This window comes from Pedobacter westerhofensis, from assembly GCF_900182595.1.
Lineage (GTDB): Bacteria > Bacteroidota > Bacteroidia > Sphingobacteriales > Sphingobacteriaceae > Pedobacter > Pedobacter westerhofensis.
Genome location: NZ_FXTN01000003.1, coordinates 288357 through 403699, shown reverse-complemented (window position 1 = coordinate 403699; position 115343 = coordinate 288357). Strand labels below are relative to the sequence as shown.

Sequence of the window (115343 nt, the reverse complement as noted above, 5' to 3'; positions counted from 1 at the left end):
TCAAATTTATCAACATACCATCTGAAAAAGTAGAGGTTCTTCATTGTGCGGTATCTGATAAATTTATAAACAAACCAAATATGGAAATTGCTCAAAAAGATTTTTTTAACAAAAAGGGCTTAACTGTTGGGCAGTACATTCTTGGTGTTTCTTCCTTGGATCCCAGAAAAAACTTTCAAAGCTTAATTGAGGCATTTCTGACTATTAACACTAGACTTCCATTAGTAATAGTTGGATCTAAGGGCAAAGCTTTTGCGGATAATAATCTGAAGTCTTTAATCTCTGATCACGATAACATAGTTTTTACAGGCTATGTGGAAGACTCTGAACTTATACAATTATATCAATCAGCTACATGTTTTGTTTATCCTTCGTTGTATGAAGGTTTTGGTATGCCACCTCTCGAGGCAATGGCGTGCGGTTGCCCAACCATTGTTTCAAATACTTCAAGTTTGCCTGAAGTCTGTGGAGATGCTAGTCTTTATGTCAATCCCACTGATATTAAGGGAATAAAGGAAACTATCGAATTAGCGATATCAGATGATCCTCTAAGGAAATCGTTAACTGAAAAAGGGGATAGAAGGTATAAAAAATTCTCCTGGGAAAGTTCGTGTTATAAGTTAAATGACATTATTATTCAAAATTTAATATGAAAACTGCTATTATATCAGGTATTACAGGACAGGATGGTGCCTATCTGGCGCAGTTACTGGGCCAACAAAATTATAGGATTATAGGCCTTACACGCAGTAGTCATAGTCTAACCAAGAAAAACTTTGTATATCTTGAAATAACTTCTGAAATTATAATTGAGGAATGTGATCTTCTTGATTTTTCAAGTATTATAAAGGTTTTATTAAAATATAAGCCTGATGAATTTTATAACTTGGCTGCTCAAAGTTCTGTAGGCATTTCATTTGAGCAGCCTATCGGTACCCTCAATTATAATACTCAGTCTGTGTTAAACATTCTGGAGAGTGTGCGGTTATTACAATTAGACACTAAAATTTATCAGGCCTCAAGTAGTGAGATGTATGGCATGGTTGGACAACTCCCTGTTAGTGAAAGTACGCCCCTACATCCCTTAAGTCCATATGCCATCTCAAAAGCTTCAAGTTACTGGATAGGGATTAATTATAGAGAATCTTATAAAGTGTTTTTTGTCAATGGTGTTCTATTTAACCATGAATCGTACTTGAGAAGTCCAAACTTCTTCGTCAAAAAAGTGATAAGGACCTCTCTTGAGATAAAGAAAGGTTTGCAAAAAGAATTAAAAGTTGGAAATATTGACGTTAAACGAGACTTTGGCTACGCTCCAGATTATGTAAGGGCGATGTGGTTATCCCTGCAACAAGATAAAGCTGACGATTATTTGATATGTTCAGGTACATCCTTGTATTTAAGAGATATTATAAATTACACATTTGACTATCTAAGTATCTCGTCTGATAAATTAGTAGAAGATCCCGCCTTATTTAGACCTACAGAAATAGAAGATATGTTTGGTGATAATACCAAGGCGAAGGAAAAGCTGGGGTGGGACTACAATAAATCATTTTTTGATGTTTTAGATATATTGATTGAAGAAGAAGATAAAAACTATAAATAATGAAAGTAGCAATTGTACATGATGAACTAATGCGTAGAGGTGGTGCTGAGCAGGTTGTTTTGACGATGCTAAAGGCATATCCTGACGCTGATATCTATACTTTAGCCTACAATCCTGAAGGTACGTATCCTGAATATAAGCAGCATAAGGAAAAAATCCATACATCTTCCATGCAAATTTTATCGAAGACTGTTAAGTGGATGCAACGACTTTACTTTCCGTCTGCAATATGGGCAATGAAATCTCTCGATGTTCAGGGATATGATGTTGTGATTGTTTCAAATACCCATAGCGCTAAATATGTAAATATTGATAAAAACTCACTAATTTTCATTTATACCTATACTCCATTTCGGCTAGCATGGAATCCGACTTCCTACTCTCAATATAATAACTCAAAAGGTGCATTTAGATGGGTCTTTAATCGAGTCATCTCTTATCTTAGAAAAGTAGACAAAGAAGCTGCACAAAAGGGAAATTACTTTTTAGGTATGACTGAAGAAACTGTTCAAAGAATAAAAGATGCATATAGTATCAAAGACGTTAAGATCATACCTCCTGATGTAAAGTGTAGGAACTTTCATGTTTCAACAAAGCCTAAAGATTATTTTTTATTAGTGTCAAGGCTTGAATATTATAAAAAAGCTGATTTGGCTATTGAAGTGTTTAATAAGTTGGGTTTAAAACTTATTGTAGTAGGTAATGGATCGAAAGCTAAAGAGCTTAAAGCATTAGCCAAAGATAACATTGAATTCAAAAGTGGTCTTTCCAGTGATGAACTATCAGATCTTTATGCAAACTGTAAAGCTTTAATATTTCCGCAGTATGAAGACTATGGAATAACGCCTCTTGAAGCAAACGCATCTGGACGACCTGTAATTGCATTTGGTGTGGGAGGAGTTTTAGAAACAATGATTCCTTATACAACAATTTCCATAAAATCTACTGCTATATTTTTCCACGAACAGACTGTCGAAAGTTTAAGCGAAGCAGTCCTGCAATTTGAATTACTTGACTTTGACCCCAACTTTATTCGAAAACATGCTGAAAAATTCGACGAAGGAATTTTTGTTAAGAGACTTAGAGAATTTGTCAATGAGAAATACTCAAAAATGAAAAAAGGAAAAAGTGTAACTATAAAATTGAATCTAGACGAAGGTTATAAGTTAGAAAAACCTGCTGCAAATCACCGCTAGCGAATAAGTCTTGTATTAGTGAAGCCTTTAGTCCTGGACCCAATTCAAAGATTAATATTTTAATTATCTAGCTGTTTATAGTATGCAACAAGGGTCATATATTATTCTTTAACATTATCTAATGCAAACCAGATATTTGTACCTTTTACGGTATTCTCTTCCAGTCATAGATCTTTTTATGCTGAATTCGGTTTATATATTAGCATGTTATATCACCTGTAGTGCCGAAAACTCAATGTATGGAGAGCTGCAATCTCACTACTTAGTCGTATGTAATCTACTGTGGCTTATCAACTCTTTTATCTTTGGATTATACTCAGAATATGGAGCCAAAAGACTAGAACGAATTTATAGAGCTACATGGAAAATCGCCGTTACGCATCTATTCTTTTTTACTTTCTATTTATTCTTTTCTAAATACAACGAAATCTCACGGTTCTTTCTCTTGATGTTTTATGGTCTATTATTCATCGCTTGCATCCTTAATAGGTTTCTCGGAACGGTTTTTCAATATGTTTTGGTTAAAAGGTTTAAGATTACTAAATGCGTTGCGATAATTGGGAACAATTATACTGCAGCTCGTTTAAAACAATATTTGAAATCACATAGTAATATATCATTTTATGGATTTATTGGGCCACATGACGACATGATTTCGAATGCTGAGGGGATGTTAACCAGAGAGACTATTGATCAAATTTCCAAAGCTGTGGAGGCTGGAGTTAAAGACCTATATGTTTGTATTCCTCCTGAACGGATTTCAGACGTCAAAGCACTGAAATATGAAACTGATAAGCGACTAATTAGACTGAAATTTATACCAGATATGGGCGGAGCATTAGCCGCGCCTTACATTATGAGTTATCTAGGAGGTGAGTTTCCTGTTATAACATTCAGAAATGAGCCATTGGAACATATGTCTAACAGGTTTAAGAAAAGAGCGTTTGACATTCTTTTTAGTGCATTAGTAATTATTTTCGTATTGTCTTGGCTATATCCAATAATAGCAATTATTATTAAGTTAGAAAGTAGAGGCCCTGTATTATTTAAACAATTGCGAAGTGGTCGTAATGATGAGCCGTTCTGGTGTTATAAATTTAGAAGCATGGGTGTTAATCAATACAGTGATGAAAAGCAGGCTTCAAAAAATGATGTTCGTATCACTCGTTCGGGTAGGTTTTTGCGTAAATCAAGTCTTGACGAATTGCCTCAGTTCATCAATGTTATACAAGGACGTATGAGTGTAGTTGGGCCGCGTCCGCATATGCTCAAGCACACGCAGGAATACCGAGCCCTTATTGATAAGTTTATGGTAAGACACTTTTCGAAACCTGGCATTACCGGGTGGGCTCAAGTAAATGGATTTAGAGGTGAAACTAAAGAAACTAACGCGATGGAACAAAGAGTTGAGCATGATATCCACTACGTAGAGAATTGGTCTCTAATGTGGGACATTAAAATAATATTCCTTACCATCATAAACGTCATACGTGGTGAGGATAATGCATTCTAAGTTAGCTCCTAAATATTAGAGAACTGTCTGTGACGCTGATCATGGGCATGATTCTTCAAATACACCTTTTTTCCGCAGGCATTGCATTGATATCTTTTTACATCCATCCAAATAAAGAGCTTTCTAACTATAAAGGCTCTTTTTACTCTAGTATCCAATTTGCCTTGATGGCAGTGTGGACAATCCGGATAACTAGGGATGATATTTACCCAATCTTCAGTGTTATTACTTTGTACCATAAATTTGAATTTTAGAAATTAATAATTAGTTTTTTATATTAGAACTTATAACTAAGTGTTAAAATCCACCTTATTTAAGTATCTGATTAGTAAGAGGTTAAGGGATCGTTAGCTCTAAATCTATTAAAAAAAAAGTGCCTTTCAAAATTTCGAGCGATAATATATATTTATGACAACCTCCCAAGTATTGTATGACGGAGTTCCCAAAAAGCTACTGCCGAAAAGCAAAATGAGCAGAATCGGCGGCATGATCTACAAGTTTTTTGCAAAATTATCGAAAAAAGATCTACAGATACCTGATGACTTCGGTCTTACGCATCTGGATGGATATTCTGGACGATGTTGACCCCACTATAATGTGCAGAAATAAAGAACTGATTTAGGCTTGCAATTTTGTAAACCCTGTCATTCCGGCGCATACTGACCCCCCATATTTTAAAGGCGCTTGTCGTACCGGAGCATGTTGACCCCTGTAATTTGAATGGGAAGCTTGTTATTCCGGAGCATACTGACCCCCTTGAATGACTGATTTTAGTTTATTTAGGTGAATATTCTTTCACTTAATTCGAGTGCTGATGGCTGGAAAAGCAAAAGCAATGAGTCAGATCAAACAGTTATTACGCCTGCACAGGCAGGGAGATTCCATTAAAAGTATCGCGCGTACTTTAGGTATCAGCAAGAACACCGTAAAGTCCTATTTAATAAAATTAGCCACTGGCAAGCTACCCGTAGCAGAACTATTGGCTCTTGAAGATCCAGTATTGGAAGGTAAATTCCATGCGGGTAACCCTGCTGCTTATAAAGATCCCAGGTTTGAACATTTGAGCGACAATCTGGAAAGCTACAGGAAGCAACTTGGCCAAGTGGGTGTAACCCGGAAGCTGCTCTGGGAGGAATATATTATTGATTACCAGCAAGGCTACAGTTACTCGCAGTTCTGTTATCATCTGCACCAGCAACTGTTGGCGCGTCGGCCGGGAATGAAACTGGAACACATGGCAGCAGACAAGCTATTCGTAGACTTTGCAGGAAAACCTCTTCATTATATTGACCATGTAACTGGCGAGTTAATTGCCTGTCAGGTATTCGTGGCCTGTCTGCCTTTTTCTGATTACAGCTTTGCGATCGCAGTTCCCAGTCAACGAATTGCTGACTTCTTATATGCCTTAGAATGCTGTTTGCAGCATATTGGTGGAACACCTAAGGTGTTGGTACCGGACAACCTGAAATCAGCTATCATGAGAGCAGATCGCTATGAACCCGATGTGAACCGCTCATTGGAAGACTTTGCCAATCACTATAACATTACGGTAATTCCGGCAAGGCCACGCAAGCCAAGAGATAAGGCACTGGTTGAGAACCAGGTCAAACTGATCTACAACAGAGTTTATGCACGGCTACGCAACAGACAGTTCTTTTCTTTGGATGCACTCAACAAAGCTATCAAGGGGAAAATAAAAACACATAACCAAACCAGAATGCAGCAAAAACCTTGGTGCAGGGAAGAGCGTTTTCTTGCTGCTGAGAAACATTTGCTTGGCCCATTGCCCGAAACAACTTTTGAAGTAAAGTATTACTGTGAACCCAAAGTTGCCAACAATAATCACATCTATATTGGCAGGGATAAGCATTATTACAGCGTACCTTTTAATCCATGTAGGAAGTCGTGTAAAGGTCATTTACACCCGCTCTATGGTTTATATCTATGCCCGGGGCAAACAGGCTGCAGTTCACATCAGAAGTTACCAGGTTGCCGGATATACCACGGTAAAAGAACACTTAAATTCCCACCACCGTCATTATCTGGATAGAAGTCCTACTTATTATATCGAAAAAGCAAAAGAGAAATCCCCTGAATTACATTTGCTGGTACAGCTGCTGTTTGAGCAGCCCAGACACCCTGAACAATTGTACAGAACCTGCGACGGTTTGCTGCGCCTACAGAAAAAGGCACCTGCTGCCTCCTTCGCTAAAGCATGTGAACTGGCCATCGAGTACCGAAACTTCTCTTATCGTTTTGTAGGGCGCATCTTGCAAAATAACATGGAAGACCACCAGGACCTTCCTGCAAAGGAACAATTCTTACCCGTACATGGAAACATCCGTGGCAAAGAATATTATACAAACCACTATCCAATTCTAAAAATGAACATCGAAACACAACTCAAACAATTGCGCCTACACGGCATGGGCCGTAGCTGGCAGGCATTAATGGAGACAAGAAAACATCATGAGCTCTCTTTCACTGAAGGCATGGAAATGCTGCTGCAGGCCGAAGAAGATGACCGGAGTGACAAACGCTTCGAGCGGTTACAGAGAGGTGCACACTTCCGCTATCAGGCTTCCATTGAGGAACTCCAATTGGAAACATCCAGGGGACTGGATAAGTCTCTGGTAGCAAATCTGGCTACAGGAGATTATATTGCTAAAGGAGAAGCTGTACTGGTATGTGGTTCCACTGGGACCGGGAAATCATTTCTGGCTTCAGCTTTAGGTCACCACGCTTGTTCACAGGGATATAAAGTTGTTTATTACAACCTGCATAAGCTGCTGCTAAAAACTAAAATGAGCAGGATTGACGGTACGATCTATAAGTTTTTTGAGAAGCTTTCCCGAACGGATCTGCTGATACTTGATGACTTCGGGCTAACGCATTTGGAACAGCAACAGCGTATGGACTTCATGGAGATCATTGAAGACCGCCATGCTAGCAAGACAACTATTATTGCAAGTCAACTGCCTGTGGCAAGTTGGTATGACGTAATTGGTGAAAATACTATCGCCGATGCATTGCTCGACCGTATGGTACATACATCCTACAGAATTGAACTAAAAGGTGAAAGTCTAAGAAAAAAGAAGTAAAATTGTCAGGTCATCAAAATCGATGAACTAAAATCCCACTGGGGGGTCAGTATCCAGAACGGGGGTCAGTATCGCCAGAATATCCATCTGGACCAGCAACAGCGGACTTTATGGAAAGATAAAATGCCTATACTGCTATAATTGGGGAAGCGACGATCGCAGACGCTAGCTTGACCGCATGGTGCACATCCTACAGAATTGAACTGAAAAGGTAAAAGTTTAAGAATAATGAGTAAAATTGTCTGACTAAAGCTTCGTTAAGCCAAAACCCATTAGGGGCTCAATAGATCCGTTACCGAGGTTAAAATCTTTATATATACATTGAGCAAAATTCCATGCAATTATTTGGCTTAATTTAGAATATATTTTCATATATTGATTAGGCAATTACATTCCCAAATGTGTATGTTATTCCCCGTTTGACTTACCTGATTAGAGCTTTATGACCTCGTTATTTCGGCTTCTAATAATTTCATATAGTTGAATCATTTTCTTTTGCTGTTCATTGTACTTTGAAGTAAGCTCATCAAGCTGTTTTTTAATATCTGGATACTGGTCTTTTTTGTTATCTTTTTCACCAATCATCAGTAAGTTAATCAATGAGATTTTGTATATTTCAGCAATTTGTGCCACTTTAGCAAAACTTATATCTGTCAAATCATTCTCAATTTTAGAATAAGCAGGCACGGAAATACCTAAGTGGTCTGCTATTATTTTCTGACTTAGACAGTGTGTTAGTCTCAATGCCTTTAATTTTTGTCCTATCATTTGATTAATTTGGTTTTAGGATTGTTAATTTAGAAATAAAAGTATATTTCGGGAAATCTTTTTTACAGTAGTTATTACAAAAGAACTGCCAATTGAAAACGGAGCCTGTGATGCTAAATAAAAAAACATTTAAAATTTGAAAATGACAAGAAATGTTATAATATTGCGTTATACAGAATACTAGTGTAAAATTTACACTAACAATCTTTACTTTAATTATTAAGTTTAGTTAACGATTTGTTTTTATAACCTATATTAGTAATCTCTACATTTACTTAATGGAATTAATAAACCAAAAGATGCAGGATATTTCCGCTAAAGACACGTACGTTCTAATCATGGCTGGAGGAGTTGGAAGCCGTTTCTGGCCGAAGAGCCGCAATTCCTTTCCTAAACAATTCATAGATATTTTGGGGATAGGAAAGTCCCTTCTTCAATTAACCTATGATAGGTTTTTGAATGTTTGTCCGAAAGAGAATATTTTTGTTCTTTCTAACGAACAGTATGCAGCTCTTGTTGCTAAACAATTAGATCAACTGCCTTTAGAAAATATCATTTCGGAACCAAGCCGTAATAATACTGCTCCATGTATCGCTTATGCTTCATTCAAAATAAAGGGCTTAAACCCTCATGCAAATATCATTGTAGCTCCGTCAGATCATCTTATTCTCGATGAGAAGGTTTTTCTAGAGAAGGTGGTGCACGCAGTTAGCTTCGCCAGTACTGAGAATGCACTCGTTACTTTAGGCATCACCCCTACGAGGCCTGATACGGGATATGGATATATTAACTATAGCGAATACGAAAAGGATGGAGTACACCAAGTTCTGAAGTTTCTTGAAAAACCTGACCTTGAGAGAGCAAAGGGTTTTGTGGCAAGTGGTGATTACCTTTGGAATGCTGGAATTTTTATTTGGAATGTTGAGTCAATATTAGATGCATTAGCTAACTACTCACCCCAGATTTTCAGTCTTTTTGAGAAAGGGACATCTTTTTATAATACGATAGACGAAAGATCGTTTATTGTGGAAAATTATCCCTTATCTGATAATATTTCTATTGATTATGCGATAATGGAAAAGGCAAAAAATGTATTTACCATTCCAGGCGACTTTGGTTGGTCTGATTTGGGAACATGGGCGTCTCTATATGAGGTAGTAGAAAAGGATGAGTATAATAATGTTTTCGCTGGGCAGGCAATTGATTTATCAGAAACTACTAACTGTATGATACATATTCCTAATAATAAGGTTGCTGTAATTAAAGGATTAGATAACTTTATTGTTGTGGATGATGGCAAGGTTCTTCTTATCTATCCCAAGGCCAATGAACAAGAAATCAAAGAAGTTTCAAAATCAATCGTCGCTAAATGCGGAGATGAGTTTGCATAATTATACCTTTACAAAAAACTAACATTTAATTATCTACACATAAAAAATTTATTACATGAAAGTCGCCCTTATAACAGGTGTTACAGGTCAGGATGGTGCTTATTTAGCAGAATTCTTGTTGAAAAAAGGTTATTTTGTTCACGGTCTTAAGAGAAGATCTTCGATGTTCAATACTGATCGTATAGATCACCTTTATCAAGATCAACACGAAAACGGAGTTAATTTCAAACTTCATTTTGGGGATTTAACAGATTCTACAAATCTAATTCGAATCATCCAAGAAATACAGCCGGATGAAATCTATAACTTGGCGGCAATGAGTCACGTTAAAGTTAGTTTTGATACTCCTGAATATACCGCAAATGCAGACGGTATTGGTACGCTAAGATTACTTGAGGCGATCCGAATATTGGGTCTACAAGAAAAAACGCGTATCTATCAGGCTTCAACTTCTGAATTATATGGATTAGTCCAGGCAGTTCCACAGAGTGAAACTACACCCTTCTATCCACGTTCTCCATATGCTGTTGCTAAGATATATGGATATTGGATTACAGTTAACTATAGAGAAGCTTACAACATGTTCGCATGTAACGGTATATTGTTTAACCACGAAAGCCCATTAAGAGGTGAGACATTTGTTACACGTAAAATTACCAGAGCTGCCGCTAAAATTTCATTAGGTCTACAAAAATGCTTATACCTGGGTAACTTATCAGCACAAAGAGATTGGGGACATGCGAAGGATTATATTGAGGCGATGTGGTTGATCCTTCAACAAGATAAAGCTGAGGATTATGTTATTGCTACAGGTGTGACAACCACGGTAAGAGATTTCGTTAAAATGAGCTTTGCTGAACTTGGTATAACTGTAGAGTTCAATGGTGAAGGCGCTGAAGAACATGGCGTAATTTCTCACGTTGATGAAGATTTAGCTTCTAGTTTAGGTCTAAACGTCGCTTCGTTAGTTATCGGTAACGAGGTGGTTAGAGTTGATCCTGCATATTTCCGCCCTACGGAAGTTGATTTATTGTTAGGTGATCCTACTAAATCTAAAACTCAATTGGGTTGGGAACCAAAATACGATCTTCCACTTTTGGTTAAAGACATGATCCAATCTGATTTACAATTAATGAAAAAAGACGAATATTTAAGACTTGGCGGTTTCAAGACTTTAAATAATTTCGAATAAATTTTTAATCAACTGATTATTTGAGAAAGCCGCTGTCGTAATAGCAATAGAACGATAGCGGCTTTGATTTTTGAGATTAATCATAACAGGCACTACCTATGGCCCATTTTTAGATTTTGGTTCGTCTGCTGTACATGTTTTTCCGGCACCGATTTAGATTTTTCTTTCAAATGGCTTGATAGCTCAATAACTTGAACGTCGAACCACACAAGCAACCACGTTTTACGCTGGCAGGGCTTTAAAACTTTTTTGAGAGGGCATCTCTTAGGATCTTATTATTAAGAGCCAGCTCAGCGTACATATGCTTGAGCCTATGGTTCTCCTCTTCCAATTCCTTTAACCGGTATTCTTAAAAAGTGCTTGGTGAAAATACCTGGGAACTCTAATTTTCCTTTTTACGCTTTACTGATTCAATCTTAACCACTTCAGTTAATTTTTTCTTAGATGTCGTTCCATCCTTTTTCTTACTGTAAGTTATTTTCAGTGTTAAAGTGATTAGGTCATTATCGGGAATGATCTGGAAGTAGTTCTGCAATACTATTTCCTTTAAAAACTTTGGCAAGGAGCTGCAAATGGCGAATGTTGTACTTATCAGGGGCTGTTAAAAGCTCAACTTTTCCCACAAATTCTGATGATAATTTCATTTTATGACTTAATCTGGATATTCTGGACGATACTGACCCCACTAAGATGTGCATGTAAAATGAATTGACTTGTTCTTACAGATTTGTGAACCCTGTCATTCCGGCGCATATTGACCCCCTTATTTTCAAGGCACTGGTCGTACCGGAGCATGTTGACCCCTCTAATTTGAGCGGAAAGCTTGTTATTCCGGAGTATACTGCCCCCCTTGATTGACTGATTTTAGTTTATTTAGGTGAATATTCTTTCACTTAATTCGAGTGCTGATGGCTGGAAAAGCAAAAGCAATGAGTCAGATCAAACAATTATTACGCCTGCACAGGCAGGGAGATTCCATTAAAAGTATTGCTCGTACTTTAGGTATTAGCAAGAATACCGTAAAGTCCTATTTAATAAAGTTAGCCACTGGAAAGCTACCCGTAGCAGAACTATTGGCGCTTGAAGATCCAGTATTAGAAAGTAAATTCCATGCTGGCAACCCTGTTTATAAAGATCCAAGGTTTGAACATTTGAGCGATAATCCGGAAAGCTACAGGAAGCAATTGGGATTGGTAGGTGTGACCAGAAAACTGCTCTGGGAGGAATATATCATCGATTATCATCAGGGCTACAGTTATTCCCAGTTCTCTTTTCATCTGCACCAGCAATTGTTGGCGCGCCGACCAGGAATGAAACTGGAACACCTTGCAGCCAATAAGTTGTTTGTAGAATTGCAGGAAAGCCTCTTCATTATATCGACCCTATAACCGGCGAGCTGATTGCCTGTCAGGTATTTGTGGCCTGCCTTCCTTTTTCTAATTATAGCTTTGCAATCGCTGTTCCCAGTCAGCGGATAGCTGATTTTCTGTACGCTTTAGAATGCTGCCTGCAGCATATTGGCGGAACACCTCAGATATTGGTGCCGGACAATCTGAAATCAGCTATCATCAGAGCAGATCGTTATGAACCCGATGTGAACCGCTCGCTGGAGGACTTTGCCAATCACTATAACATTACGGTAATTCCGACAAGACCACGAAAACCAAGAGATAAGGCATTGGTGGAGAATCAGGTCAAACTGATCTACAACAGAGTCTATGCGCGACTACGAAACAGACAGTTCTTTTCTCTGGATGCACTCAACGAGGCCATTAAGTTAAAAATAAAGACACACAACCAAACAAGAATGCAGCAAAAGCCGTGGTGCAGGGAAGAGCGGTTTCTTGCAGCTGAGAAACATCTGCTTGGCCCTTTGCCAGCAACGACTTTTGAAGTAAAGTATTACTGTGAACCCAAAGTTGCTAACAATAATCACATCTATATCGGCAGGGATAAGCATTACTACAGCCTACCTTTTATCCATGTAGGAAGTCGTGTAAAGGTCATTTACACCCGCTCTATGGTTTATATCTATGCCCGGGGCAAACAGGCTGCAGTTCATATCAGAAGTTACCAGGTTGCCGGATATACCACGGTAAAAGAACACTCAAATTCCCACCACCGGCATTATATGGATAGAAGCCCTTCTTATTATATAGAAAAAGCAAAAGAGAAATCTCCTGAATTACACCTGTTGGTACAGCTCCTGTTTGAGCAGCCAAGACATCCTGAACAATTGTACAGAACCTGCGACGGTTTACAGCGCCTATAAAAAAAGGCACCTGCTGCTGCCATCGCTAAAGCATGTGAACTGGCCATAGAATACCGAAACTTCTCTTATCGTTTTGTAGGGCGCATCCTGCAAAATAACATGGAAGACCACCAGGACCTTCCTGCAAAGGAACAATCCTTACCCATACAAGGAAACATCCGTGGCAAAGAATACTATACACAAACCACTATCCAATTCTAAAAATGAACATCGAAACACAACTTAAACAATTGCGCCTGCACGGCATGGGCCGTAGCTGGCAGGCATTAATGGAGACTAGAAAACACCATGAACTTCCTTCACTGAAGGCATGGAAATGCTGCTGCAGGCCGAAGAAGATGACCGGAGTGACAAACGCTTCGAGCGGTTACAGAGAGGTGCACACTTCCGCTATCAGGCTTCCATTGAGGAACTCCAATTGGAAACATCCAGGGGACTGGATAAGTCTCTGGTAGCAAATCTGGCTACAGGAGATTATATTGCTAAAGGAGAAGCAGTACTCGTTTGCGGTTCTACTGGTACTGGTAAATCATTTCTGGCTTCCGCTTTAGGTCACCATGCTTGTTTCCTGGGATATAAAGTTGTCTATTACAACCTGCAAAAGCTGCTGCTAAAAACTAAAATGAGCAGGATTGACGGTACGATCTACAAATTTTTCGAGAAGCTTTCCCGAACGGATCTGCTGATACTTGATGGCTTTGGGTTAACGCATTTGGAACAACAGCAGCGTATGGACTTTATGGAGATCATTGAAGACCGCCATGCTAGCAAGACAACTATTATTGCCAGTCAACTGCCAGTAGCAAGTTGGTATGACGTAATTGGTGAAAATACTATCGCCGATGCATTGCTCGACCGTATGGTACATACATCCTACAGAATTGAACTAAAAGGTGAAAGTCTAAGAAAAAAGAAGTAAAATTGTCAGGTCATCAAAATCGATGAACTAAAATCCCGCTGGGGGGTCAGTATCCAGAACGGGGGTCAATATCGCCAGAATATCCATTAATCAAACTAGAGATTGATTATGCTTATCACGCACCCTTTATATGTTCGATCAGTTTATAATCAAGCTCAGAAATAGTGATTTTAATGACCTCTTCCACTGTGAAATTAGAAAAAATCCAATAAATCTTTTGGTTTCAAACCCAAACCTTTCGCTAATGCAACAATTGTTGTTAACGCAAGGTCAACTTGCCCTTTCGATATTCGTTGCACATTACTGTATTCTAGTTCAGATCTTGTTGCAAATTTCCTTAAAGATGCACTTGCACCATCTTGTTCCCCATATTCTTTCAATAATTTGAGAAGATGCTCACCAAATTTCCGCTTAATTTCCTCCTTCGAATCCATGGGAGGGAATTTCCGGCTTAATCAGAAATAAATTGACGTATGATCATACATCATATTGTATTTTTTATTACATTTTTTGTAATTAATTAAAGTCAAACTAAATTATATTAATATAAAGCATACGCTATTTTAAAGAAGTCTCGCTTAAAAACCGCCAGTTAGACCGCGAGAGACAAGTGATAATGCCCATTCCTAAGGTATATTTGTATCTTCGTGATACCTTATATCTAAGGTTGGGCTTCACTTAAGTCTTTTGTGGTCAACTTTGACTCTGTAAAGAGGATAAGTGGTTCCTGGCGGTACCATAAGCAAAAGCTGTGAAGCCCAACCTTATTTTATAGGGTAACTCAGCTTACGAGACTCGTTTTCAAATTCTAACCAAATAGAAATGAGTACTACAAAACCAAATCGACCCAAAAAAGTTTCTTCAAAACGAGATCGGCTTTCCCAACCAAAGCCATCTAAATACACCTACGCGGATCTTTCAAATTTCCACCGGACAGTCATTGCTATACTGAATAGTAAGAAGCGGCATACCCTTGATCAATCCGATTACATAACGGTAATGCAGTATATCTGCATCGTTACCAATCTGTTGGACTTAACGCCGATTCAAAATCTTGCAATCACAAAAAATCTGCAAGATGGAATTGCTTCCTCCGTTCCATACCCCTTACCAAAGATCAAGGGGATAGGAGTGATAAGCCGCTCTAAAAAGTGCCTGCGTGAACTGATCAACTGGATGAAAGAAGTTGTAAATATTGAAGATCTCAGTCTTGAGAAACTGCTTGATGAGTATTATACCAAATTTCCGTACGCGCTGAGGCCCACTGTTATTCCAAAAGCTGATCCGATCAAATCAAATCCCCCCACAAATAAAAACAAGAGTTCTGGTAAATCTTAATCAATACCCTTATGCAATCAACAAATATCCATTCACAAGCACGCATCATCAAACCTCCTGATTGATGCGTTAGCGCAGCGGCCGGTTTTTTAGGTTGGTTATTGTTCATACCGGCTGCTTCGTTTATTCTTTGGATCAGCTCATCTATAGCTGATACTTACAGATTATTAACTATTTACAAATCTACCAGACGATGAATAACCTCGCCATGGCCACGCTTTGCTTAATTTTTTATAAAATGAAAACTACTAAAGTATTAACTGTCTACCAATTAGAAACCCTCTACCGCATCCTGTTGCAACGAATTGCCAAAGGCTACACTGCCGCGCAGCTCGCTTTTTTAATCGGTGCCGCCCCTCAGTATGTTGAAGAAGTAGAATCCTTTCAGCGTCCTTTTTATACAGGTGATGACCTTGAAAGGATTGCCCTGGCACTTGAAGAGGAACATCTGCAAAACCTGTATCCTTCAGTAACTGATAATGACGAGGTGCTGATCTCGGTTCAAAAACAGAAATATAAGAACAGGTGGGTGTACACCTATTGCAGTGTAGATGAACAGAATGAGGAAGAAGTCCTTTTCATGGTAAGGGAAGATGTAGATCCGGTACTGGATGATTTTCCGGAGGGTGATGATATCTTTGCCATTGTAGAAGATACGATCGATGTGCTTATGCGTTCAGGATACTTTTATGAAGCAAAACTGCCGATGGAAATTTTCCAGTCTGTCAATAAGCTGCTACCCACTTACATCAGTCCTTTTTATATCCAGATGGCAATGACTGGTTTCTGTGAAGAGCAGGATGTTCAGGGCCCGCTCCGGTTGGTGGGCAATGAGAAATCTGCTTACAGGTACGAAGAATGCTAATAAGCTATTGCCTGCAGCAGCTATCTGCAGGCCTTTAATTTCTAACCATTTATAAATCTTATTAACGATGAATCGTCTCAAAACAATGGGCATTGTAACCCCTTATGCCGCAAGAATAGCCATTATTTTTAAAATTGTCACACTCTTAACCTGTGGTTCTGCCCCTCATGCACATGCATCAGCCTATAAACATCCGGCAGCATTGATCAGGAACATAGATGTTCATGGAAGGGTAGTGGATGATGCAGGCAAGGGGATAGAAGGTGCAGTAGTAAAAATTAAGGATGCCAGAAGGTCAGTGCTGTCTGATCATCAGGGATATTTTATACTCAATGGTGTTGATGATCATGCAATACTGATCATCACCCATCTGGGCTTTCAACCGCTGGAGATTAGTGTAAAACCAAATCTCGGCCAAATCAGGATGACCGAGTTCAACGGTCAGCTGAATGAAGTGGGCATCGTGAGCACGGGTTATCAGAACATCCCAAAGGAACGCGCTACAGGAAGTTTTGTGCTGATAGACAGCAGCCTGTTCAACCGGAAGGTAAGTACCAATATCCTTGATCGCCTGGATGGGGTTACCAGCGGGCTGATCTTTAACCGCAACAAGACTGGCAATACCCCTGATATCAGTGTACGGGGCCGCAGTACCATCGCCTCTGATGCCAGTCCGCTGATCATCCTGGATAACTTTCCCTATGATGGGGACATCTCCAATATCAATCCGCAGGATGTAAAATCGATTACGGTGCTGAAGGATGCTGCGGCATCGTCCATCTGGGGTTCCCGGGCAGGGAATGGCGTGATTGTGATCAGCACCTATAAAGGTCAGTTCAATCAAAAGCCAACGGTATCGCTCAGCTCCAATGTCACCTTTGGCGGCCGTCCGGATCTGTACTACAAGCCTCAGCTCAGCAACGAGGCGTTTATCGGAATAGAGCAGTTCCTGTTTGACAAAGGTGCTTATAACAACGTGATCAATAACGGTTACGGCAGCCTCTCACCAGCGGTAGAGATTATGCTGCTGTCCCGGAGGGGAGCAATCTCTGCGCAGCGTAAATCAGCCATGCTGGATTCTATTGCCGGACATGATAACAGAACTGATCTGGAGAAGTACTACTACCGGCCCAGCATCAACCAGCAGTACCAGTTCAGCATCAACGGCGGAGGGATCAATAACAAGTACTTTGTTTCTATGGGCTATGATCAGAACAAAGCGAATACCGTAATTAATAGCAATGACCAGATGACTTTGAATGCCAGCAATACCTTGTCCTTACTGAACAGCCACCTGGAATTATCCACAGGGATTATGTTTACCACCGGCAAAACAAGCGTGGATGGATCAACTTATAACCCACAGTTTCCATACGAGAACCTGGCTGATCAGAACGGCAATGCCCTGGCCATTACCAGGGTGCTGCGGCTGCCCTATGTGGATACGGTAGGGAAGGGCAGGCTGCTGGACTGGCATTACAAACCTCTGGATGAAATCCGCAATCCGGCCACTATACAGCAGTCGCGCGTAACGGATTACAGGGTTTCCATCGGCCTAGCCTATAAAATTCTGGAAGGTTTAAAGCTGTCTGGTAGTTACACTTATGATAAGGGTGTTAACGATCAGGTAAGGAGGAATACGATCCAATCTTTTTACACGCGTGATATGATCAATACCTATGCACAGATCAATCAGGCAACCGGTATGGTAACTTATCCCGTTCCGGTAGGAGATATCGCGGATAACGCCTCAAATACGTATTACTCTCACTATGCGAGGGCGCAGTTAAGTTATGAAAAACTCATTCCCGGCAAACATGCGATCAATGCAATAGGAGGTGCTGAAATCAAGGATTTCCACAGTGAGTTTAGCTCGGTCACTTTATACGGTTTTGATGAGGCAACGCTTACCAACAAGAACAACATGATCAACCCGACTGCGCTGTATCCGGCAATCTATGGTTTTAACTCCTCGCGGATTCCTTTGAACGTGATCAACTCCAGTGCTACAGACAGATACAGGTCTTATTTTTTCAACGGATCGTATACGTACAATAACAGGTATGTGCTGTCTGCCAGTGCAAGAAAGGATGAGTCTAACCTGTTTGGGGTAAAGACCAACCAGAAGGGCGTGCCATTGTGGTCTGCCGGACTGGCCTGGAACCTGAGCAATGAGAGCTTTCACCAGTCTGCCGCACTGCCGTACCTGAAACTGCGGGCAACCTATGGTTACAGCGGGAACGTGAATAAAACGGTATCTGCATATTTAACCGCACAGGCTACCGGACAAAGCAACCTCTGGAACATCCCTTACGTAACGATCACCAATCCGCCAAATCCTTCGTTAAGGTGGGAGCAGGTGCGGAATGTAAACTTTGGTATGGATTTCCAAACCAAAAGCAATGTGCTGTCCGGAAGTGTAGAGTACTGGATCAAAAGTGGCTTTGACCTGATTGGTGCTTCGCCCATAGCACAGCAGACCGGGGTGTCTACTTTTACCGGTAATACTGCCAGTATCAAAGGGCAGGGGATTGATGTTTCTCTCATTTCCAATAACCTGAGGCTGCGGGATCTGGCCTGGTCTACAGCTTTCCATTTTAATTACAATACGGACAGGATTACGGATTACAGGGTAAAGGCTGTGAACAATGCAAGTATAGTCAGCGGCAACTATCTGCAGCCCCTGGTAGGATATTCGTATTATTCCGTCTTTTCCTACAAATGGATGGGGCTGGATAACCAGGGCAACCCTCAGGGTATCCTGAATGGGGCAACAAGTAAGGATTATAGCGCTATCCTTAATTCTACCAATGCCGCTGAGCTGGTGTATAGCGGAACCCTCACACCAAAGTATTATGGCAACATGATGAATAACCTTTCGTGGAAAGCTTTTGAGCTGTCTGTCAATGTGGTTTATAAGTTTGGTTATGTGTACAGGAGGCCGTCTCTAAGCAATGTTAATCTGTATACCACCACACTCAACAGCAGTCAGCGGTACCAGCAGTATGACTATGATATCAGGTGGCAGAATCCGGGTGATGAGCTGAGGACTGATGTACCTGCTTTGGTTTATCCTGTCAATGGTTCCAGGGACGGACTATATGCTAACTCTTCAGTACTGATTGAGAAGGGAGATCACATCAGGCTACAGGACATCCGCCTGAACTACACCTTGTCTTCAAAGAAGGTAAACGGTTTGCCCTTTCAGAATTTCTCTATTTACGGATACGCATCCAATCTGAGGATCATCTGGAAAGCCTCAAAGTACAGGATAGATCCGGATAATGTGCAGGGCATTCCGCTTCCAAAGTTGTTTGCTGCGGGCATCAAAGCAACATTTTAAATTTAAATCAAATGGTCATGAATGATAAACACATCTATATAACGCTAATGCTTTTGCTTCTTGCTGTGTGCAGCTGCAAAAAGGACTTTCTGGAGGCCAAGCCAAGCTCTGGTATCCTTACACCCAATACACTCAGTGAACTGGAGGGCTTGCTGGAAAACACAGATGTAATGAACAAGTGTACACCAGCCCTTTCTCAAATGGCATCGGATGATTACATCTTTACCAATTACGAGAATTGGAGTGCTGCCAATACAGCTACCGAAAGGAATTCATACATCTGGGCAAAGGATATCCACGGGGGCGCAAATGTTGTGAGCGACTGGGCATCGGGGTATAAGGGAATCTTCTACTGTAACAATGTGCTGGAGATCCTGCCACGAATTGCTATCACACCTTCAAATACGCTGCAGTACAATACTATTAAAGGCTGGGCGCTTTTCATGCGCGCTTACGTGCTGTATGATCTGGTGAGGAACTTTTGTCCGGCTTATGATGCAGGAACTGCTTCTTCTGATATGGGTGTGCCTGTTCCGCTTGAAGCACGGGTGGATAAAATCGTGATGAGATCTTCTGTAAAAGATACATATGGACAGATCCTGAATGATCTGATGCTATCTTCACGTTTCCTGGATACACGGACGCCTGTTAATAACAACCGCCCTTGCAGGGCCGCGGCATGGGCCCTGTTTTCGAGGATATACCTGAGTATGCGCGAATACGGCAAAGCGGAATTGTATGCAGACAGTACATTAGCGCTGAACAGTAAGTTGATTGATTATAATACCGTCAGCAAGACTGCTACAAGTCCCTTTTCTATCAACAATGAGGAGACGATTTTTTCAACCGGAGCTATATTTCAGGATTATGTCATTACCATTCCATCCAGTGGTAATACTGCGGTAACAGTAAACCCGGAACTGATCAGCCTCTATGACCAGAACGATCTGAGGATAACAGCATTCTTCAGGCTCAATGCCGCAACGGGTAACCTCTATGTAAGAAGGGGATACTTTTTTCAGTCTACTCCCTTTACCGGTTTGGCCACTGATGAAATGTACCTGATCAAAGCAGAATGCTTAGCGAGGCGCAACAATGCAGAGGAGGCGCTCAGCTGGCTGAATGCGCTACTGAAAAATAGATTTGCTCCTGAGAATTTCAAACCGGTTGCGGGCGTTGCGCAGGACGCTTTACTGCAAAGGATCCTGACGGAGCGGAGGAAGGAGCTGGTATGGCGGACGCTACGCTGGACCGACCTGAAGAGGTTAAACAAGGAAGGTGCAAATATTACGCTGAAGCGCGTGATGAACGGGGCTACCTATACTCTGCCGCCCAATGATCCCCGCTATGTTTTTCCTATCCCTGACGATGAGGTTGCGCTGAGCGGCATCCAGCAAAATATAAGGTAAAGTTTATTCATTAAAAAACTATCACGATGACTTATAAAATGTTAACCTTTTTTCTCCTGATTTTCGCTTTTTCCAATAGTGCATACGCTGAAGGAGATGCATACCTCACTGTCCATGTAACCAATAGGGAAATGGCGAAGAAACCGCTTTTGCTCTTCACTGTACAGGATCATATCGATTTTAAGATAGGTGCAGTGGAGCAGCGGGCTAGTGCAGATGTAAATGGCGACTTTAAGTTTCATATTTTAGGAATCAGCAAATACCGGACGCTGATCATGGAAGTGGGAGAGTATCTTTTTTTATCAAATTATATAGAAGAAGGTGATGATATTCACATTGTATTTTCTGGTGACGGCTCATCCTTTCCCAAACCAGATGAGTTTATATTCTCAGGACAGGGTTCCGGCAAATTGATTGCCAGGACAAAAATCATGGCTGGAGAGGTGCGTACCTATAGAAACATTTCTGCACATCGAAAATACGACAAACTGATACTTGATTCTTTGGTTTCGGCAGCAAATACAGCCTGGCAGGCAGATCTGGAGTTATTGAAGCCTTTTAAAAAAGAAATCAGCGCATTGATGTACCAGCAATTGCAGGCGGATATTTACGCCCGGGCAGCGGCCTTTTCACTGGGTTATATTAGTGGCCAGAGAAAGCAGTATACAACCGCCGAGAATTTGGATTACCTGTACGCCAAACTTGATCAGGGTAAACCAAAGATCTTAGCAGCGGTACAATCACAATCAGCAGAGTATATGAGTTATTTGCTTTTCAGGGCACTGGAGATGGTAGCCCTGAAAAATGTAAGTAAACAAGATAGGCCATTGGCCATCTGTAAGGAGTTAATCTTGCAAAACAAGGGCCTGGTGCTGGAAAAAACGCTGATGCGTTATTTGTGCAGGTATCCTACAGTAACTAACAGCCGTAACCCGGAAGAGGTTTATTCCCTGGCGCTGGAATATATCCGTTCACCCGCAAACCGAAAATATCTGATTGCGCTTTCTGAAAGCAGAAAGGCAGGAGCCATGGCTTACAATTTTAGTTTGCCTGATACAAGCGGCCATATCTTTCGGTTAAGCGATTTTAAAAATAAAGTTGTGGTGATCGACTGCTGGTTTACGGGCTGCTCCAGCTGCTCCGGAATGGCCAAACGGGTTGAAAAGGAAGTTTTGCCATCTTTTATTCACAACCCGGACGTGGTGTTCGTCAGTGTATGTGCAGATAAAGACAGGTCTATGTGGTTAAAGAGCGTGAAAGGAGGCTTCTACACCAATCCGGGCAGCATCAATCTTTTTACCGAAGGTATGGGGACAAGTCATCCGTTTTTGAAGAAATACAATTTGCAGGGCTTTCCAAGGTTTATCCTGGTTGGAAGGGATGGGCGAATGTTCGCGTCAGAAATGCCGCGCGGGATGAAGGATATGATCGAAATGATAAGCCAGGCGCTTAATGTTAACGACTAAGTTAGCCCCCCTTACTCTTAAAGTAAGGGGGGCTAAATACTGAAGAGTTTCGGCTAATATCTAATTTTGCTGTTCCGGCTCTTCAATCCAGATTCTATGTAAGTCATTTGTTGGTTGTAGACCAAACTCCTGAAGTTCTGATTCTGAATAGGGGCCGGTTGATGGGATAGAATTTTGGGCGGGCACTGTATACTTACACCTCGATGGGGTTTCGGTTATACAATTGCCCTGATCAGCTGTCATCGTTGAAACATAGGTATAACTGTTTGTTGCTTTTTGTACAAAGTAACCCCGGTGCAAGCGTTTTACCGTTCATTGCTGTAGTGTGCGACTCTACATTTGTTAACGCACTGCCTCCCAGTGCCGTTCCGGCAATCAGAAAACCCATTAAAACTTGGTTCATAATATTAAGATTAGATGATAAAAAAAACACGATGTTTCTTTAACCAGGTCATCGCTTTACCTGTTTTGTACGCACGATATCTTTATTAAAATTGAATGCTATAAGGGAAAGGGCCAGGAAGAATAAATTGAAAACGATATGCTGCTTCCAGGAGAGGTGAGAAATGACTCCGCCACAGTTGCAAGGCAAGTCTTTTGTGTAAATGACCATGAATAGGAGGTAGGTAGTAAAAATCAGCATAAGCAGGAATGAATAGATCAATCCGTCTCTGCGGGTGAGGGGAACAAGCAAAAGACAACTGGTGATGATCTCTGCAGTGGGAACGGAATAAGCAATAATTTTATGGAGTTCTCCAATCATGGGCAAAGTGCTCAGTACCCAATCGAAATTGTGAAACTCCCAGACTTTATTTGCTGCGGTATAAAGGAATAGCAGGATGAAAAGACATGCAATGATATCAATGATTATCTTTTTATAATGCGTTTTCATGATCTGATCAGATTAAAGTGATCTTTTTATTAATTTTGTTAGTATATGACAGCATGACTTAGGGTTGGGAACATCAGCCCCGCAGTACAAACTTGATGTAATCGGAACAATAAGGTCCCGTGAAATCAAGGTAGATATAGATGGTGCTGATTTTGTTTTCGATGATAATTATAGGTTGAGGACTGTGGATGACCTCGAAAAATTTGTGAAAGTAAACAAACATTTGCCTGATGTAGCATCAGCTAAAGAGATGAAAAAAAATGGAGCTGATTTAGGCGACTTAAATTCTGTTCTTTTACAAAAAATCGAGGAATTGACTCTATATATGATTAAACAGAATAAAAAGATTATTGATCTTGAAAAAAAGATGAAGTCTCTTGGAGTTGTGAAAAAGTGATGAATTTATTAAATTAATTCCACTTGTTAAATAATAATATGCGCCGGCTTTGAGTGTCGAAAGACAAACGACATAAGCGGGAACCAATCTCTAAAGTAATTTAATAAGCTTTGGAGATGCTTTTTTCACAAGTAAAGCAATTACAGTATATACAGTCATGAATAATAAATTTTACATTTTAATTTGCATAGTGCTCTTTCAGGTTAGCTTTGTTAAAGCACAGTGGGGGGAGCTGGATTCTAGAACGGAATATAGGAATGACGCGGGCTTATCTGGTAGTGAAGGAGCGAAATCAGGATTTTATCAGACTCTCGCTCCTGTGAATTTTCCTGCTGGTGCACAGGGATGGTGGCATTTACTCGATGTTCGACACTCCAATCTCAGCAATAATTACGCGATGCAGTTCTCAGGAAACTTTTATGACCAGATACTATATTTCCGTAAAACTAATGGGAATCCCGGTCAACAATGGTCGCAGGTTCTTACCGCAAATAGCGACGGTAAGCTCATCAACAGCAATATAAATATAACTACAGCTGCGGGGCAATCTTTTTTTACAGGCCATCAGACAGGGACTACCTACAGTTATCCCTTAGGAATATTTCATGCTGTTACCGATAATGACAACGGAACCTTAAATTTTCTTTATGATGGTATCACTGCGGGATTAACGAAGTTTTACGTTAGGGCTGATGGTGAAGGGTATTTTAGTGGGAATGTGGGAATAGGTATTGAAAACCCAAAGGAAAAATTAGCAGTAAAAGGAATTATTCATTCCCAGGAAGTGTTGGTTGATATGAAAGGTTGGTCTGATGATGTATTTCAAAAAGATTACAATCTGGTTCCTCTTGCTAATGTGAAAACTTATATCAATCAGAATCACCATTTACCGGGCGTACCGTCAGAAAAGGAAATCATAGAGAAGGGACTACAACTTGGAGAGATGAACAAGATTTTAATGAAGAAAGTTGAAGAATTGACTCTTTACCTAATAGAAAAGGATATCCAGGTTGACAAAGAAAAGCATAGGAATGATGCACAGCAGGAACAGATCGATCTATTGACCACACAGCTAACTCAATTGAAGAAATCAGGTAAGCGACTTTAAGGTTGCTACATTTTTAGTTTTCGTTGCTCCTATAAAAAAAAGATTAACGTTATAACAAATTGCCTGATGGCTCATTGCTAACATTTGGCAAAACCGGATGGATAGACCAAATTATCCAATCTCGCATAGTAGACAAAAATTGAACAATGACTGGACGTGAAATACTGCATCTTCTACAATAGATGTATCATTTGTTTCAAGTACTAATTAATTCTAGTCAAATTGTTTGTTGAATTTCATTCACTTAATTGATTAAATAAATATTAACTTTTTATTTTTTGCTCCTTATTATTCGTTATTAAATGCCAATATTGTTATTTTAGTTAAATATAATATGATGACTGATTAACGATCTCAAAAAATGAAACACTTTATCTTCCTCCTGATATCTTTTTTGACAACATCTTCGTGTTTTGCGCAATGGATACCAAATGGTGATAATGTTTACAATACAAACATCGGAAATGTAGGGATTGGTATCAGCAACCCCTCCTACAAACTATTCATAAATGGTGCTGATCACCCTTTAGGAATTATCAATTCAGCACTTAGTAATTCTAGTAATGCTGGTGAAACGTCAATATATCTGGGTGATGCCTCGTCCGGTATCAAAATGCTGCGCGCAAGCAAAAAAACCTTTAATACCCGTGCATTTGAAATATGGACTGAATATGGATTCAATAACCCGTCTATGTCTGCCGAATTCTATCATGATTATATAAATTTCAGTACGAATGATCAAAAGCGCATGATCATAAACTCACAGGGAAATGTAGGCATAGGTATAACTTCTCCTGAAACAAAGCTTGTAGTAGCCGGATCACCTGATAATAATTCTATTGATCGGACCGTCAGTATTATAAATGGTGACGGGAGTAAATCATTCGGTGGTTATATTGGTCAGCGTGTCACAAGTGCCAATGTTCGTCAGGGATTGATAGTGGCCGGAACAGGAAGCTTAACATTGAATGCGGGACTTTATAATATGGATTTCATTACTGGTGTACCAGGGGCTTCTACAGATGATAATCTTGCGATGAGAATTACCAATGATGGAAAGATAGGTATAGGTATCGCATCACCAGACGCTAAGCTGGCTGTAGCTGGAATCATTCATTCACAATCCGTAAAAGTTGATATGAATGGCTGGAGTGATTTTGTTTTTCAGCCTTCCTATCAGCTCACTCCACTTTCAAAAGTGAAGACATTTATTGATCGTTATCATCACTTGCCTGATATGCCATCAGAGAAGGACGTGATCAGCCACGGAATAGATCTTGGTGAAATAGTGAAAATACAAACCAAGAAAATAGAAGAGTTAACCTTGTACCTGATTGAGAAAGATCAAAGAGAGAAGGAGTATGAGTTGAAGTACAGAAATCAACAGCGGGATATTGATGAGTTGAGAATGCTTTTGCAGGCGGCGATTAGAAAAGGTACTGCAAAAATGCCTGTTAAGTAATGATCAGTTTATCGTACTCATAAATAGTTATAACACTAATATTTAAGCAATATCAAATAAGTGGATCAAATATTCTAGACTTAACTAGAATGCTATTAGATACTGCAATAATCCTTTATTAAAACTCTTATACTACCTAAATGAGCTAGAAAATGAACGACTAAAAAATGAAACTTAACAAGTTCAGTTATTTGCTCAAAAAGCTACAATTGATCAAATCCTTTTGAAAATTAAGACCCTGGAAAATAAATCTTAATCCTTGTTGCCGTTAGCCTATTTTCCAGAATAGTATCTAACAAATATATCCGATGAAAAAAAAATATCTGAACTACCTACTTCTTATAGCATTGGTACTACACATCAGTTTGATTGCCTCGGCTTCTAATAAGAAGTCTGAATTTAGAGGTTCTGACTATTCAACAACCATAACTTTTCCGGCTGGATTTGTTGTTGGCGACTACGTTGAATTCCTAAGGGTACAGCCCGGGGATGCTGCTGCAGGAGGTTATTATTCTGTGTCAATAGCTTATACCCGAATTAATATTGCAGCGGGTGCTACTCACATTGCCAGTATTTCACATTCTAATCCGTCTGTTTGGCGTGAAGTAGGACGGGTGAACAATAATGGGTATCTGGATCAAGGACAAAATTTTACCATAGATTGTAATACTGAATATGCAAATCCAAGATTTCGTATTCGTGCTGTCAATACATTAGGATTACAGTCAAGTCCAATTACAGTTGTAATCAACGTAACGTGTATGAATGAAAACTATGGATATACTCCAATAGAGTCAAGGGGCAATGACCTTACTGTGAAAAGTTTTCTACCGATGACAAATGAATGGGATCTTTATGTTGGTAATAATTACAATCCAGCAAGCGCTTTTATCGCCATTAAAGCGCTGACGAATGGAAATGTCGGCATTGGCACCGCCACACCTACAGAGAAGCTCTCCGTGAATGGTAACATTCGCGCAAGAGAAATAAAAGTAGAATCCCAAAACTGGCCGGACTATGTGTTTAAGCCTGGATATAAGTTGCCGCCGCTGGATGAAGTCAAGGCTTATATCATTCAAAATGAACATCTGTCAGAAATCCCGTCTGGAAAGGAGATTGGTGAAAAAGGGTTGAGCCTTGGAGCAATGAATAAATTATTGATGAAGAAAATAGAAGAATTGACACTTTATTTGATTCAGAAAGACGAACAACTCAACCAACAAGCGATCCAGCTCAATGAAGTTAATTCCAAACTTGAAATGTTGAACAGCCGTCTCACAAAAATTGAAAAAAAATGATTATTAACATAAAAGAAATATTCAAACGCTTAATAACAATAACAAAAAATATGCTCATCATATTGGTGATTTTAGTGTCGCCTGGTGTTTATGCCCAGCAAACTGGCTCTTTTAAGGTAGGGGGTGATCTTGATAAGTTTTACCCGGTTACATTTTTAGATGGTGGTTGGGATCAAAACATTGCGACCGAATTAGACCTGGGAAGGTCTGCTGTGCATTACGATAGCGATTGGAGAGGGTCAATGATAGCTAAATTTAGATTTCACTCTAACCAATGGGGGAATGGAGCAAATTTTATAGATGCTGATATATTTCAGATCTATAACAGGTTATCCGTACAAACGGTGGAATTTGTTGCAGGATATAAAGATGCAACCGGAAACAATAATGGATACGCTAATATAATCTGGCTAAGGGGAGGGGGTACAACCTATTTTTTCAAGTCAAATGTTACCACAAATCCGGTAGTGTATGATGGCATACAGAATCCACTGCCTTATCATGAAGTTGGAGGTCCGGATCAATCTTATAAAACTATCGTTGATGCTTACGTAAATTCCGGTGGTCTATCACGGCAAGGAACAGCGTATTTTTCTGGAACAGGCAAAAGTTATTTCATGGGGAATGTCGGAATTGGAACTACAAATCCTAAAGAAAAGCTGTCTGTAAATGGAAATATTAGGGCGCAGGAAATTAAAGTAGAATCGGCTAATTGGCCAGATTTTGTTTTTGAAAAAGGTTATTATTTAACTACGCTCGCGGAAACAGAAAAATATATCATGGATAATGGCCATCTCGCGGGACTTCCTAAAGCTGCAGATGTTAAGGCTAATGGGATTAATTTGGGTGAAGTGAATAAGTTGCTCCTGCAGAAGATTGAGGAGCTTACCCTACACTTAATTCAAAAAGATAAAGAAATTAAAAGATTAGAAAAGTTGAACGACCGCGTTAACGATCTCGAGTGTAAGCTTAACAAATTATCCGAGAAATAATAAGATCAGATTCGTGCTTACAGATAATAACAGAATAAATGTGATAATTGTTGATCGATGAAAAAAATATTTTTTACCTTATTATCTTTGGGAAGTGCATGTTCATTGTATGCACAAAGCAACATCTTTGAACAAGGAAGTAATGTTGGGATAGGAACAACCAATCCTTCTGGAAAATTAGAAATATTGGGGCAATCGAATGGTGATCAGCTGATTATTTCCAGGAATGTTTTGGCAGGCGCCCAGGGGCCGGGCATCACATTCAGAAACATTGTAAATAGTGGCACTCTTGAAACAATTGGCGGCTTGGAAAGTCAGTTAAGGAGTGGGAGTACCAGTGCGATTGCAGGTTCTTTAAGCCTGTTTACAATCAACAATTCGAGTAAGATTAACGCAATGTCTATTGCTTCCAATGGCAATATAGGTATAGGAACTGCGACTCCATCCAGTGTATTGGAAGTAATGAGTCAAACCAACGGTGATCAGGTTATCATTTCCAGGAATGTTTTGTCAGCAGCAGCAGGCCCCGGTATTACTTTTAAAAATCTGGTTAACAATGGTACTTTTGAAAAAATTGGAGGTATTGAAAGCCAATTGAAGAGTGGAACTGACGGTGCAATTGCTGGTGCATTAAGTTTATTCACCATGAATAATTCGATAAAGATAGATGCTGTGTCCGTAGCTTCAAATGGAGATGTTGGTATTGGAACAGCAAATACCAGAGGTTATAAACTTGCGGTGAACGGAAATATCAGATCGAAGGAGATAAAGGTTGAGATGGACAATTGGCCAGACTATGTGTTTCGACCAAACTACCAAATGAGATCACTTGCTGCTTTGAAACATTATATAGGACATCACAAACATTTACCAGACCTTCCTTCGGCTGAAGATGTGTCAAACAATGGCTTGAATATAGGCGAAATTATTAAAGCACAAACAAAAATGATCGAAGAGGTTACCTTATACCTGATTGAAAAAGACCAACAATTTGATTCTTTAAGAAAGGACAATGTGAAACAACAAAAAGAAATCAATTTATTGAAGTCTCAATTGTCAAACAAATTTTTAAAGCATTGATTTGTGATTCTTTATAATCTTACTGTATTCGCCTAATTTTTTATTAATATATTTTTAAATCAATGTTAAAATGAAATCAAATTTCTTTAAAGTACTAATTATATCTTTTCTTTTTCCAATGATCACACATGCCCGGTGGACGGGAAATGCTCCTGGCCCAATATATTACAACTCTGGGAATGTTGGCATAGGAACAGCAACGCCTGCATCAAATTTAGAAGTTCAAAACTCAAACTATGGTTGGCTAATGAATCTCAGGACTAATGCGGTAAATCCGGGAGAGATCAATGGCTTAAAGTTGTATTCTGGATATCTGGGTGATCTTAATAAGTGGGCTGGAATAAGTAGTGTTGCCGAAAATCTGCACAGTAATAGTACAGGGCTAGCCCTATATGCAAATACTACTGAAAGCATGCGGCTCGCGGCTAACGGAAATGTGGGTGTTGGTACGGCAAACCCTTTACAGAGATTTACAATATCCGCTCAAGGTGATGGTGCAAGTGTAACCCATCTTTTAAGGCTTGAACAATATAATTATGGGTCTCCTGTAAATGGGACAGGTGTTGCCATCGATATGGCTATCGGGGATAATACCAATGTTCCCAGTTTAGCAGGACAGATCCGGTTAATGAGGTCTAATTATAATAATTCAACTATGTATTTTTCCACAGCTAACAGTAACAACTTATCAGATAAGATGGTACTTGATCCTTATGGAAATTTAGGGGTTGGAACTATAACGCCTTCACAAAAACTCACTGTTTCGGCGCAAGGGAATGGCGCCAGCATCACTCCCCTTTTGAGACTCGAACAATATAATCCCGGTTCACCCTCTGCTGGCACGGGAGTTTCTATTGATATGGCAATTGGGGATAATACCAATCTGCCAGCGCTGGCAGGCCAGATTAGGTTGGTAAGATCCGATTACATTAATACCAGCATGTATTTCTCAACCGCTTTAGGAAATACAATTTCAGATAAAATGATTATTGATCCTTATGGAAATATAGGGATAGGCACTAATAATACTATGGGACACAAGCTGGCAGTAAATGGAGATATAATTGCCACGTCTGTTAATGTTAAACCATTTTCTGACTGGCCTGACTATGTGTTCAAGCCTGCATATAAATTAGCTCCCCTGTCCGACCTAAGAAAATTTATAAATGAAAATCAACATTTACCTGATATTCCCTCTGCGGGTCACGTAGCTAAAAATGGGGTTGATTTGGGTGAGATGAATACGATCTTAGTTAAGAAGGTTGAAGAGCTAACATTGTATTTGCTTGAGCAAAACGAACAGTTGCAGAACCAGCAAAAGGCAGCAGAGTCTCAAAAGAAAATCAACCAGAAGCAGCACGAACAAATTGATGAGCTTCAAGCCCAACTGATCCTGCTTGCGAAGAAGTTAAAAATAACACTTTAACTATCATTTTATGTATTAAACATTGGATATATGATTCAGAAAACCATTAGGATAGTATAAATATGAAAAAAACACTTATGATCGGCCTTATATCGCTGAGCTCGATAATCAAGGGTAATGCACAAATCTTTACTCCTGGTGGTACCATACAAGGGGCTTCAGATAATGGGAATATAGGCATCGGAACGAGTTCACCTATTGCCTCTCTTCATCTTCGTACCCCGACAGGTAATTTATTACTCGAAAATTCTGGAATTGAAGGTGCATTGATGACAATCCATTCCGGGAGATTTAACAGGCCTGCTTTAACGGCATTCAAACAGGCAGGTACAGAATATTGGAACAGCGGAATACTATATGATGAATCCGGAAACCAAAAGTACTCAATTGGGACATCTCAGGCACTCTCTTCAGCCAAATTTACTGTTCAAGCTAATGGGAATATAGGATTTGGAACAAATTCCCCGTTGGAAAGGCTGCAGATAGGAGATGCTCTTAATGTAGAAAATTTGAAAATCAGCATACCTGGCACTTATAATTTTGAACAGGTAAAACTCGGGCAATATGGAAACGGTGCTGGTGGATTAGAATTTATCAACCATGCTGGGAATACTGACTCCTATGGTGTCCGTTTGTTGTCAAACACTGACAATGGAATAAACGGCCTACAGATCCAAACTGCAAATCCTTCGGTTTCTTCTCAAAACTTAAATTACGTAACAAGAATGGTAGTAAATACCAGTGGAAATGTTGGGATAGGGACTATAACCCCAGGTTATAAATTGGATGTTATAGGATCAGTGCGTGCGAGAGAGATCAGGGTAGACATGAGTGGCGCTGATTTTGTTTTTGAAAACGACTACAAGCCTATTCCATTAAAAGATTTGGAGACATTTATCAAAGAACGGAAACATCTGCCAGACATTGATTCAGCTAAAGAGATGATGGAAAAGGGGAGTAATATCGGTGAATTGAATACGAAGCTTTTGCAAAAGATTGAGGAAATGACGCTCTATATTATTGATCAAAATAAAAAAGTGAACCTGCTCGAAGCAAAGCTCCTTCGGCTTGAAAAGTCCGTTGAGAAGCATTGAGGTGAATTTCTGCGCCAAATCTCAAATTACTAATTTTTGTGGAAACTATGGAGATCTTGGTTATTCAGTATCAAAAATCAACATCGTAAGGCTACACACTAAAATTCAAATAATTAATATTATGAATAGACTATTAACACTATTATTTCTGCTTTTGGCAGGTCCAAACTTCGCCCAACAATCGGGATCTTTCACTATAGGAGGTGATCTTGATAAGTTTTATCCGGTAAAATTCCAAGATGGGGCCTGGGATGCCAGTACGGCCACTGTTTTAGAGGTCGGTAGAGCTGCTGTGCATCTTAATTCTGACTGGAGAGGATCAATGATTGCTAAATTTACCTTTCACAATACTAGATGGGGAAACGGGGCTAAATTTATGAACGCAGATATTTATCAGATATATAATAAGTTAAATGTTCAAAATGTACTTTTCGTTGCTGGTTGGCGCGATGCTACACCAAACAACGGTACTTATGATTTAATCATATTGCTAAGAGGAGGAGGAACCACTTATTATTTCAAATCAGGTAATATAGTTAATCCTACAGTTTATGATGGAATTCAACACCCCTTACCATTACAGGAAGAAGGTTGGGAAAGCCATACTTTCAAAACTACTGTGGATAATTATGTCAATTCTGGTGGAAACTCCAATGAAGGAACTGCCTTTTTTAGAGGAACAGGTATTAATTATTTTGGAGGTTCTGTGGGTATTGGTACTTATACTCCAGATGAAGTGCTAACCGTCAATGGCAAAATTCATGCTAAGGAAGTGAGAATAGATAATATTGTACCGGCACCTGATTATGTATTTAAAAATGACTACAGATTATTATCACTTGCCGAAACAGAGAACTACATTAGAATGAACAGCCATCTTCCAGAAGTCCCATCTGCCCATGAAATGGAATTGAAAGGCGTAAATGTCAACGAAATGCAGATGTTACTGTTAAAAAAGGTGGAAGAATTGACCCTCCACCTGATTAAAAAAGATCATGAACTAAAACTTGAGAAAGACAGGAATGATAAACAGGAAATGAAAATTTCTGCACAAAATCGAAAAATCAATGCGATCATGTATAAACTCAAATCTTTATAATATTAAGTAGTGCAGTTCCATGATCTGGAAGGCTTCAAGTTTCAGCAAAGCACTGGCCTTGATTCAAAGGGCAAAGGTTGTTCCCCCGACCAGTCGTGCACTGCCACCATCAATTGACAATAACATGCTGCCGCAGGCCACGCCGCTGACTGACCGGAGGGAGACGGCGGAGCGCCGGCCGGGGTCAGCCGAGCGGTTATTTAACATAATACTATTATTATCACAGCCTTGAACATGCCCTTTTTCCTGGATCACTTGCTGTGACAATAATGTGTATTATGTTATATAGCAACGGGCCGGTTCTTCACCGGCAGCATGGGCCGCGGGGAAGGGCTAGAAAACACAGGGGGAAGCCCGCCTCGGGCTGGGCTGGGTTTTTTAAGCCTTGAGGGTTGTGCGGGGGAGATGATGATCTTAAGGGATGGAACTTCTGCAGCGCGTCTTTCAGGTCTTCCAGATCATTAGTTTTGTAGCGCTCTGTGCTGCTCACGTAACGGTGCCCGGCCATGTACTGAACGGTGCGCAAGTCTTTTTCTTTCAGCCATTCTGTAATCACACTTTGACGAACCTGTCCCATGTTTTAATATTTCTCACATCCCTTTTTTAACGTATACCCTATATGTAGTAAAGCAGCAGGCGTGTCCAGGGAGATCATTGGACGCTACGAACGTAATGAGGTTTCCCCTTCTGTGGAGGTCGCAAAAAAGATAGCTGATGCACTTCAGGTAACCCTGGATTATCTGGCTGGTGGAAGCGACAAGGCCAACTTCGACAAGCATACACTGAAGCTCATCGATGAGATCGAAGAACTCGAACCATCAGTAAAAGACAAACTTTATTTTCTGGCTAACGCAATAATTAGGAATGCCAAAACAGGTAAAGCATATTCACATTAAAGAGAAAAGCCCTAAATCAACTGATTCAGGACTTTTCTGTATAACTATTCATTTATTTCTCAATAATACCTAATGCCTTATATTGCTTTTCACTTAGATTGCCAAACACTTCTACAGAAATTTCATTTTGCCCTCGAAATTTTGATACGGCAACTAGATCCGTAACATTATCTCCCCAGAAAATTGTAGTATCACTTCTATTTGTTAATAATTTAACAGCATCATCTAGCTTATCCTTTCTTAATTTATAGGTTTGAATAAGCTCCCACTTCTTTGGGCTAAGTTGAAATTTAATAATGACTACGTCTTGTCTACAAGAAGCCAGCAAATATTTTTTGCTTGTGTATACTTCACCACTCCTATTTATTTCAATAACGATCAATGAGTCAAACTTGTACAAGTCCAATTCTTTCAAATTAGAAATATCTTGCAGAAAGATCCTTCTGTCAAATATAGAAATCTTATCCTTTGCCGCTGATTCAAAAAGCGATCTAAGCTTATTGTTTCTCCGATATTTTATATTAATGTTTGTTTGTTTTTCCCATAATGATAAAACAGATATATTAAAGTCTGTAGAACAACTTCGAATACATTCTTCAGTCCTACAGGCTGAGCTACAAACAATTATTAGAATTATTAAGCCTAAATATCTCATTATGGTACAATTACAGGTAAAGCTCTTGGTTTAGCTCCTTGTTCTTTTCTAATCGGATTATCTATACTTTTTCTCACTTTTATTTCATCACTATCCAAATAGACCCTTCTGTTACTGCGATCTGGATCTCTGACTATTGATTTCTCGTTTGTAGCCTTTCCTTCAATCCCGTCCTTTGCATGGCCAAGTTCATGACCAAGACCAACTTGAGCTGGTCTCCCAGTTGTTCCATCTGAATTTACGACACCTTTACCTGGATCGTTTGGATCAAAAGACACTACAGATCCACTTCCTCCATTCTTTTCTCCCGTTGCGGCATCAATGTCATTAAACTTTGTTGAATTACCATCAGAGTTAGTTTCATTGTTAGTATCCTTAATAACAACTGTCAGATCACTTGCGATCAAACTTGATACCAAATCAGTTCCAACTGGCTTCGCCCCTCCAGATGGAGTACCAGAAAATTCAACTTTTCCATTAGTGTTTAATGAAATTTTTTGACTTGTCAGTGATTGTAACTGATTAAAAACTTGTTGTCGATATGATTTTGTTCCAACTAATATTATATCTTCAGGAGCCATTCCATCAGGATCAATGAATCTTATTGGATTATTGAAGCCATAAGCATATGGACTGAAACGTCTACTCGTTTCTGAAAGCGGGTCTATAGTATTAAAACGCCCTATCACCGGATCATAAAACCTCGCCCCGTAGTCATATTGCCCTAACTCCTCTTGCAACTCCTTTTTATTGTACAAATATTTATTCTGTCCATTTTGAGCAACTTTCCTCAAACCAAAAGCATAATAGTCATCCTGCTGCAGCTTTTCCGATACACCTGTTACTGGATTCTTATAAAACGTAACCCTGTTATTTCCCAAATGATCCGCTAGACTATATTCATAGCTATATGTACCAGCATTATTTCGTGCCACTCCTTCTTCGGTCTGGATGAAGTCAATAGTCCCATTCGTATACTGGATACCTCCTACATAATCGGTTGCTACCGCATTACTCACTTTACGAAGTTTTGTCCCTTCAGCATCATATACATAATTTATTGCTAAACCTTGCTTTGATATTATCTGGGGTAGGTTTAGATAGTTGTAGTTCAGAGATACTCCAGTCCTGCCATCTGAAATTACGTTCCCATTAGCGTCATAAGCATAAGTACCTGTACTCAACGTTCCAGTAACCTGATATAGCTGGTTGCCATTATAGGTATAGCTTCCAATACTACCATCACGAGTTAATTCTGAAATATTACCCATTAAATCGTAGGTTAATGATTCACTCATTTTTACACCTGTGCTGCCTGCTGATGTAAGACGGTTTAAGTGATCATACTTATATGTAAAGCTATTCGGAAAACTACTACCAGTCCCCCAGTGCTGGTCGGCAATATTACCATTCCATTCTGGGACTGTTCCGTCTTCATACGTCAGGTTTTCACTGAATTCGTTACTGGATACCGATTTCAACCAACCTCTTTCATTGTAAGCATAACTAGTCGTTTGTAAGCCTGAATGAAGTTTTTTTTGCAACAACTGTCCGATCTCATTGTAAGTATTCCCACTCAGAAGAATCTCCCCCTGGCCATTAATGTTTTTATAAGTATTATATAACCTACCCTGATGATCGTATTCCATACGGGTATCAATAATTGTCACTGCTGAATTGGCATGATGGCTACGGCTACTTGACTTTAACAACCCGGCAAAATCATAGGTATTAGTCGTCTCATCATAATTGCCGGTTGCGCTAACTCCTCCCAAGTAATGCTGATGAAAATTTTTGATCAGCCTGCCTTCCCCATCATAGTAGTTCACACTTTGAAGCATCGTGGTGGTACCCAATACACGCGTTTGGCTACCTGTCAGCAGTGACTTCGTCTGATTGCTTCCACCACTGAAACCGTAATTGGAGGCGCCTGGGAAATTATAATTGTCATAATAATTGATCTTATAATTGTCACCGCCAGATTGAGGAAATGCTACAGTGGTATAACCACTGCCGCTGTTTTGTGGTGTCTCCCATAAGCTTGCGTTATTTAATAATGTCTGCAAGCTTGCTGCCGATACTGTACTCGCGTATACACCACTGATCACAACACGGCCTGTTGCATCATACTTATTAAAACTCCACTCAGGACTTGTCTTAGAACGTTGCACACCATCCTGGCTCAGGACTAACTGATCTAATTGGTTATAAACCATATAAACCCACGATTTACCTGGGATCTTCTTTTCGGTCAATCTTTGGCGACCATCATAGTGATAGCCGTAGATATACTGGTTGAAAGCGTCATCGCTTTCACTAAAACTGCTCAAACTTGCTGGGCCATTCTCATTTACGGATGGAGGAAGCACATACTGTAGATTCCCTAAGTCATTATAAATATAATAAGTACTAAGACTCTTACTCTCTGTTTCCCAAAGTCGTTTTAGCACCACATGACCTACAAAATCCTTGAACTCTTCAATACTCCCTGCTTTCTGTGTAACATCAGTATTTTCATCTCTGCTGATTGTTTTGTATAATTTTCCGGCACCAAAATATGACGTGCCAGTCGCTGTAGTTCCAGAAACATTCCATAATTTGACTTCGTTAGCTACATTGGTAACATAATCAATTTTATTGGTATGTTGATTTGTTATCTGCCAGGCCGCTCCAGGAGCACCCTGCTGTGAGATTCTATTTAGAGGTGAGTTTTCAAAAACCGTTTCACTATATGGATATGCTGTTGCTTTGACACCAACCGGTGGACTATTGTAAAAACTACCCACGTCATTGATTCCTGAAGTTCGGTAAATACCATTGTTGGCATCCTGTGGAGCATACGGTAAATATTTGAGCACTTCACGACCAAGGGCATCGTAGTTTATCGGCTGCACAAGATCTTTGAATGCTGGACTTCCCTGAACAGTTACATTCTGAATAGGCCGACCAAGTCCATCCACATATTGTATCAATTGATTAAGGTCTGATGCAGCATGCACACTTTCAATGTTGGTTGAATTTATCCCAGCTACTTTAAATATTTTGGTGCTGGTATAGTTTTGATCGGCGCTAGGCTGACTGGCGAAACTGGCAGTAGGAACTGATTCAATATAAATTCGAACATTGCTACCTGCAGGGATCGAAAAGCCAGGTAACAAACGGATACTGCCGTTAGACTTTATTTCTGTTTGATTATTATATATACTTAACTCAATATTTTCTTGGGCCTTCAAGTGAAATGTGGTAAATAATAGACCAGTAATTAGCAAGTGAAAATTATCTTTTTTCATCGGAGCGTTGTATTATGGCCTGTAGTGGTAATCAATGTTCTTAATAATATTACCATTTTGATCAAGTATGTTGATTAATCGTTGTGAGGCATCATACTGATAAAACGTAGTATTATCCTTCACATCGGTTGAACTTGTCAATCCAACACCTGGATAATACGTGTAAGTACTCATTTGCCCGTCATTAGGATAAATCTTCACATCATCAATAGCATCTCCTAAAGTTAGAGTCGTGGGACCCGTATACTCTGATTCCCCTGAAAAAACCCACTTTCCACTTTGCAGATACCAAAAACTATAAAGATATTTTTTGGCGCTATTTGGTAATGAAAAATTTAATGAATAATCTCCACTATAGTAATGACTACCAGTATGTCCGCTGCCGGCAATAGTACCGTTTCCACCTTCTTCAAAACTTAAAAATTTAAAGTCAGACGGAGCTCCATTAAAGCATTTAGCGATAGGATAATTACCATCATACCCCCAAATATAGCTTACATTTTGTTCAGAACTTCTATTCAACAAATCTTGGGAGAGGATATTTCCACTATTACTGTCGTATGTATACTGAGCTCTGTTAACATATTTTGAGTCACTAATTATCGAATCAAAAAATCCATCTGCGGTGATCGATTCCTGATTAGGTCCGGCACTCGGACTAGTCAATTCTAATTTATATTCATTTTTGGGCTTATAAACAGAATTATCGTATTCAGTAATGGTTCCTGCCGTCAATACAGAATCTGTAGCGGACTTCTTCAGCCAGCTTTGCTGCTCAATAACAGGCGATACAACATGAGCATCAAGCAATGAACCCATTACTCTCGAACTATAATTTTCTGGATATTTGTATTTAGTAAGTCTTTGATATCCGTTAGACAATTCCTCATTTCGCTGTAAAAGATTATGGGTTTTACGGATATCATTTACGAATGTATTCCTTACAATAGTAGAGTCACTGTCAGCGTATGATGTAATCGTGTTAGATGTATTGTATACCCACGCAGAAGGATATAATTGATACCATTTCCAGTTAAAATTTCTCATTCTTTCAGGTCCGGCACCACTTTGAACTATAGCCTGAATAGTTTGAATTGGTTTTAAAGCAGAAAATACCGTGTCTAATTTGAGCCCATAAGTATACTGATTTTTTAAAATGGCAGAATAACCAGAGCTGGTCTTTTTATAATCAGTCTTTTCACTCAGCCTTACATCAGTCATTAAGTAATCATATGCATTCAGATAAGATATAAACTTACTTCTACTCTTTAAAGTATCAACAGCTGAAACATCATTTTCGTCCACTTGTTTATAATACATCTCCTGGTTCAAGAGGTCAGATAATGTGGCGGAAATAGATGAACTATAAACTTGATATTCATCATTAGAAGGCAAAGTGAGTGAATAAGTTACGACCTTATAACTAGGGTTAGTGAGATAATCAACGCCCTTTACCAATACTCCCGTAGAAAAGCCTAGGTCGTCCACATAAGAGTAACTTTTTGTCAATGATGGCGATGTTTGACCAGGTGTATTGGAAAAACTAAGAATTCTTTTTATTCGTTGACCGGGACCAGCTACGCCTTCAATTGGAATATTTGTGGAATAGGAATATCCAACATACCCATTTACACTTAACTCTTTTGAGTCGCACTTCACATCAATCTGGTAGTCGCCAGCAGGAAGGTTTACAGTTTCAAGAATTCCTGAATTTTGATAGTTATAATTGATCAGAAATTTTCTCGTAACGCCGGAAGTACCATCCACAGGTGTTATTGTTACCTCAGGCTCAATATTTTTTGTTAATGCATTGGGTCCATTTGGTGCATTGGGATCGCTACTGGTTGCTTCTTTCGGATTACGCCTGTATGAGACTGTAACATCTTGCTTGTAAGCCAACTTGAACGTATTACTATATAATAGTAGAGTATTATCCGACGCGTTTGATCTAAAAAGGTCACCGGCAACGGTTGTAGCTTTTTGGACGTAATTCTTGCCTGTGAAATACATATTTGGTTCATATTCAAATCTCGTCTCACCACCTGTCGGATAAGTTACCTTTGTTAACATCCCCAACAATGACCCGCTCGGCTCTCTGTTTGCACCGCCATTAACAATTGTATTAGGTATAATAATGTTTGGACTGGTACTTCCGTTCACATAACCCCAATGATCTACTGCATCAGTTAAAACCGGAAAAGTTGCCGCATCATTGTACTCAAACGAATGTGTTTTCTTTGAGTTCTCATAATCTTCTATTACATTCAACAATTTCAACGGGGAAGCCAGCATATGCCCAGCCCCAAAATAGCCATAATTGAATTTAAATTTATTAATGGTACTTCCAAGATTATTCACGAACGACACATTGTCAATAGCATAAGCATTACCATCAATATCTGTACGAGCAACTGTTTGTGTATTAAAATTAACCGTCATCTTCGAAGTAGAAATACTACTCAGGTGTATTGCATTGATGGTGGTAGGCAATGACGAAGATTTTTGTTCCAAGACTGAATTTCCGATGGCCTTTTTCAGATAACTCTGACTTGAAGATCCATGCATAATTATGGGGTCACCACCGGCATACGAAAAACTAATAATTTCCTTTTTGTCCGGTGGCTGAATACTCGTTAAATACCAGGATGAGATATGAGTCGGAATAGAATATGATGATGTTGAACTATTTTTTGGTGTACTGGTCTCTGTAGTACTAAAAGTATAGACATTGCCTTTTTCAGTGGTTATAGTAAATGGGCCAGACGAAGTTCCCGTAATTTTCAATTTTCGGTATGGGAATTGGTAAATCTTATCCTTAAAAAACATAAAACTACCAGAATATTCACCAAAATTATATACATAAATATCTGGCTCTGTATCGTATGTACCGAAATACGTCGCACCTTCAAGGTAAACTTGGACATTCTCGAGATTAACGTTTCCTGACGCACTGTAATTGTCGATACTATGATCATAACGATATTGAGACGGCGTCAGTTCATCTACTTTATCTCTAATAATCCGCGTAATAACACCTCCAGCATTTAATGTCCATCCCAGCCCTACTGATGAAGCTTTTTCAAAAGACTTAAGACCGTTGTTGTGGTAATTTAAACTTATTGGTACCGAAATATCCTTACCCTCGGCAGTTCCAAGATTGATTGCTATATCTGGCACTCCAGTATAAAGGCTTACAGGTATCAACCCATATTTTCCTAGCGCCATTGCATCTGGGGATGGGGGGATTACCGCCGTCCCAACTTCTCTTGAAGGTATAGGTACAGTCTGTGATTGTGCACAATACGTTTCTAACAGAAACAGCGTCAGAAAGCAGTGGAGGTATAAAAGACTTTTATCAAAGCTAAAAGTCGTTGAGCAATTCATTTTCATCGGTCACTTATAATTATTAGCATTAAATACATATTGATGCTTCCAAACAGCTACTCACTATTTAACATTAGCAATAGCGGAATATACAAACCAGCGCATGAAGGAGTTAAGAGCACTAATCAACACAGTAATATTTGTTTTTAAAAATGAATATATTTATTTTTAAAAACAAGAAAATTTCTTAAATAATTTTTATAAATTGATTATTTAAAATATAAAAAACCTCAAACCACATTTAATTTCTAAAGTAACAATGTAAAAATACTTATCTATATTTTAAATTTTCCTATTGAACTTACCTAACTTGGAAATTTAGAAATAAGTTGTGTATAAAATTAATACATTAAGAATGTTCGTACTATTATTTATATTTACTGAAATTAACTTCTCTCAATAATGAAAAAAATCTATTTGCTAATTCTTTCTTCTTTAGGTTTAAGTTCCGCCTCAAATGCTCAGTGGCAAAATCAAGGTATCGATTTATTTACCTTAAATAGTGGCAGTGTTGGTATTGGTACACAAATTCCATCCAGTTATGTGCATGGAGGAAATAATAAAGTACTAGAAATATTCAACCCTAATACGGTCTTGAATAGCCAATCGCACCTCGTACTAAGTACGGGGTCTGTATTGAATGGAGGTTCGGCTGGTACATTAACATGGATTTCTAAGAATTCTCAAGCATCGAAAGCCATGGCATATATTGCTTGTTATCAGGAAGGTGATGCTACCACAAATGCTTCTGGAGGTATAGCATTTGCAACGTCAGATGGTGGTGATTTGACACATAGAATGTACATTGGCAAAAACGGGAATGTTGGAATCGGTCCCGGTACAAAAAACTTATCTGAAAGACTATCTGTAAATGGAACTATACGTGCGGTCGAAATAAAAGTTGAAAATAAAAACTGGCCTGACTATGTTTTTAAGGATGATTATGGGAGACCATCGCTTAAGGAGATTGCAGTGCAAATTAAAAATACTGGTCATTTACCTGGAATTCCTTCTGCAGAGGAAGTTAAATCAAAAGGAGTGGAGCTTGGAGACATGAATGCAAGGTTATTAAAAAAAATTGAAGAGTTAACCCTCTATTTAATTGATAAAGATAAAGAATTAGATAGTCTCAAAGAGCGTATGAATAAGATCGAAGCTAATAACAAACCTCGAATTCTCGCTCCCTAATTAGAAAATGGATTTGGTGCTGAACTTAACTATTAGCAAATCTATCTGTTCTTATGTAGTGAAGAATTGGAGTTTTTATATTCAATAATATTCCTGCGATTATCGCAAGCGTAAATTAACTCAAAAATATTTAATTATCTTCGGGGAATGTGTTAAATTAGAAGAATTAAACGTCTCCAATGAATTCAATGATTTTAAATAGAAAAGTTAAGGCTTACACACTTACAGAAATTCTTGTAGTGCTTGTTATTATCGGAATCCTTGTTCTTTTGGCCTTGCCCAATCTATTGCCTTTAATTACCAAGGCAAAGACCACTGAAGCCAAGATCCAACTGGAACACCTATCCACTTTAGAAAAAAGCTTCTTCTACGAAAAATCCAAATACAGCACTGATCTGACAGAAATTGGATTTATACAGGAAAAACTGACCACCGACGGAAAAGATGGTAAAGCAAATTATAAGATAACAATCGTTAGTGCTACCAATACTGGTTTTCTGGCTAGGGCAACGGCAGTAGCCGATTTTGATGGCGATGGCACCTTTAATGTTTGGGAAATAGATCAGGATAAGAATCTTAAAGAAGTAACCCCGGATTAATGTTATTCTTAACGCTCTTCGTTCTTCTCTGCCTGGGCTTTATCTGTTATCAGGATATGCGTTACCGTGCTGTATACTGGATCTGCTTTCCTTTGCTTGCCATATCAATGTTTATTTTGAAACTGGATAATGCCACCTGGAAGGACGCTCTGATACAAAGCTTATGGGCACTTGCTTTTTTTGGGATTCAGCTATTTGCACTTTGGGGATATCTTTCGCTGAAGCACAAACAAATTGTAAACATCACCAGAAATTACCTTGGACTGGGAGATATTCTTTTTTTATGGGCAATTGCTTTCTATTTATCTCCTGCAAATTACATCCTGTTTTATATCGCAAGCTTAATTCTGATTCTGATATACACCATCGCCCGGCGGATAGTGCAAAAGAATGCTAATCCGGAAATACCACTGGCGGGATTACAGGCATTATTGCTCAGTATGATACTCATTGTCTCAGTGATCAACCCAAATTTGCAACCTTATACTGATTCATGGATCTATGGATTTTAACCCAGCCTATTTAAATGTATTTAGCAAAGAGCAGGCCTGGCATTATCGGATCCTGCCTAAGCTCAACGATGACACAGGACTGATTCTATTGTGTGATGAATCTGAAAATATAATCAGCTTGTCTGATGAACTGGAGATTGTGCTTGGAAAACGGATCATCCTTGATCCCCAGCCAGCAGCCACGATCAGTCAGTTGCTCAACCTGCACTATCCTAAAGAAAACGGGCAGCATCAGTTTGCTAAAATGACCCTGGCTATTGAGGGCGACGGGTTCCTGAATGACCTGATCCGTGAAGCCCGGACTTTAAAAAGTAGTGATATCCATATTGAAATTTACGAAGAGCGCTGTCGTGTAAGGATTAGAATTGACGGCATGATGGTGGAGCGGTATGTACTTAAAAAAAGTGACTATCCCGCACTAATCAATAAGATCAAAATTATGGCCAATCTGGATATCGCGGAGAAACGCCTGCCCCAGGATGGAAGGATCAACTTTAAGATGAACGAGGAGCAATTTGATATTCGGGTATCCATTTTACCTACCTTGCATGGCGAAAAAGTGGTTCTGCGTTTATTAAATAACAATGCAGCGAACATCGACCTGAAACATGTTGGTTTTTCCGACTTTGATCTGGAGAACTATATGCAGGGAATTAAAAGGCCCAATGGTATCATACTTATCAGCGGGCCGACAGGTTCCGGAAAAACAACGACCTTGTACGCAACCCTTAAATACCTCAATAAAGAAACCAGGAATATACTTACCATTGAAGATCCGATAGAATACACCCTGCAGGGCATTAACCAGGTACAGCTCAAAGAAAGCATCGGACTTACATTCGCCTCTGCGCTGCGGACTTTCCTGCGGCAGGATCCTGATGTGATTATGGTGGGGGAGATCCGTGATCCTGAAACGGCCAACATGGCAATCAGGGCAGCCCTTACAGGTCACCTTGTTTTATCAACTGTGCACACCAATTCAGCCTGGGGTACAGTCTCGCGTTTAATGGATATGGGCATTCCACCATTTTTAGTTGCCAACACCCTTAATACGTCGGTAGCACAGCGGCTTCTTCGTTTACTGTGCAATAATTGTAAAGAGGAAGCGCCCTTTGATGCTTCCCTGTACCCCAAACAGTTTAAGCCTTTTGCCCCGATCAGTCGGCATTATCTGGCTAAGGGTTGTGACAAATGTTATCATACCGGATATAGTGGAAGAAAAGCAGTTTACGAAGTCATCCCTTTAGATCATGAGCTCAGCCACGAAATCAAACAGGGTAATTTATATATCAACCCGCTGCTGGCAGAACGGGGGATTAAAACATTGGGGGAAAATGCTTTCGCATTATTTGCCAATGGCCAGACAACTATCGAAGAAATTTACCCACTACTTTTTACCAATTGATGAGGAACTTATACCCGCGCTTTCAATTTCTTAATAAAATTATACTTTGTGGTATCCTTTTGATCCTTTGCCATAGCGTTATAGTTTCTGCCCAAACGCAGGAGCAAACACAAGCAGCCAACGAGAGAGTTAGGGTGGTACGCGAAAGATTAAATAACCTGTCCATTACTGTCCCGGGATTGAACCAGAAGGTGCAGATGAATGTTTCCGGGGTATCTGCGCAGGAGTTCCTTCGTGCCCTGGCCCAGGCGAATAACCTGAATATCAATATTGATCCTCAGCTCAATTTTAAGATCTTTAACAATTTCACCAACGAAACAGCGCTGAATGTGCTGGTATTTTTAACCAAAGAATACAATCTGGATATTAACCTGATCGGCTCAATCATGTCTGTTACCAAAAGCCCGGAGCCCAGACTGGTGATTCCACTGCGGGAGATTAATGCCAGATATGATCGCCCTAATAATACTTTAAGCCTGGAGCTCAATAACGATACCCTATCCCAGGTTGCGCGCAAAATCACAATGATCTCCGGTAAAAATGTAGCCGTACCCAATGCTTTGCTCAACAAAAAGGTTACTGCCTTTTTCTCAGATGCACCTTTTGAAACAGCACTTGAAAAGCTGGCATTCACTAATGATCTCAAACTGGTGAAGACCAACGATAATGTTTACGTCTTTCAGGCATTGACTGATGATGAGGAATTGTATATCAACGCAGATAAAAACACTTCTGTGAGAAGGAACCTGAGACCAGTAGGTGCACAAAGTACAGGCAATAATTTTCGCCTGCAGAGCCGCACAGTTGCTGGCAGGAAACTGCTCAGCGTTGATGCGCTCAATGTAAATATGTCTGATGTGATCAAGACAGGTGCCCAGGAAGTCAATGCAAGTTATTTTCTATATTCAGATATCAAGGGCGGCATCACGATGCGGGTAAATGATATCAGCTATGAAGATTTGCTCTCCGCAATCTTTAACGGCACGGACTATACCTACCGTCAGGAAAATGGGGTTTATTTAATTGGCGATCGTAAAACAGAAGGGCTGCGGGCCCATAAAATTATCCAGCTGCAGAACCGTTCACTGGATACGATCCAGAATATGATCCCTGCAGAATGGAAAAGAGGGGTTGAGATTAAAGAATTCAGGGAGCAGAACACCATCCTGTTATCCGGATCATCTCCCCAGATCACCGAAATTGAATCCTATATCCGCAAACTGGACAAACTGGTACCAATGGTACTGATTGAGGTGACGATGATCGATATCCGAAAAGGGAAAGCCATCAAAACAGGTATCAGCGCAGGTGTGGCCGACAGCGTGAAAACCGGAGGGACAGTCTTTCCGGGGCTGGATTATACCTTTGGTGCCAAATCTATTAACAGTTTCCTGTCCAGTTTAGGCAAGAACAATTCGATCAACCTGGGGCGGGTGACGCCTAATTTTTATGTATCGCTCAGTGCGCTTGAAACCAACAGTAATGTTGATATCAAATCCGTACCTAAACTATCCACATTAAACGGGCATAGTGCAAAGCTTAGCATTGGTAACAAAAGATATTACAGTACCAGTACCCAGAATGTAATCCCTTCGCTTACTACGCAAACGGTGGTTACGCAGCAGTTTACCCCGGTAGAGGCCAATTTGGATATCGATATCAAACCTATTGTTTCCGGAGATAACCAGGTTACGCTTACCATCAAGGTGAATATATCTGATTTTGTCGGCGATCCTCCCGCTAATCAACCCCCGCCTACTTCTACTAGTAAGTTTGAATCCATCATCCGGGCAAAAAACGAAGACATGATTGTTTTAGGAGGAATTGAACGTACTGAGAGTTCTGAAAGCGGATCTGGTGTACCTGTGCTGTCAAGAATTCCTATACTCAAGTGGCTTTTCAGCAGCAGGAGCAAAGCCACCAATAAAGTAGTAACAGTAGTATTTATCAAACCAACAATTATCTATTAATATGGAGTTTGGGTTGCACAGTGGAATCACCGCCTGCACAGGCGCCGAAGTAAACATCCTTGCTGATGGTACATTCGGTATCCGTGTAGTACAGATTTCTTTGCAAAAGAAACTTGTTCAGATTTTATCAAAAAAGGAATACACTCTTGGGATTAATCAGATCAAAACCATAGACATACATGGACCTGTTGCCATTACACTGACGGGTAAAGGTGTGCTGATTAAAAAAAGTGCTGTACTGGAAACGGTTACCGAACAGAGTTTAAGGAATTTGTTTCCCAGCTATAAACCAGAGGAATTTTATGTTCAGCATTTCCGTTCGGCAGCATATTCTTTTGTTGCCTTCGTAAGGAAAGAGATCGCTGACAGTCTGATTTCCGCTTTCAAAAAGCAAGGGGCAGAAATCCTGCTCCTGGGGCTTGGACCCTTTGTTACGGATCATATTCTGACTCAACTTAACCACTACGCCAAAAGCCTGAACTTTGATGGTCATCAACTTTCACTCGATGAAGACAAAGCTTGGATCGATTATGCCTATGAGCAGGGAGCCAGAGCGGGTTTTGACCTGAAGATTGATATTGAGCCCATTCCCGAGCAATTTGTACTTTCCTATGCTGCTGCATTTCAGTTGCTGCTGAATGACAGGTTAGAGCTGATCACAGTTGAGTCGGAGGAGTTTAAAAATGATCTGCTTGAGGCTACAGCAAAGCTGAAATTCAAACAAATTGGAACACTGGTCCTGTTTTTCTTCTTTTTGATACTGCTTTTAAATTTCTTATTATTTAGCTATTACAACGCCGCTAATCAGGAACTCGCTGGCAAGGTAGGACAGCGCTCCGACCGCTACACAGACCGGCAGAAGCTCGAAGCTGAGGTGAAAGAGAAAGAAGCCCAAGTAAAGCTGATTGGGTGGAATCGCGGGATACGTTATGCTTATTTATGCGACCAGATCGGGCAGACTGTCCCTGCTGCGGTGAGTTTAAGCGAATTGAGCATGGACAACAGTATCAGGATTAGTGGACAGTCCGCCAATGTTTATATCGTCCATGACTGGATTTACGCACTGAAAAAGGAACCATGGGTAAAAGGTGTTCAACTGGAAAAATATGCTACCGATGATCAGAAGGAAGCACAGGTATTTACGCTTAATGTAAAGTATTAAAAATGTTCAAAGGGCTGAGCTACATACAAAAGAACAAACTACTGTGGCCAGTGGCAGGGGTTGGAATCCTGTTGTGCTGGTTTTTGGCCTTTAGCAGAACTTTTGAAGCAGCAAAATTACACGGAGAGCTCATGCGGGAAACCGAAGTCACAGGTGATCTTTCCTACAATCCGGCGCATATGCAAAAGAAACTGGAGGCGCTGCGCGGTATATTAAAGTCTTACAGGGTAAGCCCCGAAAACTGGAGCAATGAACTGTGGATGAAGGCTTCGGCTATGGCTATGAAGAACCAGTCAGGTATTGATTACACGGTAAGCAAACCTTTAGCAGAAAGAGATACAACTACCCTGGGGAACACCGAAACGATCTATTGCTACGGACATTATATCCAGCTGGTGAAATTGATCGACACACTGGAGCGTAGCCCGGGAATTGGAAAGATCTCTGGTTTGCAGATCAGGTCACCGAAAGAAGATGTCCGGGGAGAACGCGCCGGAATGTGCATGTTAAAAATGGAATTTAAAGGATTAACAGACCTGTAGTGATACAGGCAAAATTGAGATAAAGATGGAAAGAGCAATACCCTTTAGGAGATTAATTATTTCACTGTTATTTGTCCTAACTGGATGCAAGGAGTTTATCGAGCCTTCTATACAGGACAGGAAAGTGAACTTGCTGGCACCTGCAGCCAATACAGAAAGTATCCAGTATGCCCAGAGCTTCTGGTGGGAGCCAGTAGAAGATGCACTGAAATACCGGTTACAGGTTGTTTCGCCGAATTTCACTAACACAGCGAGATTAATACTGGATACGCTGATTACTCCCAACAGGTTTAATTTTACGCTGGATCCGGGAAATTATGAATGGCGGGTCAGAGCTGAAAATGGGAGCAGTCAGACCGCCTATACGACATCCAATTTTATCATTTATGCCAGTTCAATCAAGGACCAGCAGGTACAGCTGCAGGTTCCTGCAAATAATTCTGTCACAGCCAGCGGCAGCCAAACTTTCAGCTGGTTAAAATTGTATGGGGCAGAGCAATATCATCTGGAAATTGACACGAATAATTTTGCGGATGAGAAAGTCCTGTTTTTTGACAAAACAACCCCTAATCTGGAATACAATGTTCCTTTAACAAGGGATAAGATCTATCAATGGCGTGTAAAGGCATTAAATGATACCGCAGAATCCAAATGGTCAGCCATTCAGAACGTTACTTTTGATAGCACACCACCTGCCCAGGTCACATTAACTACACCAGCAACCGGAGTTGCAGCTACTTCTCCCGTGACCCTCAGGTGGGATGCTGCAGCTACTGCTGCCAGATACCAGCTGGTGATTTATAAGAGCGATCAGACCACGCCATACAGTAGTATTTTTCCGGTCAGTTTGACCACAACCAGTTATACATTTACAGGTGTCCTGGGCGAAAAAGTTTACTGGCAGGTACGTGCGATAGATGCAATAGGAAATGTGGGAGCTTATAGTGAACTCAGGAATTTTACTGTTCAATAGATCATGCAGCCGGTTAAAAATAAAGGTGTAACTTATTTGTTGATCGCTGCTGTTGCGGTGGTATGGGGGATTATCATCTATCGGGTTTTGTTTACCGACCCTCCTTCCGAGCAGGATTTCGTGGCTGGGCCCACACCTGTGCACGAACCCTTTGATGAGTACATCGCTAAAGAGGATACACTCCGGCTCTCTTTGAATTACAGGGATCCTTTTTTAACTAATGCAAATGCAAATGCAGCTGCAGCTGCAGAAGCTACAGCTACAATGGCTCCTGTTCCACATGCTGCACAGCCAATGAAACCTATCGCACCACCTGTCAATTGGGGAGCCATAAAATACACAGGTTACATCACTAACCCTAAGACAAAAAAGCAGGTGTCCATTTTAACGGTTAACGGAAAAGAGCGGATGGTTGCTGAAGGAGAAAGCCTTGAAGGAGTAAAGCTGTTGAAAAACAAAAGAGATTCAGTACTGCTGAGCTGGATGGGCAAACAAAAATATATCAAACAATGAAAGAAATCTATATACGCTTTTTACAGTCTTTTTTATGCATCGTATTGCTTGGCGGAAGCGTACAGGCACAATCGTATGTAGAAAAGATGCTGAGCTATAAAGTAACTGTACATTATCCTGATCACATGGTGAATGCGCATGTGAAACCGGGCGGGGCACCGGCCCTCAAAAGCGACAGGCAATATTACTGGTTTTCGGGAAACCAGATTAACATGACCCAGGGAGGATACAGTGGCAAGCTACTCAATGGGGACTATGAAGACCTGTACAACAATAAAAATTTGAAAGCTTCTGGCGCTTTTGAACAGGGTTTAAAAACTGGTGTCTGGAAAAACTGGACAGAAGATGGTGTCCTGAAAGACCAGTTCACATTTAACGAGGGCCAGCTGGATGGAACCTATGTGAAGTATGATATTGCAGGAAAAATTAAAGAAAAGGGTATTTATCATCATGACCTCCTGGAGGGTAAACAGGAAATAGTATCTGCTGACAGTACGATCGTAGTGTATTATCATGATGGGAAGATCTACACCCCGAAAAATATTGTTCCCAAATTCTTCCGCAAGTTTTTACCAAAGAAACCGATCAGGTCAAATCAACCAAAATAAGCGATGATGTTCAGGGCGGCCACATTATATATTGTCTTAATTATCTCATTAATGATTGCCGTCATTTCTGTATCACTGTTATCTGTAGCTTTTTACTACAGGCTGGAGCATCAAAAAAAAGCGCGTGCAGACAGGTTACAAGTTAATATGGAGTCAGGAACAGAACTGCTTTTGTCTGCCAGTTACCCGCCTACAGATACTGTTATCACTAAAGATCTGTATGGAGAGCAGCAGGATAGCATTTTGCTGCAGCAAAGTCATTGGGGTATTTTTACATTAAACAGCGTACAATGCTTTGAGCAGGGCGATACCTCGAGGCGCTCTTTCCTCAGCGGCATTGCTTATGCCGATTCTTCAGCGATTTACCTTGCTGATGAAGACCGGCCCTTATCGGTAAGCGGGTACACCCAAATCACAGGGAATGGAGAACTGCCCAAATCGGGACTAAAACAATCCTATGTAGATGGCAAACCGTATGCAGGAAAGGAGCTGATCAAAGGAAAAATCCTGACCAGCACCAGGGATGTGCCTCAGCTGGATGAAAAATGGATTATTGAAATCCTGAAACAGTTTGACGTGCAGAGCGGCCAGAATTTTAATGTCAGGGATTCTGTGATGAACTCGTTCTTTCATCCTGCCATTTGCTATCGGCTTAGGCCTGCTGAGGATCAGCTTACCGGTTTAAAATTAAAAGGACGGGTGATGATTATTTCAGATACTACCCTCACTTTAGATCATGATCTGGATGTGGAAAACGTGCTGATCTATGCGAAGAGTATTATCGTGAAAGATGGTTTCAAAGGGGCATGCCAAATGTTTGCGCGTGATTCAATTGTTATCGGTAAGCACTGCGATCTGCAGTATCCTTCCTTTGCGGGGATTTTTAAAGCAGAGGACAGTAAAATACAATCTAAAGTCAGTCTTGGTGAAGACACCCGGTTTGCGGGAATTCTGCTGAGTTACGAGAAAAAGCGGAGCGACCTGCAGACCATGATATCGATTGGAAAGAACTGCCTTGTGAAAGGAGAGGTGTTTGCCACAGGCTATATTAAATTGGAAGCACCGTTGACGATAAATGGTAAGGTAACTGCTAAAAGATTTATGATGCAGCGGTCTGGTACCTTATATGAGAACTATCTGATAGATGTTATCCTGAACCGTAAGTTATTAAGTAAATATTACCTGAGTGCCCCATTATTTAAGCGCAGGAACCCCGATCATCAAATTTTAACATGGCTGAATTAAAATCTTCGGTAAAGGCTTCCACGCTGCTGGAAGTAATTGTAGCCATGGTAATTATCCTGGTCGTTTTTAGTTTGGCCATGGGTATTTACAACAATGTTCTGGGTTCAACTGGTTCTGCAAAGATGGAACAGATCAGTACTGCGATGGAAGGGGTGATCAGTAAAAGTATCAATGAACAAAACTGGGATGACGAAGAATCTGGCCAGGACAGTATTCAATACAAAAAGACAGTGACAAAGTATGAAGATTTTACAGACCTCTTACTGATTACGGTAACAGCTACGGAGCATGAACAACAGGTGGGTAAGCTCAGACGTATCATTAAAAAAACTCCCGATGAACGCTAAAAAAAAGATTCCTGCTTTTACACTCATGGAAGTAACGATAGCGATGCTGATTGCAGCGATCGCTATTGTAATTACTTATACGGCATATCACATCATTAGTGGAACTTATCATAGTTATGCGAAAAAGCAGGACCGCATAGCCGCTTTTTCCCTTGCAGACCGCCTGTTGAAAAAAGATTTTTTAAATGCAGATCAGATTATTAGAACGGCTGAAGGAATGGAATTTCAGTCGGGCAATGGACTGGTTATTTATCAGTTCAGGGATAGCCTGATGCTGAGGTCGCAGCACGCATTAAGAACAGATACATTTAAATTTCCCTTGCAGGCGCCCCGGCTGACTTTTGAGAATGCCGAAGCAGCAGAGGCAATAGATCAGCTGGAGTATCAAACCACATTAGAGGGGCAAAACATTACCCTTACTTATAAAAAAAGCTATAGTTCTCAAAGTTTATTCAAATAATTATGCCCTCAATTGATATCTCACGTTACCCTGCAAAGAAACCCTCTCCTGTTAAAAAGGAAAGTACCGGTGTGCTTGCTTTTTTAAATCAGGATATCACTTTCGGCAGTAACCAGGTGGCAGATAAGAAAAAAGAAGGCCTGTATCTTGAGTTGAGTACTTTGCTCTTATCGGGTATAGATTTACGAACGGCACTGGAGCTGATATTGGTAGACCAGGAAGATGCAAAGGATAAGGATCTCTTTGAGCAGATCAAAAAAAACATTCTCTCGGGCGCATCTTTGTCTGATGCCTTAAAAGAAGCAGGGAAGTTTAGTGACTATGAATATTTCAGTATCAAGATCGGTGAGGAAACGGGCAGGCTCGGAGAAGTTTTAACCGATCTGGCAAAGTATTATAAAAGTAAGATACAGCAGCGTAGAAAGATCATTAGCGCGGTAACTTATCCTGCGATAGTATTGTGCAGCTCTATGGGAGCAGTATTATTTATGATCAAGTTTGTAGTCCCCATGTTTGCTGACGTATTTCTTAGGTTTGGGGGTAAGCTGCCCTGGATCACAGGACAGATCATCGCTGTTTCCAGTTGGTTTGATAATTATTTTATATACCTGATGTTACTTCTGGGTAGTTTGATCCTGGTTTATTTCGTTTACCGGAAGACTTTATGGTTCAGAAAATTTTCTTCCAGCCTGATTTTACGGATACCTGTGGTAGGGGACCTGGTCAAAAAGATTTACCTGGCCAGGTTTGCCAATACGATGAGGCTTTTGGTCAGTACTGATACGCCGTTGCTCCGATCAATTGGTTTGGTTCGTCAGATGATTGATTTCTATCCTATAGAAACGTCATTGACGGAAGTAGAAATGGGTATATTAAAAGGGAAATCCCTCCATCAAAGCCTTGCAGCTTTTACATTTTATCCTCCCAAAATGATCCAGCTGATTAAAGTTGGAGAGGAGATCAACAGGATGGATCACTTCTTCGAAAAGATTGCCAGCCAGTATACCGAGGAAGTTGAATACCGGACAAATACGATCAGCAGTTTACTCGAACCGCTGATCATTATTTTCCTCGGATTGGTGGTCGGAGTGATTTTGATTGCGATGTATTTGCCCATGTTTCAGATGAGTAATAGTTTTTAAGGGTATTTGAAATTTAAGGGATAATATTCCTTGATTAAAAGAATACTTGACATATCCAAAGAATTTATTTTACTTATAATTATTATTTTTTAAATTTAGATGTTGAATATTTTGAATTAATGCTTAATCTGTTAATTTTATTGGTGTTTATTAGGGTGTAGAAATAGACTCGATATAACGTGAGATACTATGAAAAAAATCTTTTTAACTCTCTCGCTTTTCTGCTTTTCTTGGAGCTTATCTGCTCAAAATAGTTTTCCCGGAAACTTGGGTATAGGAATTAGCTCTCCACAAAATAAATTGGACGTATATAGTAACAATGAACGTGTAGCTATTCGTAACGAAACTGTGGCGTTGGTTCTGGGGCAATGGGACACATCAAATAACCGCATTGAATCAGTTGGTCGGCCACTTTTCTTAACTACGTATACCGGCTCAATAAACTTCGGTATTAATGGTGCTACTAATTTGACAATTGCCAACTCTGGCAATATTGGCATCGGTACTACAACTCCCACGGATAAGTTGGCTGTCAACGGTATGATCCATTCTCAGGCAGTAAAGGTTGATATGAATGGATGGTCTGATTATGTGCTTCATCGTGAATATCCACTTAGACCACTTTCATTGGTGAAAGCTTTCATAGACAGAAACCATCATCTGCCGGATGTACCTTCCGAAAAAGAGGTTATAGCAAATGGTTTGAACTTAGGTGAGATGAACAAGCTTCTCATGAAAAAAGTTGAAGAACTTACACTCTATTTGATTGAGAAGGATGACATTCAAAAGTCTCAGGCAGATGCAATCGCTCAGCAGGAAAATAAGTTGAAATTGATGGACAGCAGATTGAATGATCAGAAAAAACTGATTGATAAATTGATAGGGGATTTAAATACAAGAAAGACAATAGTAAAAAATAAATTTAAGTCAATATTATAACGCCTTAGGGATAGATATAACGGAAAACTAAACCAGAACATATATGAGAAAAACCCTACTTGCCCTTTTCATCATCATTTCATTTCTTGCAAAGTCGCAAACAACATTGCATGGAGATTATAAGATCATCGATATCGGTGGTAATGGCTATGGTGATTACACCCGTTCTGTGATCTTATTGCATGAGATGTATAACGGAGTTGATATTGATCGTAATTATGCAGTTGGCACAATAACAGCTATGAGAGGTTCAATGTATGCGTTGTCCAGATTTAATATTGTACAGGTCAATACCTATTCAGCCTATCGTCAGGTCGCAGGCTCTCTCGTTGCCAGTGATGACGACAGGTATCAAAATGGAGTGGTATGGAAGTTGAAAACTTGTTTGTACAACGGGAAAAAATATCTGGCAGTTGAAGTCCCATACGGAGATTCATATCATGATTGGGGGTTTAAATTCAATGGGGCAACTTCTTCTACTGCCGAAAATATGAAATGTGTTTCTTATGAAGTAGCCGGTCAGCCAGTTAATCAATCCCTTATTAGTAACATAGAGGACTTTAACCCCGGGATGATAGAAACTCATGCTGTGTCTCAACTAAATATAACTGGCAAAGTAGGAATTGGTATTCCAAATAAAAGTAGCGATATGCTTGCTGTAAATGGTGTTATTCATTCTCAGTCAGTAAGAGTTGATATGAAAGATTGGTCTGATTATGTACTTCATGATGATTATAAACCTAGACCTCTTTCTGAAGTGAAAACCTTCATAGATGGAAATCATCATCTGCCCGATGTACCTTCTGAGAAAGAAGTTGTCGAAAGTGGTCTTAACCTTGGCGAGATGAACAAGCTGTTGCTAAAGAAAGTTGAAGAGCTAACTCTATATCTTATTGAAAATGAGCAGAAAGACAATATTCAACAGGAGCAGATTAATATTCTTAAAAAGAAAGTCGAAGCATTATCAAACCCAGCGGGGACTACCAAAGGAAACGAACTATGAAAAAGTCAATACTGTTTTTAGCGATTGCCATATCGTTACGTGCCAGCTCACAGCAACTTACTTCCGCTATTAATAACGCGAATGGGGATAACTCTAATATTCTTATCGCTAATCAAAGTGCTGTCAGTGTCACAAATGATAATCGAGCAACAATTTGGCTGGATAATGATGGAAAGTTGAAATTTAGAGCTGTTACTGGCAAGGGATTTGGATTTCGCAATTATGCAAATACAGAAGACCAGGTTGTAATTGATGGAGCAGGTAATGTAGGTATAGGAACTTTAGTCCCTATCGGCAGACTTAATGTAAATGTTCCTCTAAATGGGTCAATTTCAGCAATATCAATCGGTAATGATGATCCAGGTAATCTGGCTGTGCCCGCAGGTTCCGCTTTGGGAGGCTATAACATCGACTTTAAGACCTGGAGGGACATCGTTCCCTTTCAAACCGGCGCAAGGATAAGAGCTGAACGGATTAATAACTGGATGCCCAATAATGCCCTGAAACAAGCGATGGATTTAGTTTTCTATACCTCCTCAGGGGATAGTGAATCAAGTTTACTTGAAAAGATGCGAATTAGAAGTGATGGAGCAATTTTAATCGGAACTGGAAGTCACAGTGCAAAGCTAAATGTAGATGGTATAATTCATTCCCGAGAGGTAGTGGTTGATAATAATATCTGGCCTGACTTTGTTTTTGAGGATAAATACAAAACATTGCCTTTGAGCGAGCTGGAGAGGTACCTGGCTGAAAATAGACATCTTCCCGAAATCCCATCTGCCAGAGAGGTGAAGGAAAAAGGAGTCAATCTTGGTGACATGAACAGTCTGCTGCTCCAAAAGATTGAAGAACTTACTCTCTACGTGATTGAACTTAAAAAAGAAAATGCTGCATTCAAGTCAAAAACTCTGCATCTGAGTAATAAGCAAAATATCAGAATACAAAAACTGGAGCATCAATTAGCATCAAGTCAAAGTGGTCTCAACAAGACTAGATAATACAGATGAACAAATCGTATTTTTATTTAAGCCCTTTTTTTCTTTTTTCATTCCTATTCAATAATTGCGTTTTGGCGCAATGGGTGTCCATTGGGAATAATATCCAATACTAATAATGGAAACGTTGGTATAGGCACTTCTAGTCCGGCATTGGGGAAAGTTAATATTACATGCAAGATTGTACAGCAAAATGAACAATATTAAACGATAAACTACTATGAAAAAATCTCTAATAACTATCCTGCTTATTTCAATACTTAAAACTGTTTATAGTCAAAACATTCACCTGGGTACCGAAGCATTCACTTATCAGGGACAAGCAGTAAATCATTAAGGAGTTGGTTGGTACGCAGATCCAGCCGCAGCCTCATACGGACCAATGTTATATATGTCAGCATTTGGTGGTACTAAATTCTTTACCGGTGGGCTTTTGAGAGCAACATTGGACTATAATGGAAATTTTGGAATTAATGCTGAATCTCTCTCAAAGAAATTAGATGTTGGAGGAGATGTATTACTCCGAAATTTATCTAATGCTCCTGGAGCAGGTTCAACGATATCATTCTCATCCTATGATGTGCAGCATCTTGGGCCGAAGATCTATAGTTACTTAGACTTCGCTAGTGGCTTGGCTTCTTCTTCAAGGCTAATCCTAAGCTCATATAATAATGGTTACATGAATGAAGTTACACTCGTCGGTGGACGTGTGGGTATCGGTACTCTAAATCCCAGAGAGGCATTGTCGGTAAATGGAAGTATAAGAGCTAGAGAAATCACTGTAGAGACTGATCATTGGCCGGATTATGTTTTCGATGCAGGCTATAAGATGTTGCCCTTGCCAGAACTTGAATCTTATCTTCTAACAAAAAAACATTTACCTGACATGTTCTCCGCTGAAGAAATACAAAGTAATGGCCAAAAAATTGGAGAGGTTAATGCCAAGCTTCTGAAAATTCTAGAAGAGCTAACGTTAAGGATTATTGAAAAAGATAGGCAGTTGCAACAGCAGCATCAGAGAATATTAGCCCAAGACCAACGAATGGATAAATTAGAAAGTTCTCTGAATAGACTCTTAAGATCAAAATAAAAAGATGATTGAATTATAGATCGTAACCCAGATAATTTACAGGCAAGAGTTGAATTTGCATTCCATCATCGAAATATTGGTCATGATAGAATATATTATTTTCTTGGCATGGTCGAGTTGATATTACTTGTACAAATAAAGGAAATATTATTTTTTCTTTGGTATATTTAATTATATTATATTAATTATTATATTTATGGTCAATTAATTATAACAGCAATTGTGCGCTCTCAAAATAGTTTAGTGAAAAGGATTCGTGCTTATTTTTTGGTGGTGGTTTACAAAAAAAATCATGAAGAAATTCTTATTAATTCTCTCGTCCCCCTTTTCGCTCTTGGTAGTAACGGTTTCCTTAAAATCTCCATTACTGGGTATGTATCTCCTTATGTGTATTAATCTGACGAATGCTACTAGCAAATATTCAAAGTTGGAGGTAGCAAATTGCTGTAATTATCATGAATAAATTCTATGTCCTATTTGCTGGATTCCTTCTAAAAAGCATAGTGGTAAACGCCCAATGGGGTGAGGGTGATTCAAGAACAGATACACGTAATGATGCTGGACTTCAAGGTGACGCGGGTGCAAAATCGGGATTTTTCCAGACGCAGAATCCTGTGAACTTCCCCGCAGGTGCGCAAGGGTGGTGGCATTTGCTTGACGTGCGGCATTCTAACGCGACTAATAATTTTGCCATGCAGTTTTCAGGAAGTTTCAGTGATCAGATGCTTTATTTCCGCAAAACTGGTGGTAATCCGAGTCAGGTTTGGTCTCAGGTACTAACTTCCAATAATGACGGCGTTCTAAACAATAGCAAAATTACTATCCAATCCGGCGTTGGTCAGGTGTTTTTCACTGGTAGACAGATTGGATCAACGTACGATTACCCTACAGGAATTTTTCACGCTTTAACCGATAATGCAAATGGTACCATCAATTACTATTACGATGGTTTTACAAATGGCGTCAGAAATTTTGCTGTCAGAGCAGATGGTCAGGGCTATTTTGCAGGCAATGTTGGGGTAAAAACCGCCACTCCACATGGGGATTTTGATGTGAACGGAACTCTCGTTGCAGGTGGAAATAGTGCAAATTTGGATAGTACAATTCCAGACAGAAATTTAAGTTTTCTTGAACATACTGGGCGAATGATTATTGGATGGAACAAAAGCAAAGGAGCCGGAGAAACTGACTTTGTAGGTAACCAAGGTGCAGGAAGCGTTGGAGGTTTTGCCTTTTATAATCATTCCAACACTGGGACGGAGCAGCAATTGATGTGGTTGACTGGTGATGGGAAATTGTTTGTAGGAATAAATGCGAACGGTCCCAGCCCTAATAACGGTCCGTATAAAATGGCTGTTGGTGGAGGGATTTTGGCAGAAGCTGTAACTGTCAAGCTTCAAGCAAACTGGCCAGATTATGTTTTCGAAAAAGATTACAAAACTTATTCCTTACCTGATCTTGAGAAATACATCAACACCTATCAACATCTTCCGGAGATACCTTCTGCAAAAGAGGTAAATGAAAATGGGATAAATATCGGAGACATGAATACAAAGCTGCTTCGAAAAATTGAGGAGCTCACGCTTTATCTGATCGAGAAGGATAAAATTGAAAAGCTCCACGATCGCCAAATAAGGGATCAACAATATCAAATTGATAAGCTAAATGAAAAATTAGCTGAGCTTAGCATACGTATTAATTAATTTTTAAATCCTACCGCTGCTTGTATAAGTAGTTAAAATATCTGGCAACTAACTAATTTCTGAAAAAACATGAAAATAAGTTATCTTAAATTTATTGTCGCAGTGCTAATATGCTCTTTCTCTTTGCAATCTTCCTCCCAAGAAACGCCTCCAAAGGTAATACCTCTGGCGCCAGAAGCAGCAGAATTCGCTAAATATGGCAATACGCCCGTCAGCGAATCCACTGGTGTTCCTAATATCAGTATACCTATCTATGAAATTAATACAGGTAAGATAAAAGTCCCAATTTCTTTAAGCTACCATGCCTCTGGCATACAGGTTAATCAAAAAGCAACTTTTGTGGGCTTAGGGTGGTCCCTGAATGCAGGTGGTGTGATCTCTAGAGGAGTTAGAGGTTTGCCGGATGAGGTCACAAATGGGTGGTTCAGTGGTGGTAATACTGTTGCGGCTATTGAAAATAGTCAGGATGTTAATCTATTGAGGCAGTATGCTGAAAATATTAATGATGCCAATCCAGATTTTTTCAGCTATAATATGCCAGGGTTAGCCGGCCGTTTTTTATACAGTCAGACGACATCAAAATTTCAACCAATCCCCAATGAGCCAATTGAAATTGAGCGTGTAACTGTAAATGGTGGTCAGTCTATCAACAATAGTTATCAAATCACAGGTACAGATGGTACACATTATTATTATCAGGATAAGCAAAACTATTTCAATGACGGTAATGGGCCGGCAGAAACAAATAATTATACGCAGTCCTGGTATCTGTCGAAAATTATTTCTTCTGATACAAAAGATACTGTCTACTTTAAATACATTACTGCAACCGCGCAAGGTGGTTCTTCAGAAGAATCGTCTACTAGCGAAATGCACGCATATATCACCGGCGCAGATAATAATGTTTATGAGGATCTGGGAATAAGTAGTAGTACCAGTTACTTCTTTCACGGATATATGGTTTTAAGCGAAATACTTTTTAAAAAGGGTAAAGTGACTTTCTTTTCTAATACGCCCCGCCGAGATTATTTAGGTTGTATGCTTGACAGTATTGTTGTTTTTAGTAAAGGGTTAAATAACAGTTATATCCGAACACAAAAATACCAATTGAATCATGATTATTTTACCACTGCACAACCTATTAGTGATCAATTTGATTATCGGTTGCGTTTGCAGTCGTTGAATAAGATTCCTATAAATACTGACGAACAGCCTGAGACGCATCAGTTTATATACAATGATTTACCCTTACCAAGTATTAACTCGCTTTCTGTTGATTACTGGGGCTTTTACAATGGATCTTTTTCAAACTCCTTATTACCCAATGTTAGCCCAAACGCGCCAGAACTATATTTGTTTAAGTCTAATAACCAATTAGTGGGAAGTGGAAATAGAAATGCTTCTGATGCTACTATCAGAGCAGGAATTTTACAGAAAATCATCTATCCAACTGGTGGTTCATCTGAATTTTCTTATGAGTCTAACCAATTCGTTTCCGATTCAGAGCAGATCACAAATGTAAATATCTCTAACGTTATTTTGAGAGGTATTGGGAAGCGTAAACCAACAACTGTAACAACGAATATCTCTTGGCCAACTGATGTTCTAAATAATTTGGGTTCTATGACTTTAGTGTTTTCTCCTAATAACAACATGGCCGCTCTTGACTATCCTCAGTATGCTGTGCTAAGAGATGCGACCACAGGTGTCAATTTGGGTTCATGGGAGCATGTTGGCAACAATGCTGTTGCATACACCGTAACAGGTTCATTTTCCTTTGATCCAACACATACATATCAAATCATCTTAACGGTTGATGACGATGCAACAACCAATATTAACTTTTCTTTAAGTGCTCAAAGACGAATTGTTTCAACAGTTACGAGAGCAGGAGCGGGCTTACGTATTGCGGGTATCAGAAATTTTGATCATACAGGCAATCTTTTGGGTCGGGAAGAATACCAATATCACAGTGCTGTTGTGGGTAAGAATGATGTTGCATTGGCAAACAACTATATTAAAACTACTTATAGGAGATATCGTCAGGATGTCGCTAACCCATGCTTCTTACGGCCGGAAATTTTGCAGTCAATTATTTACTATGGAACGTCGGGGTTCGGTGGACAAAATTTCGAGGGTGCAAATGTATTATATCAGGATGTTAGAAAAACAAGTTATGATACTAATGGCATTTCTAATGGACAAACTATATCTACATTTAGTGCAGCGGGGGCTTTTGTGCCAATATATAACCCAACTTTACCAGGCAATAGCGAATTTGTTGATAACAGCCTTGGAATGACAAGTATTCCTACCAGTACAGCTATTTACAGTCTTAATTCTGATGGTTCCTTTAAACCCCTAAAGAGTACGGTATTTGTATATGGAAACCCCGGTGAAAATTATCTTGAAAAAGTTCTTCAGGTTTTTCCAAAATACCGTTATATACCTGCATCACTACGATGTCAGGAGTCTTTTGACGAATTTATCAAAATAGGATACTCAATTCAGAGTGCGTCGCGTAAGCTAAGTACCATTACAGAAACCGATTATTCTAATGCTAGTTCTCCGTTAGTAAATAATGTTCGCTATGATTATGATAATACAAACCATTTACAAATAACCAGAACAACGAAAACTGGCAGTGACGGCAAGGTAAATGTGATTAATGATAAATATGCTTCTGATTTTTCGGACTCCTCCTATGGCAGCGATTTATTAAGGTCACAATCAATAAAAAATGCTGTTGTAGAACAAACTGTAACAAAGGATGGTGCCTTTGTTGGTAGATCGGCCACCAGTTATAAAAATGTTGCCGGAAGCATCGTACCGGATTATGCCATGAAGGCGCTTACTAATGGTACAATGGAAACCAGATTGAAATATAACAGGTATGATAATGATGGAAATTTGCTCGAGTGGTCAAATTTTGGTGGTGTAAATAACGAACAAAAAAGTTCATACAAATGGGGCTATAACAATCTTTATCCAGTAGCAGAATGCAAGAATGCAGGGTATGATGAGTTTTTCTACGAAGGTTTTGAACTTAGTAATCTCGCTGGCGTGACTGCTGGCGTTGCGCATACAGGAAACATGTATATCGCTGGATCATATCTTGTGAACTGGGCTGCTCCTAATACCAGAACATACGTGATCAGCTATTGGTACCGAACGGGAGGAGTGTGGAAATTTTCAAATGCCCAACCTTTTACTACTAATTCATTTCAGTTGACAGGTGGGGATGCTTATGACGATATTCAGATTCAGCCTTCAGATGCAATCATGAAAACCTTTACCCACAATCCTCTAGTTGGAATTAGCAGCGTGACAGATGAGAAGGGAAAGGCAACGTATTATGAATACGATGGGCTTCAACGATTAAAACGGATAAAAGATCAGAACGGGAACATTTTAAAAAGTAGCAATTATCATTTTAAAAACTAAGCTATCGTTATGAGATATCTATATTTAAGGCTTCTTATCATATTCGTACTATCTTCATGGGTGTTTATTTCATCCGCTCAAAATCTGGTGTTGGATACCTATAGCGGGCAATCTGAAATCAAGGCTGCAAGTAGTGTTACGCTGAAACCTGGGTTCTATGTTCCGCAGGGTAGTACTGTTCGGATTTACACGGGTGCATCTTTTCAGAATTGTGTTCCCCTGGCGAGCAATCCGAGCGCAGACAGGAATTATATCCTAACCAAAGTTTTCAAAGTCCCTGGTGTACTCACTGATGCCCAGGCTAATCAGGCAGGGCGCAGTACCTGTGAAGTCAATCAGACCATTCAATATCTGGACGGACTTGGACGTCCCTCACAAAATGTTACTATACAGGGAAGTCCTTCTTTTGGCGATTTGATCCAACCTGTTTCCTATGACCTGTTTGGCAGGGAAGATAAGAAATACCAGCCATACACCGCTCCTTCAACAGGAGGCACTTACCGTTCCGATGCCCTTCAGTCCGGTGCTGGTCTGAGCGCGTTTTATACATCTTCACAGGCTGGCATCACCCCAACTGCCTACCCCTTTAGCCAGATCGTATTTGAGGCCTCGCCTTTAAACCGTGTTGTGGAACAAGGGGCGCCCGGGCAATCCTGGCAGCCAGTTGCAGGCAGCAATACCGGGCATACCTCTAAAACAGATTATAGTACCAATACTGCTGATGATGCGGTCAAACTTTGGTTAATCAGCGGTGCCGGTGCCTCTGCAGCTAACAATTATACTGCCGGAGCTTTATATAAAACCATTACCAAAGATGAGAATTGGGTGCCTGCAGATGGTCATACCGGTACGGTTGATGAATACAAGGATTTGGAAGGACATGTGGTACTGAAAAGGGTTTGGGAGAATAACAGCAGGAGCTTATCGACTTATTATATTTATAACGACTTTGGGAACCTGAGTTATGTTCTTCCGCCGGCTGTGAATGAAAATGGCTCAAGCCTCAGCTCTTTTACTGAAAGTGATATTGTGTTTAACCAGTTTATCTATGGCTATCATTATGACGGGCGGAACCGGGTAATAGAAAAAAAGCTTCCTGGCAAAGGCTGGGAGTTTATCGTTTACAATGCGCTGGACCAGGTGGTGATGAGTCAGGATGCGAACCAGCGTTCCGCCAATCAATGGCTTTTCAGCAAATATGATGCGCTGGGCAGGGTACTGATTACCGGTATATACGGTAATGCGAGTGGGCGTGCTGCATTACAGGCGGCTTATGACAGTCATGCTGCCAACCAGGGCGCCTTGTGGGAAAGCAGGGATAATACTGGGGCACAGGGAACCGGGTATACAAATGCTGCGCTTCCCACTTCGGAGATTACAGAATATTATACCTACTCCTACTACGACGACTACGATTTTTACAACAATACCTTTGGCCAGCCCAACGGAAGCAGCCAGGTGGTCAGCAGCAGGACCAAAGGACTGCCTACAGGCAGCCGCGTGAAAGTGCTTGGGAGCCAGTCGATGCTGCTGAGCGTAAATTATTACGACCAGGAAGGCCGGATGATTACCAGCAAGAGCGAGAATCACCTGGGGGGAAGTGATCTTATCGACAATAGCTATAATTTTGCAGGAGAACTGACAGCCAGTACGCGCAATCATAGTACTTCTGCAGGGAATGGGAATGTGGTTATAGCCAATCGCTATGAATATGACCACATGGGTCGTAAGATAGCGATCATGGAAAGCATCAACAGTCAGGGAGAAGTAGTACTAAACAAAACAAATTATAACGAGATTGGGCAACCGCTTTTGAAGAGTTTGCACAGTACGGATAACGGTACAAGTTACCTGGAGAACACCAGCTATTTATATAATGAGCGGGGATGGTTGTCGAGCTCCTTAAGCGGGAATTTTAGCGTTCAGTTTAAATATGCTGATGGGACAACTCCCCAGTATAACGGTAATATTGCCAACCAGCTATGGGGACCGGGGAACCTTGGCAATATATTTACCTATGGCTATGACCGTTTGAACCGTTTAACTACAGCGGCCTCACCAAATCTTGGAGAGAATATCGCTTATGATGTAATGGGAAATATCACCAGTCTTTCCCGCGAAGGATATGGTACAAATACCTATAGTGGTTATGCAGGTAACCAGCTCACACAGATCAGTGGTTTTACCAATAGCAGTTATGCCTATGATGCAAATGGTAATCTACAAACGGATAGCCAAAAAGGGATCACGATTGGGTACAATTACCTGAACCTACCCAGTGTTATCAGCGGCAGCAAGACGATCAGCTATACGTACGATGCATCAGGAAACAAGCTGCGTAAAGCAAGCAACTTGACAGGTACAACTGATTACATCAATGGTATCCAGCACAAAGCAGATGGATCGGTTGATATTATCCTGACTGAAGAAGGATTGGCCAGGAACAATAGTGGAACCTATAGTTACGAGTACACCCTGACAGATCATTTGGGAAATAACCGGACCACATTTTACAAAAACCCGAACGGTAGTTTGGAAGTGTTGCAAAGAGATGATTACTTTGCCTTTGGATTGAGACGGGGAACACAGGCCGCTTCGAATGAAAATAAGTATCTTTACAATGGGAAGGAGTTACAAGAAGAGTTGGGCCAGTATGACTTTTCTACTCGTTTCTACGATCCAGTGATTGGAAGGTGGAATGTAATTGATCCACTGGCTGAGAAGATGACAAGGATCTCTCCTTATGCTTATGGATTCAATAATCCGATACGCTTCACTGATCCGGACGGAATGGAGCCTGAGGATTGGGTAATGGGTAGAAACAAGCTTCCCTATTGGGATGCTGCCGTTACCAGTGCAAAGGATAAAGACCTGAAAAAAGGTGATACTTATATAGGTAAAACCGGGGAATATTCTACCTCTCAAGGTTACACTGTTCAGTTAAATTCAGATCAAAGCTGGAATTATAAAATGCCTGAACTGGCAGCAAACACAGCAGGCCCTAGTCTTGCAGAATCAGTACGAGCAAATATGCCAATGCTTAATGTTGCTGAGGGAATTGCCACAGGAGTTGCCATTATTGCCTCTGGTGAAGTTGGCGGAGGTGAGGCTGCCGGGAATTTCTTACTAGGGCAAGCAGCACGGAAATCAGAATTTCTTGGTGGGCTAAGTGATTATGTTGCAAGTAAAGCTGCGTCCTTTTTTGAAGGTGCGTCTTACACACAAAAGGTTTCCCAGCAGATGGGGAAGGTAGATGATATAGTTCATGCTTTTCCTAATAGTGTAGATGGTTTTGCAGCTAAGTTTGGTCAATGGTCGACGAAAGTTGGAGGTGATGGTAATCCTTACCAATGGTTGAAAATGCAAGGTAATTATCAAGGAAAGGCAGGCGTATTTGAATACACTAAAGATGCGAATGGACTGATCAACCATAGATATTTTAATATACATTAGTATTATGAAAACTTCAATTGCCTATTTTGATCTTGTAAAAGAAAAAGGATTGCCGTTAAGTGAAATTAATCCAGGTAGCGATGAAATGGCTTTGTCAGTAAAAGATGCTCTGGAAGCATTAGAATTACTTCGTGATAGTAAGGTAGCTGTTTTAGGCGGAGATATATATACTCAAGTAGATAATCAGCTTATTTATGCTTATAAACTTTGGGGAGAAAAATATGTCTATTTGAATTGGTATTGTGATAAAGTGGGTACTGAGAATGAAGCTGAATACTTATTACGTAGTTATATTACTGCCAAAGAAAGTATAGTAAAAGCCTTTGAAATATCTAAAGAACTTGAAAAGTCTTGTTACATCGTACTTGTAATTGAAGAATAAGATATATAGACAAAGAAAGTCAGGCTCTGCTTGGCTTTCTTTGTTATTGTCCGTAAGCTTTCCTAGTACTGGCATCTCTCAAAAAGGCATCAATAACAGCCAGTAGCTGTGTTTTATCGTCTTCCTGCAACTCTTCGATCTGTTGCATCCTTTTGACGATCTTTTTGTCAAAAGAGGCATTGGTTCCCTCTCCACTCAAATAATCAAGCGTCACTTCAAAAGTGCTGGCAATCTTCTTTGCCACCTCAATGGAAGGAATTGCCTCTTCACGTTCGTACTTGCCAATCATGACCCTTGAAATACCGCTTTTAGCAGCCAGATCACTTTGTGACCATCCTTTCTGATCTCTTAAAACTGATATGATCTTACCTGTGTTCATCCCTTAAAAGACACTTTTATGTGTAAAAACTTATGTCTGAATCAAAAATAAGGTAAATAAAAGGGATAATAAAATCCAATAGTACTTGACGGATTGTAGTGTATTAGATATATTTGTATCTAATAATTACCTAAACCGCTTTCCAATGAATACTAAAAGAGATAAAAACGTAAGATCAATTACATTTTGCGGCAAATATAATGGCAGCACAAGAGTTCCTGAACTCAGGTTAACAGGCCTGTGGCTGGAAAAGTTAGGCTTTGATATTGGCAGGACAATAGAGATTACTCCAAGTAAAGGAAAGCTGGTCATTAAAGCAGGGGAAAACAAGTATGAGAATGAACCAAAATATCCGGAGATATAGCATGAAGAAGTATATCACTTAAGGCAACTCGCGAAGGCCAAAGCAAAGGCTGAGGCAAAAGTTAAATCTCAATCCTGCAGTAAGCCTTTGTAATTGCCCTGATCGATTAGCTGATGATCTGCCCCAGAACAACCTTCAGGGTTAAAAAATCCAGCCAGCCCGAAAGGGGCTTCCCCCTGTGTTTTTTAGCCCTTCCCCCTGGCCCATGCTGCCGGTGAAACCGGCCCGTTGCTATATAACATAATACGAATTATTGTCACAGCAAGTGATCCAAAAAAAGGGTTTATTCAAGGCTGTGATAATAATAGTATTATGTTAAATAGCCGCTCGGCAGCCTCGGCCGATGCTCCGCCGTCTCCTTCCAGTCGGTCAACGGCGTGGCCTGCGGCAGCATGGTATTGTTAATTGATGGTGGCAGTGCAAGACTGGTCGGGGGAACAACCTTCGCCCTTTGAATCAAGGCCAGTGCACCCGCCCAACCTCTCGTCAATGAAAAGAGGCTTATGGTGGCTGCGCATCACCACGAGCCTCTTTTCATTGACGGAGGGAGCGATGCGCACCAACCCTAACAAGCACCATCATAGGTTCAGTTAGTTCATTTGTTAAATTTTGGAGTTTATCACAAAGACGGAAACCTTCTGCGATGATCCTTTAAATACAATACGGTTGGCTAGACTTTTTTCCTACTTGCATAAAATCCCAGACACTATCTGCTCATATTCAAATTTACTCTGTAGACTTTTAAATAAATGCTTCTAAAGTATAAAATGATCGAAGTTTAGCTGACTGTAACAGTTACTCCATATCCTAACATGCTATTAATATATAAAGTGTTTCTTATTAAGACTTATTTTGATACCTAAATATGTAATCTTGAAATTTATTATAAAATACCTTAGCTAAGTAAGATTTTAATTACCTAAATTAGGAAGGTGATTGTTTAAATATGGTATCTTTTTATAGTATAACATGAATTTGGAATTATGAAAGATATCAATTGATTGCTATTGTATCTCAATTTAAGGATTAAAACAAAATGACAAGATCAGAATAGTATAGCTTTTTTACTATTAATATAATATTCTATTAATTACGCTCAATACTTACAAAAAATGTCCAGATTAAAGCTCCCCAAAATTTACAGATGTCTTTTGATATTTCCTTTTTTACTTTATGGTCTGGCCACTTTGGGCCAGACTCCTACACTCACGCCTAGTATTGATAATGTAATTCCCCCTTCACCAAACGTCAGTTCTATCAATAAATTTGGTAGTATTCCAGTAGGGCAATCTACGGGAATACCGAGTATCAGTGTACCAATATATACATGGTCGGGCCGAAATTTTGGTAAATCGATTTCAATAAGTCTAGCATATCATAATAGTGGAGTTAAGGTTGATGAAACTGCATCAAATATTGGAATGGGATGGGCTTTGAATGCTGGCGGAGTTGTTTCGCGTACGGTGAGAGGTACTTACGATGAGCTTACAACAGATGGATTTTTATATAGAACAATGCCTCCGACCAGTTATGATGGAAACACATTTGATCTACCAGTGAATGAGCGGCTGTTTAATAAGATGAATGCAGGCAAGGTCGATTCCCAATGTGACATCTTTAATTATAATTTTAATGGGCGTAGCGGAAGTTTTGTATTAGGTAGAAATGGTGATATATTATTTTTAGAACAGACCAAGCTTAAAGTTGAAAAGTTTTTTGATAACATCAATGGGAATCAAGCATTTTCAAAATTTATTATTACAGATGAGAGTGGCTATAAATATGTTTTCGAAGATTATGAGCTCTCCATTAACAATCATGGACAATTTCCCTCTTTTACGTCTGCATGGTATTTAACTCACATTTACAATCCAACACAAAATGATTCCGTAGAATTCTTGTATGAAAATACGACGTTTACTAACTATTCCGGAGCAGGGAGTACAGAAGCAATTCCTCTCAATAACGATGGGTATGGTTATCCATCTCAGCTGAATTTCGGATCATCTACGGTGCTTCATGCAAAGCGCCCCAAAAAAATCACGTTTACAGATGGCAATACGGTAGAGTTCTTCTATGATAATATTCAAAGACAGGATTTACCTGGTGATTTTTTACTAAAAAAAATTATTATTTCTAAAAGCCAGTTATCTTATGGGTTCAAGCTTGACCATGATTATTCCATTTCTGATAGGGCAACATTAGTTAGCGTTACACCTTTTGGTGGGTCTTCTGAAACAATCGATAAACCTTATCGCTTTGAATACCTGACCAGCCAAACTTTGCCTCAGAAAGGAAGTGCCCAGCAGGATCATTGGGGATATGCAAACAATAATAACGGCGGCTTGATACCACATGAATATGTGAGGGCACCTAATGGACAATATAATCCTTGGAGGGAATTTCCCGGAGGGAACAGGGATACAGATCCCTTGCGAATGCTTGCTGGATCGATGACCAAGATCACCTATCCCACAGGAGGATATACGATTTTTGAGATGCAAGCTAATACGGCGAAAGACAATTGGCTTGAACAAAATGAGTCAGTTACTACTACTTTGCCGCCATATACCGACAGGGTTATGAATGAAGGGCTTAATAGCGACTTGAGTCCTGCAGCAAGCGTTTCATTTGTTTTTGGAGGGGAGACAAATACCAAGACAACATTCGACTTTTCTGTAAATCCTCTTGGAGGGAATTGTAACTCGGGATGCGGGATTAAACTGGAGTTATACAATAGCTCAAATTCTCTGATTACTACACAACAGATAAATTTTAGTGACCCTTCGGCAGACCCATATAAGATTACAAAACATTTTGAGTTAGGTGGTTTAGTTAAAAATCAGTCATACTTTGTTAAGGTGTATACCATAAACCTAAGCGGTTATTACGATTATATGGAATTGAAATGGAGGGAGACAAACGCTGGAGGTACTTCTACTGTAGTTTTAAGTCATGTGCAGCCTTTTGTTGGCGGTTTGCGTATTAAAAAGATTGCAGATTTTTCGGAGAATCAAAGTGTCCAAACTAAGGAATACGAGTACGTCAATGAAGATGGAATAACGTCGTCCGGAGCATTAGGCTTCCGACCCCAATATACTTATCAGGTTCATTATGAGCATAAATCTGATCCCGATTTATTTGAACAACCTTCCTACTCGGGCAATTTCAATTACAATTATGCTATCCGTACGAGCAACACAGTCAATGACATTGCATATGTTAATGGCAGTCCCGTAACTTATAAAAGGATTATAGAAAAAATTACTTCAAATGGTATGAGTTTAGGTAAGACTGTGCGGTATTTTAGCAATTTTGGAGACTATCCTGTAATAGGAAACGATGTTTTTCCTGCTGTTCCTAATGACATTAAGCCCTGGGCTTTAGGATTACTGCAAAAGGAAGAAGTATACAACGTTGCAGGAGAACTGGTACAGAAAACTGAAAATACATACAATTTGTATTCCGATAATTATTCCAGTGATGCCCAAAGAGTCGAAAATTTTCGTTCTGTTAGTATTGCGCCAGTAAAATTTTTATGGGCGGGTCCAAAAGATTCTTTTCCTCATATAGTACCGGATGCAGAGCCACATTATTTTTTAAGTTCAAATTTTACTCCGGTAGCTGGAAGGTCAGAAGTTGCCCGAAAAACAGTTACAGACTATTCAGGTATTTCGGCTATAGCAAAAGTTATCAACTACTCTTATGATCCTGATGATTATTATTTGAAGGAGACCGCTACTACTAACAGTAAGGGCGACATCCGTAAATTCGTTTCCGAGTATCCTAAAGACCGGGCAGCTACCGGGCCAAATGCAACTGTATTTGCTAATATGTATGCTAAAAACATGATAAATACTGTCGTTGGTGAAAAGGAGATCTTAAATTCTAATCCATTGATGTATCAGTGGAAGGATTATGCTTCATTGACAGCAAATCTTTTTGCCCCTTCAGCTGAGTATTCTAAACACGGAAATGAGGCCGAAGAACGGCGCGTGGAATATTCCAACTATGATACCCATGGAAATCTCGTGTCCGTGAAACTGAGTAGAGGTCCATCCATGTGCTACGTGTGGGGATATGGAGGGGACTATCTAATTGCCAAAATTACCAATGCAGACTACTCTACTGTGAAGAATATACTTGGAGGTGATGCAGGAGTGGAAAGTCTGCGAAGTGACAGGGATCCAAGCGATGCTACCATTGAGGCCTTGACGAATAATTTGCGTAATGCCTTACCTGGCGCCGAAATTGAAAACTTTACATATAATACTTTGGCTGGTATTACCAGTCATGTCGATGTGAAAGGCAACCATACTTTCTATCAATATGATGAATTTGGAAGGCTTCGATATGTAAAAGATCAAAACGGTAATATTATTAAACAAGCAGTATACAACTATAATAAGTAGTTCTTTTTTGAATTGTTCGTTGTCCAGCACATCATCAGCTAGAATTGTTGCTGGTAAAGCTATTAACAGATTTTTAACTCCCTATGTAGTTGCTTTGCATAGGGGATGATTTTCGGTGAAAATGGTAAATTTTCACGCATTAACTATCTACAAAAAATTACGCTATCACTATGAGACATCTATATTTAAGGCTTCTTATCTTTTTCGTATTATTATTCTCGGTGCTTCTATCATCCGCTCAAAATCTTGTGTTGGATACCTATAGCGGGCAATCTGAAATCAAGGCTGCAAGTAGTGTTACGCTGAAACCTGGTTTCTATGTTCCGCAAGGTAGTACAGTTCGGATTTATACGGGTGCATCTTTTCAGAATTGTGTTCCCCTGGCCAGCAATCCGAGCGCAGACAGGAATTATATCCTAACCAAAGTTTTCAAAATCCCTGGTGTACTCACTGATGCCCAGGCTAACCAGGCAGGGCGCAGTACCTGTGAAGTCAATCAAACCATTCAGTATCTGGACGGTCTTGGACGTCCCTCACAAAATGTTACTGTACAGGGAAGTCCTTCTTTTGCCGATGTGATTCAACCTGTTTCCTATGACCTGTTCGGCAGGGAAGATAAAAAATACCAGCCTTATACGGCCAGTTCTACAGGCGGCAGCTACCGTTCCGACGCCCTTCAGCCCGGTACTGGTCTGAGCGCATTTTATACATCTTCACAGGCTGGCATCACCCCAACTGCCTACCCCTTTAGCCAGATCGTATTTGAGGCCTCGCCTTTAAACCGTGTTGTGGAACAAGGGGCGCCCGGGCAATCCTGGCAGCCAGTTGCAGGCAGCAATACAGGTCATACCTCTAAAATAGATTATGGTACCAATACTTCTGATGATGCGGTCAAACTTTGGTTGATCAGCGGGGCGGGCGCATCTGCGGCTAATTATTATACTGCGGGAACTTTATACAAAACAGTTAGCAAAGATGAAAACTGGGTGCCTGCGGATGGTCATGCTGGTACGGTTGATGAATTTAAGGATCTGGAAGGACGTGTGGTACTGAGAAGAGTGTGGGAGAATAACAGCAAGAGCTTATCCACTTATTATATATTTAGTGACTTTGGAAACCTGAGCTATGTGCTTTCGCCGGCTGTGAATGAAAATGGCTCAAGCGTTTCCTCTTTTACTGAAAGTGATAATGTGTTTAACCAGTTTATCTATGGCTATCATTATGACGGGCGGAACCGGGTAATGGAAAAAAAGATCCCGGGCAAAGGCTGGGAGTTTATCGTTTACAATGCGCTGGACCAGGTGGTGATGAGTCAGGATGCGAACCAGCGCTCGGCCAATCAATGGCTTTTCAGTAAATATGATGCGCTGGGCAGGGTAGTAATTACCGGTGTATACGGTAATGCGAGCGGGCGTGCTGCATTACAGACGGCTTATGACAGCCATGCTGCCAACCAGGGCGCCTTGTGGGAAAGCAGAGATAATACTGGTGCACAGGGAACCGGGTATACAAATGCTGCGCTTCCCACTTCGGAGATTTTAGAATATTATACCTACTCCTACTACGACGACTACAATTTTTACAACAATACCTTTGGCCAGCCCAATGGAAGCAGCCAGGTGGGCAGCAGCAGGACCAAAGGACTGCCTATAGGCAGCCGTGTGAAAGTGCTTGGAAGCCAAACGATGCTGCTGAGCGTAAATTATTACGACCAGGAAGGCCGGATGATTACCAGCAAAAGCGAGAATCACCTGGGAGGAAGTGATCTTATCGACAATACCTATAATTTTGCAGGAGAACTGACAGCCAGTACGCGCAATCATAGTACTTCTGCAGGGAATGGGAATGTGGTTATAGCCAATCGCTATGAATATGACCACATGGGTCGTAAGATAGCGATCATGGAAAGCATCAACAGTCAGGGAGAAGTAGTACTAAACAAAACAAATTATAACGAGATTGGGCAACCGCTTTTGAAGAGTTTGCACAGTACGGATAACGGTACAAGTTACCTGGAGAACACCAGCTATTTATATAATGAGCGGGGATGGTTATCGAGCTCCTTAAGCGGGAACTTTAGCGTTCAGTTGAAATATGCTGATGGGACAACTCCCCAGTACAACGGTAATATTGCCAACCAGCTCTGGGGACCGGGGAACCTTGGCAATACATTTACCTATGGCTATGACCGTTTGAACCGTTTAACCACAGCGGCCTCACCAAATCTGGGAGAGAGTATCGCTTATGATGTAATGGGAAATGTCACGAGTCTTTCCCGCGAAGGATATGGTACAAATACCTATAGTGGTTATGCAGGTAACCAGCTCACACAGATCAGTGGTTTTACCAATAGCAGCTATGCGTATGATGCGAATGGTAATCTGCAAACAGATAGCCAAAAAGGGATCACCATTGGGTACAACTACTTAAACTTACCTAATGCAATCAGCGGCAGCAAGACGATCAGCTATACGTACGATGCATCAGGAAACAAATTGCGTAAAGCAAGCAGCCTAACAGGCACGACTGATTACATCAATGGTATCCAGCATAAAGGGGATGGCTCAGTGGATATCATCCTGACTGAGGAGGGATTGGCCAGGAACAATAGTGGAACCTATAGTTACGAGTATACCCTAACGGATCATTTGGGAAATAACCGGACCACTTTTTACAAAAACCCGAACGGTAGTTTGGAAGTGTTGCAAAGAGATGATTACTTTGCCTTTGGATTGAGGAGAGGAACACAGGCCGCTTCGAATGAAAATAAGTACCTTTATAACAAGAAGGAGTTACAGGAAGAGTTAGGGGAGTATGATTACGGGGCAAGGTTTTATGATCCGGTAATTGGAAGGTGGAACGTAATAGACCCATTGGCAGAGCAGGATCGAAGAGCAAGTCCTTATGCGTATGGGTTTGACGATCCGATCAGGCATACAGATCCGGACGGGATGTTTGGAGAAGATTTTGATGATGCATCAGGTCCAGGAGATAGATATAGTAATGGTGATCAGAAAGGATATATCAGAAATGCAACTGGCTACCTTAAAAGAACAGAGCCGATAAAAGCATTTGTAGCTGATTTAGCACATGATATATTGGATGGATTGGGATTAAATGCTGTCGATGATAAAATTCACGATATCAGATCTGGCTCAAATACTGCTAGAGATAAAGTGGAGTTGGCCTATAAAGTTTTTGATGCTGTTCTCGCCATTTCTACTTTACCAGAAGGAGGAGAAGGGAAAGCGTCAAGTAAAACTTATCAAACATATACCAAAGAAAGTAGGGTTGGAGGAGAAACATACTCTGGAAGAACTAGCGGCACAAAGACTCCAGAAGAAAATATTGCTAATAGAGATAAAAATCATCACATGAATTCAGACTTTGGACCAGCGAAGCTGGATAAATCTTCCTCGAATCGTGATGCTATCAGAGGGAGAGAGCAACAATTAATAAAACATTATGGTGGTGCGAAATCTGAAAAGGGAACATCTGGTAATGCAATAAATGGCGTGGGACCAAATAATCCTAAGAAAGAGCATTATGAAAGTGAGGCAAATAAAGAATTTAAAAGGAACTAAATGATAAAACAGAATAGAGTTATAGGTGATTTCTTAGAAATCAAGTTACCCAATGGTAAGTTGGCATATGCGAGAGTTTTAGATAAAGCTTCTGTGGCTATTTATAATGTGATTAATAAAAAGGCTTTAGATATATCTGAAGTGATGAAGCATGATATGCTTTTTACTGTGGCAGTATATAAAGACGTTATTGTAGATGGCAGATGGAGGAAGATTGGTAATAGACCTTTGGAAGAGGGTCTCAAAAAATTGCCAATGAAATTTATTCAGGATGAACTTAGTCCGGACTTTTTTGAATTATATAACCCAAACAATGGGGATATAATCCCGGCTAAAAAGGAAGATTGTATTGGTCTAGAAAGAGCATCAGTTTGGGAAGCTGAGAACGTAGAAGAGCGAATAGTAGATCACTTTAATGGGAAATCTAATATATGGGTGGAAAAAATGAAATTAAAGTAAAATACTTAACATTTCATATATTGATAATATATCTTTAACCCAGGAAAGCATTTTGAGAATATATTTGCTTTAAAATAAGGTGTTGACCATTGCTGATTTTCTATTCCATGTAATTTCTTCAAATGCAACAACTCCTTCAAGTGAGCCGGCTGTGAATGAAATTGGCTCAAGCCTCAGCTCTTTTACTGAAAGTGATAATATGTTTAACCAGTTTATCTACCTCTATGCGTAACCGGGTAATAGAAAAAAAGACCCCGGGCAAAGGCGTTATGACTAAATTCAGTAGGCTTTTGTGGGAAAAGTGTGCGCGGTAGAATTGATCCTATAAAAATAGAAATGATATATTAATAATATATGAAAACTACGTTTAAACATCTTCGCAATCTTCTGTTACTTTTATTCCTCTTTAATTCCAGTTCTGCACAAGTGCATCTCATTGGAAATAATTTTAATTTTCCAGGCTGGCATAAGCTCGGAATCTTGACCCTACCTCAGGGAGGAGCAGACGCTGAAGTTAAAATCATTGCCGGTGGCGGTTATAATGCGATTGCAAACCAGCAGGGAGAATGCACAATACATTTTAGAACAAGCAACGGGGATTCGAATAATAATGGCTTTTACGCTTCAGGCTCATTTTATAATAGTGGAAGGACTATCATTACTGATGTAGTCAAGGTTGTTCAGATAGAACAATCAACATGGGCTTTTTATGCCAATATCCCATCATATATCGGCTATGGGTCGGTGCTTAATCTCATCACAGGTCAGGGGGCATGGACGACTGATCTTGTCCGTGAGGAGCCACCTGCAAATTCAGTATTTCTTAATCTTACCGAAGAGTTTCTCGTACGAAGTGATTCTTATTTTATCGGTAATGTTGGAATTGGAACTTACACTCCACAGGAAAGACTTTCAGTTAATGGTAACATCCGCGCTCGGGAAATCAAGGTTGAAAATTCCAATTGGCCAGACTATGTTTTCGAGGATGCATATCAAAAAAAGTCTTTACCTGAACTGAATTTGTTTATTAAGCAATATAAACATTTACCCGGAATACCAACGGCACTTGAGGTTCACAAAAATGGTATAGAAGTAGGAGATATGAATGCAAAACTTTTACGAAAAATCGAGGAGCTAACCCTTCACCTGATCGAGAAAGATCAGAATGATACGAGGCAGAATGATATAATCATCCGTCAGCAAAAGCAAATAGATGAATTAATACAAACTAATCTGTCAATTTCAGACAAGTTGACTAAGTTAGAAAATCGTATTGCACCATAATCATTTAAATCTATATCAGATGAAAAATCTAAAACCGCTTTTTCAAGTAATTTTATTCTTTTTATCAGCAACTGCATGCGCTCAAGTAACAGAGTTCAGATACAATGGGGCTGCTGACGTACTTTTTTCCTTCCCCCCAAGAGGCTCAGGAGGCAGGGCCCTGGTCCACGATGACGGAAACGTTCTAGCTCTAAACTATGGTGGAGATTTTTCTGGAGGTGTAACTATCGGCACTACCTTTTTCTTTAAGCCTGGTAAATTGGGTATAGGAACAGCCGTACCAAAAGCCTCATTAGATGTCTTTGGTACAGCTTTAACCGGTGGTGTGAGTACAGATCCAACCAGTTCCTATGGAAATCTAAATTTCCTCACAAATTCCGGAAAGCTCTTCATTGGCTGGAATAGGACTGGAGGTGGTGGTGAAACAGATTTTATATCTAATGCTCAGGGAGGCGATAAAGGAGGTTTTGCTTTTTATAATCACGACAATTCCGGAAACCAAAGGCAATTGATGAATATTTTTGCAAATGGCAACGTTGGTATCGGTACAAATATTCCTCAAGCTTCCTTGGATATTAAAGGAGCATTTTCCACTGGGGGTGTAAGTACAGATTCCACAAGTCCGTATGGGAATCTCAATTTCCTGACAAATTCCGGTAAGTTATTTATCGGGTGGAACAGAACTGCGGGCGGGGGCGAAACAGATTTCATAGCCAATGCACAAGGTGGTGACAAAGGCGGATTTGCTTTTTACAACCATGATAACAACGGAAATGAGCAGCAGCTTATGTTTTTGCAAGCCAACGGTAATCTGGGCATTGGAACTCCGAATCCGAATGGATATAAGTTAGCTGTAAATGGAAATGTCCATGCAAAGGAAGTGAATATTACCATTGACGCTGCAACCTGGCCGGATTATATTTTTGAGCCTCTGTACAAATTAATGCCTTTGTCTGAACTTGATCAGTTTATCATAAAGAATAAACACTTACCTGAGATACCGTCTTCAACTCAAATAGAGAAACAAGGTATCAACGTAGCTGATATGAATGCGAAGCTGCTTAAAAAAGTAGAAGAACTTACCCTCTATCTTATGGAACTAAAACGAGATAACGATAAATTAACTGAGCGTGTTCAATTATTAGAAAAAAGCAGAAATTAATTTTTATTTCATAGAATAAATACTTTTATCAATATTGAAAAAATGGTCGTCTTGTTATAAATTTAACTAAGAGAACTGTAAACAGCGACTTGCTAACTCCTCTTGTAATATTAAGTACGATGACTCCACTTCTTTCGGCGTTTCCCGTCCATTATTAAGTGAATGACCAATTCAGAATCTAGGACGAAATTTGGTAAATAGATTGTAGACTATTGATTGTCCTGACACTCGAAGCTGCTGCTAGTTTTTTTATCTTGTTCTCTACTGGCTCTGATATAAACTTTTTTCCAGCAGTGATTACATCTGTATCTTCGTACATTCTTCCAAAACAATACATATTTTACAATAGGGTCCCTGGGTACTCTCCTGTCAAGGTAGCCTATTTTACAAATGGGGCACCTGCTATATACTTTATCGGGATTGATCCACTTGACGTTTGAGTCGTTAATTAACATTTAAAAAAAATAAATGAAATTGAAAATCCTATTAATTGTTTCTTGGCTGTTCACTGAACCTCACGTAGATTACTGAAACTAATCGGATGAAAGGACAGGGCAGGAGGTTTGTATCCCAGCCATTCAAATGTACAACAACTTCCGAGAAAAGAGCTAAAGGTTGTGAATATCGTATTTTTTTTATGCTTCCGACTCGAATGATCTCAAAACCATTTGAAAAATCCAACAAGAAGTAATTTATTGCCTACCTAACACGAATCAAGTGTATATATAGCGATACACTTTATTAGATGCGATAAATATCAATGTTAAAATAATATGATTACTATCTTAATTTGTTATGTATCTTAGGGTATATTTTACACTATGTAATTTCTAACAGTTTGATACATAAGCAGTGAGATTTTTTTACTGTATTGTGGATGTTAATTTATTTTACTGTGTACTTTTAATTGGTATTAAAATTGATCAATATTTATTAGTCAATAATAGTTTGCTGAAAAAAATATCATTTTAAATTAAAACGTATCACAATTAACGGTTATATTAGTAGTTTATGACCAAAACGATCGAATACCACTTTATCTGTGCATTAGTACATTAAAAAAGTATCGTTTAATAAGCATGTTTGAAGAAAAACAACTGTTTTATTTAAAATATACTAGAAATAAAGCTATATTGTAACGAATTTGATATAATAACCAAGATGGTATTGCGTTTTATTTGCATAACTGCCTATAAATTGACTGGGGGAATGGATAGACTTTAATTGTTTTTGTTGTTTTTAATTTTGATGTATGCTATGTCCGATTTTTTAATGAAAAATTTTATTAATGTCCTCTAATCATTCCCAAAGCGATATTTATCGCCATGTAAACCCTTCATTTTCAAACTATGGTTCTTCTGCTTTTACATATTTAAGTCCTTTTAGAACTGTAAATTCTCCTGTATTAAAATCTAAAATTACCAATCTTTATTTATGAAGAAAATATACACGAAAAGTAACCTCATTGTGGCAATTCTGGTGCTAGGCACGTTCCTTCTCTCTTCCTGTGGAAAAACGCAGAATGTAGTTTATTTATCAAACCTGGATACTGCCGCTAAATATCAGCAAATCCCCAAGGCCGCATTTAAACAACCACTAATTCTTACTGACGATGTTCTAAGTATCACTATTCAAACTCAGGATGTAACTGATCCTTCAGCTTTTAACCAAACTTCTTCTAAATCTTCGGGCGAGGGTGGCGATTCGGAAAAAGGAGCTTCCATGAGCGGGTTTCTTGTAGATGGAGAGGGAAATGTCGAGATCCCTATTATTGGGTCAATTAAGGTCGCGGGATTAACCACAACACAGGCAAAAGAGCTCATAAAATCAAAGGCATCTAAATATTATAAAGACCCGACTGTCCAAGTGCGATTTGCAAATTACAAAATTACTGTACTTGGAGAAGTAGGAAAGCCTGCATCATATGCAGTGCCAAATGAGAAAATAACAATTTTTGATGCCATATCTCTAGCTGGTGATTTAACAATTTATGGAAAAAGGGAAAATGTAATGTTGATGAGGGACAATGGAGATAAAAAGGATATTATCCGGCTCAACCTCAATTCATCCGATGTCATTGCATCTCCTTATTACTATCTGCAACAGAATGATGTGGTTTATGTAGAGCCATCCAAAGCGAGAGTAGCTGCAAATGATGCACAGAAAGTTCAGTTGATTACTATTGCTATATCTGTAGTAACGCTGTTAGTAACCATCGTAGCAAGATTTTAAGACTTTTAACATATATCCATGATTAATCAGAATCCTGTTCAAGAAGACATCTTTGTAGAAAAAAACAAGGTGAATTTTACATTGCTTGCCACCAAACTGCTTAAGAATTGGTATTGGTTTGTTATTTCAGCAGCCATCTGTCTGGCGATCTCATATCTTTATTTGAGATATACAGTTCCAATCTATAAAACAACTGCAAAAGTGTTAATCTCCAGTGACAAAGGTCAGTCTTCTGGAGAAGACGCCATGGCAAAAGCATTGAGTTCGCAGTTTAGCACTTCCAGCAATGTTGAAGGAGAGGCCGAAATTTTCAAAACACGTCATCTGATGGAAAAGGTGGTGAGAGATTTGAAATCTTACATCACTTATTATCATAAGGGACAGATCTTGTCAGTGGACTTATATAAAGACAGTCCTGTGAAGCTAACTCTGCTGGACTCTCCAGAAAGAATTAGCCCTATTAGTTTAGAGTTAGCTTTCAGCGGCAATAAACTGAGACTATTTAACAAAACTTATGATAAGGTAGTTGATTTTTATCAACCTTTTGTTGTACCCGGTTTGGGAAGAGTACAGATTGAACGGGGGAGTGGGGAAATAGACAAAAATTCTTCATACCTGATAAGCGTATCAACGATAAAAAATACAGTTTCCGCATTAATGGGCAAATTGGAGGTATCTATTCCTATTAAGCAGGTAGATATGATTTACCTGAATTACACCAATCCTGTTGCTGCAAATTCGGAAGACATCCTTAATAGCTTAATTAAAGCTTATATCGATGGAAATCTGCTTGACAAAAATAAAATTGCAGATAGCACCATTGCTTTTATCGATAACCGATTGTTATATGTTGGCAAAGAACTTGGTAGCGTTGAAGGCAGTGTGCAGGATTTTAAGCAGAAAAACAAACTTGCTGACCTCACCGCTCAGTCGAGTCTATTGATTAGTTCAAGCGGTGAATATCTTGAACAGCAAGCAAAAGTTGAAACGCAATTGAATGTGTTGAATTCGGTTGAAAATTATTTGACTACATCCGGTTCTAATCAACGGCTGGTTCCAAGCGGTATATTATTGGATGATCCGACATTCCAGACACTGGTTGAAAGATATAATACTATTGTTTTAGAGAAAGAGAAAAGAAGCATAGGGCAGACTGAAGATAACCCCTATATGCAAAATCTGAATAATCAGATTGCTTTGGCAAAGAATGATATGTTGACTAGCCTTAAAGGAATGAGGAAATCACTGCTCATTTCTAAGGATCAAATCCAATCGCGCTCTAATCAGCTAGCTGGCCAGGTCCATAAAGTACCGGTAGTGGAAAGAGGATTTCTGGATTTATCAAGACAACAGCAGATTAAACAGGAACTGTATGTTTTCTTGCTACAAAAAAGAGAAGAAACGGCGATTTCTAAAACATCTAATATCTCAAATTGCAAAATCATTGAGCCACCAACTTCTTATGGGCCAATTAGTCCAATAAGAACAAATATCCTGGGATATGGATTTGTCTTGGGACTTTTTCTGCCTTTCGCGGTTATTTTTATAGCGGACAGGATGAATAACAAAGTAAACTCAAAAGAACAGGTCACCAACCATACGCAGGTATCAATCATTGGGGAAATTGGTAAAAGTGCAAATATACTTGAGACTATCGTTGTAGGCCAGGATTCACGCACTCCGATTTCTGAACAATTCAGGGCATTAAGGACAAATCTGACGTTTTTTCTTAAGGATAATCAGAAGACCATTCTTCTTACTTCAAGCATGTCTGGAGAAGGTAAATCGTTTGTCTCGATAAACCTGGCTACCGTCCTTGCAATTTCCGGTAAAAAAGTTGTGGTGATGGAAATGGATCTACGGAAACCAAATTTGTCTAACAAGCTGATGATGAAAAACGATTTTGGATTCACCAATTATATCGTTTCTACCGAAGTAGAACCTTCCGCTATTACCAAGCCATCAGGTACACATGAAAATCTATTCATCATCAATTCAGGTAATATTCCGCCTAACCCAACTGAAATTATATTAAATGATCGTACTGATCTGTTAATGCAGGAACTAAAGGAAAGGTTTGACTATATTATTATTGATGCGCCCCCGATAGGAATGGTTACAGATGCTCAGTTGTTAAGTAAATACGCTGACCTAACGTTATATGTCGTGCGTCAAGGTTACACTTTCAAAGATCAACTTGAAATTCCTCAGGAAATTTATATCACACAGAGAATGAAAAATATCGCCATCCTGATGAACGATGTGAAACATGAAGGCAATTATGGTTATGGATATGGTTACGGATACGGACTGGAAGTTGAGCAGAAGGGATTTTTAGCCAAATTATTTAAAAAATAGCGGATGAAAAGCTTGCTATATAAATTACATGCCAACCCTAAATATGCAAGAGCTTTTGAATGGGGCAAGCTTGTTTCTGTAACCGGGTCGGCTCAGATGCTTGTGCAGGGTATTGCTTTGATTAGCGGGATTTTTATTATACGATTGCTCCCCACAGATGAGTACGCGTTATACACACTTGCAAATACTATGCTTGGTACTATTTCTCTGCTTGCCGACGGAGGTATTAGCACAGGTACCTTAGCAACGGGTGGAAAGGTATGGCAGGATCCTGTCGCACTTGGTAAAGTGGTTGTAACAGGAATGGAAATGCGGAAAAAGTTTGCAATAGCTAGTCTTGCAATATCACTACCTATTTTGTTTTATCTTTTGATTTCACATGGTGCAACCTGGATGAGTTCTACATTAATTGCAGTGTCTTTAATTCCAGCATTCTATGCAGCCCTATCAGACAATCTACTGGAAATACCGCTGAAGCTGAATCAGGATATTACACCTCTCCAAAAGAATCAGGTGGCAGCTAATATTGCACGTATATTAATGCTGGTTGCCTCTTTATTTTTTCTTCCATTCACCTTTATAGCTATTCTCGCAAACGGGCTTCCCAGAATATGGGCTAATATAAAGCTTAGAAAAGTAGGCGAAAGGTTCGCCGATTATTCCCAGGGTTCTGATCCTGAAGTAAAGAGAGAGATTTTGAAAATGGTTAAACGTACAATGCCAAGTGCTATCTACTTTTGTGTTTCCAGTCAAATCACAATATGGTTGATTTCGATTTATGGAAATACAGCTTCTATAGCCAAAATTGGAGCGCTAGGACGGCTCGCAGTGGTACTTACTATTTTTACTACCCTATTTTCTACTTTGGTTGTTCCACGATTTGCCAGACTAAGTGATGATCCTAAAGTTCTGTTATCAAGATTTATTCAGATAGTTCTCCTGCTTTTTGGTATGAGCGCATTAATTTGTGGATTTGTTTACTTGTTTCCGAGTCAGGTACTTTATATTCTGGGTAAAAATTACGGTGATCTTCATGAAGAGATATTATTGATTACTATTTCGGGATGCATAGGAATGGTTGGGGGAATTACCTATTCACTTTCTGTTGCCCGGGGTTGGATATTGCCACCTGCAGTACATATCTCTGTGAGTATCCTTGCTCAGGCATTATTGATTTATTTTATGGATTTGTCTGATACAACTAATGTGCTGATGTTTTCGATAATCAATGTAGGTATTGGCCTGATCATGTCTTCCTTTTATTTTTTCTATCGTGTACTAAAGCATAATTCTTAATATGAAAAAACACTTTTTAGCATTACTCCGGCATAAAAGTTTAAGCCTTAGGGAATCCCTCAGAATAGTTTATTATAAGAGCCTTGGTCTAAGTGTGAATGGAAATGTCAAATTGGGCAAAATTCGCTGCAACTGGCCTAATAATGTAAAATTGGGTAACAATTGTGATATTGAAGATGGTGTTCTTTTTAAAATAACGCAGCCGTTTTCAGGACTTAACTATATACAGCTGGGCGATAATGTGTTTGTTGGTGCAGATTGCCAGTTCAACTCAAGCACCCAGATCATTGTTGGGAATGATTGTTTAATCGCCTCAAATACAACTTTTGTAGATACTGGTCATGAAAATGTTTTGGGAACGCTTATCAACAAACAGCCATGCAACTTTGAAAAAATCGTTTTGGGAGAGGATGTTTGGATTGGTACTCACTGTTCTATTTTGAAGGGTGTTACAATTGGAAATGGAAGTATAATAGGTGCTGGATCAGTAGTAAATAAATCTATTCCTGCAAATCAAATCTGGGCTGGTGTACCCGCCAGATTTATTCGAAACCGTTAAGATTAAGATATGAATTTAGTAGTTTGTACGATTTTTGAAAAGCATTACCATTATGGGCTAGCTGCGCTTGTGGATTCTCTACATAAATATGGCTTTTCAGGAGAAATTTATGCTGGTTATAGGGGCGCACTTCCCGAATGGTCGTCAGCAGCAACTGAAAATACATCTTTGGAATGGAAAGGAGCCTCAACTCTAAAAGTTACTGAAAGTATAAATGTTCATTTTCTACCCCTGCTAACGGACTTTCATCTTGCAAACTATAAGCCTGAGTTTATGCTGAAATTAATAAATGGCCTGGCAAAAAATGCTGGTGGCATTGTTTATTTTGATCCGGATATAGTAATCAAATGCCAATGGGATTTCTTTGAAACCTGGACGTCTTATGGGGTTAGCCTTGTACATGAGATCATAAGTAATGACATGCCTGCCACTCATCCGATCCGTAAGGGCTGGGAGGCGGTGATCAAAAGCAGCAACCGGGAGATAAAAAGGAATATCACATCCTATATCAACAGTGGCTTTTGCGGTGTCATTAAAGAAAATGTTGAGTTCCTGGAAACCTGGGCTGATATTATTCAGGTTGCTATCCGTGAATATGGATTTAAATCCAATGAATTTGCCCATTCTAAACGCACTGATTTATTTTTCGCAAAAGATCAGGATGCTTTTAATATTGCTGCGATGTGCAGTGAATCACCAATAAGTGAACTCGGGGCCGAAGGAATGGATTTTATTAATGGGGGCTTTACGATGTCACATGCCGTTGGTGTTGGGAAACCTTGGAGAAAGAACTTTATCACCTCCGCGCTTAAAGGAATTCCACCTAGCAGTGCCGACAAATTGTTTTGGTCCTCAGTAGACGGGCCTTTAAAACCATATTCGTCTTCGCAGATTAAAACGAAAAAAATAGCATTGGGTGTCGCAAGTTTAATAGGACGCTTCTACCGAAAGAATTAAAAGAGAATTGAACAATAAATATGGCATTAAAAGAGGTTATTTCTGAATTCAGGTTATATGTATGCAATGAATGGATCTCTAAAATTCCAAGTCATCGTTTTCGTAATTTTTATTACAGAAAGGTCATGGGATTTAATATTGGCAAAGATTGCTCAATACACATGCACTGCTCATTTGATTGCGCAAAAAACCTGATCATCGGAACAAATTCGGTGATAAATTCCAGGTGCAGGCTGGATAATAGAGGGACCATTAGCATAGGTGAAAATGTTTCTGTTTCACAGGAGGTAATAATCCTTACAGCAGACCATGATGTAGATGCTGCTGATTTTGCAGGCCGTAGTATCGGGGTAAGGATCGACGATTACGTATGGATTGGAACCAGGGCCACAATACTGGCTGGAGTGACCGTTGGCAAAGGCGCATTAATCGCTGCCGGCGCAATGGTGACAAAGGATGTTATTCCTTATACAATTGTTGCAGGTGTACCTGCAAAAGTGATCAAAATGAGGAGAGAGGACCTGACTTATGATACCAAATACAGGAGACTATTCCAGTAAAATTATAATATAAAAAATAAAGAATGGGACAAAAATTGCAACAGGCTTTTTTCCTGATCAGGTTGAAATACTTACCAAAAGTATGCTCTGCATGGAGAAAGTTCTGGTATGGTGTTCAGGGAATGAGGGTCGGCAATGGTACTGCACTACCGGCTTTGCATACCACATGGCCCCATCAGGTCATCATTGGATCAAACTGCCAGCTGGAACCAAACATCATTTATAAATATGACGGTGTATGGAGCAAAGGGCCTTCGATTCGGATTGGAGATAATGTTTTCATCGGTTCGGGTTGTGAATTTAATATCAATACAGGAATTACCATCAGTAAGGATGCGAACATTGCTTCGGGCTGTAAGTTTATTGATCATGATCATGGGATTGTGTCGGGGCTCAGAATTGGAGCCCAGCCTTCTGTGAGGGCCGCGATTACGATTGGAGAAGATGTGTGGCTTGGAGTGAATGTAGTTGTTCTGAAAGGAGTGACGATTGGTGAGGGGGCTGTAGTAGCTGCAGGTGCGGTGGTGAACAAATCGATTCCGGAAAATCAGATTTGGGGAGGAATTCCCGCAAAATTTATAAAAACAAGGACTTAATCTAAAAATACATGTTAGTATCCATATGCATTCCTACATATTCAAGATTAGATTACCTGAAAGAGGCAGTTCATTCAGTCTTTGCGCAGACTTTCAGAGATTTTGAAATATGCGTTTCTCTGGATCCTAAACCTTCGGGGCCTGATCAGGAGATTGAAAGCTGGTGCAGAAAGACCGCACAGGAAAACCTATCTTTCAGGTACCTGGTAAATGAAAAGAATGTTGGCCTGTCAGGCAATTGGAACGTCTTGGCCAATATGGCTAAAGGAGATTATGTCATTATCATTGGAGATGATGATAGTTTAGAACCGCAGTATCTGGAAAATGTAACAAAGAATATCGGACGATATCATCCTGATGTAGTATTCACCGACCAGAACTTTATTGACAGTGATGCCAAGATCCTTGATGAACTTACTGAAGAAATGAGCGCTGTTTATTTCCGTAAAGGATTGCAATCTGGTTTACTGTCTGATCCTGTTGAAACAGTGCTTAGAAATACTGTCCCGATGTCGTCCTCTATTATCAGAAGGGAGCTGATACTTAAATATCCTTATGATCCCTCATTGAATACCCCTGAATTGGAGGTGTTCTTAAAAATTGCTGCTAGCGGTGGTGTTTTTGAATACGTAGCCAGACGTGTAGCCAATTATAGGGTACACCCTGGTTCAGCAACTTCCGGGGGATTGAAGCTACATTATATGCTTAGAAATATAATTCCGGTTGAAGTTCATGAAAAATATGAAAATCTAAAATACGAATTGATTTCTTCAAAAATGATTCCCGCAGTGAATATTTGTATCAGGGAGGGGAATATCAGCCTGGGTAAAACATTGCTCGGCAGCAAATACTATCCTTCAGATAAAAATCATCTGAAGATGATTCAGAAGCTGTTGTTCTATTGTCCAACGTTCATCGCTAAAAAAATAATATGAAAATTTCCGTATCCATACCTACCTATAATCAGGGGCAGTATGTTGAGAAAGCAATTTTAAGTGTGTATAACCAGACTTTAACGCCCGATGAAATCATTGTTTCAAATGATTGCAGCACGGATAATACGATGGTAATACTTGAGCAGCTAAAATCAAAAGTTCCAGTTTTAAAGGTAATCAACCAACCTGTTAATCTGGGTATAAATAAAAATGTTGAGGCCTGTTTAAAAGCTGCATCAGGGGAGTTTATTTTGAGACTTGACTCAGATGATTTTCTGGAGCGTGACTACATAAAAATAATCCTGGCTCTACTTGAAGAATACCCGGAAGCAGGGTACGGCCATGCGAATGTGCGCGAGATTGACCAATATGATCATCAACTGAAAAACAGGATATTATTCAGGAATCTCACCTTTCAAAAAGCTGATGATGCACTGAAGGCTGCGGTAAAAGGTTACCGTGTGGCCGCTAACATTGTGATGTTTAGAAAAAAGGCACTGGAGCAGGTGAATTTTATGTTGGGAAGACCAAATTTCGGAGAGGATTTTCATTTGGCAGCACATCTGGCAGCAGAGGGCTGGGGAAATGTATTTTCATCAAAAATACTGTCCAATTATAGGGTTTGGGTGGATGCAGGGATGGTGAGGCAGAAGCGAAAAATGAGCGAACTTCAAGGGCTGACCAGTGTGTTTGAAGATGTGATTACGCCTGCCTTTGTTAGAAGGGGCTGGAGCACCAAAAGTATTGAGAAAAGCCGCGAAGATATTGCAAGTGCACAGTCTGACTGCCTCGGCTGGAGTTTGTACTCGGAAGCTGAGATTAATGAACTGGCTGGAGCAGTGCTTCAATTATCTTCATCGGCAAAGACTAAAAGATATATATGGATTAACAGGAATGGCTACGGAAAGTATCTGAAGAGTTTAAGAAGCATTAAAAATGGACTGAAGACTTTTATAAAAGATAAAGTGCTTTCCAGGAAGGTATCTTAAGAATCTGACAATAATCAAAAAGTAAAGAAGAGATAAGATTTAAACTAAAGAATACGATCAATGAAGGTAATGTTTATTTGCGGATCAATTGAACCAGGACGTGATGGTGTGGGTGACTACACCAGGCGTTTAAGTCAGGAACTGGCCCGGAATGGTATTCAGGTTGCTGTAACCGCTCTTCATGATGGACACGTAAAAGAAATTCAGGACTTTTTACAGCTTATGGATGGCACTGAAATTCCTGTTTATCGCCTGCCTTCTGTTCTTGACGAAAGCATGCGCTATAAGTTACTTGAACAACGTATTACTGAATTTAATCCTGATTGGCTAAGCCTGCAGTATGTGCCATTTTCCTTCCATCCGAAAGGTTTGGGTTTTGCCCTGGCAAAAGGGCTCAAGAAAGCCGGAGGAAGACGGAGATGGCAGATTATGGTGCATGAAATAGCTGTAGGGATGCCTATAGGGAGCTCTCTGAAGGAAATGCTATGGGGAAAAGCCCAGAAGTTTTTGTTGCAAAGTTTAATCAGAGTATTACAACCGGTTATGGTACATACGCATACCCTGGTTTATAAGAAACAATTGGAGAAATTTGGTGCTGCCGTGACCATGCTCCCGCTCTTTTCCAATATTCCAGTTGCACATCCCGAACTGATTGTTGCCAAACATAAGAATGAAGTTGTACATGACGGTTATATCGATCTTTTGGTATTCGCTACCGTGCAATTAGGCGCACCGATCAGAGAGTTTACACAAGATATAAAGCAATATGAGAAATCCACGGGATCAAAATTCAGAATGGTATTTCTCGGAAGAGGCGGCCGGGCACAGGCAGATTGGATGGAAGAATGGGAAGGGGCGGGATTAGCAGCTGTTCATTTGGGTGAACAGAATGAAGAAAAGGTGTCAGAGATATTGGCTAAGGCTACTTTTGGGATTTTTTCAACCCCAGTAGTGCTCACCGGAAAAAGTGGTGCAGTAGCTGCAATGCGGGAACATGGAATACACTTGCTGGGAGTCTCTGGTAAATGGGAAGCGAGAGGATTAAAGGTGACCGAAAATCCATTTGGGATTCTTGAATACAAACAAGGTGAGCTGGACCAGTTTTTTAAGAGTAAGAGTGATTTTTCTATTCTTCCTACTGTTCCATCCATAGCAAAGCAGTTTATGTCTGATCTTAAAATGAATTGATTCTGAAATTATGATGAAAATTGTTGTAACACACCCTACTGGAAACAGAAATTTGAGAGCTGTGATTTCTTCATTTGAAGAAGCTGGTATACTGGCTGGTTTTAATACTACGCTGGCAGTGAATCCGAATAGTTTTCTCGTAGGGATGCTGCCCGAAAAGATACGTAAGGAATTTGTAAGAAGATCTTATCCTGTTGACTTTAGTCATGTGAATACAAGGCCTTTGCTGGAGCTTTCCCGGAATATTCTTCCAAAGATAGGATTTAAAGGTGCTGCGGCACACGAAAGTGGCTTTGCAAGCGTAGATAAGGTTTATGAGGATCTAGATAAAGCTACCGCGGCCTCTTTGGGCAAGCTGGTAAAAATCCGACAGCTGACTGCAGTGTATGCCTATGAAGATGGGGCGCTGGCAACGTTCACAAAAGCAAAAAAACTTGGGCTAAAATGCATATATGATTTGCCTATCGCCTACTGGGAAACATTGAGACGACTGATGTTTGAAGAAGCGGAACGTTTACCAAACTGGGTACCTACACTGGGTGGCGGAATCCGGGATTCCCAGGCAAAGCTTGACCGCAAAACGAGAGAACTGGAAATGGCTGATGTGGTAGTGGGGCCGGGAAAGTTCGTGCTGGACTCTCTGCCAGCCTGGGCATCTGATAAAAAACTGATTATGTCTCCTTTTGGATCGCCGGTAGCGGTAGATGGCGAGGAAACTATCAATAATATAGATTATAAACGTCCGTTAAGGGTTCTCTTTGCCGGCTCACTAGGCCAGCGAAAAGGATTGGGTGACTTGTTTAAGGCGGTAAGCATGCTTGATCCCAATAAGATTGAACTGGTTGTAATGGGCTCACTATTAGCTCCGCTTGAATTTTACAAAGCGCAGCTACCCAATTTTAGTTATGAAAAAGGACGTCCCAACGCGCAAGTGTTAGAACTCATGAGAAGTTGTGATGTATTTTGTCTGCCCTCAATTGTAGAGGGTCGTGCATTGGTAATGCAGGAGGCTATGAGTCAGGGTTTACCCTTGCTGATTACACCAAATACAGGTGGCGAAGATTTGGTGATACAGGGAGAGACAGGATTTTTAGTGCCTATACGTTCACCGGAACAACTAGCAGAACATTTGAACTGGTACATAGAACACCGTGAGGAAACAAAAGAAATGGGGGCTAAAGCAAAAGCCCATGCGGCAAATTATACCTGGAAAGGGTACGGGGATACTATTGTCTCTGACTTAAAAGAATTATATGCAAAATAGGGTAATAAATATCAAAACTGCGGAGAAGGGACCGGATTACTTGCTCAAAAGAGGAGTCTGGATTTACTTTTTTCTGCTGATTTTTGAAGGTGCCCTACGTAAGTGGGTATTGCCCGGGCTTGCCACTCCCTTATTGATCATTCGTGATCCTATAGCGGTATGGCTAATATACGAGGTATGGAACAGGGGTATGCTTCCATCTTCCAATTATTTGAAGGGAATGGTGTGGGTTACAATTATAGCAGTCATTACAGCTTTGATTTTTGGACATGGGAATATCTTCGTAGCACTTTTTGGTGCCAGGATCTTTCTGATTCATTTTCCACTGATTTTTGTAATTGGCCGTATTTTTGACCGGGAAGACGTGCTGCAGATGGGACGTGTTTTGTTATGGATTACTATTCCAATGGCAATTCTCATAGCTATGCAATTCTATAGTCCCCAATCTGCCTGGGTAAACCGAGGTATTGGCGGAGATGAATCGGGAGGTGGATTTAGCGGTGCCATGGGATATTTCAGACCACCTGCAACGTTTTCATTCACTAATGGAACCTACTTGTTCTTCGGTTTTGCCGGCTGTTTCCTGTTCTATTTTTGGCTTGCAGGAAAAGAGGCAAATAAACTACTAATGTATGCATCAACAGCAGCGGTCATTGCGGCAATTCCATTGTCAATCAGCCGGAGTTTAACTTTTACATTGGGCGTTACATTGATGTTCGTTCTTTTGTCAGCCATACGAAAACCTGCAAATTTGCTGAAGATGGTATTTACCATAGTGGGATTTGTCTTCATTCTTGCAATATTATCTAACATCAGTTTTTTTCAAACGGCAACTGATGCCTTTTTTTCCAGGTTTACCTCTGCAGGAGAAACTGAGGGTGGGTTGAAAGGAACATTAGGTGACCGGTATCTTGGCGGAATGATCAATACATTACTACGGTCTGCAGAACAACCATTTTTTGGTATGGGCATAGGCATGGGAACCAATGTTGGAAGTATGCTTCTTGTAGGTAAAACGATCTTCCTGGTAGACGAGGGAGAATGGGGACGTGTAATTGGTGAGATGGGAGCTATTTTGGGTCTTGGTGTGATATACATCCGGATCGGTTTAAGCTTTAAGCTGCTTGCTAATGCATATAATAAAATGGTATCAGGAGATCTGTTGCCATGGCTGATTCTAAGTTTCGCTCTCACGGTCATACCTCAGGGACAATGGTCTCAACCTACCGCTTTAGGTTTTAGTGTGCTGAGCGGCGGCCTCCTTGTAGCTTCAATGAAGAAAAGGAAAGAAGTACCAGTTGACAAACCTTTAAAAATGAAAACGATATGAAAATAGTATTTTTTGCCCATCCACTATTTTTAGGCTCGCAAAGCATGCCAAGATTTGTGAATATGCTTGCTGAAGGCATGGAGCGTCGCGGCCATCGGGTAGAGGTCTGGAGTCCCGAAGCGCTGTTTTCAAATATTCCAGTAAAAAAGTTGAGGAAATGGTTTGGCTATATGGATCAGTATCTTGTATTTCCTCAGTCTGTAAAAAGCAAGCTTCGGAAAAAAGAAAAAGATGTACTTTATGTTGTTTCTGATCATGCGCTTGGACCATATGTGCCACTAATTGCTCATCTTCCTCATGTAATCCACTGTCATGATTTTCTCGCCCAGCGTTCGGCATTGGGGGAAATACCTGAAAATGTAACCTCAGCGAGTGGGCAAAAATATCAGGCTTATATTAGAAGGGGTTATTCCCGGGGCCGTAATTTTATCTCTGTATCTGAAAAAACTAGGACTGATCTTGCGGCCTTTCTGCCTGCCAAACCAGAGCGCTCTGAGATGGTGTATAATGGCCTAAACCCTTCTTTTAAGCCAGCTTCGGTAGAAGAATCAAGGATTATGCTTGGAAGCAAACTGAATATGGACCTGACGGAGGGTTACATTCTGCACGTAGGCGGAAACCAATGGTATAAGAATAGAGAAGGTATTGTTGGCATCTATGATAAGTGGAGGAAAACCTATGGAACTGATCTTCCGCTACTATTGGTAGGGCAACCTCCATCAGCGGCCCTCTTGCAAAAATACGAGCAATCTGCATGGAAAAACGATATACATTTTTTGTCCGCTATTGACGATCAGCTTGTAACCGTAGCTTATTCAGGAGCAACTGTTTTTCTGTTCCCTTCTATTGCAGAGGGATTTGGATGGCCGATAGCGGAAGCTATGGCTTCTGGTACCCTGGTGGTAACAACAAATGAAGCACCTATGTTGGAAGTTGCCGGTGATGCTGCATTCCTCATTGATCGACGTCCCTCAAAGGATATGCTACAGGATCAATGGACTAATGGCGCTGCCAGAATATTAAATAAAGCAATTACACTGAATGAAACTGAGCGGGCGCAAGCTGTGCAAAAAGGTCTGATTAACGTCTCAAGATTTAAATTGGAGGATGCGCTCGATAGTATTGAGCGTATCTATAAACAAGTGTTAAATAATTAAAATGAAGATACTACACATCGTACCCTCTTACAAACCAGCATATATTTATGGTGGACCAATTGAGTCCGTTTCAAAGCTATGTCAGGGCCTTGCTGCTGCAGGCCATACTGTTGTTGTATTAACTACTACCGCGAATGGTGAGCAGGAACTTTCAGTTGAACCTGGTAAAGTGATCGACGTTGATGGCGTAGATGTAATATACTTTAAAAGAATAACTAAAGATCCCACTCACATTTCTCCTGATTTATGGAAGTATTTGTGGTCGAATGTAGAATCTTATGATATCGTTAATATCCAATCCTGGTGGAGCATTCTGGTAATTGTTGCTGCTGCTATCTGTCATGTTAAAGGCGCAAAAGTGGTTATCTCGCCTAGAGGAATGCTCAGTCCGTTCATTTTTTCCTCCGGGTATAAAAAAATAAAAAAGGTAATTCACTCAAGTGTAGGTAAGTGGGCACTGTCGAAATCATGGCTCCATGCTACAGCACAGGTAGAATACAACGAGTTTGTAAGCGTGTTAGGCGAATGTAAGGGCTTTATAGCGCCCAATAGCGTAACTCTACCCGACACTTCTGTTATCAAAGCTGATAATGAAATTTTCACGCTTATATTCATGTCAAGGCTGCATCCGAAAAAGGGTATAGAAATTTTACTAAATGCAATTAGTAAATTATCTTTTCCGGTGATCTTGAAAATTGCGGGTTCAGGAGATGACGATTATGTAAAACATTTGAAAGCCATGGCCCTGAGATTAAAGGTAGATTCCAAAATTGTATGGATGAACTGGGTGGGCCGTGAAGAGAAATTTAATGTATTAATGAATGCAGATCTTTTTGTTCTCGTCTCACTGAATGAAAACTTTGCTAATGTTGTAGTAGAGGCGTTGCACATGGGAACTCCGGTGCTGATTTCTAAAGAGGTGGCGCTATCAACTTTTGTTAACGACCATCATCTGGGATGGATAACTTCACTTGATGTTGATGACGTGGTAGAGAAACTTACACTTGCCTATAAAGACCGCAAGCGAATGTCCTGGATCAGCGAAAACAGTAGAAAAATTATAGCTGAAACATTCAGCGAGAAAAAATTGATCCAGAATTATGTGGATCATTATCAGGAAATCATTGAAACTAATTAATAGCCGTAACTCTTAGATCATGGAAATACTCAATTCAAATATACTGCAAGCTTTGATCTTAACAAAGAATGAAGAACCAAATCTAAAACGGGTTCTTGATAAACTGACCTGGCTGGGAAGGGTAGTGATACTTGACAGTTTTAGTACGGATGCCACACTGGAAATTGCCGCGTCTTATCCAAATACTGTGGTGGTGCAGCGTCCTTTTGATACTCACGGAAAGCAGTGGAACTATGGTCTCTCATTGTTGAATAGTGAGTGGATTTTGAGCCTTGATGCAGATTATGTGCTGCCGGATGACTTTATAGCTGAAACAAAAAACTATGTGACCTCGGGAACTGAAACAGCTTATGAAACAAACTTTAAGTTCCTGGTTTTTGGGAAACCTTTGCTAAAAGATAATACTACACCACGGCCGGTGCTTTTTAAGAAAGCTTTATGCAACTATTTTGATGACGGACATACACAGCGTCTAAAGATTAATGGTACAACGGGAATGTATAAGGCAGTTATCCTTCACGATGACCGAAAATCTTTTAGCAGATGGTTGAGTAATCAGGATGGTTATGCAATTAAGGAAGCCAATAAACTCATCAGTAGTCCCTCGGCAGGACTACCGATGAGCTCCAAAATTAGGAAAACGAAAATCTTTGCTCCGTTCATCGTATTTTTTTATTCATTATTTGTAAAAGGGTTAATTTTTAATGGGTGGCGGGGCTGGCATTATACTTTGCAACGTACTATGGTGGAGATCATTCTGGCACTGCGCATGATTGAAGAGGAAAAATTAAAAAAAGACACAGAAGGATAGTATGACAGATTATATACAGCAATCAAAAGTGAATCTTGGCGGCTTTGATTCTTCAGTCGGCCTGGAAAGAGGTGCAGGTAAATTGAAAGAAATCTCCTGGTATTTAATTAAGGTAATTTTCTTCTTATCTGCCCTGCCGTATCCAAATGGTTTGAAATGCTTGCTATTGCGTCTGTATGGTGCAAAAGTAGGCTCTGGTGTAGTCATTAAGCCAAGAGTAAATATACATTTTCCCTGGAAACTGGATATAGGTAACGATGTATGGATTGGTGAAGAGGCATTTCTCTTGAATTTTGAGCAATTGATTGTTGGTAACAACGTATGTATTTCTCAGCGCGCTTTCTTATGTGGGGGCAATCATGACTTCAGGATTCCCGAGATGCCTTATCGTAACGGGCCGATTACCTTGATGGATGGAGCATGGATTGGTGCTTCTGTATTTATTTCGCCAGGAGTAACCGTTGGAATTGACAGTGTGGTTACAGCCGGATCGGTTGTGACAGGAAATATTGCTCCCAATGGAATTTATAAAGGTAATCCCATAGTTTATATCAAACAGAGATGGTAATGAAAAAAAGGATATTGGTTTTAGGAATCAACTGCTTGCCAGAACTAACCGGGATAGGTAAGTACACAGGGGAAATGATCTCGTGGATGGCGGAGCAAGGACATGAAGTCACGATGGTGACCGGTTTCCCCTATTATCCGAACTGGAAGGTTCAGGAGCCATATAAAGGAAACTGGTACAAAGCAGAAAATATGTTTGGCGGGAATCTAAAACTATACAGATGTCCCTTATATATCCCATCTAAACCATCCGGACTAAAAAGGCTGATCCATGAATCCATATTTTTTATTTCTGCCGGCTTTGTGGTATTTAAGATGCTTTTTAAACCAAAACAGGATTTGATTTTTGCTATTGCCCCACCATTTCATCTGGCAATTCTAGCATTGTTCTATCGCTTTTGCAGGGGAGGGCGTATTGTGTATCATGTACAGGACTTACAGATTGAAGCCGCAAAAGAATTGAAGATGCTACGCTATAAGTGGATGTTTGATATACTTTTTTCTATTGAATACTTTATACTCAGAAAAATGGATTTTATCACCACTATTTCTGAAGGGATGATGAAAAAAGTTGGTGACAAAATTCCAAAAATTATCACCTTCTTTCCTAACTGGGTCGATACAGAAACGTTTTATCCTTTACCAGAACGAAACTTGATAAAGACGAAGTGGGGATATAGTGCCAATGATTATGTAGTCCTTTACTCAGGAAGCATAGGCGAAAAACAGGGATTGGACAGTTTGATCAGGATCGCTAATCGTTTGAAGAAACGACAAAATATTAAATTTCTGATCTGTGGAACGGGCCCTTATAAAGTGGAACTGATGCGAATGGCTGAAGAAGCCGGGCTTAGGAATCTCACATTTCTTCCCTTGCAAGGATTCGACGTATTTAATGAGTTCCTAAACATGGCGGACATCCATCTTGTCTTGCAAAAAGCTAATGCTAGCGACCTTGTGATGCCGTCTAAGTTAACGACAATTTTGGCTGTTGGAGGACTTGCTATTGTGACGGCTAATCCGGGAACTACCCTACACGACGTAATAAAGGAACACGGAATGGGTGTAATTACTGAGGCTGAACAGGAAGATTTATTAGCAGACGCTATTGTTGAAATAACTGAAAATGATTACGAGCCATGCAGGATAAATGCAAGGACTTATGCACAAAAATATTTGGACAAACGTAATATACTACCGGAAATGTTAGATTATGTTTCTGATTTAAATAACCACAATTGATGGCTAAACGACATTTTATGAAGATTTTTTTAAGCGTAATCCTCCTGTTATTATTGCAGATAGGTGCAAAAGCACAGTTTTTAGATTCACTGCAAATTCAAGCCGGTACCAATGTAACTGTAGCTTCCAAATACTATTTGCCTCTTTGGCTGGTGAGCAATAGGTTTGGAGTAGTCAGTGATCAGAAATTTGATTTCTCTACACATTTTCAAGTAACAAACTCACATCGTTTAGGTGCTCCTGTAAATATTTATGATGAAAATGACAGAGGTCTTTACATCAGTTATGGGCTTGATGCGTATAATAACAAACATTTAAGTAAGACTTTCTTTAAAGAAGCTTATGCAAAAGTTAGATATAAGCATTTGACGTTCAGCGGTGGAAGGTTTAAACAGATTATTGGTGAAGTGGATCCTGATTTATCGTCCGGATCATTGGGCGTGAGTGGTAATGCACTGCCAATTACAAAATTAAATCTGTCCCTGGAATATACGGACCTTCCATTTACAAATGGATGGATCCAGTTTAAAGGACTTTTCAGCCATGGATGGATGGGTGAAGATCAGTTTATGAAACACGCTTTTTTGCATGAAAAGAATATTTACTTCAGATTAGGTAAAAAAAAGCTTAAACTTTATGGTGGCATACAGCACTACGCTGTGTGGGGTGGTTCGAGGCCTGACTTTTTAAAGACAGATCGATCAATTAAAGGTTGGTTGAATGTTGTTAGTGGTATTGAAATTAATGACGGGAGTGTACTTGATGGATCTCTTCCGAACAGGCCAGGAGACCAGAGAGGTGTAATAGAGCTGGGTGCAGAGTGGGAAAATGACGATATCAAGTTTCAATTGAATAACCAGACGCCATTTGACAGTGGGCAGGGAATCGATATCAGAAATATTGATCGCTTACTGAGTTTTAATATTACCAATAAAAAGGAAGGTGGCATCTTGAGAAAACTGACATTTGAATTTATACATACTACGCAGAGTAACGATTTTTATAATTTAAGGTATAGGGAAAGCTATTACAACAATGGTATTTACCGCACTGGTTGGGAATATAATGACATGATCGTAGGCACACCCCTTTTTACAAACAGGTGGCGTGCATCAAAATATTTCGACAGTATCAAGCCATTTGACTGGAATGCACCACAAGCAACTATAAGCGCGCTTGATAATATTATTAATAACAGGATACTTGGTGGACATGTTGGAGCTGTTCTGTCGCTGAGTGAAAGTATTATGTCAAAGACCTTGATTACTTACACTAAAAACTATGGTGATAACAGATTAGATGGAGTATTTTCCCCATTTAAAAAACACTGGTATACCATGCAGGAGATTAGTTGGCATATGCCGAATACACAATTATCATTTACTGGCACAGTTGCGTATGATTTTGGTGACCTGTCAACAAATATAGGATCAATGTTCGGCATACAATGGCAGCTCAGAAACTAACTTATGTTTAGAATTTTAGTCAATAACATAGAATAACCGGACATTGGTAAATTAATAAAGTATTCTATATGAACATTATGTTAATTTATATTACACTTGTTAGGAAAATTGTCTTTTTATTCTTTAAATGTTTCAATTTTTGTAGATTAGTAAGTATGAAATATATAATATATTATGGTTTTTGTTCACTAACCTGATATGGTATAATTCTTGTTACATGGTTCCGATTAAAGTGCTCATTTCTTAAATAATTACATGTCAATTCAAACTCGATATCTCTATTTACTCAGGTACATATTGCCTGTTACGGATATTTTAATGCTCAACATGATATACGTTCTGGCCTATTATTTTACGGGCTACATGGGTAAAGGGATAAGCGAGGAATTACAAAAACATTATCTGGTAGTTTGTAACCTGCTTTGGTTTTTGAACACCGCGGTATTCAATTTATATTCTGAATACAATGCCAGAAAGATTGAGCGTATCTACAGAGGCACGATTAAAAGCGTACTTCTCCACTTTGTGATCTTTTCACTGTATCTGTTATTTGCTAAGGACCTCGCGTTTTCAAGAAGTTTCTTAGTCACATTCTATATATTTCTATTTATCGGTTTTATGCTAAATAGATTTATCGGCACTTATATACAACATGTGCTGATCAGCAGGTTCCATTCGACAAGGAAAGTTGCAGTAATGGGGGATAATGATACAGGCTTACGTGTGGCTGCTTATCTGCAGAAACAACGGAATATTGATTTCTACGGATTTGTTGGTGACGACGCCAGTATATATGGTGACGGAGATGGCAATATCTCTGCTGAGGCATCGGCCCGTTTACAGCAAGCCGCGGTATATGGAGTTAAAGATCTTTATGTTTCAGTTGCACCATCCAGGATGCGTGAGATCGGCCCGCTGGTACTTGAAGCGGATAAACAATTGCTGCGGTTGAAGTTTATTCCGGATCTTGCGGGTGCATTGGCTGCGCCTTACAGGATCAGTTATATGGGGGGTGAGTTTCCAATTATCACCCTCAGGCATGAGCCTCTGGAAAGCATGGGCAACAGGTTTAAGAAACGTGCGTTTGATATGGCCTTTAGTGCTTTTGTAATCATATTCGTGTTGAGCTGGTTGTATCCCCTGATTGGTTTGCTTATTAAACTACAAAGCAAAGGACCTGTAATGTTTAAGCAACAGCGAAGCGGGATCAATGATGAGCCTTTCTGGTGCTATAAGTTCAGAAGTATGCGCATGAATAATGACAGCGACAAAAAACAGGCCACCAAGGGCGATGACAGGATTACGCCGATAGGCAGGATTCTGCGTAAAACCAGTCTGGATGAAATGCCGCAGTTTTTCAATGTTTTTATAGGCAATATGAGCGTAGTAGGCCCGAGGCCACATATGCTTCGTCATACTGAAGAATACAAAAAAATTATTGGCCAGTATATGGTGAGGCAGTTTGTAAAACCGGGCATCACCGGCTGGGCACAGGTAAATGGTTACCGTGGTGAAACTAAAGATGATTCTGCTATGGAAAAGAGAATTGAACATGATATCTGGTATCTGGAACACTGGAGCAGCATGTTGGATATCAAAATTATATTCCTGACCGTAATCAATGTTTTCCGCGGTGAAGAAAACGCATATTAAACCTATAACACGATTTAAATTACCTTAAACAAACCATCATCAACTAATATTCGTATTATTGGTAAGCTCTTTGTAGACCAATAAACGAAAATTTACATTAAAAAATATGTCTGAAATCAAACCTTCTTTAGTAATCCTGGCTGCTGGAATGGCTAGCCGTTATGGCGGAAATAAACAAACTGAATCATTTGGCCCTTCTGGTGAAACCATCATGGAATATTCCATCTATGATGCAATTAAAGCTGGTTTTGGTAAAGTAATTTTTATTATTCGTGAAGAATTTGCTGAATCTTTCAAATCAGTGATCGAACCAAAATTGTCTGGTAAGATTGCTACTGATTACGTTTACCAGTCTTTGGAAAGTTTTAGCGGAGGACGTGAGATCCCTGCCGGCAGAACCAAGCCTTTTGGTACCATGCACGCCCTGCTTTGCTGCAAGGACGTTTTAGATGCCCCTTTCGCTGTAATCAATGCAGATGACTTCTACGGTTTTGATGCCTTTAAACAAGCCTACGACTATTTGGTTAATGGTATTGACAAAGGAAGATATGCTTGCATCGGTTACGAACTTAAAAATACGCTGAGTGATAACGGATCAGTAACCCGCGGAGAGATCAACGTGGATGATGAAAAAAACATTGTAAGCATTACTGAGCGTAAAGAAATCTATAAAAAAGATGGAAAAGCGTTTACTCCAGACGGCGGTACTGACGTTGAACTTCCTTTGGATACAAAAGTGAGTATGAACTTCTTTTGCTTTACACCTGACTTTGTAAACTGGTCTGAAGAAGAATACTATAAATTCCGTGATGCCAACGCTACAGAACTGAAAGCTGAATTCTTAATCCCTGAAGTGGCAGACATCCTGATCAAATCTGGTGAAGGTGTTGTTAAAATGATCCCTACCGAAGCAGTTTGGTTTGGTGTAACTTTTAAAGAAGACGCGCCGGTTGTAAAAGCCCAGTTGCAAAAATTGATTGACGCAGGGACTTATCCTGAAAATCTTTGGACATAATTAATTACATTTTTTATGTATTGCTTGCTTTCCTATTAATGTAAGCAGGCGTATTTCATCATAAAGCAAGCCTGTGAAGAGGAATTTTCAAATGAAATCCACATCTGATTAATCTACATCACAGGCTTTTTTAGTCTTTTGTCGTTAATCACACATATACACGTAATTAATGAAAACCAAATTTTGACGGGTTACGTATAAGACTCAATTTTCACTAAATCTTCGCTCTCAAGTATTGCTATCGTTGCAATATCTCTTATTATCAATTTTGTCCTTATTCGTGAAATCATTAAATATGAGCCATCGCAATACAAGTTTCGTTTTTATAATAGCTTGAAGCAAAAAGGGTGGTTTGACCATAGCTTAGATGTCGAAAAATTGCAAAAAGATAGCACCGCTTACATACTTACACTAGGCCAATCTAATGCTGCAAATTCCAGCAATTCACTTGATACGGGATCTTTAAATACTTACAGCTATTACAATGGCCAGCTTTACAAAGCAGAGGACCCCTTGATTGGATGTGATGGTGTAGGTGGAAGTGTCTGGCCTATACTAGCAGATAAGATGATTGCAGGAAATAAGTATAAAAGGGTAGTGATCATTCCAATTGCCGTCGGAAGTACAACGGTAAAAAACTGGGCGGAAGGGGAATGTAATATTCTTCTCAATAATACATTGAATGATTTGCGCAAACACAAAATCGTTTTAACCCAGATTCTATGGCAGCAAGGAGAAAGTGACAACGGGACATCGAAAATTTTATATAAGCGTTATCTGAGTCAAGTTTTAAATAATATTCGTAGCTGCAGGCAAAGCGCTCCCTTCTATTGTGCTATCACATCTTACAGTAATCTTGCAGAATCCAAGCCGTTAGGAGTAGATTCAACCATCCAGGATGCACAAAGGGAATTTATCAAAGAGAATAAAAATGTTTTGGTAGGACCAAATACAGATACAATCATTGACGCTATCGACAGGCACGATTCACTTCATTTTTCTAAAGTTGGTAAGCATAAATGTGCTGATTTGTGGTATAAAGCACTATACCCTAGTTGGTCTTTATAGAAGTTTTAGAATATAAATGTCCACTCTAGAACCGAGTAACTATGTATGAGTAAACTTAGAGACGATAAAGGCGAATATGCCAGTCATGAACTCCGCAAAAAACTTAAATTCATAAATCGGTTTAAAACTCTTTTCCGTTAGTGGAAAATAATGCGCAGCCCATTCACCAGCTTGTGCAACTAATTCCCTGTCTGTAATCTCATGTGAGTACCATTTTACCGAATCCTGCTTCCTTACGGGCTGTATATGTCCGAGAAATTCGTGTTTCAGATAAACCGAAAATAAGGAATGATCCTCATAAACAGGCTCTATTTGCAATGCGCCCATATAGTGCTGGCACATTACTTCAATTTCTATCGTTTTCATGTTGGTTGGTATTATACTTGGCTACCCTAAATACGACAAATATCTGGCCATGGATCACGGCAGATGGTAACAAGGATGGATTTGGCTATTGTTTTAGCCAGAGGCCAAGAGGATCGCCGGCCACGTGTTTCAGGCGTTTGTAGGCGGGAGGAACATAATCATCGGGGCAGTGAAACGTAGCTAGCCTTGTGCCGGCTGGCTTTTCTTCAAGCAGCTCATAGAAGCGCGCTAAATACTCTTCGTAGATTTCCTTAGAAGTCTGGATCAGGTTGTCTATAGGTTTGTAATGAACGATGTTTTCACTGAAAGAATTATAAAAATAAAAATGATCGTACCGCTCCATGCTAAGCGTTGTAAAGTTTGCATGGATAAATGATACATTGCTGATATTTGTTGCATTTTGGGCAATAAGTGCCTCGTCTATCAGCGCTTTTCGCTGTTCAACTCCAGAAAAAAAATGCTGCGGAAAATAATGTGCCGCGGTGATGCAAAATTTTCCTACGCCGCTGCCAACGTCCAGGATCTGAGTACCTGAACCCGCCGTAAGGTGCTCTGCTGCTCTTCTTGCAATGTCAAGAGGTGTCCAGTGCATTGAAGAGAGTTGTTGAGTACGCAGAGAATACAGGCTGTCAAATGCGGCATCACTGGAAAATCTCTCATTTGAATTCAAAGCTGATCCCATTATCTAAAGTTGGAGTAACTTTTGCTAAATTATAAAACAAATCAATATAAACCTATGATAATGAACAAGCATGTAAAAATGGGAATTCGGGAAGTGGTAGTTGTAAATGGTGATCATTTTAACAGTTTGGTTTAATATTTATGTTTTCTCTTAAAGAATATTGGTGGAAGATCAAGAGCCTGATAGAAACGGCCGTGCTTCGAAAAGCAGATCCCTCTGAGGAGGACCATGTATTTTGGCGGAAAAAACTCTTCACCAATATGATCGGCTATGCTTTTATCGTTAGTATAATAGCATTTGTTTCATCCACTAGTTTTGGTATTTTTGCGGGCAGTGCTGTAGTCCAATGGTTTAACATCGTGTTTGGGTGTGCCCTTATATACATAATTTTCAATAAAAAAATCATGATCCAGACCAGGAAAATATTGGCGCTATTTCTACTTTACGTATTGGCGATCATTTACATCGCTGTACTGGGATCAGAAGGGCCTGGCGTCTTGTACCTGATCATCATTACGATCTTTTGTGCAATGATCTTTCCACGCCCGGTAGCCTATTACCTGGTGGGATTAAACGTGATCATTTGCGCGGCCTTTGGTGCCGTGATCTATTATAAACTTTTTGACAGCCCTCTGCTGGACAGCTATGATCTGCCATTGTGGGCCTCGTACTCCGGAAACCTGATTTTTGTAAGCCTGATTAGTGTCATGCTGGTGAGTAAGGTACTGAACGGACTGGAGCAGACCATTCAGAAAGAAGCGAAACTGGTTTTAAAGCTGGATGCCTCAGAAAAATATTACCGTACAACCTTTGAGGCCAACCCGGTACCGATGTATGTATTTGATATGGAGAATGGTCGTTTTCTCCATGTGAATGAAGCTGCGATAGCCAAATACGGATATACAAAGGACGAATTCCTGAAAATGAATATCAATGACATCCGTCCGCAAACTGAAACCAGCAAGCTGATGGACTTAAACAGTATGATCAGGAGCCGGGATTATTCTGGTGTGCTGATCCATATCAACAAGGATAATGATGCCTTCCCGGTTGAAATCGAAACAAATATCATCAGGTTTGAAGAACGTGAAGCCAGACTGGTGCTGGCTACCGATGTGTCGGAACGGATCAACTATATCAAGGAAATTGAACGACAGAATAAAGATTTGAAAGAGATTGCCTGGATACAAAGCCATATGGTAAGGGCCCCGCTGGCGAATATCATGAGCCTGACAGAATTCCTGATCAAATACCCCGGGGAGGATACACAGGAAACCCTTACCTTCCTGAAAGACTCATCACAGAAATTGAATGTCGCGATCAAAGCTATCGTAGGCCAGGCTGATGGTTCAGGTCTTACCGGCTAAAAGGTTTTGATGCCCCTTGCGGGTTTTGAATGAGCAGAAAAAAGTATATCTTGGATTTATGATAATAAGATGGTTTTCTTTTTAACAAAAGAACGAATCTTATAATTAGATTTGTAATCTCAGAACTGTACCAACCCCGCTTATGATTGAACTCCCATCACTGAATAATGAAGCCGACAGACTTGACGCGCTTTACGTGTTGGAAATTTTAGATAGCCCTCCGGAAGAAGAATTTGATAATATTGTGAAGCTCGCATCTATCATCTCTGGTGCACCGGTTGCTGCACTGACTTTTGTGGATGAGGACAGGATCTGGTACAAAGCAAAGCTGGGACTGGAATGTGATGAGACAGCAAGGAATAACGCCGCGGCAGAAAAATACCCTTTTTTAGTTGCCATCCCGGTTGTAGTGAACAAACACCTGGTGATTGGCCATCTTAGTATTGCCGGCCCTGCAGCAGCTACGCTAACGCAGGAACAGAACAAAGGACTGGCATTGCTGGCGCAGCAGGTGGTTTCGCTGCTGCAGATGCGGATGCCGGTAATCAACAACAGTATAAAAGAATTTTACGAAAGTATCCTCAATAATATACCTACTGACATCGTGGTTTTTGATGCTGATCATAAATATCTTTTTGCCAATCCGGGGGCCATCAAAAATGATGATTACCGTAAATATATCATCGGCAAAGATGATTTTGAGTACGGCGCCTATAGAAACCGCGATCCGAAAATTGCCGAAGCGCGCCGCGCACAATTCCTGGAAGTGAAAAACTCTGGAAAAGCGATTGGCTGGGAGGAAAGCCAGACTGACCCGAACGGCAATGTAATCACTTTTCTAAGGCGCATGTTCCCGATGCATGATGAGTACGGGAATTTTGTGATGGTGATCGGTTTTGGTATTGACATCAGCGAGCGGAAAGCTCTCGAAGAAAAACAGACGCTGATTATGGAGCAGCTGGCAATGCAGAATACTCAGCTGATAGATTTCTGTAATGTAGTATCGCATAATCTAAGAGGCCCCTTGATTAACATGTCCATGCTGGCAGAGTTTATCCAGGAATCAGAAGATATGGATGAGCAGAAGTTACTCGTTTCTAAACTGGAGCCCGTGATCGAAAGCCTTAAAGGTACGTTCAATGAACTGGTAGAATCTATACAGATCAGGCAGGACAGCAATGTGAAATCTGATGATCTGAATTTGGCTACCTGCCTGCAGGAAGCACTGGATGGCCTGTTTGAAGAAATAAAAAAGGCCGGGGCCAAGATCTCTGTAGATTTTGAAGATGCCCCGGCTGTGAGGTACCCCCATAAATACCTGGCCAGTATATTTTATAACCTGATTAGTAATGCCATTAAATACCAGAGCCCGGACAGGAAACTCTCACTTAGCCTGGCTTCTAAAAATAAAGAAGGCAATATCGTGCTCACTGTTAAGGATAATGGATTGGGTATAGACCTGGTGAAACATAAAGATAATATTTTTAAGATCGGAAAGGTTTTCCACCGGCATCCTGATGCGAAAGGATTAGGGCTGTTTATGACTAAAACGCAGGTTGAAGCCATGGGCGGAAGAATCTGGGTAGAAAGCCTGCCGGATGAAGGCTCAACTTTCTCAGTAGAATTTGTAAACCAAAACATAAATCGGTAATGAAAAAGGTTTACCTCATTGATGACGATGACATTTATGTATTTCTTACCAAAAAGACAATCCTGAAGGTAAGACAGGATGTAGAGGTAGAGGTTTTCTCTGATGGGCTGAAAGCGATTACCCACCTGAAAGCAGTGCAGCATCAACCGGAGCTTTTGCCGGATGTGATATTTCTTGATTTAAATATGCCGGTGATGGATGGATGGGATTTTTTAAAGGAATACCAGAAACTGGCCCCGGCTTTTGTGAAAACAAATGAATTGTACATTGTCTCGTCCTCAATTTCTCCCCATGAAATGGAACGCTCAAAAAGTATTCCTGCCGTTTCCGAATTTATCATCAAACCATTAGTCAAGGAAAAATTCCTTGAAATCCTGGGAAAACTGTAAAACTCCGTTAATTTATTTGCGATAAAAGTTTTTGTAGGAACTGCAAAATATTTAGTTTAGTTGAATGTTTCAACAGCGTTCTATCAATCTCGATATTTTAAAGAAAAGGGCATTTAATTTAAGGTGGGCAACTGTCCCGGAGGGCGTGATCCCGCTGACTGCAGCAGACCCCGATTTCCCGAGTGCACCCGAGATTGCAGAAGCTATTATCCGTTTTACAAAAGACCGCTATCTTTCATATGGCCCTCCTGAAGGAAGTTCAGACTTTAAAGAGGCGGTAGCAAGATACTTTTCTGTCAAACGTAATGTAAAGGCTATGCCTGAATTCATATTTCCGGTGGACAGTGCTGCATTTGGAATTTACCTGACCTGCAAGGCTTTTCTTGATGCAGGGGAGGAAGCCATCATTTTTGATCCCGTGGATTTTCTTTTCAGGTATTCGGTAGAAGCCGTAGGTGGCGTAGCTGTTCCTTTTGCTATCCCGGCAGGAGATGACGGAATTGAGTATGAAAAGCTAAAAGGTTTAATTAACCCTAAAACACGGATGATCTGCCTTTGTAACCCTTTAAATCCTACTGGAAAAGTGTTTACACGGGAAGAATTATTAAGGATCGGGGAAATTGCCTGCGAATACAACCTGATCATCTTGTCTGACGAGATCTGGAGCGATATTGTATATACGCCTTATCGTTATACCAGCATGGCTTCGCTCAGCGAAGAGATCGCAAAGCAAACTGTAACTGTTACAGGATATAGTAAGTCGTACGGACTGGCTGGCTTACGGATAGGAGCAGTGATGGCCGGCAACCAGGCAAGCTACGATCGTTTGTTTTTGGCTTCACTGCATGGCTCAACGATCCACGGCGCCAATGTGATTTCGCAGGTAGCCGCAACGGCTGCATTAAACGAATGTGACTACTGGCTGGATAATTTTATCGCCCATCTGCAGAAAATGCGGGATTTGTGCGACAGGGAGCTGAACCAGACCAATGGTTTCCAATGTATTCCGCCTCAGGGATGTTATGTAGCCTTTACCAACATTACCGCTACCGGAAAAAGCAGCATGGAAATTTATCAGCTGCTGATGGATCAGGCAAAAGTTGCCGTGGTTCCGGGTGCCAAACAATGGTTTGGCGAAGGTGCAGAAGGATTTATCAGAATGAGTTTCGCTACTTCAGAGCATATCCTCGGGGAGGCATTGCACAGAATAAAAAATACGGTTAATTCTTTATGAAGATAGTTATCCTTGGCGGTGGTATCGCCGGATTATGCATGGGAATTTATCTTCATCAGAATCAGATCGACTTTAGTATCAATGAAAAACAAACTTACCCGGCCGTTGGCGGACATGCCTTTCTGATGCACCACGATGGCTTTGCCGTGCTGCAGGAAATCACAGCCCACACGGACTGCGTACTTCCCGGACGGAAGATAGATACCTTTATTTGTAAAGACCCGCAGGGAATTGTAGTAACGGAACAATCACTTGACGACTGGCAATGCTTTAAACGTACTGAATTACTGGACGGCCTGATGGAGATGCTGCCTTTGGCAAACGTGCATAATGGTCGCATATTCTCTCATTTTAAATATGATGGAAATAAAATAATAGCTGCTGCATTTTTGAATGGTGAACTGGAGTATGGGGATATCTTTGTAGGGGCAGATGGTGCAAATTCTGCTGTCCGCCGTGAGATTTTTGGTGAAGTCAAATTTAAGCCCGGTAAAGTAAAGGAGCTGGTGGGCATTGTCACACATCCGGGGCTGGCGGCTGACCTTCAGGGCAAATTTACCAAATTTCAGCAAAATGATAAAGGCCTGTCTTTTGGTGTTATTCCTACCTCTGAGACAGAATTAGTGTGGTTTATGCAGTATGATCCTGCCTTGGGAGATGTTTCTGAAGTTGCGCGTGTGCGCAATTCGTCTACCTATCCTGATGCACTAAGCACGCACTGCAACACACTGCTTAAGGATTTTCCTGTCGAGGTTCAGGCACTGCTTGCTGTAAATGATTTTACCACCACGTATGTTTGGAATACACAGGATTTTGACTTGCTTCCTGACTTCCATTATCAGAATGTAGTGCTTATTGGCGATGCTGCCCATGTTGCCCTTCCTTTTACCAGTTCAGGGACCACGAATGCAGTGAAGGACGCGAAGATATTATTACAGTGTTTACAATCTTATGATAGATACCAACTTGCTTTTAGGGAATACTATTGTATCCGGGCGGAGCATGTTGAACAGCATATCAGGCTGGGCAGAGTACTCCGCGATGCTTTCCTTGATCCATTAGCCAAATTACAGGTTCCGCTGATCAGCAGAAAGGGCTGAGATCGATTTCTACTGATATTCAGTATTGCACAATACTACATATCTGCCGTTCATAGCTCTGTTCATTAAAGGATAATTATGAACAAAATGAATAATACAGCAGAATGGGTTATTCCTTAACTTTATTTTGCTCCGTCGGAATATAAGTAAGACGGGACACAAAGGAGATGACGCTATGATCAAAGTAGGAATAATTGATGGTAACCAGCAAAGCCGCAGCATGATTAGAATGATATTGAACCATCATCAACAATATAATCTAAAAATTACGCTTGAAGCAGGTTCTGTGGGTGAATGCAAAAATGTAACAGTCTCACAGGAACCTGATGTGACGATGCTGGATATTGAACACAATGGTATAGAATCAATCAGTGCGATTTATCGCAAGTTTCCCCATACCAATGTAGTAGTTTACAGCAATATTCAGGATCATAACAGTGTATTGGCTTGCGTAAAGGCGGGTGCGGTAGGTTTTATTATCAAAGAGACCTGTGTGAATGAAATTATTTCAACGATCGTAACCACATTCAAGGGGGGATCGGTATTCAGCCCTTCGATCTCCAGAAATGTGATTCAACAGGTGCAGCAGACGGTGGACTACCAGAGTAATTTGAGTGTCAGGGAGCGCCAGATTGTGGAAGGCCTAAGAAACGGGCTGAGCTATAAACTAATCGGCTATAAGTATGGAATTTCTCTGGATACTGTTAGGCAATACATTAAAAGAACCTATAAAAAATTGAATATCAATAGTAAGGGTGAGCTGCTCGCCCAGTTCAAATGATATCCTTGACAAAAAATTGATGATACTTGACTACAGTCTACTCTCGTGATATATCATTGTTGCTATTGGAGGACTATTTGTCTATGTTTTTGCTTCCAGCTAGCTGCGTTTGAAGCCCACTCACAGGTTAAGTATGATTTTACTCATGATACGCTTGAGATCAGAGGAGGAACAACTTTCGCGAATTTTTTACGGGTGAGGAATTTTTATGGGCACAAGGTGGTATTGATACAAGACACCCTGGAGAGAAAAATATTTGCCGGTTTGATTAATCTTCCAGATAGCATCATCTTGGAGCCAAAAGAGTTTAAAACTTTTCCTGTAAAATATATTGCCGACAGACGAACTATCTACAGCAACCTTCAGGAGTTCAAGGTAAAGTTGATTACAAAAAGCCCGGGTATTATTATACAATCAAACACAAGGTTCTTCACACATCTTTCAGATGCAAGTAGCCTTACTATTGGAACCGATGCCGAAGAAATTTATCTTGACCCGCTTACCAATCAGGTACAATTGGCAGTAAACGTAACTAATAATGGATTTATGCCTGTTAGTTTCCATCTTATACTGACTGGTGCGCCGGAAGGACTGGAACTAACGGGGCAGATGAATAGTTTGGTGCTGCAGCCCGGAGGTCAGCAGCTCTTCCCTTTCCTTGTGAGGAATAAAATAGGTAATAAGATCAATCCCGATTTTACAGTTACAATACAGGCTGTAGATGAAGTTGGTAACCAATTATCGCTCAAAATCATCAGGGTGATAAATGTAACAAGTGCCCGTCGGCTGGGTAACGGGCAATTTGGAGGAAATCTTCCCAATACTATCGCATTACGTTACGGTAGCTTCACCAGCAAATCCTACTTTTATCAGCTGCAGGGTTACGGTAAGATGAAGACAGGGAATGATGAATCTCTTGAATATCATTTTAATGGAGAGCAGTATTATCAGCAGGATTATAAAGGAATTAACATTTCTGATACCTATCTTGATTATCAGTCCAGGCACTGGGGATTAAAAATTGGTAATGTCTATGAAAATATTGACTTTCAAATGGGCGGCAAAGGTGTAAAAGCCAGTGGAAAATTGAGTAAGGGAGGTGTTATTTCTATTCTCGGTATTCAAAATAATTACCTTTTGTATGACCAGGCAGGCAATACGAGGCCGGGAGCGAAAATTTACGCAGTGGATTATTTAAATCAAATTGCAGGTACAGCCGGCCGGCGCTTTACAGTTTTACATAGCCAAGATTCCTATACAGGCCTGAATGCATCTCAGCTGAGCTTAAAAAATGCTTTCAAAGTGGCTGATGGGCGCTCGCTTGTCATGGAAGCAGGCATCTCTAAGGAAGATCAGGCAACAGGCGGGAAAGGTTCAAAACAGGGTTATGCAGGAGGGATTATTTATGCAGCCCTGACCGAAAATTTCCAGCTTAATGCAACACAATATTATAGCAGTGCCTTTTTTACAGGTTTGAGACGCGGACAGCTTTTATCAGACGTACGCCTTCTGCGGAAACTCGGGGCACACAATAGCTTGTCAGCACATCTGACCATACAGCTGAATGATCCTAAATATCAGAGTGACCTTGTGAATCTAAGCGATATGCTAAACCTTGGAATCAATAAAAACCAGCTCTATATTTATGATCTGGGTTACATATTCAGAACCCGGGGAATTTCTTTTGGCATTAATCCATATTATATGGAGCAGCGGCTGATAGCAGGCGGTTCTGCACAAATGGATGCTTTCCAGACAGACTGGAAAGCCCGGTCAGTTCGTTTTAGTACGCATACGGAATATAATGGAAGGATACAGAGCTTTACACTTTCAGCAGACTATGGATACACTTATCTCAATACTTCAGGCAGGCCTCGGGCTCCCTTTCATTCACTCAAAATCAATACCAGTTATACCCTGCCCATTTTAGGCTTTTCTGGTTATGTGCAACTCAATCCTTTCTATCTTTCTGATGCACTTACTTCTTTCAGCGAAAGCAATAAATATACAATCTATTCTGGTGGTCCTAACGTGCATTTTAGTGCCTTTAAAAAGAGTTTTAATATACAGGCTGGAGGAATGTATAACTATTACGGATTTGCCGGAAACAGTAACTATTCTGCCAGTGTGAATATGCGCTATATACTGACAGGTCATTGGGCATTGACGGCCGATATGCAATATGCGGTAACCAAACAAAAATTTCTGGTACCTTTCGCGACTCAGGATCTGAATATAGTGAATGCATTCAGAGACCAGCGCTATAACAGCCGCCAGATGCGCTTTGGGATAGAGAAACAGTTTGGCAAACCCCCGGGATCTTCGGCCAAGAAACTTGATCTCACGTATTATGACGATATCAATAGTAATGGAGAACGTGATGCCGGCGAACTACCGGTTGGCGGCGTATTAATAAAAATAGAAAATGGTACTGCAGTAACAAATAATAAAGGGCAGGTAAGATTTATGAATATGGAGCAGAAGGCTTATATCATTTCTATAGCGAGTACAAGAGGGTGGAGCCTTCAGCATCCTACAGAGATCTTTATGAATAAGAACAAGAAGCTTGACATTCCATTAGTCAAAGCTGAGGCACTTTATGGCTGCGTAAAGCTTGCTTCAGAAAAGTATTTAGAGGGCAAGCCCGCCTTGTCAGGCATAAAGATTACTGCGATGGATAGTAATGGGCTAATTCATGTAGCGCTAACTGATGATAAAGGCAAGTTCTGTTTTTATCTGCCAAGAAACCATTATACAATATATATAGAAACAGAGGGTCTTCCTTTCTCCATCGAAAATGGGAAAGAGGAAGTTTCATTGCAGGGCCTTCCGGTAAAGATGCTCACCTTTATTTATAAAGATCAGCGCCGGAAGGTAGAAGTAAAACATTTCTGATTAGGGAGCAGTAAAAGTAAAAGTTATAGAATTCTGGTAGATTCCTGCTCTTTTTCCCAGGAGGTTTGAGGTGAGTGATGCCGGAATTTTATACTGCAGAAATATTTTACGGTCTATCACCGGAGAGGCAGAGGCGACAATAGTTTGCGGAGTAATGCTGAGGGGAAGAGAAGACACTCCTGTCTGTCCCATTCCGCCCTCAATGGTCACTGTCCCGATTGGGATCGTGTTGCCTGAAGATAAAATAAAATCGCCACTGGCTTTTACACTCACGTTGTATGGGACTGTACTGCTAATGATAATAGGATCTGGCATGGCAACTGTAATCCCGCCCTTATAAGCGGTAATCGTATTGATATTAAAATTAATGTCATTTAACGGCACAACAAATTCGGATAGACGGGGCACCTCCACTTTTACAGCGCCTGTGATGGTACCTGAGGCTACCGGTCCAGCCGCATAAGCATTGCCCAGTTTACTGATCGTGTAGGTGATGGGCAGGGTATAGGTGCCGGCCTGGATGAAACTGTTCCTGAGACTGGCTGCACTAATAGCTAATGCAGTGGTGATACTACTGAGGTTATTCGATGTAATGTCTATACCGGCAGCAATGCTTAAAGGCTTGTCTGTAGGACTCAGCGTAACTGGAGATAGTCCCTTTCCTGAAGGTGAAGTCAGTGATGCGCTCAGTTGTTCTGAAATAACAGACGGGTCTGTGATCTTAGGTGTGGTAGTTGTAAATGAAAAATTGCTGTCGGATTTAATGCTTACTGTAGTAGGAAGCGTGGTGTAATAGTCAAAGGTATTGTTCGTGCTGATACCACCTCCTGTTCGGTAGTTGTCCAGGCCGGTAATCCTCAGTATAAGTGAAGCTGGCGCGAAAGTACTATTGATCGTTATAAATGCCGGAACAATTACATTCAGTGATATTGACGGAGGGGCAACATTTGTAAGAAATAGAGAAGTGGTATATGAACCAGCGTTCCATGCATTTTCAGCCATAACCACTTTATAATCAAGTGTTACGGGCCCAACTGCGGAAACACCACTAAAGAGTTGCTGTTCTGAAGTCTTCAGAATTTTGTATTCTGAAGTTGCAGAGAGATTGACGGTACCAACAATATTTGGCTTGATAGACAATCTGCTTAAATCAACATTGCCTGTGGAACCAATAGTTGATGCTGCAAAATTGGATCCCGCCCTAAACATAATACCCGTAGCAATTCCTACTGAGCCATAACTTACATTTGTAAAAGTCTGATCAGTGTGAGATCTAATGTTAATCTCATTAATTGTAAGATTAGCCTGCGCACTTGTCGCTGTTGCAGCACAACAGGAAATGAGTATACTAAGGACGGTATATAATCTCTTTCTCAGCAATTTTCAGGTCATATGTGGATCCGGCATCAAGCATGGCAACAGCGAGAAATTTGCCTTTTAAATTTGGGGGCAAATCTATAGTTACCCACTGTGTGGCTTCTGGAAGCATCGCTATTGTTTGCGGTTCTATCTTGATTTCTTCTCCTGTTTCTTTATTTGTTAACTCTAATCGAACAAAAGCATCTTTGTTTACAGCGCCCTTGTTATGGATCTGCAGTTCAATTCTTCTTGCCATTTTTTGTCCGTTGTTATATATTCCGCGATCCTCAAATGCGAGAATTTCCATTTCTCCTGGATTCAATCCCCTGGGAGTATAATAGATTTGTATCCCAACTTCCATCAG

95 protein-coding genes (2 of these 95 cut by a window edge) are annotated in these 115343 nt (G+C 40.1%); 82 read left to right on the top strand and 13 right to left on the bottom strand.

Annotated features, from left to right (window positions below):
• The 6 genes from FN831_RS07085 to istB (FN831_RS28105) all read left to right on the top strand — a co-directional run.
• On the top strand, positions 1–653 hold the 3' portion of the coding sequence (locus FN831_RS07085) for a glycosyltransferase family 4 protein (RefSeq protein WP_142527503.1). The gene continues 439 nt to the left of window position 1, outside the view; only the last 653 of its 1092 coding nucleotides appear in the window; its start codon lies off the left edge, out of view; the stop codon is at positions 651–653.
• Complete coding sequence (locus FN831_RS07080; protein ID WP_142527502.1) at positions 650–1609, top strand: GDP-mannose 4,6-dehydratase; 960 nt, start codon at positions 650–652, stop codon at positions 1607–1609. The genes FN831_RS07085 and FN831_RS07080 overlap by 4 nt, the downstream gene beginning before the upstream one ends.
• A complete protein-coding gene (locus tag FN831_RS07075; protein ID WP_221931298.1) occupies positions 1609–2805 on the top strand; it encodes a glycosyltransferase in 1197 nt (398 codons plus the stop codon). The genes FN831_RS07080 and FN831_RS07075 overlap by 1 nt, the downstream gene beginning before the upstream one ends.
• Before the next feature lie 121 nt (positions 2806–2926).
• On the top strand, positions 2927–4318 hold the full coding sequence (locus tag FN831_RS07070) for an undecaprenyl-phosphate glucose phosphotransferase (RefSeq protein WP_142527501.1): 1392 nt from the start codon (positions 2927–2929) through the stop codon (positions 4316–4318).
• Positions 4319–5132: 814 nt separating this feature from the next.
• Positions 5133–6368 (top strand): IS21 family transposase, encoded by a 1236-nt coding sequence (gene istA / locus FN831_RS07065; RefSeq protein WP_221931297.1) that lies wholly within the window; start codon positions 5133–5135, stop codon positions 6366–6368.
• On the top strand, positions 6250–7419 hold the full coding sequence (istB, locus tag FN831_RS28105) for an IS21-like element helper ATPase IstB (protein ID WP_246101399.1): 1170 nt from the start codon (positions 6250–6252) through the stop codon (positions 7417–7419). The genes istA and istB (FN831_RS28105) overlap by 119 nt, the downstream gene beginning before the upstream one ends.
• A 432-nt stretch (positions 7420–7851) precedes the next feature.
• Here istB (FN831_RS28105) and FN831_RS07055 read toward each other — a convergent pair whose 3' ends face one another.
• Positions 7852–8187, bottom strand: coding sequence for a helix-turn-helix domain-containing protein (locus tag FN831_RS07055; RefSeq protein WP_142527500.1), 336 nt, complete (start codon positions 8185–8187; stop codon positions 7852–7854).
• A gap of 278 nt (positions 8188–8465) precedes the next feature.
• Between FN831_RS07055 and FN831_RS07050 the strand changes: the two genes are divergently transcribed.
• The 5 genes from FN831_RS07050 to istB (FN831_RS07035) all read left to right on the top strand — a co-directional run bounded on the left by FN831_RS07050 (position 8466) and on the right by istB (FN831_RS07035) (position 13961).
• Positions 8466–9578: a mannose-1-phosphate guanylyltransferase gene (locus FN831_RS07050; RefSeq protein WP_246101397.1), complete on the top strand. Its 1113-nt coding sequence runs from the start codon at positions 8466–8468 to the stop codon at positions 9576–9578.
• A 55-nt stretch (positions 9579–9633) separates the two neighbouring features.
• On the top strand, positions 9634–10770 hold the full coding sequence (gmd, locus tag FN831_RS07045; protein WP_142527499.1) for a GDP-mannose 4,6-dehydratase: 1137 nt from the start codon (positions 9634–9636) through the stop codon (positions 10768–10770).
• 908 nt (positions 10771–11678) lie between these two features.
• Positions 11679–12158: a helix-turn-helix domain-containing protein gene (locus FN831_RS27905; protein WP_221931296.1), complete on the top strand. Its 480-nt coding sequence runs from the start codon at positions 11679–11681 to the stop codon at positions 12156–12158.
• Positions 12159–12187: 29 nt separating this feature from the next.
• Positions 12188–13042, top strand: a complete 855-nt coding sequence (locus tag FN831_RS27900) for a Mu transposase domain-containing protein (RefSeq protein WP_221931295.1) — start codon at positions 12188–12190, stop codon at positions 13040–13042.
• Positions 13043–13352: 310 nt separating this feature from the next.
• Positions 13353–13961, top strand: coding sequence for an IS21-like element helper ATPase IstB (istB, locus tag FN831_RS07035; RefSeq protein ID WP_221931294.1), 609 nt, complete (start codon positions 13353–13355; stop codon positions 13959–13961).
• A gap of 194 nt (positions 13962–14155) precedes the next feature.
• Here istB (FN831_RS07035) and FN831_RS07030 read toward each other — a convergent pair whose 3' ends face one another.
• Entirely contained in the window at positions 14156–14395 is a 240-nt protein-coding gene (locus FN831_RS07030) for a helix-turn-helix domain-containing protein (protein ID WP_142527498.1), read from the bottom strand.
• A gap of 388 nt (positions 14396–14783) precedes the next feature.
• Between FN831_RS07030 and FN831_RS07025 the strand changes: the two genes are divergently transcribed.
• The 5 genes from FN831_RS07025 to FN831_RS07005 all read left to right on the top strand — a co-directional run bounded on the left by FN831_RS07025 (position 14784) and on the right by FN831_RS07005 (position 22382).
• Entirely contained in the window at positions 14784–15299 is a 516-nt protein-coding gene (locus tag FN831_RS07025) for a hypothetical protein (protein ID WP_142527497.1), read from the top strand.
• A gap of 238 nt (positions 15300–15537) precedes the next feature.
• Positions 15538–16164 carry a helix-turn-helix transcriptional regulator gene (locus FN831_RS07020; RefSeq protein ID WP_142527496.1) on the top strand — a complete coding sequence of 209 codons (627 nt, stop codon included), beginning with the start codon at positions 15538–15540 and terminating at the stop codon, positions 16162–16164.
• A 67-nt stretch (positions 16165–16231) separates the two neighbouring features.
• Entirely contained in the window at positions 16232–19507 is a 3276-nt protein-coding gene (locus tag FN831_RS07015) for a SusC/RagA family TonB-linked outer membrane protein (protein ID WP_142527495.1), read from the top strand.
• A 17-nt stretch (positions 19508–19524) separates the two neighbouring features.
• Positions 19525–20916 (top strand): RagB/SusD family nutrient uptake outer membrane protein, encoded by a 1392-nt coding sequence (locus FN831_RS07010; protein ID WP_185960411.1) that lies wholly within the window; start codon positions 19525–19527, stop codon positions 20914–20916.
• Positions 20917–20942: 26 nt separating this feature from the next.
• Positions 20943–22382 (top strand): TlpA family protein disulfide reductase, encoded by a 1440-nt coding sequence (locus FN831_RS07005; protein WP_142527493.1) that lies wholly within the window; start codon positions 20943–20945, stop codon positions 22380–22382.
• 232 nt (positions 22383–22614) lie between these two features.
• Here the strand turns inward: FN831_RS07005 and FN831_RS27640 are convergent, their stop codons facing one another.
• Together FN831_RS27640 and FN831_RS07000 are read right to left on the bottom strand one after the other, a co-directional pair.
• Positions 22615–22785, bottom strand: a complete 171-nt coding sequence (locus FN831_RS27640) for a hypothetical protein (protein WP_185960410.1) — start codon at positions 22783–22785, stop codon at positions 22615–22617.
• A gap of 48 nt (positions 22786–22833) precedes the next feature.
• The gene (locus FN831_RS07000) at positions 22834–23274 is read right to left on the bottom strand and encodes a MauE/DoxX family redox-associated membrane protein (protein ID WP_142527492.1); all 441 of its coding nucleotides are present in this window, start codon (positions 23272–23274) and stop codon (positions 22834–22836) included.
• Between the two features lie 64 nt (positions 23275–23338).
• On the opposite strand from FN831_RS07000, the gene FN831_RS06995 reads away from it, so the two are divergent.
• The 9 genes from FN831_RS06995 to FN831_RS06955 all read left to right on the top strand — a co-directional run bounded on the left by FN831_RS06995 (position 23339) and on the right by FN831_RS06955 (position 33230).
• Positions 23339–23671 (top strand): hypothetical protein, encoded by a 333-nt coding sequence (locus FN831_RS06995; protein WP_142527491.1) that lies wholly within the window; start codon positions 23339–23341, stop codon positions 23669–23671.
• Positions 23672–23828: 157 nt separating this feature from the next.
• Positions 23829–24779: a hypothetical protein gene (locus FN831_RS06990; protein ID WP_142527490.1), complete on the top strand. Its 951-nt coding sequence runs from the start codon at positions 23829–23831 to the stop codon at positions 24777–24779.
• A gap of 361 nt (positions 24780–25140) precedes the next feature.
• The gene (locus FN831_RS06985; RefSeq protein WP_142527489.1) at positions 25141–26241 is read left to right on the top strand and encodes a hypothetical protein; all 1101 of its coding nucleotides are present in this window, start codon (positions 25141–25143) and stop codon (positions 26239–26241) included.
• Between the two features lie 308 nt (positions 26242–26549).
• The gene (locus tag FN831_RS28100; protein ID WP_246101395.1) at positions 26550–27539 is read left to right on the top strand and encodes a hypothetical protein; all 990 of its coding nucleotides are present in this window, start codon (positions 26550–26552) and stop codon (positions 27537–27539) included.
• Positions 27536–28531 carry a hypothetical protein gene (locus FN831_RS06975; protein WP_142527488.1) on the top strand — a complete coding sequence of 332 codons (996 nt, stop codon included), beginning with the start codon at positions 27536–27538 and terminating at the stop codon, positions 28529–28531. Before FN831_RS28100 ends, FN831_RS06975 begins: the two co-directional genes overlap by 4 nt.
• Positions 28532–28588: 57 nt before the next feature.
• Positions 28589–29611 (top strand): hypothetical protein, encoded by a 1023-nt coding sequence (locus tag FN831_RS06970; protein WP_142527487.1) that lies wholly within the window; start codon positions 28589–28591, stop codon positions 29609–29611.
• Between the two features lie 70 nt (positions 29612–29681).
• The gene (locus FN831_RS06965; RefSeq protein WP_142527486.1) at positions 29682–31037 is read left to right on the top strand and encodes a hypothetical protein; all 1356 of its coding nucleotides are present in this window, start codon (positions 29682–29684) and stop codon (positions 31035–31037) included.
• A gap of 62 nt (positions 31038–31099) precedes the next feature.
• Positions 31100–32131: a hypothetical protein gene (locus FN831_RS06960; RefSeq protein WP_142527485.1), complete on the top strand. Its 1032-nt coding sequence runs from the start codon at positions 31100–31102 to the stop codon at positions 32129–32131.
• A 121-nt stretch (positions 32132–32252) separates the two neighbouring features.
• On the top strand, positions 32253–33230 hold the full coding sequence (locus tag FN831_RS06955; protein WP_142527484.1) for a tail fiber protein: 978 nt from the start codon (positions 32253–32255) through the stop codon (positions 33228–33230).
• 304 nt (positions 33231–33534) lie between these two features.
• Here FN831_RS06955 and FN831_RS27635 read toward each other — a convergent pair whose 3' ends face one another.
• Positions 33535–33807: a hypothetical protein gene (locus tag FN831_RS27635; protein ID WP_185960409.1), complete on the bottom strand. Its 273-nt coding sequence runs from the start codon at positions 33805–33807 to the stop codon at positions 33535–33537.
• Between the two features lie 61 nt (positions 33808–33868).
• On the opposite strand from FN831_RS27635, the gene FN831_RS06945 reads away from it, so the two are divergent.
• A complete protein-coding gene (locus FN831_RS06945; RefSeq protein ID WP_185960408.1) occupies positions 33869–34126 on the top strand; it encodes a helix-turn-helix domain-containing protein in 258 nt (85 codons plus the stop codon).
• 52 nt (positions 34127–34178) lie between these two features.
• Here the strand turns inward: FN831_RS06945 and FN831_RS06940 are convergent, their stop codons facing one another.
• From FN831_RS06940 to FN831_RS06930, 3 genes are read right to left on the bottom strand one after another with little or no spacing between them, the layout of a single operon-like run.
• Complete coding sequence (locus tag FN831_RS06940) at positions 34179–34781, bottom strand: hypothetical protein (RefSeq protein WP_142527482.1); 603 nt, start codon at positions 34779–34781, stop codon at positions 34179–34181.
• A complete protein-coding gene (locus tag FN831_RS06935; protein WP_142527481.1) occupies positions 34781–38071 on the bottom strand; it encodes a DUF6443 domain-containing protein in 3291 nt (1096 codons plus the stop codon). Before FN831_RS06935 ends, FN831_RS06940 begins: the two co-directional genes overlap by 1 nt.
• A 12-nt stretch (positions 38072–38083) precedes the next feature.
• Entirely contained in the window at positions 38084–41461 is a 3378-nt protein-coding gene (locus tag FN831_RS06930; protein ID WP_142527480.1) for a hypothetical protein, read from the bottom strand.
• A 396-nt stretch (positions 41462–41857) separates the two neighbouring features.
• Here FN831_RS06930 and FN831_RS06925 point away from each other — a divergent pair, with 396 nt between their 5' ends.
• From FN831_RS06925 to FN831_RS06820, 22 genes are all read left to right on the top strand, one after another.
• A complete protein-coding gene (locus FN831_RS06925; RefSeq protein ID WP_142527479.1) occupies positions 41858–42643 on the top strand; it encodes a hypothetical protein in 786 nt (261 codons plus the stop codon).
• Between the two features lie 179 nt (positions 42644–42822).
• The gene (locus FN831_RS06920) at positions 42823–43242 is read left to right on the top strand and encodes a type IV pilin protein (RefSeq protein WP_142527478.1); all 420 of its coding nucleotides are present in this window, start codon (positions 42823–42825) and stop codon (positions 43240–43242) included.
• Positions 43242–43754: a prepilin peptidase gene (locus FN831_RS06915; RefSeq protein WP_142527477.1), complete on the top strand. Its 513-nt coding sequence runs from the start codon at positions 43242–43244 to the stop codon at positions 43752–43754. The genes FN831_RS06920 and FN831_RS06915 overlap by 1 nt, the downstream gene beginning before the upstream one ends.
• Positions 43744–45159, top strand: a complete 1416-nt coding sequence (locus FN831_RS06910) for a GspE/PulE family protein (RefSeq protein ID WP_142527476.1) — start codon at positions 43744–43746, stop codon at positions 45157–45159. The genes FN831_RS06915 and FN831_RS06910 overlap by 11 nt, the downstream gene beginning before the upstream one ends.
• On the top strand, positions 45159–47129 hold the full coding sequence (locus FN831_RS06905; protein ID WP_142527475.1) for a type II secretion system protein GspD: 1971 nt from the start codon (positions 45159–45161) through the stop codon (positions 47127–47129). The genes FN831_RS06910 and FN831_RS06905 overlap by 1 nt, the downstream gene beginning before the upstream one ends.
• A gap of 1 nt (position 47130) precedes the next feature.
• Complete coding sequence (locus tag FN831_RS06900; protein WP_142527474.1) at positions 47131–48291, top strand: PilN domain-containing protein; 1161 nt, start codon at positions 47131–47133, stop codon at positions 48289–48291.
• 2 nt (positions 48292–48293) lie between these two features.
• Positions 48294–48833 carry a hypothetical protein gene (locus tag FN831_RS06895; RefSeq protein ID WP_142527473.1) on the top strand — a complete coding sequence of 180 codons (540 nt, stop codon included), beginning with the start codon at positions 48294–48296 and terminating at the stop codon, positions 48831–48833.
• A 25-nt stretch (positions 48834–48858) separates the two neighbouring features.
• The gene (locus FN831_RS06890; protein WP_142527472.1) at positions 48859–49806 is read left to right on the top strand and encodes a fibronectin type III domain-containing protein; all 948 of its coding nucleotides are present in this window, start codon (positions 48859–48861) and stop codon (positions 49804–49806) included.
• 3 nt (positions 49807–49809) lie between these two features.
• A complete protein-coding gene (locus FN831_RS06885) occupies positions 49810–50319 on the top strand; it encodes a hypothetical protein (protein WP_142527471.1) in 510 nt (169 codons plus the stop codon).
• Positions 50316–50927 carry a toxin-antitoxin system YwqK family antitoxin gene (locus tag FN831_RS06880; protein ID WP_142527470.1) on the top strand — a complete coding sequence of 204 codons (612 nt, stop codon included), beginning with the start codon at positions 50316–50318 and terminating at the stop codon, positions 50925–50927. Before FN831_RS06885 ends, FN831_RS06880 begins: the two co-directional genes overlap by 4 nt.
• 51 nt (positions 50928–50978) lie before the next feature.
• The gene (locus FN831_RS06875; protein ID WP_142527469.1) at positions 50979–52172 is read left to right on the top strand and encodes a hypothetical protein; all 1194 of its coding nucleotides are present in this window, start codon (positions 50979–50981) and stop codon (positions 52170–52172) included.
• Entirely contained in the window at positions 52160–52519 is a 360-nt protein-coding gene (locus FN831_RS06870) for a type II secretion system protein (protein WP_142527468.1), read from the top strand. Before FN831_RS06875 ends, FN831_RS06870 begins: the two co-directional genes overlap by 13 nt.
• Positions 52509–52979: a prepilin-type N-terminal cleavage/methylation domain-containing protein gene (locus tag FN831_RS06865; RefSeq protein ID WP_142527467.1), complete on the top strand. Its 471-nt coding sequence runs from the start codon at positions 52509–52511 to the stop codon at positions 52977–52979. Before FN831_RS06870 ends, FN831_RS06865 begins: the two co-directional genes overlap by 11 nt.
• 2 nt (positions 52980–52981) lie before the next feature.
• Positions 52982–54121 carry a type II secretion system F family protein gene (locus FN831_RS06860; RefSeq protein ID WP_142527466.1) on the top strand — a complete coding sequence of 380 codons (1140 nt, stop codon included), beginning with the start codon at positions 52982–52984 and terminating at the stop codon, positions 54119–54121.
• Between the two features lie 189 nt (positions 54122–54310).
• A complete protein-coding gene (locus FN831_RS06855; protein ID WP_142527465.1) occupies positions 54311–55060 on the top strand; it encodes a hypothetical protein in 750 nt (249 codons plus the stop codon).
• A 43-nt stretch (positions 55061–55103) separates the two neighbouring features.
• Positions 55104–56063, top strand: a complete 960-nt coding sequence (locus FN831_RS06850; protein ID WP_142527464.1) for a hypothetical protein — start codon at positions 55104–55106, stop codon at positions 56061–56063.
• Positions 56060–57061 (top strand): hypothetical protein, encoded by a 1002-nt coding sequence (locus tag FN831_RS06845; protein WP_142527463.1) that lies wholly within the window; start codon positions 56060–56062, stop codon positions 57059–57061. The genes FN831_RS06850 and FN831_RS06845 overlap by 4 nt, the downstream gene beginning before the upstream one ends.
• A 388-nt stretch (positions 57062–57449) precedes the next feature.
• The gene (locus tag FN831_RS06840) at positions 57450–58148 is read left to right on the top strand and encodes a hypothetical protein (RefSeq protein WP_142527462.1); all 699 of its coding nucleotides are present in this window, start codon (positions 57450–57452) and stop codon (positions 58146–58148) included.
• A 455-nt stretch (positions 58149–58603) separates the two neighbouring features.
• Positions 58604–59851 carry a hypothetical protein gene (locus FN831_RS27630; RefSeq protein WP_185960407.1) on the top strand — a complete coding sequence of 416 codons (1248 nt, stop codon included), beginning with the start codon at positions 58604–58606 and terminating at the stop codon, positions 59849–59851.
• A gap of 69 nt (positions 59852–59920) precedes the next feature.
• On the top strand, positions 59921–63295 hold the full coding sequence (locus tag FN831_RS06830) for a hypothetical protein (RefSeq protein WP_142527461.1): 3375 nt from the start codon (positions 59921–59923) through the stop codon (positions 63293–63295).
• Between the two features lie 9 nt (positions 63296–63304).
• Positions 63305–66748, top strand: coding sequence for a DUF6443 domain-containing protein (locus FN831_RS06825; protein ID WP_142527460.1), 3444 nt, complete (start codon positions 63305–63307; stop codon positions 66746–66748).
• A 4-nt stretch (positions 66749–66752) separates the two neighbouring features.
• A complete protein-coding gene (locus FN831_RS06820; protein WP_142527459.1) occupies positions 66753–67130 on the top strand; it encodes an Imm40 family immunity protein in 378 nt (125 codons plus the stop codon).
• A gap of 43 nt (positions 67131–67173) precedes the next feature.
• On the opposite strand, the gene FN831_RS06815 is transcribed toward FN831_RS06820, so the two are convergent.
• The gene (locus FN831_RS06815) at positions 67174–67509 is read right to left on the bottom strand and encodes an RstR family transcriptional repressor (RefSeq protein WP_142527458.1); all 336 of its coding nucleotides are present in this window, start codon (positions 67507–67509) and stop codon (positions 67174–67176) included.
• Between the two features lie 145 nt (positions 67510–67654).
• Here FN831_RS06815 and FN831_RS06810 point away from each other — a divergent pair, with 145 nt between their 5' ends.
• The 27 genes from FN831_RS06810 (at position 67655) to FN831_RS06680 (ending at position 103155) form a co-directional block, all read left to right on the top strand.
• Entirely contained in the window at positions 67655–67873 is a 219-nt protein-coding gene (locus FN831_RS06810; protein WP_142527457.1) for a SymE family type I addiction module toxin, read from the top strand.
• A 1112-nt stretch (positions 67874–68985) separates the two neighbouring features.
• Positions 68986–72285 carry a hypothetical protein gene (locus FN831_RS06805; RefSeq protein ID WP_142527456.1) on the top strand — a complete coding sequence of 1100 codons (3300 nt, stop codon included), beginning with the start codon at positions 68986–68988 and terminating at the stop codon, positions 72283–72285.
• 251 nt (positions 72286–72536) lie between these two features.
• Positions 72537–75869 (top strand): DUF6443 domain-containing protein, encoded by a 3333-nt coding sequence (locus tag FN831_RS06800; protein WP_185960406.1) that lies wholly within the window; start codon positions 72537–72539, stop codon positions 75867–75869.
• Positions 75870–76328 (top strand): immunity 26/phosphotriesterase HocA family protein, encoded by a 459-nt coding sequence (locus tag FN831_RS06795; protein WP_142527454.1) that lies wholly within the window; start codon positions 75870–75872, stop codon positions 76326–76328.
• A 354-nt stretch (positions 76329–76682) separates the two neighbouring features.
• The gene (locus FN831_RS06790) at positions 76683–77612 is read left to right on the top strand and encodes a hypothetical protein (RefSeq protein ID WP_142527453.1); all 930 of its coding nucleotides are present in this window, start codon (positions 76683–76685) and stop codon (positions 77610–77612) included.
• Between the two features lie 19 nt (positions 77613–77631).
• Entirely contained in the window at positions 77632–78774 is a 1143-nt protein-coding gene (locus FN831_RS06785; RefSeq protein WP_142527452.1) for a hypothetical protein, read from the top strand.
• Between the two features lie 1434 nt (positions 78775–80208).
• Positions 80209–81006: a polysaccharide biosynthesis/export family protein gene (locus FN831_RS06780; RefSeq protein ID WP_142527451.1), complete on the top strand. Its 798-nt coding sequence runs from the start codon at positions 80209–80211 to the stop codon at positions 81004–81006.
• Between the two features lie 18 nt (positions 81007–81024).
• Entirely contained in the window at positions 81025–83364 is a 2340-nt protein-coding gene (locus tag FN831_RS06775; RefSeq protein ID WP_142527450.1) for a GumC family protein, read from the top strand.
• A gap of 3 nt (positions 83365–83367) precedes the next feature.
• Complete coding sequence (locus FN831_RS06770) at positions 83368–84660, top strand: lipopolysaccharide biosynthesis protein (RefSeq protein ID WP_142527449.1); 1293 nt, start codon at positions 83368–83370, stop codon at positions 84658–84660.
• A 1-nt stretch (position 84661) separates the two neighbouring features.
• Complete coding sequence (locus FN831_RS28095; RefSeq protein WP_142527448.1) at positions 84662–85219, top strand: acyltransferase; 558 nt, start codon at positions 84662–84664, stop codon at positions 85217–85219.
• Between the two features lie 9 nt (positions 85220–85228).
• The gene (locus tag FN831_RS06760; protein WP_142527447.1) at positions 85229–86176 is read left to right on the top strand and encodes a hypothetical protein; all 948 of its coding nucleotides are present in this window, start codon (positions 85229–85231) and stop codon (positions 86174–86176) included.
• Positions 86177–86301: 125 nt separating this feature from the next.
• Positions 86302–86736 carry an acyltransferase gene (locus FN831_RS06755; RefSeq protein WP_221931293.1) on the top strand — a complete coding sequence of 145 codons (435 nt, stop codon included), beginning with the start codon at positions 86302–86304 and terminating at the stop codon, positions 86734–86736.
• Between the two features lie 23 nt (positions 86737–86759).
• Complete coding sequence (locus tag FN831_RS06750) at positions 86760–87332, top strand: acyltransferase (protein WP_142527445.1); 573 nt, start codon at positions 86760–86762, stop codon at positions 87330–87332.
• Between the two features lie 11 nt (positions 87333–87343).
• Positions 87344–88267, top strand: coding sequence for a glycosyltransferase family 2 protein (locus tag FN831_RS06745; protein ID WP_142527444.1), 924 nt, complete (start codon positions 87344–87346; stop codon positions 88265–88267).
• Positions 88264–89256 carry a glycosyltransferase family 2 protein gene (locus FN831_RS06740; protein WP_142527443.1) on the top strand — a complete coding sequence of 331 codons (993 nt, stop codon included), beginning with the start codon at positions 88264–88266 and terminating at the stop codon, positions 89254–89256. The genes FN831_RS06745 and FN831_RS06740 overlap by 4 nt, the downstream gene beginning before the upstream one ends.
• Positions 89257–89316: 60 nt before the next feature.
• Positions 89317–90444, top strand: coding sequence for a glycosyltransferase (locus FN831_RS06735; RefSeq protein WP_142527442.1), 1128 nt, complete (start codon positions 89317–89319; stop codon positions 90442–90444).
• A gap of 10 nt (positions 90445–90454) precedes the next feature.
• Positions 90455–91708 (top strand): glycosyltransferase family 4 protein, encoded by a 1254-nt coding sequence (locus FN831_RS06730; RefSeq protein WP_221931292.1) that lies wholly within the window; start codon positions 90455–90457, stop codon positions 91706–91708.
• The gene (locus FN831_RS06725; protein WP_142527441.1) at positions 91698–93038 is read left to right on the top strand and encodes a hypothetical protein; all 1341 of its coding nucleotides are present in this window, start codon (positions 91698–91700) and stop codon (positions 93036–93038) included. The genes FN831_RS06730 and FN831_RS06725 overlap by 11 nt, the downstream gene beginning before the upstream one ends.
• Complete coding sequence (locus tag FN831_RS06720; protein ID WP_142527440.1) at positions 93035–94195, top strand: glycosyltransferase family 4 protein; 1161 nt, start codon at positions 93035–93037, stop codon at positions 94193–94195. The genes FN831_RS06725 and FN831_RS06720 overlap by 4 nt, the downstream gene beginning before the upstream one ends.
• A gap of 1 nt (position 94196) precedes the next feature.
• A complete protein-coding gene (locus FN831_RS06715) occupies positions 94197–95333 on the top strand; it encodes an XrtY-associated glycosyltransferase XYAG1 (protein ID WP_142527439.1) in 1137 nt (378 codons plus the stop codon).
• A 19-nt stretch (positions 95334–95352) separates the two neighbouring features.
• The gene (locus tag FN831_RS06710; protein WP_142527438.1) at positions 95353–96144 is read left to right on the top strand and encodes a glycosyltransferase family 2 protein; all 792 of its coding nucleotides are present in this window, start codon (positions 95353–95355) and stop codon (positions 96142–96144) included.
• A gap of 1 nt (position 96145) precedes the next feature.
• Positions 96146–96712 carry a WcaF family extracellular polysaccharide biosynthesis acetyltransferase gene (locus FN831_RS06705; protein WP_142527437.1) on the top strand — a complete coding sequence of 189 codons (567 nt, stop codon included), beginning with the start codon at positions 96146–96148 and terminating at the stop codon, positions 96710–96712.
• Complete coding sequence (locus tag FN831_RS06700; RefSeq protein WP_246101393.1) at positions 96712–97953, top strand: WcaI family glycosyltransferase; 1242 nt, start codon at positions 96712–96714, stop codon at positions 97951–97953. The genes FN831_RS06705 and FN831_RS06700 overlap by 1 nt, the downstream gene beginning before the upstream one ends.
• 17 nt (positions 97954–97970) lie before the next feature.
• On the top strand, positions 97971–99419 hold the full coding sequence (locus FN831_RS06695) for a capsule assembly Wzi family protein (protein WP_185960405.1): 1449 nt from the start codon (positions 97971–97973) through the stop codon (positions 99417–99419).
• A 255-nt stretch (positions 99420–99674) separates the two neighbouring features.
• Positions 99675–101072, top strand: a complete 1398-nt coding sequence (locus tag FN831_RS06690; protein ID WP_262711876.1) for an undecaprenyl-phosphate glucose phosphotransferase — start codon at positions 99675–99677, stop codon at positions 101070–101072.
• A 106-nt stretch (positions 101073–101178) separates the two neighbouring features.
• Positions 101179–102087: a nucleotidyltransferase family protein gene (locus tag FN831_RS06685; protein ID WP_246101389.1), complete on the top strand. Its 909-nt coding sequence runs from the start codon at positions 101179–101181 to the stop codon at positions 102085–102087.
• Between the two features lie 333 nt (positions 102088–102420).
• Positions 102421–103155, top strand: coding sequence for a sialate O-acetylesterase (locus FN831_RS06680; protein ID WP_185960404.1), 735 nt, complete (start codon positions 102421–102423; stop codon positions 103153–103155).
• A gap of 39 nt (positions 103156–103194) precedes the next feature.
• On the opposite strand, the gene FN831_RS06675 is transcribed toward FN831_RS06680, so the two are convergent.
• Both FN831_RS06675 and FN831_RS06670 read right to left on the bottom strand, forming a co-directional pair.
• A complete protein-coding gene (locus FN831_RS06675) occupies positions 103195–103521 on the bottom strand; it encodes a hypothetical protein (protein WP_142527433.1) in 327 nt (108 codons plus the stop codon).
• Between the two features lie 85 nt (positions 103522–103606).
• Positions 103607–104203 carry a methyltransferase domain-containing protein gene (locus FN831_RS06670; RefSeq protein ID WP_142527432.1) on the bottom strand — a complete coding sequence of 199 codons (597 nt, stop codon included), beginning with the start codon at positions 104201–104203 and terminating at the stop codon, positions 103607–103609.
• A 140-nt stretch (positions 104204–104343) separates the two neighbouring features.
• On the opposite strand from FN831_RS06670, the gene FN831_RS06665 reads away from it, so the two are divergent.
• The 7 genes from FN831_RS06665 (at position 104344) to FN831_RS06635 (ending at position 113620) form a co-directional block, all read left to right on the top strand.
• A complete protein-coding gene (locus FN831_RS06665; protein ID WP_142527431.1) occupies positions 104344–105570 on the top strand; it encodes a PAS domain S-box protein in 1227 nt (408 codons plus the stop codon).
• Between the two features lie 142 nt (positions 105571–105712).
• The gene (locus FN831_RS06660) at positions 105713–107221 is read left to right on the top strand and encodes a sensor histidine kinase (RefSeq protein WP_142527430.1); all 1509 of its coding nucleotides are present in this window, start codon (positions 105713–105715) and stop codon (positions 107219–107221) included.
• A complete protein-coding gene (locus tag FN831_RS06655) occupies positions 107221–107610 on the top strand; it encodes a response regulator (protein WP_142527429.1) in 390 nt (129 codons plus the stop codon). The genes FN831_RS06660 and FN831_RS06655 overlap by 1 nt, the downstream gene beginning before the upstream one ends.
• Positions 107611–107674: 64 nt before the next feature.
• Complete coding sequence (locus FN831_RS06650) at positions 107675–108844, top strand: pyridoxal phosphate-dependent aminotransferase (protein ID WP_142527428.1); 1170 nt, start codon at positions 107675–107677, stop codon at positions 108842–108844.
• Complete coding sequence (locus FN831_RS06645; protein ID WP_142527427.1) at positions 108841–109944, top strand: FAD-dependent monooxygenase; 1104 nt, start codon at positions 108841–108843, stop codon at positions 109942–109944. The genes FN831_RS06650 and FN831_RS06645 overlap by 4 nt, the downstream gene beginning before the upstream one ends.
• Positions 109945–110119: 175 nt before the next feature.
• A complete protein-coding gene (locus FN831_RS06640; RefSeq protein WP_142527426.1) occupies positions 110120–110725 on the top strand; it encodes a LuxR C-terminal-related transcriptional regulator in 606 nt (201 codons plus the stop codon).
• A gap of 291 nt (positions 110726–111016) precedes the next feature.
• Positions 111017–113620, top strand: a complete 2604-nt coding sequence (locus tag FN831_RS06635) for a hypothetical protein (protein ID WP_142527425.1) — start codon at positions 111017–111019, stop codon at positions 113618–113620.
• On the opposite strand, the gene FN831_RS06630 is transcribed toward FN831_RS06635, so the two are convergent.
• Together FN831_RS06630 and FN831_RS06625 are read right to left on the bottom strand one after the other, a co-directional pair.
• Entirely contained in the window at positions 113621–114829 is a 1209-nt protein-coding gene (locus FN831_RS06630; protein WP_142527424.1) for a hypothetical protein, read from the bottom strand.
• Between the two features lie 139 nt (positions 114830–114968).
• On the bottom strand, positions 114969–115343 hold the final stretch of the coding sequence (locus FN831_RS06625; protein WP_142527423.1) for a COG1470 family protein. The gene runs 438 nt beyond the window's last position; 375 of the gene's 813 nt are visible here — the last part of the coding sequence; its start codon lies off the right edge, out of view; the stop codon is at positions 114969–114971.

Coding starts and splice junctions, on each gene's coding strand:
- FN831_RS06970 (WP_142527487.1), top strand. CDS start 28,589: ATGAAAAAAATATTTTTTACCTTATTATCTTTGGGAAGTGCATGTTCA.
- FN831_RS06895 (WP_142527473.1), top strand. CDS start 48,294: ATGTTCAAAGGGCTGAGCTACATACAAAAGAACAAACTACTGTGGCCA.
- FN831_RS06780 (WP_142527451.1), top strand. CDS start 80,209: ATGAAGAAAATATACACGAAAAGTAACCTCATTGTGGCAATTCTGGTG.
- FN831_RS06815 (WP_142527458.1), bottom strand. CDS start 67,509: ATGAACACAGGTAAGATCATATCAGTTTTAAGAGATCAGAAAGGATGG.
- istB (WP_221931294.1), top strand. CDS start 13,353: ATGGAAATGCTGCTGCAGGCCGAAGAAGATGACCGGAGTGACAAACGC.
- FN831_RS06960 (WP_142527485.1), top strand. CDS start 31,100: ATGAAAAAAACACTTATGATCGGCCTTATATCGCTGAGCTCGATAATC.
- FN831_RS06670 (WP_142527432.1), bottom strand. CDS start 104,203: ATGGGATCAGCTTTGAATTCAAATGAGAGATTTTCCAGTGATGCCGCA.
- FN831_RS06820 (WP_142527459.1), top strand. CDS start 66,753: ATGAAAACTTCAATTGCCTATTTTGATCTTGTAAAAGAAAAAGGATTG.
- FN831_RS06630 (WP_142527424.1), bottom strand. CDS start 114,829: ATGTTTAGGGCGGGATCCAATTTTGCAGCATCAACTATTGGTTCCACA.
- FN831_RS06720 (WP_142527440.1), top strand. CDS start 93,035: ATGAAAATAGTATTTTTTGCCCATCCACTATTTTTAGGCTCGCAAAGC.
- FN831_RS06990 (WP_142527490.1), top strand. CDS start 23,829: ATGAATAATAAATTTTACATTTTAATTTGCATAGTGCTCTTTCAGGTT.
- FN831_RS06935 (WP_142527481.1), bottom strand. CDS start 38,071: ATGAAAAAAGATAATTTTCACTTGCTAATTACTGGTCTATTATTTACC.
- FN831_RS06845 (WP_142527463.1), top strand. CDS start 56,060: ATGAAAAAGTCAATACTGTTTTTAGCGATTGCCATATCGTTACGTGCC.
- FN831_RS07080 (WP_142527502.1), top strand. CDS start 650: ATGAAAACTGCTATTATATCAGGTATTACAGGACAGGATGGTGCCTAT.
- FN831_RS06795 (WP_142527454.1), top strand. CDS start 75,870: ATGATAAAACAGAATAGAGTTATAGGTGATTTCTTAGAAATCAAGTTA.
- FN831_RS06905 (WP_142527475.1), top strand. CDS start 45,159: ATGAGGAACTTATACCCGCGCTTTCAATTTCTTAATAAAATTATACTT.
- FN831_RS06750 (WP_142527445.1), top strand. CDS start 86,760: ATGGGACAAAAATTGCAACAGGCTTTTTTCCTGATCAGGTTGAAATAC.
- FN831_RS27905 (WP_221931296.1), top strand. CDS start 11,679: ATGGCTGGAAAAGCAAAAGCAATGAGTCAGATCAAACAATTATTACGC.
- FN831_RS06860 (WP_142527466.1), top strand. CDS start 52,982: ATGCCCTCAATTGATATCTCACGTTACCCTGCAAAGAAACCCTCTCCT.
- FN831_RS06745 (WP_142527444.1), top strand. CDS start 87,344: ATGTTAGTATCCATATGCATTCCTACATATTCAAGATTAGATTACCTG.
- FN831_RS06730 (WP_221931292.1), top strand. CDS start 90,455: ATGATGAAAATTGTTGTAACACACCCTACTGGAAACAGAAATTTGAGA.
- FN831_RS27635 (WP_185960409.1), bottom strand. CDS start 33,807: ATGGGACAGGTTCGTCAAAGTGTGATTACAGAATGGCTGAAAGAAAAA.
- FN831_RS06675 (WP_142527433.1), bottom strand. CDS start 103,521: ATGAAAACGATAGAAATTGAAGTAATGTGCCAGCACTATATGGGCGCA.
- FN831_RS06645 (WP_142527427.1), top strand. CDS start 108,841: ATGAAGATAGTTATCCTTGGCGGTGGTATCGCCGGATTATGCATGGGA.
- istA (WP_221931297.1), top strand. CDS start 5,133: ATGGCTGGAAAAGCAAAAGCAATGAGTCAGATCAAACAGTTATTACGC.
- FN831_RS07010 (WP_185960411.1), top strand. CDS start 19,525: ATGAATGATAAACACATCTATATAACGCTAATGCTTTTGCTTCTTGCT.
- FN831_RS06920 (WP_142527478.1), top strand. CDS start 42,823: ATGAATTCAATGATTTTAAATAGAAAAGTTAAGGCTTACACACTTACA.
- FN831_RS06715 (WP_142527439.1), top strand. CDS start 94,197: ATGAAGATACTACACATCGTACCCTCTTACAAACCAGCATATATTTAT.
- FN831_RS07055 (WP_142527500.1), bottom strand. CDS start 8,187: ATGATAGGACAAAAATTAAAGGCATTGAGACTAACACACTGTCTAAGT.
- FN831_RS07050 (WP_246101397.1), top strand. CDS start 8,466: ATGGAATTAATAAACCAAAAGATGCAGGATATTTCCGCTAAAGACACG.
- FN831_RS06810 (WP_142527457.1), top strand. CDS start 67,655: ATGAATACTAAAAGAGATAAAAACGTAAGATCAATTACATTTTGCGGC.
- FN831_RS06685 (WP_246101389.1), top strand. CDS start 101,179: ATGTCTGAAATCAAACCTTCTTTAGTAATCCTGGCTGCTGGAATGGCT.
- FN831_RS06655 (WP_142527429.1), top strand. CDS start 107,221: ATGAAAAAGGTTTACCTCATTGATGACGATGACATTTATGTATTTCTT.
- FN831_RS06890 (WP_142527472.1), top strand. CDS start 48,859: ATGGAAAGAGCAATACCCTTTAGGAGATTAATTATTTCACTGTTATTT.
- FN831_RS06885 (WP_142527471.1), top strand. CDS start 49,810: ATGCAGCCGGTTAAAAATAAAGGTGTAACTTATTTGTTGATCGCTGCT.
- FN831_RS06825 (WP_142527460.1), top strand. CDS start 63,305: ATGAGATATCTATATTTAAGGCTTCTTATCATATTCGTACTATCTTCA.
- FN831_RS06965 (WP_142527486.1), top strand. CDS start 29,682: ATGAAATCAAATTTCTTTAAAGTACTAATTATATCTTTTCTTTTTCCA.
- FN831_RS28100 (WP_246101395.1), top strand. CDS start 26,550: ATGAAAAAAAAATATCTGAACTACCTACTTCTTATAGCATTGGTACTA.
- FN831_RS06710 (WP_142527438.1), top strand. CDS start 95,353: ATGGAAATACTCAATTCAAATATACTGCAAGCTTTGATCTTAACAAAG.
- FN831_RS06760 (WP_142527447.1), top strand. CDS start 85,229: ATGAATTTAGTAGTTTGTACGATTTTTGAAAAGCATTACCATTATGGG.
- FN831_RS27630 (WP_185960407.1), top strand. CDS start 58,604: ATGAATAAATTCTATGTCCTATTTGCTGGATTCCTTCTAAAAAGCATA.
- FN831_RS06735 (WP_142527442.1), top strand. CDS start 89,317: ATGAAGGTAATGTTTATTTGCGGATCAATTGAACCAGGACGTGATGGT.
- FN831_RS06865 (WP_142527467.1), top strand. CDS start 52,509: ATGAACGCTAAAAAAAAGATTCCTGCTTTTACACTCATGGAAGTAACG.
- FN831_RS06665 (WP_142527431.1), top strand. CDS start 104,344: ATGTTTTCTCTTAAAGAATATTGGTGGAAGATCAAGAGCCTGATAGAA.
- FN831_RS07015 (WP_142527495.1), top strand. CDS start 16,232: ATGAATCGTCTCAAAACAATGGGCATTGTAACCCCTTATGCCGCAAGA.
- FN831_RS06855 (WP_142527465.1), top strand. CDS start 54,311: ATGAAAAAAATCTTTTTAACTCTCTCGCTTTTCTGCTTTTCTTGGAGC.
- FN831_RS06705 (WP_142527437.1), top strand. CDS start 96,146: ATGACAGATTATATACAGCAATCAAAAGTGAATCTTGGCGGCTTTGAT.
- FN831_RS06940 (WP_142527482.1), bottom strand. CDS start 34,781: ATGAGATATTTAGGCTTAATAATTCTAATAATTGTTTGTAGCTCAGCC.
- FN831_RS06790 (WP_142527453.1), top strand. CDS start 76,683: ATGAAAACTACGTTTAAACATCTTCGCAATCTTCTGTTACTTTTATTC.
- FN831_RS06640 (WP_142527426.1), top strand. CDS start 110,120: ATGATCAAAGTAGGAATAATTGATGGTAACCAGCAAAGCCGCAGCATG.
- FN831_RS28095 (WP_142527448.1), top strand. CDS start 84,662: ATGAAAAAACACTTTTTAGCATTACTCCGGCATAAAAGTTTAAGCCTT.
- FN831_RS06785 (WP_142527452.1), top strand. CDS start 77,632: ATGAAAAATCTAAAACCGCTTTTTCAAGTAATTTTATTCTTTTTATCA.
- gmd (WP_142527499.1), top strand. CDS start 9,634: ATGAAAGTCGCCCTTATAACAGGTGTTACAGGTCAGGATGGTGCTTAT.
- FN831_RS06915 (WP_142527477.1), top strand. CDS start 43,242: ATGTTATTCTTAACGCTCTTCGTTCTTCTCTGCCTGGGCTTTATCTGT.
- FN831_RS06880 (WP_142527470.1), top strand. CDS start 50,316: ATGAAAGAAATCTATATACGCTTTTTACAGTCTTTTTTATGCATCGTA.
- FN831_RS06975 (WP_142527488.1), top strand. CDS start 27,536: ATGATTATTAACATAAAAGAAATATTCAAACGCTTAATAACAATAACA.
- FN831_RS06770 (WP_142527449.1), top strand. CDS start 83,368: ATGAAAAGCTTGCTATATAAATTACATGCCAACCCTAAATATGCAAGA.
- FN831_RS07020 (WP_142527496.1), top strand. CDS start 15,538: ATGAAAACTACTAAAGTATTAACTGTCTACCAATTAGAAACCCTCTAC.
- FN831_RS06740 (WP_142527443.1), top strand. CDS start 88,264: ATGAAAATTTCCGTATCCATACCTACCTATAATCAGGGGCAGTATGTT.
- FN831_RS06850 (WP_142527464.1), top strand. CDS start 55,104: ATGAGAAAAACCCTACTTGCCCTTTTCATCATCATTTCATTTCTTGCA.
- FN831_RS06650 (WP_142527428.1), top strand. CDS start 107,675: ATGTTTCAACAGCGTTCTATCAATCTCGATATTTTAAAGAAAAGGGCA.
- FN831_RS06955 (WP_142527484.1), top strand. CDS start 32,253: ATGAATAGACTATTAACACTATTATTTCTGCTTTTGGCAGGTCCAAAC.
- FN831_RS07030 (WP_142527498.1), bottom strand. CDS start 14,395: ATGGATTCGAAGGAGGAAATTAAGCGGAAATTTGGTGAGCATCTTCTC.
- FN831_RS06930 (WP_142527480.1), bottom strand. CDS start 41,461: ATGAAAATGAATTGCTCAACGACTTTTAGCTTTGATAAAAGTCTTTTA.
- FN831_RS06985 (WP_142527489.1), top strand. CDS start 25,141: ATGAAACACTTTATCTTCCTCCTGATATCTTTTTTGACAACATCTTCG.
- FN831_RS06700 (WP_246101393.1), top strand. CDS start 96,712: ATGAAAAAAAGGATATTGGTTTTAGGAATCAACTGCTTGCCAGAACTA.
- FN831_RS07075 (WP_221931298.1), top strand. CDS start 1,609: ATGAAAGTAGCAATTGTACATGATGAACTAATGCGTAGAGGTGGTGCT.
- FN831_RS06875 (WP_142527469.1), top strand. CDS start 50,979: ATGATTGCCGTCATTTCTGTATCACTGTTATCTGTAGCTTTTTACTAC.
- FN831_RS07070 (WP_142527501.1), top strand. CDS start 2,927: ATGCAAACCAGATATTTGTACCTTTTACGGTATTCTCTTCCAGTCATA.
- FN831_RS07025 (WP_142527497.1), top strand. CDS start 14,784: ATGAGTACTACAAAACCAAATCGACCCAAAAAAGTTTCTTCAAAACGA.
- FN831_RS06725 (WP_142527441.1), top strand. CDS start 91,698: ATGCAAAATAGGGTAATAAATATCAAAACTGCGGAGAAGGGACCGGAT.
- FN831_RS06830 (WP_142527461.1), top strand. CDS start 59,921: ATGAAAATAAGTTATCTTAAATTTATTGTCGCAGTGCTAATATGCTCT.
- FN831_RS06840 (WP_142527462.1), top strand. CDS start 57,450: ATGTCAGCATTTGGTGGTACTAAATTCTTTACCGGTGGGCTTTTGAGA.
- FN831_RS07005 (WP_142527493.1), top strand. CDS start 20,943: ATGACTTATAAAATGTTAACCTTTTTTCTCCTGATTTTCGCTTTTTCC.
- FN831_RS06775 (WP_142527450.1), top strand. CDS start 81,025: ATGATTAATCAGAATCCTGTTCAAGAAGACATCTTTGTAGAAAAAAAC.
- FN831_RS27640 (WP_185960410.1), bottom strand. CDS start 22,785: ATGAACCAAGTTTTAATGGGTTTTCTGATTGCCGGAACGGCACTGGGA.
- FN831_RS06870 (WP_142527468.1), top strand. CDS start 52,160: ATGGCTGAATTAAAATCTTCGGTAAAGGCTTCCACGCTGCTGGAAGTA.
- FN831_RS07000 (WP_142527492.1), bottom strand. CDS start 23,274: ATGAAAACGCATTATAAAAAGATAATCATTGATATCATTGCATGTCTT.
- FN831_RS06755 (WP_221931293.1), top strand. CDS start 86,302: ATGGGATTTAATATTGGCAAAGATTGCTCAATACACATGCACTGCTCA.
- FN831_RS06805 (WP_142527456.1), top strand. CDS start 68,986: ATGTCCAGATTAAAGCTCCCCAAAATTTACAGATGTCTTTTGATATTT.
- FN831_RS06690 (WP_262711876.1), top strand. CDS start 99,675: ATGTCAATTCAAACTCGATATCTCTATTTACTCAGGTACATATTGCCT.
- FN831_RS06925 (WP_142527479.1), top strand. CDS start 41,858: ATGAAAAAAATCTATTTGCTAATTCTTTCTTCTTTAGGTTTAAGTTCC.
- istB (WP_246101399.1), top strand. CDS start 6,250: ATGGTTTATATCTATGCCCGGGGCAAACAGGCTGCAGTTCACATCAGA.
- FN831_RS06695 (WP_185960405.1), top strand. CDS start 97,971: ATGAAGATTTTTTTAAGCGTAATCCTCCTGTTATTATTGCAGATAGGT.
- FN831_RS06660 (WP_142527430.1), top strand. CDS start 105,713: ATGATTGAACTCCCATCACTGAATAATGAAGCCGACAGACTTGACGCG.
- FN831_RS06900 (WP_142527474.1), top strand. CDS start 47,131: ATGGAGTTTGGGTTGCACAGTGGAATCACCGCCTGCACAGGCGCCGAA.
- FN831_RS06910 (WP_142527476.1), top strand. CDS start 43,744: ATGGATTTTAACCCAGCCTATTTAAATGTATTTAGCAAAGAGCAGGCC.